We start from the raw sequence: 115343 nt of genomic DNA on the forward strand, positions 1-115343 counted from the left end.
GCCGCCAGCGTTCGTCCTGAGCCAGGATCAAACTCTCCAATAAAGTTTGTTACTGGTTCAAAGCTGGCAAATCATTTAATGATAGACTCATTAACGCTTTCGCTGTTCAGTTTTCAAAGAGCATTTTCGTCGTAAGCGCTCGTGGCGCCGACCTCTTAAACTATATCAGGTCTTTCTTTTAAAATCAAGGGTTAATTTTTAGAAGTTCAAGTTTTTTTCATTCTCTTTAAAAATACCCTCAAAAGCGACAAGGTCTATCTTAACAAGTTCCAAACAGAAATGCAAGCAAAAGAAAGAATAAATTTTACCCCCCCTTCCACGCACCTAAAATCGTCAATAGTTCTTCTATAGAATGAATCACCACTGCAGGTATCAATACACTCGAAAGAGCAGTAGCAGTGGTGTTTCTACTTTCTTTCTTCCACTTCTCCAGGCACCTTGTTCTCATTCTCTGATCACTCGAGCGCTGGCGAGGATCGAACTCTTTTAATTCATCAGGGAGATTTCGATCAATGAAAACAGAAGTTACATTTTTTCGATTGGCCATTTGAACATCGTGATCCAGCCTATCTCCAACATGAGCGACTACCTCTCCTGTCAGCACATCAATCATTTTCGGATCAGGCTTTCCCGTTCCCACTTTTTCAGGCGTCAATATTTCATCGAAGTAATCGAGTAATCCCAAGCCCTCCATTACTGGGGCTTGGAACTTGTAAAACCCATTAGTTACAACCGCCAGCGAATAGCCACGGGATTTGATCGAACCCAATACCTCTAAAATTCCTGGCTCCAGCAAACTAATCTTAGGTGCAACCGCATGCTTTCGCAACAACGGCTCTATCTCAAAGGGCGCTTCCATACCGAACTGCTTACATCGCAAGCCTAAAATATCATCCCAATCATACGCCTCTACATACCTGCCTTGCTCCATCCGAAGCTCATGCTCGGCGACCATCTCCGAAATAATATCGATCGTTCGCCCAAGCTTCCCGGAGATCACCTCTGCGATCTCCGGAAAAACCCATGCCCCAAAAGGATTTTGCATAAGCGTGCCATCCAAATCAAAAGTTACCCACCGCTTGCTCATTTTATCGCCCCCGACGTCAATCCTTCGATAAACTGCTTAGAAGCAAACAAAAACGCAATAATCATCGGCAAAGATGAAATGGTAAGGCTGGCAAAAAGCAGATTCCACTCTGTATCGTATTCACCAAACAGAGTAAGCACCCCCAAAGGAATAGTACTCAGCTCCTCGCTTTTCAAAAATATCAACGGGTAAAAGAAATCGTTCCATACTCCGATCAGATGAACAATCCCCACAGTGGCAAGTGCCGGCTTCATGAGTGGCAAAATGATTTTGTAATACACCTGAAACCCATTACATCCATCCAGTCTTGCAGATTGATCCAGTTCTGTAGGCAGCGTTCGAAAAAATCCGTAGAACACAAATACCGCAAAGGGAATGCCGCCCGCCACATACAAAATCACCAGCGACGTAAGCGTATCTAAAAGCTGCAGCTTAAGCATCATCATGTACAGCGGCAAAATAGCAAGCTTCATCGGCAGCATCAGGCCGATCATAAAAAAGAACAGGACGTACGAATTCCAGCGAAACGTGTAGCGCGACAGGTAAAAGGCTGCAAGCGATGAGATAAACAGGATGAAAAAGACAGACAGCCCACTCACATAGATGCTGTTCCACACATACGCGCCGAAGTTGACCTTCTCCCACACGGAAACGTAATTTTCAATCGATAAAGAATGGGGCAACCCAAGCGGTTCAGTGAGGATCTCCATATTGCTTTTAAAAGAAGAGACAATCATCAGAAAGATAGGGTAAAGCGCTAAAAAGGCAAAGAACGACAGCAAAAGATACTTTGCATACTGCCCGAGACGTACCGTCATGTTCTCCCTCCTACTGTTCATATTCCTTTCGTTTAAAGAAAAAGAGCAGAACGGCCGTTGCACTCGATATCATGAGGAAAAGCACTACCGCCAATGCCGATCCAAGCCCAATCGACTCCCCGCCAGCTACAGAGCCAAATGCCAGCCTGTAAAAATAGGTAGCCAAAACATCTGTTGAAAAATAAGGTCCTGCCTGCGAGCCCTGCATCGCGAAAATAAGCTCAAAGGTCTCAAAAGCTCCAATAAAGCTAAGAATCGTCATCACCATGATTGAGGGCATAGCCAGCGGAATCGTCATCTTCCATAGCATGGTAAGCCCAGAGGCACCATCGATTTTTGCAGCATCGTATATTTCTGTAGGAATTGCCTGCAAGCCTGCGAGGAAAATAAGCACTGCAAACCCCAGACCATACCAGCTATTCACCAAAATGATCGTATACAAGGCAGTATCAGGGCTGCCAAGCCACGGTCTGGCCCATTCCTCCAGTCCAATAAACGCAAGAAAGGTATTGAGGGCACCGTAAGTAGGATTGAGAATCAGGCTAAACAAGAAACCTACCACAATTACCGATAGTAGCTTTGGTAAAAAGATCACCATTTTGAAAAACTCTTTGCCACGGATCTTGCTGTTGATGACGAGCGCGATCAGAAAAGCCACTGCCAGCTTGGTGATCACGATTCCGATAAAAAAGATAACGTTATGGCCCAGTCCACGAAAAAACGTCTCTTGGAAAGGAGATTCGGTAAACAGCCGTACGAAGTTTTCCAGACCGATAAATGCCCCTCGCTTTAGTCCGTCCCAAGCAAAGAAGCTGTTTAGAAATGCTGATAAAATTGGATATACCTGAAACCAAATGTAGAAAAGCAGAGCAGGTAACAAAAACAAATGAACCATGTGCTTTTTCCAATTCACGCTCCGCGCGCTAGCCGTCTCCGTTTTGATCGCAGTCTTTTTTTCCAGTACAGGCATGGTAATGGGGTTCCTCCTTAAAATAAGGTACAGCCAAGCAGTCAGGCCCGACTGTACCTCTATATTCCTCGTTCCAGCCTTACTTTTTCGGTTTGAACCATTTATCAGCAGAAGCTTGGGTATCTCCTGCTACTTTGTCGACATCGATCTTGTTGATGTACAGCCCTTGGAGCGAATCTTCAAACGTGGTCTTCGTTGTCGGAGTCCCCTCGCCAAAGTGAACCAGCATCAGGAAGGGAGCCATGCTCTTTTCACTTAGCTGTGTCATTTTCTGCACCAATGGATGTTTCGGAGTGACTCCAGAAATCGCGCTTAGTCGATTCAGATCATCACTAAACATCTGCCCGAATTCCTTAGATGCGAGCCACTCGACAAAGACCTTTGCCTCTTCTGGATGCTTGGTGGACTTGGCAATGCCATAAGAACCATCCACCCAGTTAATCATAGGAGTCTCTCCGCCCTTTTCCTTCGCTAAAGCCGGCAGGATATCAATCGGCAAATCAGGGCTTTGTTTTTCAAAGGTTTCCAGACGGTAGCTGCCGTTGATATACATGGCTGCCTTTCCCGTGTAAAAAAGAGCTTGCGCATCTTTGTCATCAATACCTATAAAATCAGGCGGGAAGAAAGGAGCCAGCTCTTGCATCCGCTTAATTGATTCCGTAAAAGCTCCATCGGTAAATTTGGCTTGCCCTGCTAAGAGCTGATCGACGTATTCGTTTCCGCCATAGGAGCTCGTCCCGATAACACTATGGGCAATTGACAGCAGGTAGGATGCCTTGCCAGCCTGGGCAATTGGAATGATCCCCTTTTTCTGCAGCTCCGTGGAGACCTGGAGCAGCTCATCCCAGGTTTGCGGCGGGACCAAGCCATTCTCCTCAAACAGCTTCTTGTTGTAAAAAATGACAGCGGAGTTGATCGAGAGTGGTATCCCGTACACCTTCTGATCGCTGCCACGAGCTGCATCCAGGTATGTCCGCTCTATTTCTGCTACTCCTTTTAACTCATCCAGCGGCAGCAGATATCCTGCGTCCGCAATCGAGGTCGCACCCGAGTATGGACGGAGCTGTACGATATCTACACCTGTCCCTGATGTGAGAGAATTACTTAAAATCGTGTTGTATTCCGTTGATTTAAACGATTTGAATTTTACCTTGATGTTGGAATGCTGCTTCTCAAACTCAGCAATAAACTTGGCGTACGCCTCTTTATCCTCTGTACGCCAGCTGTACATGACAAGCTCCACCGGCTCCCCTTTTGCCGGCTCTGTGACAGGTGCCGTCGATCCTTCAGTCTGCCCTCCTGACGCAGGTGCTGAAGTCCCACCATTACACGCAGCCAAAACTAGCATCAGCACTACACAAAACAACCAAACCCCTACACGTCTCATCAAAAGATCTCCTCCATGCAAGATTTATGCTGCTTGTCTTCTGTGCAATTCTCTCTATGTAGTAATATTTTACAATCTATTATAGAATTCGGAAATATTTTTTCAACAAAATATTCGTATTTTTCAGATAATAGTTCATAAGAATCATCCTCGTGCACATCAGCTGACCCAAAGCCCATAGCAAAAAAAGAGAGACAGACGATTGTCTGCCTCTCTCTCGAAACGGTATTCCGTTTCTTACATCATGCCCATACCGCCCATGCCACCCATATCTGGCATGCCCATAGGAGCTTTGTTTTCTTCTGGTTTGTCAGCAATTACCGCTTCTGTAGTCAGGAACATAGCTGCTACAGATGCTGCATTGGACAGTGCCGAACGAGTTACTTTCGCCGCGTCTACGATACCAGCTTCGAGCATGTTTACATACTCTTCGCTAGCAGCGTTGAAGCCGATACCTACAGCTTCTTTTTTCAGACGCTCTACGATTACAGATCCTTCCAGACCTGCGTTCGCTGCGATTTGACGAACTGGCTCTTCCAGGGAACGGAGTACGATTTGTACACCAACAGCCTCTTCGCCATCTACTTTGATCGCTTCAACCGCTTTGATTGCGTTGATCAGAGTAGTACCACCACCAGGTACGATACCCTCTTCTACTGCAGCGCGAGTAGAGTTGAGAGCGTCCTCGATGCGGAGTTTTTTCTCTTTCAGTTCGGTTTCAGTAGCTGCACCGACTTTAACTACTGCTACGCCGCCAGCCAGTTTAGCCAGACGCTCTTGCAGTTTTTCACGATCGAAATCGGAAGTAGTATCTTCGATTTGTTGACGGATTTGAGCTACGCGGCCTTCGATTGCAGCTTTGTCGCCAGCACCTTCAACAACAGTTGTGTTTTCTTTGGTAACCACGATTTTGCCAGCGCGGCCCAATTGTTCCAGCTTGGTGGATTTCAGATCCAGACCCAGCTCTTCTGTGATCACTTCGCCGCCAGTCAGAGCAGCGATGTCTTGCAGCATAGCTTTGCGGCGATCGCCGAAGCCAGGTGCTTTAACCGCTACAGCTGTGAAGGTACCACGCAGTTTGTTTACTACGAGAGTAGCCAGTGCTTCGCCTTCAACATCTTCAGCGATGATCAAGAGAGGTTTGCCGCTTTGTACCACTTGCTCCAGTACAGGCAGAACTTCTTGGATGTTGGAGATTTTTTTATCAGTGATCAAGATGTATGGGTTGGAGAGAACTGCTTCCATCTTGTCAGTGTCAGTGATCATGTAAGGGGAAGCGTAGCCACGGTCAAATTGCATACCTTCTACAACTTCCAGCTCTGTTACGAATCCTTTGGACTCTTCCACAGTGATTACGCCATCTTTGCCCACTTTTTCCATAGCTTCAGCGATCAGGTTTCCTACTTCTTGATCGTCAGCGGAAATAGCAGCAACTTGCGCGATGGAGGATTTGTTCTCAACCGGCTTTGCGATGGATTTGATTTCTTCAACAGCAGCGCGAACTGCTTTTTCCATACCACGGCGGATAACCATCGGGTTAGCGCCAGCAGTTACGTTTTTCAGACCTTCACGGATCATTGCTGCAGCCAGAACAGTTGCAGTGGTAGTACCGTCACCCGCGATGTCGTTTGTTTTGGTAGCAACTTCTTTAACCAGTTGCGCACCCATGTTTTCGTAAGCGTCTTCCAGCTCGATTTCTTTCGCGATGGTTACACCGTCGTTTGTGATCAATGGAGAACCGAATTTCTTTTCCAGTACCACGTTGCGGCCTTTTGGACCGAGTGTAACTTTTACTGCGTTTGCCAATGTTTCAACACCGCGGAGCATCGAGCGGCGAGCGTCTTCAGAGAATTTCACTTGTTTTGCCATCTGAACTCTACCTCCTGTTATGTGTTTTTCGTTCTACTTCCTATGTCAAGAGCCTTAACCGATGATCGCGAGGATATCGGATTCGCGCAGCACGAGGTATTCCTTATTGTCTACCTTTACTTCAGTACCAGCGTATTTGGAGAAGATTACTTTATCGCCGTCTTTTACTTCCAACGCGATGCGCTCGCCGTTGTCAGCAACACGACCAGAACCTACTGCGATTACGCGGCCTTCTTGCGGTTTTTCCTTTGCAGAATCAGGCAAAACGATACCGCTTGCAGTCGTTTCGTCTTTGGAGATAGCTTCGATTACCACACGGTCACCCAATGGCTTAAGCACTAAAAACACCCTCCTCAAAAAATGTAGGTAAACAAATTTGCTGTTGTTAGCACTCGACTTGTATGAGTGCTAACACCCAATTCCTATAATAATTGAATCACTATGTACTTTGCAAGTAGTTTCCCTCACTTTTTTCCATTTGAAATCTCTAAATCCTTTTTTCTAGCAGCCACCCTAGTATTCAGTTCTAGTAATCAGACCCTGTCATATAAATCAATCATAGAATCATAATAGAGCTACTCTCAAGGAGGGAACCCTCACATGCACAAATGGCTTTGGATTGGGATCGTCGTCCTCTGTGTCTTGGGGATTGGCCGCTTCTTCTCATCCGATAATACTTCCTTTATTCGTGTCAATATTTATCCTGCCTCGATTTATTGGGATGGGAGGGAAATCGCCACCAGCGAAAAGCCAGGCTACTATAAAGAAGGCGGAAAGGAACTCCCTGCCACCATTGAGTATCGCGGTACCGTTTATGTCCCGTTGTCCATCATTGGCCGCCACCTGAACAAGCCAGTAGGCTGGGATAGCTCTACCCATTTCGCCTGGGTTGGACAACCTCCCGCATTTGTCGAGCCTACAGTCGCTCCTACCCCGCCCACGGATGCTGCACCAGCCGCTCTGCCACCAGCCGTACCCGCCAGTACAACCGCCAAGACACCTAGCGACTCCACGGCTCCTGCTACCGGGAAAAAAACGTCTCCCCATACTCTATTTGGATTGACACTCGGCATGTCATCAGAGGAAGTAACCAAAGAATTAGGAAAGCCCGTCCGCATCGAACCGAGCAGTCTGGGCTATCAATGGTGGATCTATAATAGTGACCCGGCAAAATACATACAGGTAGGCATAGCAAACAACAAAGTAGTCGACCTGTACTCATTGGCTCCACAAGCCACACTGGGCAATGTCGGTGTCGGCACGAGCCAGCAGTCGCTAGAGCGTCAATATGACCTGCAAAACATCGTCTCCTTTTCTTATATGGGTGCCCAAATCCAGATGACAAACCAAAAACAGCAGCGCCCGCTGGTTATGCAGAACGGCACTCCCTTTATCTATTACTTGGACAAGCAAAATGACAATAAAGTAACGGCTGTCCGCATGATCGACACACAGATGCTATTGCGCGGGGGCTTTTACGATACCAAATGGTCTTATCAAGGAAAGGCTCCTGATTTTAACCCTCCTGCCCTCAGCGTGGGAGAGCGGGAATTGGTAAACGGGGCATATGAGCGTCAAATTCTTGATCTGGTTAACGTTTCACGCTATCGCTACAAGCTGCCTGCGCTTCAGTGGAATGAAAAGGCTGCCCAGGTAGCAAGAGGTCATAGTCATGACATGGAGGCGAACAATTTCTTCGATCATGTCTCCGCTACGACTGGCACCAGTCCTTTTGACCGTTTAAAGCAAGCCTCGATCCCCTACAGTATGGCAGGCGAAAATATCGCAGCAGGCTATCCCGATGCGATTGAAGCCCATGAAAGCTGGATGAATAGCCCTGGTCATCGCAAAAACGTTTTGGAAAAGGACTTTACCCACTTAGGTGTTGGAGTGATCGCAGACTACTACACACAAGCTTTTTTGACACCTCGCAACTAAATGGTTTGGCGCTTGGGACAAGCTCGGCACGCCTCTTTTCGGACGGGCCGGGTTTGTCCTTGTTCTTATGCTTATGGAAGCTGAACCTGTTTTCGAAGCTGCTCCACTTTTGCTCCAAACTCTACGACTACCGTCTCATATTGCTTGGTATGTAAAATCATCCATGGCGGTCGGCTTCCCTTTTTCGGCATAATGACAAACATCTCCGCGATATCTGTATCAATCCCCGAAGAGGAATGCGTCAAGTGCTGCGGAGGAGCTAGCGGTATCCTGACAATCATCGCGTGCTCAAGTGAAGGATTCAGCTCAAGCACACGTCCACTCACACTGTGCAAAAGCTTTTGTGCCTCAGTCTGAAACACCTCGGTATTGGCAAATGTCCCGACGACCTTTTGTTGATCAGAGTCAAACAGCTCTACCTGCTCCGCTGCTTGTGCTGTCCCGCCGGAAAAAAACAACGCCAAACAAAGAATCAGCCACATCTTGTTGGAATGCACCTCCCCTCAAATAGCTTTCCTAGTATTTCCCATCTCACCGTTATATACATCCATGCGTAAAGAAATCGAACCCACCACAGAAAGAACAAATAAAAAAAGCCTCCCGCTTTAAAAGCAGGAGACTTCATAAGTATTTAGCGAACAACCTCGTCCGCTTCCAAGCTGTATTCACTTTCCCATTCCTCTTGCTCCTTCAGCTGTTTGCGGTATACAACTCGCGACAGCCAAATGCTCAGCTCATATAGAAGCAGCAAAGGGATGATAACCAGTACATCACTCACAATGTCTGGTGGCGTCAACGTAACACCTACAACCGTCAACCCGAAATAGGCAAACCGGCGTACCTTTGCCAGCCTCATCGGATTGAGAATACGCAGACGTGTGAGGAACATGACAATAATCGGGAGCTGAAACAACACGCCGAAGGGAATCACCATGTTGAACATAAATCCGTAATACTCGCCGATGCCGTAGTTAGGATTTACCCCGATGCTGGCAGACGTCGAGGTCATAAACTTCATGATCATTGGAAAGACCACGTAATAACCAAACAAAATGCCAGTCACAAACAAAAAGCTTGCAGCCGGGATAAAATAAAGCGACCCTCTGCGCTCGTGAATCTCCAAGCCTGGTGAAACAAACCGCCATACATGATAAAGTGCCACAGGAAGAGTGGCAACAATTCCAATGAGAAATGCAAACTGCATGTACACGCGAAGTGCGTCCGAGGGATGCAAGGAGATGATCGGCACTCCATCTGCAATCGGCTCTTGCTTCAAATACTCAATGAGCGGACCGGCACAGAAGAAGCCGGCAATCAACGCGACAATAAATACGGCCAACACCCAAATGATACGCTTGCGCAGCTCCGTCAGGTGTTCAACCACTGTCATTTCTTGATCCGTCATGGCAACCACCTTACCCAATTACGCCTTTTGCTGTTCCTTTTCTAGCTGCGTGCGCTCCATTTCCAGCTTTTCGCGGATTTCCTTTTCCAGGCGCTCGCGTTCGATTCTCTCGCGTACTTCACGCTCAATCTTTTCGCGGTCAAACGCATCCTTTTCTGTCACAACCGCAGCCTTGGCAGTAGTAGCGTCCTTGCTTGTATCCTTTGCAGCCAGCTCCTTGCGCTTTGCATCATCATCGTCTTCCTCATCGCTAGTCAGACTGCGCGTCGCATTCTTGAATTCTTTCAAGGTATGACCAACAGCACGTCCCAACTCTGGAAGCTTTTTTGGACCAAACAGGACAAGCGCCAAAATCAAAATTAAAATTAATCCAGGAATCCCGATACTGCCCATTTGCCTTCACTCCTTTTTCCTGTTAATTGTCAGTCTAACCAGCTAACACTTTCGTAAACCACCATAACCTAACCTCGTCATGTCAGAAGCCTCAATTCTCTCTCCTGCCAAAATCCGTGGTAGAAAAACGTCAAACGAAGTAAATGACTCATGCATAACAGCCCCAGGCAAGCCCAGGATCGGGGTTTCACCTTTGTAAGCAACCATCAGCATGGACCCCGGAAGCATCGGTGTGCCATATCTTACCACTTCAGCTCCTACACCTGCAATTGCTCCTGGTGTACGATCATCAGGGTCTACAGACATGCCGCCTGTAACCAGCACCAAATCGACACCTTTATCGAGGAAATAGTGAATCTCCTGCTCAATCGCGTCTTTGTCATCAGGTGCAAAACGCTGCTCCACAACCGTTGAGCCGAGCGCCTCTACCTTGGAGCGAATCACCGGACCGAATTTGTCTGCAATTCGTCCAGAAAAAACTTCTCCTCCCGTGGTGACAAGACCAACCGATTTATCCAGGAAAGACTTTACCTGCACGATCGGTTCACCAAACTGCTTCGCCAGCTCCTCCAGCTCTATAATACGCGCCTCTTCCATGATCAGCGGGATAATCCGGGTGGCTGCCAGCGTATGACCGGGATGGACCACCTGATCTCCATATGTGGTAGAAAATGCGATACCTTCCAATGCATTGAGCGCATGAACAGCTTCCTCGTTAATCTTGGCCAAACCGGAACGCGATGCTTTCATCGAGACTTTGCCTTCGTACGGCTGTGTCAAGGTCAAGCCTTCGCCGGAAACAGCTTTGGCAATACGAATCCCCGCTTCTTCCTCATGAATGTAGCCCTCTGGCATTTCCAGCACGTAAATATGTTCTTTTCCGATCGACAAGAGTGGCTCGATGTCTGCTTCCGTAACAACATGACCCTTTTTAAACAGGCGGCCCTTGAATTCTCCGGGCAGAATTTGCGTCATGTCGTGTGGCAGCATCATCCCAATCGCTTCACGTACAGGCACTTCACGCATTTGTGGTTTTTCTACCAACCCAATCCTCCCCAATCTTCATTGGCCTCTCCTGTTCCCTGCAAAATGTGCAAGGCATCCGCCAGCATATCGCCGATGGCGTTGAAACAGATCTCTACGCCTTTCGGATTGCCAGGAAGGTTGATAATCAACGAGTTTCCACGCGTACCCGCAACCGCACGCGTCAACATCGCACGACGAGATTGCTGCAGGCCGGCACGGCGCATTTCTTCTGCCAGCCCCGGAACTGGTCTGTCCATCACCCATGCTGTCACTTCCGGGGTGACATCGCGCGGGCTAAGACCGGTCCCGCCTGTTACGATCAATAGGTCACACTTTTCCCGATCTACGAATTCGATCATGTTTTCCTTCAAGTCTTCCATATCATCGGTAACGGCACGGTATACAGCGACGTCTACGTGCAGCCATTCCCTTGTCAGATGACGAATGATCGGAATACGATCATCTGTCCGCTCTCCTCTGGCAATCGAATCACTTGCCGAAATTACGCCTACCTTCCATTTGCCCACAGCTCATTCCTCCGTTTTTTCATTCGATAGTATTGTACACTTTTTTGTCCGTGCTGTAGATAGTACTGTCAGAAAAGAGAGTTCCTGACACAAAACGTTCACGAATGAAAAAGACCTTCCTCGGTCACCAAAGCATCCAGTGGTATATCGTGCGGCTCAAGCGGTACATGGTCTACTACCTGCATGGAGAAACCTATTCCTAGTAAAAATGGGCGATGCATAAGTCCTGCAAGAAAGCGATCGTAATAGCCGCCTCCATAGCCCATGCGTCCTCCTGATCGATCAAAGGCCACACCAGGAACAAGCACCACGTCGAGCTTTTCTACTTCTGCAGGCACCGCTTTTTCCGGATCAGGCTCCCAGATACCATATACTCCCTGCTTTAACATTTCCGGTCCGCTAAATACGTATGGAACCAAACGCCGCTCAGACGGGAGCGTCAGGGGCAGCCAGATTTCCTGTCCTCGTTTTTTCGCTTGCTCGATGAACGGGAGAATATCCAATTCAGCTCCAAAAGGATGAAAGGCCATAATTGCTTTGCTGCTCACCACTTGCTCGCATGCCAGCAAATGACTGCAAACTCTCTCAGATCGAAGCTTGCGTTCTACTGGAGACATCGTTTTTCGCGCCTCCATAATATGGGTTCGGAGCTGTTTTTTATCCGCCTTTTTGTCCACTTTCAACCGCTCTCCTTTTGCACGGGTTCAAACAACGCCCCTCTAGGCTTGTCCCGTACACTCTCTCTAGGCTACACTTGCATTAGTATATAAAGAGGTGAACCACATGATCTTGCTACAAGCTGAACATATAGAAAAAACGTATGGTGTCGAGACCATTCTACAGGACATTTCCCTGCAAATACAAACGGGTGAACGTGTTGGGCTCGTTGGTGTCAATGGTGCCGGAAAATCTACCTTGATGAAGATTCTCGCTGGCGAGCTTAGCTACGATGGCGGAATTGTGCGGATTCCCAAAGAGGTAACGATCGGCTATTTGGCACAAAACAGCGGGCTGGAGTCGGAGAGAAGCATTTGGGACGAGCTGCTTTCTGTATTTGCGCATCTGCAGGTCGAGGAAAAGGAGCTGCGCGCGCTGGAAGCAAAAATGGGCGATCCTGCTATCCTCGCTGATGAAAAGCGTTACCAGCAGCTTTTGGAAAATTACTCTCACCGCTCGGAAGCATTCAAGGAGCGCGGAGGTTACAGCTATGAGGGAGCGATTCGCGGAGTGCTGCACGGTCTTCGCTTTGCCGACATGGATTACCAGACGCCGATTCGTACGCTAAGCGGCGGACAAAAAACACGTTTGGCTCTGGCCAGGCTGCTGCTGCAGGCTCCAACGATTCTTCTACTCGATGAGCCGACCAACTACCTGGACATTGAAACACTCACCTGGCTGGAAACCTATTTGCAAAACTATCAGGGAGCAATCCTCGTCGTCTCCCATGACCGCTACTTCCTCGACAAGCTGGTGACCGTTGTCTATGAAATCGAGCGGACACGCGCCACTCGTTACGTCGGCAACTACAGTCAGTTCCTCGATCAAAAGGCTGCGCGGTTGGAGCAAGATTTGAAGCGATTTGAAAAGCAGCAGGACGAAATCGCCAAGCTGGAGGATTTTATCGCTCGAAACATCGCTCGTGCGACGACAACCAAGCGCGCACAAAGCAGACGTAAGACATTAGAAAAAATAGACCGCATGGACAAGCCGATCATGAAAAACAAATCAGTCCATTTTTCCTTTGATGTCTCCAAAATGAGCGGAACCATCGTGATGAAGGCAGCGAATGTCGCTATTGGCTACCCGGATGCTGTCCTCTCTTCGGGCATTACGTTTGAGATTGAACGCGAAGAGAGAGTCGCGCTGGTCGGACCTAACGGGATTGGCAAATCCACCTTGCTCAAAACGATCGTGGAGCAGCTGAGCGCGCTTCGTGGCAGCATAGATTTTGGCAGTAACGTCACTATCGGCTATTACGACCAAGAGCATCGCAATCTGAACGAACAGAGTACGGTGCTCGGTGAAATCTGGGATGAGTATCCACAAATGCTGGAAAAAGACGTGCGTACGCTGCTAGGCAACTTCCTGTTTAGCGGAGACGATGTGCAAAAGCGCATTTCCGACCTGTCTGGCGGAGAACGCGCACGTGTATCCTTGGCAAAGCTCATGCTAAGGCAAGCCAACTTCCTAATCTTCGACGAGCCTACAAACCATTTGGACATTTTCAGCAAGGAAGTCTTGGAAAATGCGCTCTACGATTATCCAGGAACCATCCTGTTCGTCTCCCATGACCGCTACTTCCTGAATAAAATCTCAACCCGGGTGCTTGAGCTGACAGGTGATGGCGTGACCAGTTATTTGGGCAACTACGACTACTATGTAGAGAAAAAGCAAGAGCTGGCGGAGCTTGCAGCCGAACAAGCAGCGCTCCCTGCCAAAAAGCAAGGCACTGCTGCCGCGGTTCAGCCTGAAAAATCAGCCTACGAGCTGGATAAGGAAGCCAAGAAGCGGGAACGCCAACGCCAGCGCCGTCTGGAAGAGATCGAAGCCACGATCCAAAAACGGGAAGCTGATATTACCAAATGGGAAGAAGAGCTATGTCTTCCTGAGATCTATAGCGACCATGTCCAGGCAAAAGAAAGAAACGATCAGATTCATGCCGCAAAAGTCGAGCTGGAGCAGCTGTATGACGAATGGAGCGAGCTCTCCGAGGCATAACCTCACGTCGAGCAGCGTTCATGTGCCGGCTCCTCCAAAGCCGCATACAGAGCGGGAACGACAAGAAAAACAATGCAGGTGGCTGCTGTAACGATACCGGAGTCATTCAGCACCAGTCCTGCTAGCGAGCCTGCGATTACGCCTGCAAAGCCTTTGACCAGAAATGGTGTATCCATCGCCAAATGACGCAGGAACCGATCATTTCTAAGTGCCAGTAAGCCAAGCACGACGAGAGATACGACAAACACCTTACTCCACATGGAAACCCTGATTAACCGCAGATTCATAGCCAGCTTGCGCTCCAGCATCTTGCCGACCTCAGCCCATTCCCCTGACACGATCTGCTGGGAGACACGCCCTACATGTGTTAAGGGCTGATCAGTCAGCAAGCTTCCGGCTATCAATACAGCAACACCGAGCATTAGGCCGCCTGCTAGCACCAGGAGGCCTTTTTTGCCTATCCGTAAGCCCTGCAGTCTCGCAAAGGCGACGAAAAACCCAACTAATCCGGCAAGAAAGCCGCCTGCATCCGTACCCAAGCCTGGAGCCACCATATAGTAAAGCACCAGTCCGAAAAAAATGGCAGCCACCCCCGGCAACAGGATGCTGTTGCGCGGCGAGTCATATTTATCCGACTGCTTGTAGGCCTGATAAAGCGAAGCCACAAACAGGATCGCACTACCGATCAGAACCCCCTCGTATTCATTGCCTAATCCATAAAAGCGAGCCCCGATGACAGGGTCATAGCCGAGGTACGAATGTCGCATCATCGTCGCCCCACTGCACCCGTCGATTAAAATTGCAAGTGCCGTGGTACCGCATATGATAAGTGTCGTGTGCGAAAGTGAGCGATGCTCCTGTAGAAAGGAAGCCAGCAGCGCCACGGTTATGAGCAAGCCTAATACAACCTGTCCGGAGGCATTCCAGCCGAGCATCCCTTCCACCAGCAATAGGAAAGGAAACCAGAGAAGTGCCAATAACGCGAGACGTACCCCTCTGCGCAGCCCGGAGTATATAGCGCCCGCCCTCCTTTTCCCCCATAACCACAATAGTGCCGCACAGGCAAGCGTAATGATTTGCAGCATGACGTATGTATAGATGACGGCAGGTCTTGTGGCATATGTGTGATGAATTTGCTTTACTTGATCCAGCAGTTCATTCATCGTTTTTCTCTCCAAGTCTACCTTCACGGCATGTCCAGCCAAATCACTAGGTGGCGGTACGTTTAACCAGGCTAAAACTGTTGGCAAGATATCTACTCCGCTAATGAGCCCGGATTGACGTGTCGTCGCAGATGTAAGCAGGCCTCTGTCTTTGTTGTTCCAAATGAGAATCGGAGATAGCAGCGCTTTTTCCTTTGTCGCCACCACATGGACCGCTGGTGATGTCAGAATGATGAGCTGGTTCTTTTTTTGTCTCTGTAGCACTTGATCCACAAAATGAGACAAGTCCGTTAACACCTGATGATAGTGACGGGCAAACTGTGTAGGCTCCATATCATTTGCCAGCTGGTAGAGGCGCGCCAAATCGGAAAGCTGAACCGTAACAACCCCCGACTTTTGATCATCCTGGATTTGGTTGAGTATATGCGTGTAGTTTGTTTTCACCCCATACGGATATTCCTTGGCTGGCAGCAGACTATTTGCTGATATATCACCATGCGGCACGCGTCCTTTCCTATCCATCGCAAACAGGACACTGTAGCGCTGCCTGGCGTCTTCATAATCTCCATTGCCGTAAGCCGACACCCGAATTCCTCTAGCAGCAAGAGTATCTCCCAACAGACCTATCCTCGCCGAAAACGGCTTGTCCTCATTTTCTGCCAGCAATCGATATATCCCCGGGTACACAATCGATGACCCCAGATTGTTTTCTGCTATTCCGCCAAGCTCTCGCACCCTGTCTCCAGCTGTTTCTCTAGCAGACAACGATTCGGTAGTGTGATAGGCCGTTCCGCTTTTTACACTGTATTGTGCTTGTCCGCCACTTCCCATAAGCAAATAGCCGTTAGGGGCAGTCCGTGCTCCAGGTGTGCGCATGGAGACAGCGCCAGCAGATGCTTCCTTTACCCATTTATCCACAGCTGGATTACCTGCGAAGGTCTCCATGTCTAAAAAAGACATTCCCTCTACAAATAGCACAAGTACTTGCTGAGCTTCTTTAGCTGTGGCTGTGCGATTTCCGATATTTGTAGCTGCAAACAATATTAGGGATGCAAGTAAACTGAGCAAGATTTTTGTCTTCACGAGATGCCTCCTGTTGATAACTATGCTTGTCTTATCCACATTTTCCACAGAATAATCCACAAGCTTAAATTGTTTCATCCGGCGATTTTCCCGGTCGTTTTTCATGTTATCACCAGTATTCACAGGTGGGGATGTGAACAACCTGCAAAGTTATCCTTCCTTGTGGATAATTATTGTTCTGCTCCAAATTCAGCCGATCAATCAGCCGATACAGTAGATAAACGATAAAAGAAGCCTTAATACTGAACCTTTTCCTGCAAAAGAGCGAATATAGAGTTGTAACACTTTCGGGAGGGGCCCCCATGAATGATAAAGAGTTACTACCACTCCTAGAAAAAATGATTCTAGGAGACGAAACGGCATTTCCATTGGTTTATCGGGCGACGCATCAGGACGTCTATCGCACAGTCGCCTTCCTCGTCTTCAACAAGCAGGAGATCGAGGACATCGTAAGTGAGGTTTACCTTCGCATGTGGCGTTCCTACCACACATATGATCCCAGCAGGCCTTTTCGCTACTGGCTGCATGGTATTACCGTACGACAAGTCCAGGATTGGAAAAGAAAAGCCTGGCGCCGCTTGCGCATATTTGAGCGCAATCGACTGCTCGCTACGCAGCAATATGACTGGACAGAGCGAGTCGTTCTGCAATCAGAGTCACAGCTTGAGCTGTTTCGATCTGTTCGCCAATTGTCGTACAAGCTACGGGTAGTTGTGATACTCCGCTATTTTCACGATTACTCTCTAGAAGAAATCGCTGACCTGCTGAAAATTCCCTTGGGTACAGTCAAGTCCAGACACCATCTCGGACTGAAGGAATTACGAAAACGATACCCAATAGCGGAAGGTGACCTATATGCCCATTGAAAAACAACTGCGTGAGGAGCTGCTTCAAGCAGGCAAAGAAATGCCGATTCCGCATGAAGTAGAGAAACGAGTCCACCGTACATATCAACACTTTTTGCAGCAAAAGAAAGGAAGACAACCACTCATGAAAAAAAGACTGCTTGCCAGCATCGTTGCAGTAGCAATTCTGATCCCTACTGCTGCTTTAGCCACTCCCTATCTCGCAGATGAAATCTTTGGTAGCTCAAAAGCAATTATGGAACGGGGAGGAACCCAGCAAAGCTACAACGAGATAGAAGCCTTTCTTCAAGAAGCCAAAGGAAAGCTGACAGACGAGGAATTTACAGAATATGTGTCCTTAACCAAGCAGCTGATGCAGCTAAAGCTGAAGATCACGGATCAAAATGGTGTCCCTCACGAAGACAAGATGACAGCAGAGGAACAGGAGCTGTACCAGCAGCTCGCTTCCAAGTTGAGTCCTCTTTTTGAAAAAATCAAAGGCTCCGCGCAGTAAAAAGAGTTCCTGTCAGATGCAAGCTCTTCGCTCTTTCATACAGCAAAAAGGAGTTATCCCAATGTGGATAACTCCTTTTTGCAATCAGACATTACTCTTCAGTTAACGACAAGCCAGGTACACCATTTAGGTCCAACTCAGCAAACTGTCCTTTTTCATATTTGATATAGCCTGCAGCTGCGATCATGGCAGCGTTGTCCGTACAAAGTGAGAACGGAGGAATAACGAGTGGAACTCCTTCTGCCTTGCACCGCTCCTGCAGCCGATCTCTTAATCCCCGATTAGCTGCCACTCCTCCTGCCAAAAGCACCTGCTTCGCTCCGTATTCGCGAACAGCTCGGAGTGTTTTTTCTACAAGTACCTCTGTCACGGAGTCCTGGAAGCTAGCCGCGAGATTCGCTGGCTCAATCGACTCTCCGCGCTGGGCGGCATTATGCAAGGTATTGAGTACAGCTGATTTCAAGCCACTAAAGCTGAAATCGTACGAGCCTGGCTCCAGCCACGAGCGAGGAAGCGGTACATTTGCTTCGCCTTCGTGCGCGAGCCGGTCAATGTGCGGTCCCCCGGGATACGGCATATTCAGTGCCCGTGCTACCTTGTCATATGCCTCACCTGCAGCGTCATCACGCGTCTCGCCCAAAATCTCAAACTGACCGTGCTCCTTCATCCAGACCAGCTCCGTATGGCCTCCCGAGACGACCAGCGCAATTAACGGGAAATCCATTTCCTCTACCAGACGGTTCGCATAGATGTGGCCTGCAATATGATGGACACCGATCAGTGGAATCCCTCTCGCTAAAGAAACAGCTTTAGCAGCCGCCACACCAACCAGTAGCGCCCCCACGAGACCTGGACCGTACGTGACAGCAATCGCCTGAATATCAGCCAGTGTCTTGCCTGCCTCGGCCAATGCTTCTTCGATCGTCAGCGTAATGTTCTCGACATGCCTGCGGGAAGCTACCTCTGGCACTACCCCGCCGAATCGTTTGTGGATATCTGCTTGTGAAGCAATGACATTGGAGAGCACCTCGCGCCCGTCACGAACAACGGATGCGGAGGTTTCATCACAGCTGGTTTCAATCCCCAAAATATAGGTCGGAGCCCCTGACTCCTTATGTGTTTGATATGCTTCTTGTACGCGCGTTTTGTAGCGCGAGCTATTTGTCCTGTTCATTACAATGTCACCCACATAATTATTGCGTCCTCGTTATTGTCCGAATAGTACCCTTTGCGTACGCCATGCTCTTTAAATCCGAGCTTAATGTACATATTTCTCGCTACGACGTTGGAAGTCCGTACTTCTAGTGTCATGCTCTGTGCACCAAACGATCTCGCTACACTCATCATTTTGAGCATAAGTCCGAGCCCGATTTTCTTTCCCCGAAACAACGGATGGACCGCAACATTCGTGATGTGTGCTTCATCGAGCACAATCCACATGCCGCAATAAGCGACGATTCGATTCTGATGAACGACAACGACATATCGCGCATTCGGATTCATCGTCAGCTCGTTGACGAAAGCATCATGCGGCCACGGTGTTGAAAAGGACAACCGCTCCAGCTCGGCGACTGCCCCGACATCCTGCATCGTCATAAAGCGGTATTCCAAATCTGTATGTTGACTCATATGATTACTCCTTTACCAAACCCTCCTGCTTTTGGGCCAGCCATTTTGCTTCCGCTTCCGCCAATTGGAGATACTCTGGAACCAGCTCATGCACATTCGTCCCATCCTGCAGCTTTTTCATCGCCAGATAACCGATGTGGGCTGCTCGGGGATGATTCGCAGCGGGAGAGGCAAACTTCGCCTGCTCACCCAGCGCCTGTACAATCGCTTCTTTGTGTATCCGAACGTCTTCGCCAAGAAACAGGATCTCCTCTCCCTGTGCCTGATCACGAAGGTGTGGAAGCCACTCCTCGAGCAGAATGATTTTTTCGTTTTCACACGCCCGTACGCTCTCCATGCCGTCTGTACGATAGCATCCTGTGTAAACCTGTCCTCTGCGGGCATCAAACAGTGGCACAATCATTCCTGGAAAGCCAAGTGCATTCATCGCCACTACCTGCAAGCTGGAAATTCCGATCACGGGAATGTCTAATGACCATGCCATGCTCTTTGCCGATGCCACCCCAATCCTTACGCCCGTGTAGGAGCCAGGTCCATTGGCTACTCCCAACCCGCTGAGCTGCTCTGGCAAGGTACCTGTTGCGTCCAGCAATTCACTGACACAATCCATGAGTCGAATCGAGTGGTTCTTTTGCTGGTTGGTTGTCATCTCTGCGAGGACTCTCTCTTCCTCTACGACAGCTACACTTAACACCAGATTGGATGTATCAATCGAAAGTAACCGCATCAAAATCAAACTCCTCACACAAATTCACATATCTTGCCCCCAGAGGCACCAGCTCGATCGTCCGTTCTTCTGCTCCTTCTGTACGCAAGTAAACAGTCAATCGCTCGTTTGGAAGCACATCTTCGATCAAGGAAGCCCACTCTACCACACAGACTCCTTCGCCAAAAAAGTAATCGTCTAGCCCAAGCGAGTCTACATCATCGCCTACCCGATACACATCCATATGGTATAACGGCAAACGGCCCTGATATTCTTTTATGATTGTAAACGTCGGACTGTTCACTACTTGCTGTACACCAAGCGCTCGCCCCAGACCTTGGGTAAACGTAGTTTTGCCCGCACCCAGATTGCCTTCGAGCGCGAGCAAGTCGCCGGGCTGAAGCTGGTCTGCCAAGCAAGCAGCGAAGCGCTGTGTTTGCGCTGCACCCGAAAGCCTCCATGTATATGTCATGTTCGTCATCACTCCTTATCCACGCTGCCCAAAATGGTTAAAGCCAGCTTTAGGCAACGGAAGCTGCAAGCCATCTTGAATCAGGGAGAGCGCAGGCACTCCGACCTCACTCTTTGCCTCTACCCGGCCAATAACAGCAAACGGAATACCAGCGGATGCAAATTTCTGTGCAATCTCGTCTACTTTGTTCGACTCCACTGTGCCAACAAGCTGGTAGTCCTCGCCTCCATAAAAAGCCCATTCCAAAGGGTCCTTGTTTACCTGTGTTGCATAAGCGCGGACATCTTCCCTGATGGGGATCTGCGCAGCATCGACAGATATCGCTACTCGACTCGCTTCTGCAATCTCCCATAGCTCTGATGCCAAGCCGTCGCTCACGTCATTTAGGGAACTACATGCGCCAGAAGCGAGCAGTAGTCTCCCCGCAGCCACCTGAGCCAGCGGACGCTGGTGAGCTATCTCCAGCTCCCTCCACACGCCAGAGCTGCTGCTGGCTCCGTTCTTTTCCTGCAATAGCAGGTGAAGCCCCGCTGCCGAGGTTCCTACATGCCCGGTAACAAACACGGTGTGCCCCGCTGCTGCCTGCGAGCGACGAATCGCCCTGCCTTTTTCCACTTCACCGAGCACGGTCACTGACAAATGCAGGGCATCTGGTGCAGACACCGTATCTCCGCCAATGACACGCACACCATACCGCTCACAAGCCTGATAAATGCCATCATAGATTTGGCTGCATTCCTCTGGCGACCAGTTGGGCGATACCGCAATACTGACCAATGCATACCTCGCATATCCGCCCATGGCTGCCACGTCACTAATGTTACTCATGACTGCCTTGTACCCTATGTCGCTCGGGCTCATAGTTGTTTTTAAAAAATGGACGGTTTCCACCATAGCATCACAGCAAGCAACGACTTCCATCGCGTGCCCTGGCGTAAAAACGGCGGCATCATCCCCGAGCCCGACGGTCAAGCCGTCCCCTTCCTGTCCGTCCGACCGACTTGTCCATTGCCGGATCAGGGAAAATTCATCTTGTGCCACCTCAAACGCTCCTTTACTGCATAGTGAATTCATTATACCTCTGCTGTCAAAATACGTGCAAGAAAGCCCCGGCAACGCGTACCTTAGGGCTGAGCTACCTCTTTTAGTTCGCGCAGCATCAGCTTGCCGCTACAACGTCCGCACCGATACTTTGCAGGGTTCATTTTGCGTTTGCGCTTGTAGCTCATCCCGCATGCCCCACAAACAAGCTCGTAGCGATAGGGCAAAACCGTGCGACCATTGCCTACTTGCTGACAGTATCGACTTCCTCCCACCTGTTTAAGCAGCACCTGAAAATCTCGATCCACATGACGGTACCCTTTCTTGGCTATATGCAGATGATAGTGGCACAGCTCATGCTTGATGATCGCTGTCAGCTCTTCTAAGCCATGCTCCTCCAAATGCCGAGGATTTAGCTCAATATCGTGCGAGCGCAGCAGGTATCTTCCACCAGTCGTGCGCAATCTGCTGTTAAAGCGGGCCTGATGGCGAAAGGGCGTGGCAAAAAACTCGCTGGATATTTCCTCCACCAGCATTTGCAATTCCTGATCGGTCATCTCATCTCCTCCGCTTCTCTTCTTCTTTCACGATAGCAGTTAATGTTGAAAAGTGCTAGACAGATAGGCTACACTGGGTGGAAGAAAAGTAGAATGGTGGAGGAGCTCATGCGCTATTTGATGTTGCAGGAGAACACAGGGCTGCATTTTGTTGCACTCCCTGAATCGCATATGTACCAGCTGGTCGCGCTTTTCAAGCGGCTACATAAGGAAATTGACAAATTGACGATTGTGGATCGACCTGAGCTGCCAGCAGTTCTGGCAGAATGTGCTGATCTGGAGCTTTTGGGAAGCGAGCTTTCGGTCACTGACGGACTGGCTTACGTAAGTGGGCTGGAGCGCCGCTTTGCCTCCCTACAGGAGAACGAGTACCCACTAATCTCCTTGTTGACGGAGATTCGTGCGCTGCAAGCACAGCTGGAGTTTTTAAACGAAGAAGAATAAGTTTTACAAAAAGAGGTACCTCCTGCTCGTCCGTTGCATACATTGCCAATAGACGATTAAATCCAGGAGGTACCTTCATGCCACAATGGATGCGTAGGCAATTGCAGCGTGCCTTCATTGGGAAGGACATTCGACAGATTCGTTTGTTGAACAGTTGTTGGTTTCTATATTGGGAAAAACATGGCGGCCGCCCACAGTAAATGAGGAGGCCGCCTTTTTGCTGTATCTAAAGCGAAGCGATTAGCCTTCTGCCGGAGCGATCATCGTCATGCCAACACGCTGGCGCTTCTCATCAATCTCAACTACCCACACATCTACGATATCACCTACCGTGACCACATCAAGCGGATGCTTGACGAAGCCTTTTTTCAATCGGGATATGTGAACCAGACCGTCATTTTTCAGCCCGATGTCGACAAATGCCCCAAAGTCCACTACATTTCGCACCGTACCTTGCAGCTTCATGCCCACTGCTAGATCAGACAGTTGGAGTACATCGCTGCGCAGCAATGGTTTAGGGAGTTCATCACGCGGGTCGCGCCCTGGACGCAGCAAGCTCTCTACGATGTCATGCAGCGTTGGCTCCCCGATCCCCAGCTGGCCTGCTGTTGCAGCCACATCCAGTGCTTGCAGCCGCTCCCGGCACAGCTCGCTGCCGATCTGCTCCGGCGCAATACCGATCATCGCAAGCAGCTTGTGGGTAGCCGTGTAGGACTCAGGGTGAATAGGAGTCTTGTCCAACGGGTTATTTCCATCGACGATCCGTAGAAAGCCAATGCATTGCTCATACGTTTTGGCGCCAAGACGAGGAACTTCTTTGAGCTGGGAACGCGTAGTGAATTTCCCGACCTCTTCGCGCTTCTTCACGATATTGCCCGCGACCTGCCGACTGATCCCTGACACATACTGCAGCAGGGAAGGCGATGCCGTATTGACGTCCACACCGACATGGTTAACTGCCGATTCGACGACAAACTGGAGGCTGTCCGCCAGACGCGACTGGGATACGTCGTGCTGGTATTGTCCTACCCCAACAGACTTTGGATCGATCTTGACCAGTTCAGCGAGCGGGTCCTGCAAACGCCGAGCGATGGAGGCTGCACTGCGTTCTGCCACATCCAGGTCTGGAAACTCTTCCTTGGCAATTGCAGAAGCCGAATAAACAGACGCTCCAGCTTCATTGACGATGATATACATAACGTCTCGCTTCAGTTCCTTCAGCAGTGTCGCAATAAACTGCTCCGTCTCTCGTGACGCCGTTCCGTTCCCGATCGCCACTACGGTAACACCGTATGCTTCGATCATCTGCTTCACCTTGGCCGATGCCTCCGCCACTTTGTTTACGGGTGGAGTCGGGTATACGACGGCAACCTCCAGAAGCTTGCCGGTTTCATCTACTACAGCCAGTTTACAGCCTGTCCGAAATGCCGGGTCGACACCAAGCACTACTTTGCCTTTTACAGGGGGCTGAAGCAGTAAATTGCGGAGGTTCTCTGAAAAAATATGAATCGCACGTTCTTCAGCCGCTTCTGTTAGCTCGGTGCGCACCTCGCGCTCGATGGATGGCGCAATCAAGCGTTTATAGGCATCCTCTACCGTCGTCTCCAAAATAGAGCGTACGACTGTCTCACGGGAAATGACGCGGCGCTGGATCCAGGCCAGGATTTCTGGCACAGGAGCTTCCACCGCTACCTTAAGAATGCCTTCGTTCTCTCCGCGATTAATCGCCAGCACTCGATGAGGAACTACCTTTTTCAAAGGTTCATTGTATGCATAATACATTTGATAAACATTTTTCTCGTCTGCTTCTTCCGCTTTTTGCTCGGATACCAGCAATCCTTTTTGCATGGTACGCTCCCGAACCCATTGGCGTATATCCGGGTCGTCAGAGTATTGCTCGGCGATGATATCCATAGCACCTTGCAAAGCTTGTTCTGCTGTCTCTACTCCTTTTTCCGGGTTAACGTAGCTCATTGCCTCTGCTTCAGGCGCTCCTGATTTCGGGAGGCTGAGCAGGTAAGTAGCAAGTGGCTCCAGCCCTTTTTCCTTTGCCATGGTCGCACGCGTACGCCGCTTTTGGCGATAAGGACGATACAGGTCTTCTACTTCCTGCAGTTTCGTTGCACGCTCAATAGCTGCCTTCAGTTCTTCTGTCAGCTTGCCTTGTTCTTCAATGAGACGTACGACTTCCTCTTTGCGTACAGACAGGTTACGCAAATAACGAACGCGTTCTTCAATGGCTCGAATCTGCGTCTCGTCCAGCTGCCCGGTCATTTCTTTTCGATATCGGGCAATAAAAGGAACCGTGTTTCCCTCATCCAAAAGAGCAATCGTGCGTTCCGCTTGATGAGGCTTAACGCCCGTATCATGGGCAACGGTCTGGATCATCAACGTAAGCTCCATACATATCCTCCTGCGCTCGTACTTCGCCGTTTATTGTACCATATTTGCTTGCAAGGACTGGAAACCTGAAACAGAAAAAAGGTGCCAGCCGACACCTTTTTTACGTGCTCACTCACGTTGCCGTTTCCAGTTGCTCCACTCTCAATGCTTCTCGCAGCTTCCCCAATGCCCGTCGCTGCAGCCTCGAGATATGCATCTGGGACATCCCCATGACATCTCCTGCCTGCTTCTGGCTCAAGTTTTGATAAAAAGTTAAGTGAATGATTTCTTTTTCCCGTTTGTCCAGTACATGCAGGGCTCGGTCCAGCATCATGTGCTGCTCGATCTGGTCGTAGCCCGGCTCCGCCGAGCCTACGAGGTCTAACAGCGTAATGGTATGCCCGTCGTTATCTGCTTCCAGCTCGCTGTCCATGGAGAGGGAATGGTAGCTGCGCCCCATTTCCAATGTCTCTAGTACGGCCTCTTCGGTCACACCCAGGTGCTGCGCGATATCTGAGATTTGGGGAGATCTTTGAAGCTGTGTGGTCAACTCGTCAACGACACGCTTAATTTTTGGACTCAGTTCTTTTACTCTTCGCGGCACATGGACACTCCAGGTCTTGTCCCGAATATACCGTTTGATTTCACCCACAATCGTGGGAATGGCAAAGCTTTCGAAGCTTCTCTCAAAGGACGGGTCAAATCGACGCAGAGAAGCTAGCAAGCCAATCATTCCGACTTGAATCAAGTCTTCGTGCATAATTTGTCCGCGAACAAATTTTTTGGCCAATGTCTCTACGAGAGGAGTATAGGCCCTCACCAATTGCTCCTGCAGATGGGCATGTCCGGTTTGCCAATATTGGTGGGTAAGCTCCTTTAACTCCTCCGCACTATACTTCTGCTTTCGAGATTGTCCAGTCATCATCACCAGCCACCCCATCCCGACGAACATACTTGGTCATGGAAATTGCCACGCCTCGGTCCGAACGAATCACGACTTCATCCATCAGCGTATGGATCAGATAGAGTCCCAGTCCGCCCTCTTCCAGATCATCAATGTCCCTGCCCGAATAAATCGGGGTCAATTGATCCGGCTTCAACTCTCCTGCAAATCCAACTCCCTGATCAGAGATTTCAATTACCAAACGATCGGAATGAACGTGGCACGTCATGTGAATCGCACCAGGCTCTTCGTCTTCTCCATAGGCATGTTCAACCGCGTTCGTGCAGGCTTCTCCCACTGCTAGCTTGATGTCTTCTATGTCCTCGTAGGAAAATCCCATGCGATTGGCTACACCAGACACAGTCAGACGAGCCACTCCCAGATACTCTGTCTGGCTAGGGAAGGTCAGCTGAATCACATCTGCCTTAGGTCCATTTTGACCCATTACTCGCTCTCTCCTTTGTGGATGGCAATATGATCGTACAAGCCAGTAATGCGAAACAGCCTTTCCACGCGAGAAGACAGCTTGTCTACCCGAAAGGTACACTCCGTCTGCTTGCAAGCTTTCATGACCGCGATGAAAATTCCTATTCCCGTACTATCCATGTACTCTACTGCTTCCAAATTGACGCTAATCAAAGTCGCATTCGGCTGCTTGGCCAGCGCCATCAGCGTCTCCTTCACTTGTGTCCCTGTATAAGCGTCGATGTCGCCCCTCAAGGTCACATAATGCTCGTTTTCTGTGCTCGTTGTTTCCATTGTCAGATCCATCCTCAGGCTCCCTCCCGAGCTTTGCTCAGTTTCTTCGTAGTACAATCATGGTGTAATCATCTGGCAGTTCAAACTGGGAAAGCAGAAGCAGCCTGCTGTAGATTGCATCGGCCATATGCTGTGCCGATGAGCCTACCTCTGCCTGCAAATAGGATACAAGCTCGTCCCTTTGCAAGTAATATCGGTTAATTTTGCGTTCAGTTACACCATCAGTCAGAAGAATCAGAACATCTTCTTCCTCAAGGTGGATCTCGTACTCTTCGTACTCCGTGTCAGGACAAAGTCCGAGCGCCGCACCCTGGCCCTCCAGGTCGTAAAAACGGCCCGTTTTCGCCCGGTAAAGAAAGCCTGGTTCATGTCCTGCTACCGCATAACGAAAGCGATGAGTATTCGTATCGTAGCTTCCCAAAAGCATAGTGACAAACATACTACTGTCGATATTTCGCTCCACAACCCGATTAAGATGGCGAAGCATATCGTTTGGACCCATCTGTATTTCCCCGAGACTGTCCATGGCATATTTCAGCATGGACATGCACATCGCTGCCGGTATTCCTTTTCCCGTAATATCGGCAATGGTGAGACAAAATCTCTGGTCGTCCTGAGCAATCACATTATAAAAATCCCCTGAAATCTGATGAGCTGCTACGCTCACCAAGCCGATCTCGATGTCTGGATAGACAGGAATCTCACGTGGCAAAAGCGTCTGCTGCATAGCGGATGCTACTGCAATCTCCGACTCCATCTGTTGATGCCGGTTTCTCCAGCTATTCACTGATCTGTGTTCAATTCCGTATTCAATCATTACTTCGGTCAGAATGGAAAAGGAGTCCCGCACAAACTCTGGTACCTCCCCCAGCTTTTCCAGTGCTCTTCCGTGCAAGTCAGTTAGTTCCTCTGGCGAAATATCTTTGGAGAGAAGCCATTTCCCTAATTGCTGCGCACCGTACAGCTGGTCTTCCGAGAGGCCACTCAGGTAATCCCGAAGAATTTTTACATACTCTTCTTCCAAGCTCCGGGCTACCATTCCCGTCCACCTTCCTCTGGTTGGTTGTGCCACTTCACAACGACGACGCGGGTCCCTTTTTCTGGCGAGCTCTGAATGTCAAACTCATCCATCATGCGCCTGACTCCTGGCAATCCGGCACCCAGTGCACCAGAAGTAGAAAATCCATCTTCAAGTGCCTTGCGAATATCACGAATTCCAGGTCCCGCATCGACGGCTGTCAGCTGTAATCCGATCGAACCGTTGCGTTCTACCGGTGATATGGTGATCGTTCCTTTGCCTGCGTACAAATAAATATTGCGAGCCAATTCTGAAATGGAGGTGGCAATTCGGGACTGCATGATTGTGCCAAAGCCAAGCTGTCTCGACATATTTCTCCCTACTTGTCTAGCTGCCACAATATCCGTCTCTTTTTCAATATTGATTGTCTCAGGGTAACAGCACTGCCACAATCAAAAAACCCCTTCCGCCCTCACTTGATAGGTAGAAATAAAATGAATGCGAAGCGAAGTTTTTCTCTACCTCGGAATATAAAGCAAATCGTGTCACATTTTGTCTACAATTCTTCTCGAACTAAATTCGCTACATGCGCAGGGATTCCCTGCCCCCCGCATCAGAAAAACTTGACATATCACTAAATGCAATAGCAAAACCTTTATCATTGAGCGAAAATGAATTCATTTGAACAAGCAAAAAAGCCACTTGCATTACTCAAGTGGCTTTCCTCTCCAAGGGTCTGATCCAGTAGTTAAAAGTCAATAAGTCCCAAACTGATTTGCAAGGATTCATTAACTCGATCCATCATTTCATCATCTAGATGGGTTATCTTATCGGTCAGCCGTTGTTTGTCAATGGTTCGAATTTGTTCCAACAGAATGACGGAGTCACGATCAAATCCATATGTTTTTGCGTCAATCTCAACATGCGTAGGCAACTTTGCCTTTTGTATCTGCGCCGTAATGGCTGCGACGATGACCGTCGGACTAAATCGATTTCCAATGTCGTTTTGAATGACTAAAACAGGCCGCACGCCTCCTTGCTCAGAACCAACGACCGGTGACAGGTCCGCGAAAAACACATCGCCGCGTTTGACAATCATTGGTTACACCCCGCTAACTAAGCGGACAAGAGTATGGTCAGCCTCTTCCTCTGCGCCAAAAGCCTCCGATGCCATTTTCAGATTGATCTTAGCCATCTCCATGTACCCTTTTTGCATCGTCTCACGGATCGTGCGTTTCTTACGCTCCTTCAAATACAAATGCATCGCCTGGCGAATAAATTCGCTGCGATTGGATTTTTCCTTTTGAATGACGCCATCAACTTCTTGAAGCAAGTGTTGTGGCAAACTGATCATGATGCGTTTCGTGTTTGACTTCGACAAGACAAATCCACCTCCAACCATGACCGTAACTTCCATCCGCTACGATTGCTCTACTGATAAAATGTGTCAGTACGAACAATACCATTATGTCGAAACCATTGCAAAAATATACCTATCCATACGCTCTGAAACAAAACGGTCATGTCCGCTTTGTAAACCGCTAAGCGGCCACATCTACCTATAATGAAAAACAACGATAACGTTCTTCACATGAATAGCCTGTTTTTGCGCTTAACTAGTATTCGCGTTTCGGATTCAAATTCCTGCTGGATTTCGCTTGCTAGTTATTTACAGTTTTTTGAGCAGCCTGCTTCATCGTAAGGGGATGAAAAACACCGACCTCTTCCTGGTTGCGGAAATAAACGCGAGGAATCCGGTAATTCAGCATGCAGGGAACCTCGTAATTGATGGTACCGATTCGTGCTGCCACCTCATCCAACGAGATTTCCTCATCGCCCGATTTTCCATAGAGGACGATCTCATCACCTGGTTGACCCGTCCCTTGTTCCAGTCTCACCATAATTTGATCCATACAAACCTTGCCGATAATCGGTGAGCGAGAACCGTTGTACAGTACCTCTCCCGAGTTGGACAGAAGACGCGAGAAGCCGTCAGCATACCCGATCGGCAGAGTAGCTACCTGTTCGCCAGGCTGCGCACAATACGTAGCTCCGTAGCTGATCGTCATTGGCTGTGTAGCTGTTTTCACATGAGCAATTCTTGTTTTTAACGAGAGGGCTGGAACAAGCGAAACATCCTTGCGCTCTTTCATGTAAGGCGAAGGATACAATCCGTATAAACCTATGCCCAAACGGATGCTATCATACCCCCATTCGGGAAAAGCAATGGCAGCAGCCGTATTGCAGCAGTGAATCATGGGCAGTTTTTTGCCAGCATCTCGCAAAGATTGTAACAAAGTTTGAAACGTTTCGTGTTGTCGTCGCACATGGGTAGTATCTGGCTCATCTGCGCAGGCAAAGTGAGTAAAAATGCCAGACCAGTCCAGCTTGGGAGACTGTTCTACAGCAGTTACTACCTGCATCAGTTCCTCTTGTGTACGGACTCCGAGGCGTCCCATTCCGGTGTCGACCTTGATGTGCAATCCAATCGATTCCAAATTCGCCTGTTGTAAAATGGCGTTGGCCTGGGTAATCCATTCACTGTTGTAGGCTGTCAGTTGTACTTTCAATCTACTGGCAATCTCCACTGACCGGGCAGGTGTGAACCCAAGCACAAGAATAGGCGCCTGAACCCCCGCCTCACGCAGTACGATCGCTTCATCGAGCATAGCAACAGCCAACGAATCTGCTCCACTCGCCAACGCTTCTTCTCCCACACGTACAGCTCCATGGCCGTAGCCATCTGCCTTCACCACAGCGATAATGCCTGTGCTCTCTGGCAAATGACGTCTGAACGTCTCGACATTGGCCCGGATGGCGTCCAAATCAACCTCAACCCAAGTGTCACGACAAAACGGTTTCATTTTTATCTCCTCTTGTTCCCTTTTTTATAGTAAAACAAGCGCTCATTTAAGTGTGTGAGAAACTGCCGGGAAACCATTAGCGATTCTTTTTTGCCCGCCAGTCTGTAAAAATGACGTCCTTCGTAGATCTGCTCCACCTCAGATAACGGGTAGCTGGTCTCTTGCCCAGACATGGTAATGATCAGATGCGTTTTCGTCAGCTTGTACATCGGTCTCAGAATCGACTTGTACAAAAAGGGCGACAGACCAACGACTGCAATCGCAATGGAAAAAGCAAGCACCTTGAAGGTTGTGTTATTGGTTGGAAGAATCTGTGCCAGGATCATCATCCCAATAACAAACAGGATGGTTTCACTAATGCGCATGCGCCATGTTTTTCGCAATAGCATGTCCTTGTAGCTCGATTCCTCCTGGCACAAAACATCGGTAGTCGGTTTTTTCATGTAAAGCATGCCACCTCAATCGATATAAGTTACTCTGAATGTATCCTTTTTTGCTGTCATGTGTCAATTGACAGAAATGCAAAAGAAACCCCAAATGAATGGAGTTTCTTTTATTTGTTGGATCAAGCGAATTACGCCTCGCTGTTATCTGCTTTTGTTTCTTCTTGATCCTTGTCATGGCGTGGGAAGACTACTTTTTCAAAGCTTCCATCAACCATTTTTTGAACCATTTCTGTCAGCTTCTCGTTGCGCTCGTCAGCTTGCTCCTGTGTCAACTTGCCTGCAGCTACCGCCTCTTTTACTTGTGCCTCATGCTGTTTGACCAGTAGAGCTACGACATCGTCTGCATCTACACCTTGCTCCTCTGCGATAGTCGCAAGGGATTTACCTGCTTTCAGAGCTTCTTGCAGCTTGTCAGCATCCAGCTTGAGGAGGGAAAGTAGTTCTTCATTTTTGTTCATACCAAAGCCGAAGCCCATGCCTTTACCCGGTCCTCTGCCTTGATGCGTGCTCTCCACCATCTCTTTTACCCGGACGCTTGCGTTTTCATTCATTTTGTCAGCTTGCTCCTGTGTCAGCTTGCCTGCCTTTACGGCTTCTGCAAGCTTTTCCTTCTGCTGTTTCACCAGAAGAGCTACCACATCATCTGTCGATACTCCCTGCGCTTGTGCTACTGCTGCGAGTGATTTGTCTGCCTGGAGCGCTTCTTTTAGTCCGTCAGCGTCCAGCTTCAAGAGGGTGAGCAGCTCTTCGTTCTTTTCAAATCCTCCGCCGAAAGCCTTGCCAAAGCCTCTGCCCTGGTGCGTATTTTCAACTTGCGCTTTGACATGCTCACTTGCGTTTTCCGTCATCTTGTCAGCTTGCTCTTGGGTCAGCTTGCCTGCTTTTACTGCCTCCGCCAGCTTTGCTTCCTGCTGCTTCACCAGGAGTGCTACCACATCATCTGTATCCACGCCCTGAGCCTCTGCTACCTCTGCCAAGGACTTGCCTGCTTTCAGCTCTTCTTGCAGCTTGTCAGCATCCAGCTTCAGAAGGGAGAGCAGCTCTTCGTTCTTCTCGTAGCCTCCACCAAAGCCCCTTCCTTTGTCAAAGCCTTTTCCTGTATGCATGTTCTCTACTTGCTCTTTGACACGCTCACTTGCATTTTTCGTCATCTTGTCAGCTTGCTCTTGGGTCAGCTTGCCTGCTTTTACTGCCTCCGCAAGCTTTGCTTCCTGCTGCTTCACCAGGAGTGCTACCACATCATCTGTAGCTACGCCCTGCGCTTCTGCTACAGCTGCCAAGGACTTGCCTGACTTCAGCTCTTCTTGCAGCTTGTCAGCGTCCAGCTTCAGAAGGGTAAGCAGCTCCGTGTTCTCCTTGTAAGAAACCTTCACGCCGAATCCGCCGCGGTGGTCCATTTTGCCTCCTGCAAAGTTCACGTTTGCAGGTTTATTCCATTTTTGATTTTCAGTTGTTTGCGTTTTTTGTGCCGTATCTGCCGCCAAGGCACTGCCCAAGCTACCCAGACTCAGAACTGCTGCCATCGTTCCCAAAAGCATCCCCATTTTTGCTTTGCTAAACATATACACTCAATCCTTTCATCTGCTGTTGTGATGTACCGTACCTCTTGGGTACATGACTAAGTGTACAAGTGGTTTTTTAGATTCCCCTTTGATAAAAGTGGAAAACTTGAGGGAAAGTCACGAAAAAAAAAGAGAACGGCTTTGACCGTCCCCTCTCCCATCATTATTTGCCGCCGACACCGTACGTAGACTGTGCCACGGAAATCATTTCTTCTTCAGGCAAGTCTCCCGCCAGCATAAACTCTACGCCGTCCAGCTCCCATGTGAGAATACGGCGATTGTCGTCCGTCTGCGCCAGGACTCCTACTGTAAAGCCCAGGTTAACTGGCATACCCTGCTCATATGTGACCGAGACTTCGGTCGGACGTGCCTCAACCAGCTTGTAGTTGTAGGTGCCTTTGTAGTTCAGGACGACCGTCCGCACACCATTTTTGGTCACTGGCTCTATATTTCCTTGTTTCACGCCTTCTGGAACATAGGTAGGCACAATCACACCAAACTGACTATTAGGCTGCTCCATGACCTGTCCGTTGGTGCCCATGGTTGGGATCGAAGGCAGTGAACTGGTTGTCATGTTGCGATCCTTGTCAAACGCATCCTTATCAAAGGATGGGTTGAACACAAATTCAGTAAAGTTGATTTTTACCAGTGGCTGCATACTGGAATCCATGATCTCTGCATGTGTAGGTTTGAAATCTTCTGTCAGCCAAATTTTTTGCTTCGTAAGTGAACGATTGCCGCTGTAGTTGGCTTTGACCTCGAATACATATTGCTTTTCTTCCATCTTCATTTGTCGCTCAGCATCGTCAATAATACTGCGAGCGAGTGTTTCATAAAGATAGAGTGGTCCGTTGTTTTCTGGCCAGCCACTTTGGAAGCGGAAGCTCTTGTTCAAATGAGGCGTCAGGACGAAAACCCCTTCCCCATTTCTCAAGATAATCTGTGTGATGCCACGCTGCTTGGAGGTGAGTGCAACCCGATAGTTGTTCGGCTTCTCATACCAGACCTGAACATCGTACTCCATCGGCGTAGAGCCCGTCTGCATAGTCAAAACCGCTTGAGACTTGTACCCCGACATTTTCCCCAGCGTACCGCTCAAGTCGCTCACCACATCTTCTGGTGTTTTCTGACCAAAGCAGCCGCCGAGCAGCAGAGAGAAGACCAACAATAACACCAGTGGTAAAGCTGCTCGTTTCATTTAATGAATTCCTCCTTGTCAAAATTTTCGACAAAGAAGGGCATCCCTGTCTATTTCCTGGGAAATCTGTCAGTCTATCGCCTCTTGCAGCGTTCATCGTGTCACTTGTCGCTTTTTGCCTATGGGGACGCGATATCGCTTGATCGGCTAAAGACTTACTCTTCCTGTAAGAGCAGGTAGTCCCTCCTGATCTACGCGATATAAATGTATGTCCATCCTCGTCCCAATATGCAGACAAGTTTAAACTTGTTCCACAACGACTTGCGCAATGGCATAAGAACTGCTGTGTGAAATGCTCAGGTGTACCCGTACATTTGAAGGGTCTAGCCCAAGCCTATGGTAAACCTCCTCTTTTATTTTCATTTCCGGTTTTCCGAGTTCGGTCGGCAAGACCTCCATATCAAGAAAGCTAATCGTTCCCCCGATCCCCGTGCCAAGTGCTTTTGAGCCCGCCTCTTTGGCTGCAAATCGTCCGGCAATAAACTCAGCTTGCCTCGCTTCCGGCTTGCCTTGCAAGAGCTGTTGCTCCTCTATCGTTAAGAATCGGCTGATCGCATTTTTTTGGCGCTTGACCAGCTTAGAAATCCGTTCAATCTCCACTATATCTACACCAATGCCAACAATCATCGACTAGGCTCTCTCCCGTCTTTTGGATTCACGCCTCACAGTATCATTCGTATTTATTGTTGGCAAGCTGCAACGCAAAAAAACCCCCGCAAATTGCGAGGGTTCGTTATCCACTGGCTACTCAGTAGCTTGGCCACCAGATTGTCGAGCAGTAGACTGCGCAGCAGATTGTTGGTTTTGACGACGAACTTCAGCTGCGTTAGTCTCGCTTGCGAATTCAGTAGCTTGGCTAGCTGTTGTTTGAGAAGAAGACTTCGCAGCGGATTGTTGGTTTTGACGACGAACTTCCGATACGTTAGTCTCGCTTGCGAATTCAGTTGCAGTGTTTTGCGCTTGATTCGCTTGGTTCATTCCAGCTTGATTGTTTTGCTTAGGCATTGTTCCTTTCACCTCCTCGACGTCACTGAAGTTAATTTGTACGTTGGCCCCCGATCGTATCCATCCTCATTTTTCCAGAATACTGGTAGAAAAAGCGGGTTCTACTTTTGGGCATCCTAAAAGTCGTCTCGCCATTTTCTCAAAGCTGAAAATTGAGCTTTTTGAAAGCGCACTATAAGTGTTGACGTGAGCAGGATTTTTTGCGTCGTACGCGAATTGATTTGTTTCCATTCCGTTTTTATCGAGAGAAAGGAGAATATACCATGGCCCATACCGTAATCATTTACACGCAAACAACCTGCGGTCCTTGCCAGGAAGAAAAAATGTGGCTGACCCAGCAGCAAATTGCTTTTGAAGACAGAGATATCCGTAAAAACGATACCTACTTCCAGGAAGCCATTAACCTTGGTGCAAGCATGACTCCCGTCACACATATCAAAAAAGAAAATGGCGACGAAATTGTCGTCCACGGCTTCGACAAGGAAGAATTAGCAAAACATTTATTGTAAAAGAGTAGGAAAGAGCATCAACTTTCCTCTACGAAAAAAAGCGTTGGATCATGTTTGATCCAACGCTCCTAAGACGCATCAGCCGAAGGATGGTTCATTCTCGGCTGATTTTTGTTTGATGACTGGTGACATATCCGGCAAGTGTGAAAGAATCTGCTTGACTGCAGGAGCGCACTCCGTATTGACCGAGTAAAATACCCACGGTCCTTTTCTGCGCTCTTTGACCAAACCATGTGTCTTTAGCTTAGCTAAGTGCTGGGAAACCGAGGGTTGGGACGTTTGCAGAATCTCCACAAGATCACGAACACATAAGGACTGTACTTGCAGGAGGGCCATGATCGTCAAGCGCGTCTTGTCACCAAGCAGCTTGTAAACCTCTGACAAAAACAGTACCTGCATCAAATCCATTTCCATACGAACCCACCTTTGCCTTGCATATCTGTATCCCAGTATACTATATGCCTTATAAGGTCGGGAAGATATGAACGTAAAAGTTCCGTGAAAGATCGCTAAACATCTCTACGGGACATAGCCTCCACCAGCTTGTCGGCAGTACGCGCAGCCAGCGCCATCACTGTGTTTGTCGGGTTACCTCCACCAGATGTGACAAAGGTAGAAGCACCTGCTATGAAAAGATTGGGAATGTCGTGAGCTTGACCAAAATCATTGACGACTGAGGTTCCCGGGTCATCTCCCATGCGGCAGCCCCCCATCAAATGAGCGGTATCGGAGACGACATGCTCGGGAGTTCCTCCAACAGCCTCGATGATTCGCTTCATTTGTCCGATGGCATGCTGGTATAGCTTGCGGTCGTTTTCCCCGTAGCTGAATGTCACCTGTGGAATCGGCATCCCGTATTCGTCCTTTTTCCCACTCAAGGTCACAGCATTATCTGGATTCGGCAAAACCTCACCTACAAGTGTAATTCTCGCAAACTGGTTGTAGTCGAGCATTGTCTCTCGCAGCCTTTTTCCCCATAAAAATGATCCGTCCTCCCGCTCTGCCGAGATCGCGCCTGCCATCCCGACCGGTCTTGCGCCGTGAGCACTCAACGTATACCCCCTGGCAAAGCCGCGCTTCTGATCCGTTTCGTAAAAATGCTGGGTAAGGGCCAGAACCGGAGTTCCTTTGTACAGACGAACCTCATCTGGCAAACGCCCGTAGACATCATGACTCGAGTGAGGCATGATCGCTTTCCCGACCCATCCGCTCGAATTGGCAAGCCCGTTTGGAAAACGTGAAGTAGTAGACTGAAGCAGGAGTCGCGGTGTCTCTACGACAAAGCCAGCAAGAATGACCACCCGCGCCATTTGACGATGAGTCAAGCCCTCATGCTGAAATAGCACCCCGCTCACCCGGTCACCTGCCAGTAAGATTTCCGTGACCATACAGTCAGAAAGCACTTCGGCCCCGTGGGCAATCGCTTTGGGAATATGGTGAATCAGACCGCTGTATTTGGCATTGGGCATGCACCCCTGATTGCAAAAGCCTCGATTGATACAAGGTGGCCGCCCGTCAAAGGGTGCGGACAAAATTGCTAGCGGAGCAACGACACTTTCAAAGCCAAGCTTGTCACACCCTTCCCTAAACAGCTGGGCATTGGCACTGATTGGCTCCCTTACCGGATACGGATAAGGACCTTGGAAAGCTCCCCAGGGAAAATGATCCGGGCCTGACACAGCAATTTCTTTTTCAATTTTATCGTAATAAGGAGCAAGATCTTTGTAACGGATCGGCCAGTCTTCCCCCACCCCATCGATCGTCCTCGTCTGAAAATCACTTTCATGAAAGCGCAGGAAGACACCGGTAAAATGTACAGTTCCTCCGCCTACGCCTCGCCCGGAATTGTTGTGCCCCAGCTTGAGCGGATCATTTCCCGCCACCAGCCGCGTCTCCTGCCACGCTAACCTGCGCATCGACAATTCATCACTGGCAAAGTCATTTTGCGGGTCCCAAAACGGACCGGCTTCAATCACAACGACACGCAGACCTGCTTTTGCCAGCTCGTTGGCAAGTACCCCGCCTGCTGCTCCGGCCCCGACGATGCACACATCCGCCTCATCCGCATACTTGCGCTTGTCCATTCCTCGCGAGCGGTAACCATCGTAATGATCACTGTTATGTGTAACCCGGTCATCCGTTGCCATTCGCTTTCGCCTCCCATGGGTCCGTCAAACCTTTTTCTACACGTACATACCCGCGTGGATAAGCAGGGCCACCATAACCGATATCCGACCAGACCAGCGGATGAGAATAGTAAGCTCCCACAGTGTCTTGCAGCAGCTTCTTGAAAAAATCAATGGGATTAGCAGCGGTCCATGCCTGCTCGCTTTGTGTTTTTCCGCTTGCTACCCGCTGAAGCACTAACTCTTGCTCCTCTGGCTTCAAGGCAACAAAGCTGGCTCCGTATGTACTGTGACTCTCTGCTTCTACGCCTGCCAGTCCAAGACGGTACAATTCTTTTTTAGGCGGAACTCCGACCTTTCTCTGCGACTCTCCGATCGGGCTTGCAGCCGAATCATCCAGATGCTGCGTAACAAAGGTGAGAACCTCCAGTCTGTGATCATCCACGATCACGCTCACGACTGTTTGCAGCAGCAGCACTTCGGTCTCTGTAAAAAATTGATGGGAAACCTGTGGAGATCTTCTTTTCCCGACGATTTTTTGCGTGTGGGCGTCCCATTCCTTGTGCTGGTCCCATACATCGTAGGATGGGTAGTGACTATGCTTGGCCATCTCGTTCACCCCCAAAACAGGGCGAGAAGCCCTAATGCCGACATGGCTGTAATGAGTAGGGGAAGAATAATTGGCGGACCTACGAGGAAATTCTGACTTTGCGAGTAGCCTCCTACGCGCTGCCGGACACCAGCCGCATGCAAAGAGGCTCCAATTACTCCGCTCGCAAGTCCGATGACCATCATAAAAGCAAAAACCCAGCGAAGCCAACCTGCATTCATGAAGGATAAGACAATTGCCGTTACGGCAAACACGGGAAGCTCAAGGACAGGTACCCACATTGCCCAATGACGAAAATTTTGCCTTGCGTGAAAAAGCGTGACCTGAACCGCGATCAACGCAAACGCAAGTCCTGCAAACAAAATCAGCACGCGTTCAATCGGCCAACCTTGCCACATTGGAAGCATCCTCCTTTTACGGTATGATGCGCCTATTTTCTCCGAGCAAATGGTCTCCTATTCGTTGCGCTATCCGATGAAACGAAGCGTCACGTATAACCCGAGCAGGGTAAAGAGCAAAGTAGGCACCGTCAGCACGATCCCTGTCCGAAAGTATTGCCCCCATGTGATCTTCACATCTTTGCGTCCTAGCACATGCAGCCAAAGCAAGGTCGCAAGCGAGCCAATCGGTGTTATTTTGGGCCCCAGGTCACTCCCGATGATATTGGCATAGATCATTGCTTCTCTGAGTACCCCTTCTGCATGTGTTCCTGTAATCGCAAGGGCATTGAACATGACGGTCGGCAGATTGTTCATTAGCGAAGAAAGCACCGCTGCAATAAAGCCTGTCCCGATCGTCGTAGCCAGGAGGCCATCCTCCACCAGCGTATCGAGCATCATCCTGACCAGATCAGTCAGCCTCGCATTATGCACACCCCAGACAACCACATACATCCCGATAGAAAAAATGACGACCACCCATGGCGCTTCTTTCATGATTCGCCGCATCTGGATGACCTTGCTGGTCCGCGCAGCCAGACAAAAAATCGCTGCGGCCCCAGTAATAATGAACGAAACAGGTGTATGAATTGACTCACTGATAAAAAAGCCAACCAAAAGCACGCCAAGAATCAGCCAGGACAGGCGGAACAAGCCCTGATCCCGAATCGCTTCATGCGGCTGCTTCAATTGGGTCAGATCAACTCGTTTAGGAATGTCCTTGCGAAAATAAAGAAACAGGACCAGTAAGCTACCAACCACAGAAAACAAATTCGGCAGGACCATGCGCGCTGCATACTTAGCGAACCCGATGTCAAAGTAGTCGGCAGAGACGATATTGACCAAATTACTGACCACAAAAGGCAAGGAGCTCGTATCAGCAATAAAGCCGCTCGCCATCACGAACGCAAGCACCATACGTGTATCTAGCTTCAGCGCCCGAACCTGCGCCAGCACAATCGGGGTCAAGATCAAGGCTGTGCCATCATTGGTGAACAAGGCCGAGACGACTGTTCCGAGCAAAATGACATAGACAAACATCAGCCGCCCATCTCCATTGGACAGTCGCGCCATGTGCAGGGCCGACCATTCAAAAAAGCCGATCTCGTCCATAATAAGAGAAATAATAATAATACCGATCAGCGCAAAGGTCGCATTCCAGACGATCGACGTTACCTCTGCTACATCTGTCATTGTCACGACACCAGTGAGCAGCGCCAAGATGGCCCCACCTACCGCCGGATAGCCAATCGACAACCCACGCGGCTGCCAGATGACAAGCGTTAGCGTGACCACAAAAATGAACAAGGAAATCCAAACCACTGTACCTTTCACCTCACTATTAGAAACCCTGTCGAAAAAAAGAAAAAGAGCAGACCATGATGGTCGCTCTTTTTACCATACTACAATAAAGAATTATCCGAAACGTCCGGTAATGTAATCTTCTGTCCTTTTGTCACATGGGTTTTGGAAAACTACTGGGGTGTTGTCAAACTCCACAAGCTCCCCGTTCAGGAAGAAGGCGGTCTTGTCGGAGATACGCGCTGCCTGCTGCATGTTATGCGTCACGATCACAATCGTATAAATGCTTTTAAGCTCCTCTAGCAGCTCCTCGATTTTTGCAGTCGAAATCGGGTCCAACGCAGAGGTTGGTTCATCCATCAACAAAATTTGCGGCTGAACCGCCAAGGCACGAGCAATGCAAAGACGCTGCTGCTGTCCGCCTGACAATCCCGTAGCTGGCTTTTTCAGCACATCCTTGACCTCATCCCAGAGGGCTGCTGCCTTGAGGCTTGTCTCTACAATCTCGTCCAGCTTGTGTCGATCCATCAGGCCGTGCAATTTCGGGCCGTATGTCACGTTGTCATAAATGCTTTTCGGAAACGGATTCGGATGCTGAAAAACCATCCCGATGTTTTTACGCAGCCTTTCCACTTCTACATTGTAGCTATAAATATCCTCATCAAAGACTTTCACAGATCCTGTGATCTTTGTATTAGGAACGGAATCATTCATTCGATTCAACGTCCGCAAAAAGGTGGATTTCCCACAGCCCGATGGCCCAATCAAAGCAGTAATGGAATGGGAATCTACGTCTAAATTTATATCATAGAGGGCTTGCTTATTTCCGTAAAAGAGGTTTAACTCTCGCACCGAAATAACGCTCATAGGGTCCTCGCTCCTTTTCTTTGTTGCAACATTCTTCACCCCATCACTATAGCGTCAGAATGTTGTGCTTCTATGTGATGTTTATTAAGTTTCCATAAAGATTTCGAGCTAGGTAAAGTTATGGTAAATGTTGCAGACAAATCATATACGCCCCCTCTGGCAAAACCTACAATAAAGCTGAACGTTTTGTCAAATAAGGGGAGAGCACTTGATGCTGAGAAAAAAAAGTACATTAGGCAACTCGTCATTTCATTATCGTTCTATTTTTACTAGGCTATTTTTTGGAATCATGACAATGGTTATCGGGATGATGGCAATTACGGCCTTTTTTATCAGTTCCCAATCTGAGGCCATGCTTAATGAAAAAACAAAACAACAACTGCAGGATGCATCCGGCGCAGCCCTGCAAGAGGTAGACAGCCGGGTAAAGACAATCGTCACTGCCTTACAATCGTATGCTTCTACATACAAGAATGGCAAAATAACGAACGGTCAATCGTTTGGCATTTTTTCCGAAATCGTAGCAAGCAATCCTACTATTTCTGAATTACAGGTAGCAACCAACGACGGACGCTTCGTCACTTTTCCCGGATCTCCGCTCGATAGCGAATACGATCCCAGAAAAACAGATTGGTACAAGGGAGCCTTTGACAAACCAACAACCTACGTTTCTGATGTCTTCCAATTTTCACAGACTGAATTTCCGAAAATAGCAATCTCGATTGCCTTGCGAAACGAAGATGAGGAGTCTGTTGGTGTCGTTGTCGCTTTTGTCTCTGTGCCAAAGCTGAGTGAATCGATCGGTCAAATCAAGCTAGGGGAAACTGGCTACGCCATGATTGTCGATCAAACCGGGAAGCTCGTGGCCCATCCAGATCAAAACTACGCCCTGCAGCGTCCAGGACTGTATCAGCTGCCAGTCGTGCAGCATGTGCTATCCGGTCAGACTGGCGTGCAAGAAATGCTCATGAATGGTACGAACTACTTTGCCGCCTATCGCTTCGACGACTCTCTCCGCTGGGGAATTATCGTCGTCCAATCGGTCCTCGAAGTAAAACAAGTAGTGAATCGACTGCAGCTGACGATCCTGGCCGTCTCGTTGATTGGCCTTTGTGCACTGGCCCTGCTTTTGTACTTATTCGTCCGTAAAATCGTTCAGCCTATCAAGGAAGTTCAACAGAAAATGGCTGCGTTCAGCGAAGGCGATCTATTTTTAACGATGCATGTAAAAAGCAATGATGAAATTCGGCAGCTGGCTGACAGCTTCAATCGAATGAGTGGGCAAATCCGCACCATTATCGGGAAAATTCAGTACGTCATCTCCGACGTCAAGGAAGTCGCCCAGCATGTCGGAAAAAGCTCACGCCATTCTCATGCCATGCAGACTGAGGTCGTCTCTGTCACAGAAAAGCTGTCGATGGAGATGGATCAGCAGCAAGTACAAATCGATACCATTCACTCCATCATGGAAAGCATTACAAACGAAATGTCGGAGATCAACGACTCTATGCAAACAGCCGTAATCAAAAATCAGGAGTCGCGCGAGCAAAGTGCGAAAGCAGCTCTATCCATCGATCACTTAAAGGAAAACATGCAAAAAATTTCAGAAGACATGCGAGCATCGCTTCACGCCATGTCCTCCATGAAGGAAAGCATGAATGACATCAGGGAAATTCTTGATTTGATATCATCTATCTCAAAAAGAACCAAGCTCTTATCGTTTAACGCACGTATCGAAGCTTCAAGAGCGGGACAGGCGGGACTCGGCTTTGGAATCGTCGCAGACGAGATTCGCCAGCTGTCCGAGCAAACAGAAGAGGCAACAACCCGTATTCAACAAGCTCTCAAAGCCGGCGAGCATCGCATGGCTAACGTCTCGGAATGCTTGGAAACAACAGATCACACTACTGTCGATGGAATTAACACGCTTCACGAAGCTACCGATATTTTCACCAAGACCGTACAGATCAGTGAAATCCTCACAACTCAGTTTGAATCCATCGGCCAGCTGTCAGAATGGATTTACGGCCAAAGCAGGACCATTCAGGAGCGAGTCGACAGTCTCGCCCTATCGGCTACAGAGGTCGTCTCAGGAACCCAGCAAGCGGTCGCAGCCAATCAGGAAAGCCTCTCCCTCTCAGAGCAGTTCTTGCACGACTCAGAGCGTCTGACAGGGATCGTTGAAGACCTGGAACAGGAAATACGCTTCTTCCGCACAATCGAAAAGCCCTCCGCGTAGAGGGCTTTTCCTTTTCAAAAACAATTTCAAACGCAAAACCCCCTCCGACAGCAGCTTTAGCACTGCAAGGAAGGGGTTTGTCTCATCCGAATCGGCCGCTAATATAGGCCTCTGTCTTTTCATTTGCCGGAGAAGTAAAGATTTTGGACGTTTGATCCATCTCCACTAGCTCACCTAACAAAAAGAACGCCGTTTTTTCAGAGATGCGTGCTGCTTGATGCAAATTGTGCGTCACAATAACGATGGTGTACTCTTCCTTGAGCTGCATCACCAGCTCTTCGATTTTCATCGTAGAGATCGGATCAAGTGCAGAAGCTGGCTCATCCAAAAGTAAAATCGTCGGCTGCATGGCGATGGCGCGTGCGATGCAAAGGCGCTGCTGCTGTCCTCCTGAGAGCGACAGAGCTGAATCACGCAAACGGTCCTTGACCTCATCCCACAGCGCAGCCTTGCGCAAGCTGTTTTCTACCAATTCATCCAAGGCGCGTCTATCAGTCAAGCCATGGAATCTAGGCGCAAACGCGATGTTTTCGTAAATCGATTTGAAGAATGGATTGGCACGCTGAAAGACCATTCCGACGACTTGACGCAAGCCCTCGATGTTTACCTGCTCACTCGTAATGTCGATGCCATCAACTACAATCGAGCCTGTTACACGGCAAGACGGGACAAGATCATTCATGCGGTTCAAGCTTCTGAGCAGCGTTGATTTGCCACAACCAGACGGTCCAATAAAGGCCGTGACGGAATTTCGTTCGATGTCCATGTTAATACTGTTAACTGCGCGTTTTTCCCCGTAAAAAACCGAAACATCCCTTGTCTGAATGATCGTATCTTTCATCGCGTCTTGCACTGTATCTTGCATTGTGAGTACGGACATGCTTACCACCTCTTCCTAGTTTGATCCTGACGTCATCTTCTTGTACACCCATGTACCAAACCAACGGGCCGAGACGTTAAAGAGCAAAACAGCAATAATGAGTACGGCGGCTGCTCCATCCGCAACATCGCGTGCATCTGGCGTCAATCCTTCGCTGTTCACCTTCCAGATGTGGACAGCCAGTGTCTCAGCTGGACGGAACGGATTGAGCGGCGAAGTAGGACTGTTTAATGTGAAATCGGTGAAGTTCAGGTTTGGCGAAGACATACCCGCTGTAAACAGCAGCGCTGCCGCCTCACCAAAAACACGTCCCGATGCGAGAATTGCTCCTGTAATAATACCAGGCAAAGCTGCTGGCAAAATGACGGAGACGATGGTCCGCCATTTGGTGATGCCCAGTGCCAGGCTCGCTTCCTTTTGGCTGCGTGGTACGTTGCGCAGCGCATCCTCTGTAACGCGAACCAATAGCGGTAAATTAAACACTGTCAGGGCAAGTGCACCCGAGAACAGGGTGTATCCCCATCCAGTCATATTTACGAATACCAGCAAGCCAAACAAACCGACAACAATCGAAGGAAGGGAAGACAATACTTCTATACTCATCCGGATAAACTGTGTGAACTTGTTGTCCGGCGCATATTCAGCCATATAAATACCTGCACCAATGCCAAGCGGCAAGGCGATTAGCATCGTTAGAACAAGCAGGTACAAAGAGTTAAACAGCTGTGGTCCGATCCCGCCGCCTGCATTGACGATATCAGGTGGTGACGTCAGAAAGTCCAGATTTAGCTTGTGCCACCCCTGCGACAAAATAAAGCCGAGAAGCCCTACCAGTGTACCGATAATCAAAACGGCAATCAGTGTCAAAATAATCGTAGCAGCGCGGTCCATTACTCTCGCTTTCATCTATTTCACCATCCTTTTTCTGCCCAAGATGCGCAAAATCATGATGAAGATGAAGGACATGAGCAATAGCAACAAAGCCATCGACCAAAGCGCGTTATTGTATGGGGTGCCTTGAATCGTATTCCCCATGTTGAGCGTAATTCCGCTCGTCAGCGTACTGATTGGGTCCAATATGCTACCTGGCAGCTTGGTTGTATTACCGATAACCATCTGTACCGCCAAGGCCTCACCAAAAGCGCGTGCCATCCCCAAAACAATCGCGGTTAAACAGCCTGGAAGCGAGGAATGCAAAACTACATTCCAAATCGTTTGCCAGCGTGTAGCACCCAAAGCCAGTGATGCATTGCGCAAATCCTGAGGCACTGCCTGAATCGCATCGGTAGCCACACTCGTGATCGTTGGCAAAATCATCAGAGCCAGTACAAGACCCCCAGCCAACAAGCTAAAGCCTAAAACATCAAACTGCTCACGAATAAAAGGAACAAGCAGGGTAAGTCCTACGTAGCCGTATACGACTGATGGAATTCCCACCAACAGCTCGATCACCGGCTTCAATACTTTTTTACCGAAGTTCGGGAAAATCTCTGTCATGAAAATCGCAGCACCAATGCCAAGTGGAGCAGCAATCAGTGCAGCCAATGCTGTAACTAAAAATGAACCAAGAATAAAGGGAAATACACCGTATACAGACGGCTCACCCTCTGGATCCCATTTAAGCTCTGTTAAAAATTCTGTGATGCTGACCCCGTTCACAAAGAACGTGGACAGTCCTTTGGATGCAATGAAATAGGTGATGGACAAAACAACTACGACCAGCAAGGCCGCACAGACCAATGCTATAGTTCTACCTGTCAGATTCTCTGTAAACTGACGCTTATTGTACGTCAGCATTTTTCGCGCAATCATGGATTGCCGTTCTGTCTTTGACCCATAGGTACGATGGTTCATGTTCTCCCTCCCGGAAAGAAAACGACTTAACGTAAGAAAACTTCTTGTACTAGCAAATAATTATTTACATCTTTACAAGCAAAATGAGGGGTAAGCGCCCCCCCACCCCTCTATCTTGCTTCAACTGCTTTGAATATTTATTTTTGTGTTACTTTTCCTTCTGCGTCGCGCTCTACTTTCATGTCAGTAATAGGCAGGAAGCCGAGCTCAGTGATTGTTTTCTTTTGTACTTCTTCAGTCAGGATGAACTCCAGGAATGCTTTCGCGCTGCCAGTAGCTTCACCTTTCGTGTACATATGCTCATATGCCCAAACTGGGTATTTGTTTGTTGTGATATTTTCTGCATTTGCTTCTACGCCATCCAATTTCAGTGCTTTAACAGTATCGTTGAAGTAGGACAGAGCGAGGTATCCGATTGCACCTGGTGTTTCAGCAATAATTTTGCGAACTGTACCCGAGGAATCCTCTGTGATACCTTCTGCTTCTTCTTTTCCATCCAATGCGAATTTGCTGAATGTTGCACGAGTACCGGAAGATTTTGGACGGTTTACGAGCGTGATTTTCATATCATCGCCGCCAACCTCTTTCCAGTTTGTGATTTTCCCTGTGAAGATGTCGATCAGCTGTTGTTTTGTGAGATCGTCTACTTTTACTTTTGGACTTACTGCTGCTGCCATACCTACAACAGCTACTTTATGGTCAACCAACTCGTTTGCTGGAATTCCTTTTTTCTCTTCTGCAAAAATGTCGGAGTTACCGATCGTTGCAGCACCGCTTGCTACTTGGCTAAGACCAGTACCGCTTCCTCCGCCTTGTACTTGAATTTGAACGCCCTCATTTTTTGCCATGAAGTCTTTAGCTGTTTGTTCTACGAGAGGTTGCAACGCGGTAGAACCTACTGCTGTAATTGGCTCACTAGAAGCTGCTGGCTTGTTTGCCTCTGGTGCTGGCGTAGATGGTGCTGGTGTTGTTGTTGCTGGTTGTTGCGCTGGTGCAGGGGCAGCATTATTGCTTCCACAACCTGCGAGCAAAGCTCCTACAAAAGTCAGCGCCATAAACATTTTGCTGAGTTTTTTCATTTGATGAAAATCCTCCTTAAAAGGGTCGGTTTTTTTCTCTCTTACAAGTACAAACTATACAGGTCGAATGTTGTTGTATTGTGTTGCCATTGTTAAGCTTTCTTAAAGATGAGAGCAAAGTCGTATGAAATGGACTTACTGTGGAGATACTTTGCCTACTCTTTATACGAGGTGATCATGCGTGAATAAACTGGCCTTAATTCTTGTCATTATTGGTGCTTTAAACTGGGGGCTTATCGGGCTCTTCCAATTTGATTTGGTCGCAACCCTCTTTGGTGGGGCCGACTCTCTCATGAGTCGAATCGTCTATACGCTAGTCGGTTTGGCGGGGATTTACGCCATCAAGTTCTTGGTTGGTGACAGAGAACGAGCCTGACCTGATCACGAAAACAAAAAAACGGCCCTTCCTGAGTGGTTCAGGACGTGCCGTTTTTTCTATACGAGCTTATTTGACGCTATCACGTGTAAATGGTTCAGTGATCTCTACGTGACCCATCAGCGATTCTGTCTTTTTCCCGTCTTCCAAGATCACAATCTTTTGTACTTCTGCATATTGGAAAAAGGTTTTCAGCAGCGCCGAAAGTGCCATACCTTCGCCACTAGCTCCGAGATTATACTGGTTTTTACTGTCTGCATCAATGGTCAACGTCCCTTTGTCAAATGCCACGGAATGATAGTGGAAGTCTTTCCAAAGCGGAAAATGCTCCTCTGTCTTCTGGGGCTTTTCTAGCATCGAGAGCGTTTTTTTGTACTTTTCGATGTCCTCGGCAAACGTTATTTCCTGCTCTTCCTTTTGCAAATCCATCAAATCGGCATCCGAATAGTAAACGGAAATGTTTTGCTTCGTCAGCTTCGGCTCAGGTGTCGATGGAGTCGAGCCAGACGGCTGTTCTACCGGAGTCGTTGGCTGCGGCGCTGGAGCCGCTTTTTGCCCACAACCAGCCATGAGCACCATGGCAAGAGCTGCCATCCAGATCATACGACTTTTTTTCATCGGAATAAACCTCCCTTACTGATACGACTGATAGTATTCGCGGATCGCCGCTACAAGCGCTTGGGCAATTTTGTCCTGGAAAGCAGGGTTCGTCAGCTGTGCGTTTTCTGCCGGATTGGATAGGAAGCCTGTTTCCGTCAGAACGGCTGGCATATGCGTGTTTTTAATCACGTAAAAGCCGCTTGCCTTGACACCGCGATCCTGGAATTTTGTCGCGCCTTGCAGATGTTTATGTACGACTTCCGCAAAAGTTTTACTGTTAGCATTATAGTAGAAGGTTTCTGTACCGCCCGCCTTCGCACTTGGTGCTGCATTTGCGTGAATCGACAGGAACAAATCAGCCTCTCGATCGTTCGCGATAGCTGCGCGCTCTGACAGCTCATAAAAGACATCTGTTGTGCGAACTGGTACCACTTGAAACTCTGGGTACTGCTTCAAGAGCTCAACAACCTTATTGGCTACGGCCAAATTATAATCCTTTTCATGGTTGCCTGCAGTACCTAATGTACCTGGGTCTTTACCACCGTGACCCGCGTCGATCACAATCAGGTACCCGGTTTTCTTCGGCTTCGGTGTCAGCTTGACCTCAATGCCGTCCTCTGTATTAACCAGGCTGTATTGGCTTTTTTGATTCAGTTCAATGACGACACGAACAGTATCAGGTGAAGCACTGTATTGGCTAAAACGCAGCGCCGAGATCAGTGGTTCATCTTGCTGTACATCTGCTTTTGCTGCCTGCTCGTCCGAAGAATAGGACTCTTCCGTATCCTCATCCATGTCCTCATCCTCGTCGTCTTGCGAGGCCCGCTGCACCTCTTCTGTCTCACCGATGCTTCCGATGTTGCTGTTCTGCTCGCTCAAGAGATCCACGAGCTTGTCATCCAAGGAGGTTTGCGGCAAGTCCAGTACAATGCGATGTGGACCTGTCAGCACAAATGCTTGAGCCTGGACTGGCATCGACGTCTTAATACTCACACGATCTCCATCCATCGATAAATCCTTCAGATGATTCAATCGATCGATCTCAACCATGTTCTTTTTTTTATTCCAACTAAACGAGCCTCCAAGCTCACTTTCGATTTGCTCTAATGGAAGAACCAATTGGTCGTCAATCGTCATACCACGTTCGGGTCTTTTCCAGGCAAATCCTTTTTGTCCGACTTGTTCTGCTACTGCCTGTGCCGATACATACATCGCGCTTGACACTTGGTACGTCTTGATCGCTTGCGAAGGGGCATGTCCATTCAACAGAACCTGCGGCGTTTCGTTTGCGATTACAGTACGGCTGCTGTTATCCCAGCCCACTGTCACACCTAGAGATTCTCCGACAAAGCGCAGCGGCAATAACATGCGCTGCTTGGCGATGACAGGTGCCGTATCAAGAGTCACCTGCTTGCCGTTCACCACTGCTTTTTTTGAATCCAGCGTGAGAGAAAGCTGCTGTGCTCCCCGCGTAATGACGGCTGTTCGGGATTTTTCGTTCCATGCAACCTCAGCCCCGAGACCTTCCGCGATCACACGAACAGGAACCAATGTACGTCCATTTTTGATGACTGGCGGCACATCAGGCTCAGTAGCTTGTCCACCGATCATCAGCTTGACGGCTTCCTCGTTCGCTGCCTTTGCAGCTGTTGCCCAACCGGGGATCAGCAGCAGGACTAGCATCGCTAGAAGTAACGGGTACAATCGTCTTTTCATCCTGTCCTCCTCCGTTGATGTCTGTTTTGTTTTTTGGCCATATGCAATTGTGCAACGTTCACCATTTTATTAGACGCATCATGACCTGTAAAGTTTGTAGTCTTTTGGTACCAAATCTGTCGAAATAGAAAAAAGTGCCGATTGCCGGCACTTTCGTCTACTTTTTTTAAAAAATTATTCCAATTCTCTTTCCTCAAAATCATAATCGACAGGCTTTGGAGCAACGTGCGCTTTTTTCAATGCTGGGGTATCAGGACGTGCGATTTGATAAACAGCTGCTCCTACGATCTCAGCTACTTCCTGAAGCTTGTCCTTGCTTATTTTATCGATGCTGTCTTCCGGTGAATGGTACCAAGGCTCTACCGGTGCATGGATAAACAGTGCTATAGGAATTCCCGCCTCGGCAAAGGGAACATGGTCGCTTCGCCCTTCTCTACCATAGTTTACAGTCTCAGACGAACGTGATCCGGCCGCTGCCCCCAAGTCTGTGACCACATTTTTCTCCCCGTCTACTGTATACATGATCAATTTTCCGGCATCCTTACTACCAACCATGTCCATCTGGAACATGCCCACCGTATTTTCGACTTCTTCTTCCGACATTGATTCTACGTAGGCATAGGAGCCGAGAAGTCCATTCTCTTCTGCTCCAAATGTAATGAAGCGAATTTCCGTATCTGTCGGCATATTTGCCATAACACGAGCCAGCTCAAGTGTTGTCGCTGTACCAGAAGCATCGTCGTTAGCACCAGGTGCTCCTTCTACCGAGTCGTGATGAGCACCGACTATGATGATTTGCCCATTATCTTTGTTTTTATCCGGTTTTTTAGTGGCGATGACGTTATAAGATGTACTTTCCTTCGTCTTTGCACCTTCTACGGTGACTGTTGCGGTCAGCGCTTCACCATTTTGCAATCGGTACAAAAGTTCCTCACCTTGCGACTTCGTAAGCGCCAAAACTGGAACATAGCTGTCATCTGGCCCCCCAAGTGTCCCGTTAATGGTACCGGAGCTATTATTGAAGATAACGACAGCTTTTGCCCCTGCCTCTGCCGCATTTTTCACTTTATCCGCAAAAGAGATCTCCCCGCGCTTGATCAGCGCGATTTTGCCATCCAGGTCCACATCGTCCAGATCGTTCTCTCTTCCCAACCCCGCATATACGATTTCGTCAGTCACGCTGCCGTTCACTCCATAGGTAAAGGAGCCCAGCTCCCAGTCCGTATCTTCAAAACCGCTAACGGAAAAAGAAAAATCGGTCGGTCCTGAATAACTGTAAAACTCAAATGGCTGCCGTTCTGTATCATACCCATATGATTGAAACTTCTTTTCTATATATGTAACAGCATCATGCTCAGATTTTGTTCCGGCTACTCTAGGTTCCTCTGATAATTCCTTGACCATATTGTAGATGTTGTCTACTTTTATTCTTTTGACGATCTTGTTGTCAAATGCACTGCTCGATGGATGTGGTGCAGCGTAAGCAGTTATTCCGAACGTCAAACTCGCCACAAGGCAGAAAGGAATTACCGTTTTTTTCAACATGCTTGTCCTCCTCATAATTAAGAAGTATATATTCATAAATAATTATGTGGAAGATCAATTTTTTGTATAGTGAGAAAAGTCTGATATTAATATCCATCAAAAGATATAGATCTCTTCTCCAGAAAAAAAGAGGCGTTTCCTTAATTGAACGCCTCCATGACTTGCTACCGAAACAATCCACGCCTCTCTCTCCTGCTTACCTGCTCAACAGTTCCCGATCCCTTCAGCATATTTAATCCGCCACTCGCAACAAACTGCTGGATCATCGACAGCACAGCTGGATTAGACAGGACCTTGATCGAATCCGCCACTTTAGGGTTCTTTAATTGGGGGATCGCCCCGCTGAGGTGTGGCAATAGTGGAAGTAGATCTTCGAGCGAAAAGGCAGGCTTTGCTTTTTCCGGCACAGTTTGTACCGGCGGGCGACGGCGAGCTCCAAACAGTATGCCTCGCCTTGGCTCGATTACCGGTCTTGCTTTGAGCCGTCCGAGCGTATCCTTCATATCTTGTAGTTCTTGACGCACCTGGTTCATCTCGCGCATCATCTGTGCATTGTTCAAGTTGTTAGCGTCTGTAAGCTTGTTCATTGATTCAATCAGATGATTCTGAGAGCCGGTCAGCTTATGCTTCCTTTTTGCTTTGGCAGCGATAGTCCCACCTCCCTCCTGTTAACCTGACTTTTGTCCCTTATTTAAAGCGTTTCTTGATGTTGTTCAAATCTTTCGCATCGATGCCTTTCTTGGACAGCTTATTCATTAAACTGCCGACGTTTTCCGTTTTCGACATCTGCCGAAACTGTGCGACATAGCCGTTTAATTCTTTATCCGTGAAATTTTTCCCTACCTTTTTGCCCATATCACGAATGACATCCTTTAAACCAGCATCTGTTTTCAGCTTATCCTTAGGAATCGACTTTACAATGCTCAGCAATTTGCCAAGATCCACAGTTATCCCTCCTGATCACAGTTTGTTCCCTTTCACTCTATGTCAGGAGTCGCTTAGTGGATTGGTCATTTGTCCAGCATTGTGCAAAAAAAGAAGAGAGGCACACAAAGCGCCTCTCCCCTTTTTGATAGCATTTCTAAATTACTTGATGTCAGCGTATTTGTAGTCTACGGCACCCAAACCATCGATGATTACGCCGTCAACCTTGTCGTTTTTAACCCAAGATTGAGTGTAGTAGTAGATTGGCATGATCGGCATTTCATCCATCAGGATTTGCTCAGCTTCAGCCAGGATAGCCTTACGTTTTTCCAGATCTGGTTCCAGAGCGGATTGGTTCAAGAGTTCTTTGTACTTCGGATTTTCCCAACGAGTATCGTTGTTTCCGCCGTCTTTATCCTTGAACATTTCCAGGAAGTTGATTGGATCGTTGAAGTCACCCAACCAGCCTGCACGCGCTACCTGGTATTTACCTTGATGCACGTCATCCAGGTATACTTTCCACTCTTTGTTCTCCAATTTCACGTCTACGCCGAGGTTTTTCTTCCATTGGTCTTGGATTGCTTCAGCAATCTTTTTGTGACCTTCGGAAGTGTTATAGGAAAGAGTGATTGCTGGGAATTTGCTGATGCCAGCCTCTCTCATACCCTCTTCGAGCATTTTCTTAGCAGCTTCAAGGTCTTTGTCTTTGAAGTAGCCATCTTTGTTCAGTGCCATGCTCATTGGTACATAACCGGTTGCAGGCAGCTGACCAGCTTGCAGGATGTTGTCGATCAGGCCTTGGCGATCAATCGCGTAAGCAAATGCTTTACGGATTTTCGCGTTGTTGAACGGTGCTTTTTCCGTGTTGAAACGGTAGAAGTAAGTACCCGCGATTGGTTGAGTTGTCATTTTTCCGGATTCTTTCAAAGCCGGGATCGCGTCAGTTGGCAGAGCGGAAGTCGGAGAACCTGCCCAATCCAGCTCACCATTTTCAAACATGGACAGCTCAGTATTCTCGTCTTCTACCATGGAGAACTCGATTTTGTCCAGTTTCACATTGTCTTTATCCCAGTAGTTGTCGTTTTTCACAACAATCAGCTTGCTCTTGTGCTCCCATGTTTCCATTTTGAATGGACCGTTACCAACGATGGTTTTCGCATCCGTTGCCCATTTTTCGTTGCCTTCAACTACTTTTTGGTTAACTGGGAAGTATGTTTTGAATGCAACCAGCTCCAAGAAGAACGGAGTTGGGTTGTTCAGTTCAACTTCCAAAGTTTTGTCGTCAACTGCTTTTACGCCAACGTCTTCTACTTTACCAGTGCCTTTGTTGTATGCTTCTGCACCTTTCACATAGTACAGCTGGTATGCGTAGTTGGAAGCTGTTTTCGGATCCAATGCGCGTTTCCAAGCAAATTCGAAGTCTTTAGCGGTTACAGCGTCGCCGTTGCTCCATTTGTTGTCGCGGATTTTGAATGTATATTTTTTACCGTCTTCAGAGACAGTGTAGCTCTCAGCTGCTGCTTCATGTACTTTGTTGTCTTTGCCAACGCGAGTCAGACCTTCGAAGGTAGCTGTGATGATTGTGCCGGAAGTAGTATCTTCCGCAATACCTGGGTCAGCTGTTGGTGGCTCAGAGTGCAGGTTCAGTTTCAATACTTTTGGACCAGCTGCATTTTCAGTTGTAGCTCCTTGAGATGCATTGTTGTCTGCTGGTTTAGCTGCTTCATTACCCGCGCCACCACAACCTGCGAGGGCTGCACCAAGGACGAGGATAGAACTCATTGCTACGAAAACATTCTTTTTCATACAAGTAATCCCCCTTTTCTAAATCTTTTTTCAATATACATGCTTTTATATTATTTTTAAACATGTTTTAGATTGATTTAATAAATTTTTATTTATTTATAAAGATTGTTAATCAAATATAAAAATAAATTTATCGATAAAATAAAACAGAAAAAGATTCCACCCTTCTATAAATGCCAATAAAACCTTATAAAATAAGGGTTTATGAACCTTTTTCATTTTTTACTTTCTGAAAGTCAGCCTTCAGAACTGAATGTGACGACAACTTTATCTTCCTTTAGTTATAAAATTTTGAATAAACAAAAAGTTTATCATTCAATTATGCAAACAAAAAAGAAGGGCGCATTTGCCCTTCTTCTCTCATACTTATTTGGTTGTTCGATTATTGAATGTCTGCCCATTTCCAGTCTACGAAGCCCAGACCGTCGAGAACAACACCTTTTACTTTGTCGTTCTTCACGTAGGAATGAGTGTAGTAGTAGATTGGCGCTGCAGGCATTTCATCCATAAAGATTGCTTCTGCTTCAGCCAGGATTTGTTTACGTTTTTCTGGGTCCTTTTCAAGAGCAGATTTGTTCAGCAGCTCCTGATATTTAGGATTTTCCCAGTTGGTATCGTTGTTGCTGCCTTTTTTGAGCTTGAACAGATCCAGGAAAGTGTATGGATCGTTGTAGTCACCAGTCCAGCTGGAACGAGCGATTTGGAATTTACCTTGGTGCATGTCATCCAAGAATACTTTCCACTCTTTGTTTTCCAGCTTCACGTCTACGCCCAATACTTTTTTCCATTGGTCTTGGATCGCTTCTGCAATCTTCTTGTGACCCTCGGAAGTATTGAAGGACAGAGTCAGAGTAGGCATTTTGGTGATGCCTTCTTCTTTCATACCTTCTTCCAGCAATTTTTTCGCTGTTTCAGCATCGTTGTCCTTGAAGTAAGGGCTTGTTGCTACAGCCATAGTTGGAGGTACGAGGCCCATTGCTGGCTCTTGGTTTGTTTGCGTTACGTTGTCGATGATGGATTTGCGATCGATTGCATACGCAAACGCTTTACGGATTTTCGCGTTGTTGAAAGGCGCTTTTTCCGTATTGAATTTGTACATGTAGGTTCCCGCAATTGCACGAGTTTCCATTTTGCCGGAATCTTTCAATGCTGGAACAGCGTCAGTAGGGAGTGCGCTCATAGGAGCTCCTGCCCAGTCCAGATCGCCATTGTCAAACATGGACAGCTCAGTGTTTTCGTCCTCAACCATGGAGAAATCGATCTTGTCCAGTTTCACAGCATCTTTATCCCAGTAGTTGTCGTTTTTAGCGAGAACGAGCTTGCTCTTGTGCTCCCAAGTATCGATCTTGAACGGACCGTTACCTACGTGGGATTTCGCTTCCCCAGCCCATTTTGCATCGGACTCAACTACTTTTTGGTTAACAGGGAAGTACGTGTAGAAAGCAGTCAGCTCCAGGAAGAATGGAGTTGGATTTTTCAATGTCACTACAAGAGTTTTATCATCTTGTGCTTTTACGCCAACATCGTCTGCTTTCGCTTTGCCCATGTTGTACTCTTCAGCATTTTTCAGGTAGTACAGCTGGTAAGCATAAGTGGAGCCCAGCTTCGGATCGAGCGCTCGCTTCCACGCATATTCAAAGTCTTTTGCCGTTACAGCATCGCCATTGCTCCATTTGCTGTCACGCAGGTGGAACGTGTATGTCAAACCATCTTCAGATACATCGATTTTTTCAGCCACAGATTCGTGTGGTTTGCCGTCTTCATTAATACGAGTAAGTCCATCAAATGTCGCACGCAGAAGCGCACCGGAAGTAGAATCCTCAGCCAACGCAGGGTCAGCTGTTGGTGGCTCGCTGTGCATGTTCATGCGCAATACTTTTGGACCGCTAGTTTGCTCGTTACCAGTAGAAGCTCCTTGTTCACCGGTTTTTTCACCGCCGCCACAGCCTGCCAGTGCCGCACTCAAAACCAGAATAGAACTCATAGCTGCAAATACGCTTTTTTTCATTGGTGTTGACCCCCTTTTATATCGGTAAAACTCCATTGAAAGCTACTTCAACAATATACTGCATTTTTAGTAATATTGAAGACATTTTAAGTAAGTTTAATTATGTTTTATTCGAATATCAAATTATATTAAGGGAAATAAATTCGAAAACTTCATCAAATGCAGTATGCCTCAAGCAAGAAAAACTATGCAAAATAGGAGAATTCCTCTACACTGGGAGTAATTGGATTAGGTAAGTATTGGTTGCCAGAAGGGGCGTGGCAGCATGTACGCGAAACAGAAGCCGGAGATTTTTATCGGATCGTCCGTCGAAGGTCTATCCGTTGCCTATGAAATTCAGACAGCACTCGAGCATGATGCTGATTGTATCGTCTGGCCACAGGGGGTTTTTGACCCTAGCAGTGTCACACTTCACGATCTGATCGAAATGACCAGAAGGGTGGATTTTGCCGTCTTTGTTTTTACACCTGATGATCTGACCACCTACCGAAAACAGGAAGTCAAAACAGTACGCGATAATGTAATATTTGAATTTGGTCTCTTTGCAGGTCGGCTCGGAATCGAACGAGTCTTTTTCTTGACCCCGCGTTATGTCGAAGGACTGCATCTGCCAACTGACTTGCTCGGGATTACCCCCATCACGTATGAGCACCCGACTGATCCCTCCCTTTTCCCAGCAAAAATCGGTTCTGCCTGTCATCAGATCAGACGACAGCTTCGGAAGCTTGGACTAACAGAGCAGGGGTTATCTGAAAAAGAAAGCCAGGGCTATATCCGCAGCCTGGAGTCCCATGCGCGGTTCCTTCTCTCCGCGATTGAGTCCAGCGACCAGATGATTCCTCGTACTCATGCTGTGCTGGGCGCCCTGCATAACGAGTTTTGTCCCATGGCAGATTTTCGGGTCAAAGGAACAACGCTGTTTCAATTGACAGAGGACGGCAAAGCGTTGTTACAAATCGGGGTCTCAGGCGCGATAAAAGATCATGCAAAAACGTACTTTTTGGAATACAATGTAAGTAACAGTCATCCTCGCAGCTACGTTGTCGATTCCTTTTTGACCAATAAAAAGGTGATCTCGTACACGGGCAAAAAGTATGGGAATGATAAAGAGCTGATCCTCAGCTTTACCGTGGCGAAAATCTTTGTATTCACGATTCACCTGCTAGCCAAGGATGTGCCCATGGAGCTAAATGAAATCGCAGAAGAGCTGATTCGTATGAATGAAGATCTCTTCTATTACTTTGAAACCATACTAGAAAGGGGAACGATGCCATGCCATCTCGAAAACCGAATGCCCACATGACCGTATCCGGCCACGTCAGACCCGTATCCAGACATGTAGCCCGGCAAGTTTGGCGCTCTTTGTTGGCACAGCGAGCGAGAAAGGTGCATGGTGCCATTCCCTCTCTTCAGGGAGTCATCTATCATGATGGACCGTCTGTACTCGACTCTGAAGAAGGAATTGTCGTGATTGCTACCCAAGAAGCCGGCTTTAAAAGACCGCGCTACATCGGCTAACAAATAGAAGAAAGAGCTGCTCCATCCGTTTGACAGCGGAGGTCAGCTCTTTTTACTTTTTACCTGTATTGGCGGTATTCTTCTGGTGAAACACCGACGATTGAACGGAAATCGCGAATAAAATGCGAATGATCATAATAGCCAAGGGCGATGGACAAATCCAGCCAATCCCCTGCGGTTCCCTGATCCATACGCTCAGCCGCCTCATGCAGGCGATAGCGCTGAATGACCGACTTCGGACTGACGCCTACATACCGGTCAAACATTCGCTGCATGGTGCGCTTATTCATGCCAGAGCTGCGTACTACATCCTCTACCCTCAGGATCGTCCGGTCTTGCTGGATCATCTGGACGATATCGGCAATCAGTGCGGTGTTTGGATCACGTTCTGGCAAATGGGTAGTTAAAAATTGCTCGGCAAGTCTCAGCATCGTGGCATCATCAGGCTGGCTTAGAATTTCAGTTTCCAGCCGCGCTGTATCGATACCGAATACTTCCTCAAGGCCGATCACACTACCCGTTAATGTAGAGACAGGCGCCTTCAGAAACGGATAAAAGCCCCCGGGCTTGAATTTTATTCCGAAGACCCAGCCCTGCTCTTTCAGCAAGTGGGAGGAGGTCGTTTTAGCTACGCCGAAAACTCCGCTAGCCCCTTTTTCAAATACGAGATTTACGTTTGGATGTGCAATTACTACCTGGGAATAGGGGGCTTGACCGCGCAAATCCCATCTGACAATCCAGTAATGCTGCACAAAATAGCCAATTTCTGCTGATGGCTGCAATCTGGTGAGTGAAAACTTTTTTTCTGCGATCAATGCATGCAGAACGCCCTTCGGAAACTTGTCTATGATTTTGTCCATGCCCGGCCTCCTGTCGCGTTTTTACAATACGGCCTTCCAATTCCTGTTTATACTTAGAGTAGTGGTTGAAAGAAACGATTTCAATTCCAAACTTTTGAAATCACAGGAGGTACGCACATGGATCTTCATTACGATTTTTATATCGCCGCTACGCCCGAGGAAGTATGGCATGTTCTTGTTTCTGATGAAGGTGTATCTGCTATTTTCTGGGGATGCACGATTCGCTCTACTTTTCAAGTAGGGGAAGAGCTTGCTTATGTGGGACCAGGAAACGATGGTGACCAAACCGTACATGTATATGGTAAGCTGCTGGAGTTTGAACCAAACCGAATCATCAGCTACCTCGAGCATCCTGGTCCTTCATACCGTGAAAACCATGCTGAACTGGAGACACGTGTTACGATTACACTAGAGCCGGTCGGCAAATGCACAAAGTTAACCCTCATTAACGACCAGTGGCAAGAGGATCATCCCTCTTACGCCAGTACAAGCCTGCATTGGCCAATGATTCTCTCCAATATTAAAACCTATGCAGAAACAGGCAAAACGCTCGATTTGGGATTTTAATTCACTAGTAGGCATTCTCTCTGACTAAAAAACGCGGGACAAGAAGATTATTCGGCAGCCTTTTATCAGTGGCTGCGGAATTCCACTTCTTGCCCGCTTTTTTGTTACGAAGCTTTCAACGGTTTATTCCGTTTTGCTAGCCCACTTCAAATCAATGAATCCGAGTCCATCGACTTGTACATCTTTTATCTTGTCACTTTGCACCCATACGTCTACATCCGTAAAGAGCGGGATCACAGGCATAGCATCCATGAAAATTTGTTCAGCTTGGGCAATCAGTTCTTTACGCTTCTCTGGATTTCCTTCCAGAGCTGATTGCTTCAACAGCTCTTGGTAGCGTGGATCCTCCCAGCCGGTATCGTTGTTCCCTGTATTGGCGTCACGGAACATTTCCAGGTAGTTGATCGGGTCGTTAAAGTCTGCGTTCCAGCCGAGGCGTCCTAGCTCGTATTTCAGCTCATGCATGTCTTGCAAATGCACCTTGAATTCCTTGTTGGAAAGCTTCACATCGATGCCGAGGCCTTTTTTCCACTGGTCTTGCAGTGCTTCGGCGATCTTGGTGTGACGATCCGTCGTATTATACGACAGTGAGATTGGAGGCAGCTTCGTCAAGCCCAGCTCTGCCATGCCTTCTGCCAGCAGCTGTTTGGCTGTCTCAACATCATGATCCTTGAAGTAGCCTTCTGGCTTCACAATCATCGACTGCGGCAAGAGGCCCATCGTAGGCACCTGCCCTACCTGTGTGATGTTGTCTACAATCGTTTGGCGATTTACAGCATACGCCAATGCCTTGCGAATCTTTGCATTGCTAAGCGGTCCTTTGGTCGTGTTGATCTTGTACCAGTACATGGTTGCCTTTGGATGAATGACCAGCTTTCCGGATTCCTTCAGGGACGGAATTGCATCTACTGGCAATCCCCCCAGCGGTTGACCTGCCCAGTCCAGCTCATTATTTTCAAACATGGCCAGCGCTGTGCTGTCGTCCTCAATCATCACAAACTCGATCTTATCTAGATTAACCGCGTCTTTATCCCAGTAGTTTTCGTTCTTTTCCAAGACGATTTTGCTCTTGTGCTTCCATTCCGTCATTTTGAACGGACCATTCGCTACGTGTGTCGCAGCTTCGAATGCCCATTTCGGATTCGCTTCCACCACTTTTTTCGGTACAGGATAATACGTATAGAAAGCAGTCAGCTCCAGGAAAAATGGTGTCGGATTCTCCAGGGTTACCTCTAATGTCTTGTCGTCGATGACCTTCACGCCGAGCTCATCAGCTTTTGCCTGCCCTTTGTGCACTTTTTCGGCATTCTTGATGTAATAGAGCTGATAGGCATACTCCGCTCCCAGATTAGCATCGAGCACTCGCTTCCAGGCAAACTCAAAGTCTTGGGCAGTCACCGGATCACCGTTGCTCCATTTGGCATCACGGAGCGTGAAGGTATAGATTCGGTTATCCTCCGAGACCTTTACGTCTGAAGCCATCGAATTCATCGGCTTGGAGGCAGCATCCAGACGAGTCAAGCCGTCGAATGTAGCCCTTACGACCGTTCCTGATGTGGCGTCCTTGGCTAACCCAGGGTCAGCCGTCGAAGGCTCGCTCGTCAGGTTTGCACGGAAGATTTGCGGCGCTTTCGATGCAGCCACCTGTGCTGCTTCACCGGAGCTTGGCGAATTCGGCTGAGGCTGCTGCTGCGTTTGTCCCCCTCCTCCACATCCTGCTAAAATACTTCCCGCAATCATAATCACACTGGCAACGATAGAAATTTTCTGTCTCATTCAAATATTCCCCCTTATCAAATATTTTCTATCGCCACCAATATACTCGACAGAAATGGGCTTGAGAATGGGGTTTGAAGAGATTTAATTTAATTTTATGAATATTTATTCTATTATAAAAGAAAATAAACCCAACTTGCCGTAGTAGGCAGATTGGGTTTATTTGATCGTTCAATTATCTTGTTACTTAGAACGCTGGGATGATCGCGCCTTGGTATGTGTCTTCGATGAATTTTTTCACCTCAGGCGAGTTCAGTTCTTTCGCCAGCTTTTGCATTGCTTCGGAGTCTTTGTTGTCAGCACGAGCTACCAGGAAGTTTGCATATGGAGACTCTTTGTCCTCGATGAACAAAGCATCTTTGGTTGGTACGAGCTTCGCTTCCAATGCATAGTTCGTGTTGATCAGAGCCAGATCTACTTCATCCAGAACGCGCGGCAGCATAGCAGCCTCAACTTCTTTGAATTTCAGGTTTTTCTTGTTTTCTACGATATCTTTTACAGTACCGCTGATGCCTACGCCGTCTTTCAGCTTGATTACGCCATTTTTTTCGAGAAGAGCCAGCGCACGACCGTTGTTGGTTACGTCGTTTGGCAGTGCAATTGTTGCGCCATCAACTAGCTCATCAACGCTTTTGATTTTTTTGGAGTAGGCACCGAACGGCTCAACGTGTACCGCAGTCACAGGCTCCAAAGTCATGTTTTGGTCTTTATTGAATTGCTCCAGGTATGGTTTATGTTGGAAGAAGTTTCCGTCTAGTTGTTTTTCATTTACTTGTACGTTTGGTTGTACATAGTCAGTGAATTCTTTAACTACCAAGTTTACACCTTGTTCCTTCAGCTTAGGTTGAACAAACTTCAGGATTTCCCCGTGTGGTACAGCAGTAGCACCAATAGTCAACGTAACTTCTTGTTGTTGTCCACCCTGAGCGCCACCTGTAGATGGAGCAGGAGCGGTTTCTGTTTTGCTTCCGCAAGCTGCCAAAGAAAATGCCAATACAGTAGAAAGTACAGATACAACCAGTTTCTTCACAGTAGATTTCCCCCTTTATTTGTAAACCACTTCTAAAAAGATTTATGGAAAGACCTTACTTGCGGCTGTATTTGAGAACCAGACGGTCCCCCAGCGATTGTAAGATCTGAACCAACACTAACAAAATAACAACAGTAACAATCATGACATCAGTCTGGAAGCGCTGATATCCATAGCGAATCGCCAGGTCACCCAAGCCACCGCCACCGATAACCCCAGACATCGCCGTATAGGAAACGAGGGCGACAGTCGTAATTGTAATCCCTGCAATCAGACCCGAGCGCGCTTCCGGCAAAAGTACGTTCCAGACAATTTGCCAGTTCGAAGCACCCATGGATTGCGCTGCCTCAGTTACCCCGCGATCTACTTCCCGCAAGGAGGTTTCGACCAGTCGGGCAAAAAATGGCGCTGCCCCGATGACCAGCGGCGGGATGGAGCCAAGTACGCCCAGCGAGGTACCTACAATCGCTTTGGTAACAGGAATTAATAAGATCATCAAAATGATAAAAGGAACGGAACGCAGGACGTTCACAATAAAAGATGCGACGAGATAAAATCCTCGGTTGGCCAGAAGCTGCCCTCTTGAGGTGAGAAACAGAATGATGCCCAGCGGCAATCCAATCAAGATGGTAAACAAGGTTGAAAAGCCAAGCATGGAGAGTGTATCTACGGTCCCGATTCCAATCTCAGACCAATCCACATTTTTTAATTCCAGCCACTCCATCTAGATCACCTCCACTTCCAGGCCACGCTCACGCAGCTTCTCGATTGCCTGCTTGTTTTGTTCTGCATTGCCTTCCAGTTCGACAACCAGTTGACCGTACGGGGTGTCCTTCATCCGAGAGATCGTCCCCTGCAGAATACTGAACACGGTACCTGTCTCTTGCATCGTCTGGAACAGAATCGGCTTGTACGTCTGTTCCCCCAAAAAGGTGACGCGTGCGATTGTGCGATTACCGGAAGCCTTCTCATGCGCTACTGCTTCGCGCAGTTCGTGGGAATCAGCCACCTGCTCCACAAATTCCTGTGTGGTCGGGTGCTTCGGCTTGAGGAATACTTCGAGCACATCGCCTTCCTCGACAATCACACCACCGTCTATGACACCTACACGATCACAAATGGAACGGATGACCTGCATCTCATGTGTAATGAGTACGATGGTCAGTCCCAGCTTGCGATTAATGTCCAGGAGCAGCGCCAAAATGGAGTTGGTCGTCTGTGGGTCGAGCGCCGATGTAGCTTCGTCGCACAGGAGTACTTTCGGGTCGTTCGCCAAAGCCCGTGCAATTCCTACCCGCTGCTTCTGTCCGCCTGACAGCTGTGCCGGATATTTGTCCCGATGATCCTCGAGGCCCACCAGCTTTAGCAGTTCGTCCACCTTTTGCTTGATTTCGGCCTTTGGTCGCTTCGCCAGCTTCAGCGGAAAAGCGATATTATCTCCGACCGTCGCTGATGACAGCAAATTAAAGTGTTGAAAAATCATGCCGACGTGGCGACGCTGTTCCTGCAGCTTCCGATCATCCAGCTTCGTCAAATCAACACCGTCAATAATGACCTCACCTGTAGTTGGTCGCTCCAGCAGGTTCATACAACGTATCAACGTACTTTTCCCCGCGCCGGAATGGCCGATAATCCCATATATTTCTCCCTTTTTGATAGAGAGGTCGATACCCAGCAATGCTGGGATTTTGTTGCCCTGTACCAGATAGCTCTTATGCAGCTCACGCAGTTGAATCAACCATTTCCACCTCCCGTTAAAAACAAACGAACCCCTTTTTCATCAAACGAAAAAGGGGCTGCAACGCAATTTATACGTTCGCATCCACCCTTCTCATCTATCAAGATCCAATTAATCTTGTAGGAATTGGCACCGCGACGTCTATTCGAAAATAGACCGGTTGCCGGGCTTCATAGGGCCTGTCCCTCCGCCTCTCTTGATAAGAAAGATTTCCACGTATATTATGTTCGTTTTGCATATTTTCATGATACAAGTCGGATTATATCGCTTTTGAAAATAGTACGTCAATAGAAATAGTAGGTAAAAGTTTTTTCTAATCCATCACGCCATTTCTGATAATGGTCGCTTTTACGTGAAATGTAAACTGCGCCTCCTTAAACATCTTTCTCCATTCGTTTATGCTCATCTTGGACATCCCCCTTTGATTCGCACGATACACGATGCCGAAGCCAGCAGGATCGACATCGATTGATTGCAGTTTTTTAATTACCTTTTGCAGCTCCTGTTCGATCTCCTGCTCCAACGCCCTCTCCATGATCTTCATCATCTTGGGGTCCTCCAGCTTCAACGGAAGCGTCATCTCAAGAATACGTGCACGTAAGCGAACATGGACATTAAAGTGCGGAGGAGATGCTTGCTCCAGCTTGATTTTGGAGACACTTGAGATGGTATCAAAGACGAGCTGTACTTTCTCTTTTTTATTACTTGGATCCTTTGGGGTCTGACCGAAAATTTGAGCAGGCACCGATGTATCGTAGCTACCTATTTTGAATTTGCCATGTATAAGCTTTATCAGAAAGGCTTCCTTCGGCGAAATCCATCCCACATAGCGATCGCCGCGAAACAAGGCGACCCCTTTAATCATTAATTCGTCTCCTTTTCGCGTGATATAGGGCATGATTGGGTCGATCCCTGAATCGTAGTAAGCCCGGAAAAATTCATGCATGGTAGACGAAGGTATTTTTTCTCCTTTTATATTTTGTTCAATCATTCTATACATATAGATCCCGATATTTCCTTCTTCCTTATACGGGTATGTCAAAAGATCGTAGGTATCTCCATCATATACACAGAGGTATACTCTGCTGGAAAGAGAGGAATCCCGATACAGCGTATCAATAATGCTGCCAATTCCATTTCGGGCAAAATGCTCGTTGTACAGGGCTACGCGTATTTGCCCTCCCAGTATCCGCTTATCTGATTGCAAATTCGTACGGTCGCGAATTCCTTTACTGGTTTCGCCCACAGCAGAAATCACTTGAATTTTTTCTTTTGCTTCCGGATTGATCGAGGGCATTACGATGGTGGCGCGAATATTTTTATCTTTCAACAGGTCATAACCAACTACGGTAGCGAGGCCCGTCTCGTCAAAAATCTGCCTGTCCGAGCAGCCTGTCATCATCAAGATTAGGGAGCACCACATAGCCCAATAATGCATGAACCATTTTTTCCGGCTATTCGGGTATAGATGCATCTGACGCACCCTCCTTCGCTCGCTTGGCACGCTGCTTTATGATAACCATCAAATACAAAAAATACGGATATATGTAGGCGACATACATTCCGATTTTGGAGTAAATATCGTTGAGTCGATTCATCTCCTGTCTGGTGAGAAGTGCCAGTGAAGCGATGTAAATGATAGGTAAAATCCAATACAACGATCTGCGCAAATTGCAGCCAAACAATCGTTTGATCCCACGTGCAGAAGCCCAGAGAAAGATCATGATGTTTGGCAGAACCACGAGCAGCCATACGGAAATGCCTACAAGCTCAAACCTCTCCATAATAGGCAGGTACACCATTTTTTTCAGATTGAGCGTCGCCCAGATCGTCCTCATTAACTGTCCTTGGCTAAAAAAGACCAGTGACACGACCATGACTAACGTATAAATCACATAAGTTACGAGTATAGCCCATTGGGTGCTGCTAACCACTCTTTCCTTATTTTGCACATACGGGTACACGGCATAGATGACTTCGAAGCCGATACTGGTCAACGACATGGCTACCATGCCTTTGAAAAGCTGCTCCATGTTTGCATCCAAAATCGGAAATAAATACTCCCACTGTGCAAATTGCAGTGGAAAGTACAGGTCACAAATGAGCCAAATCGTGACCGCCACAGAAAAGAACGTATAGCCAGCAACTACACGAATCCCTCCTAATACCGTGTAAAAAGCGAGAATGAGAATGATCGCTGACAATATCCATGTCGGTAAATTGGGAAACACCCAGGTCTGTACCACTTCGATGTAGGTACGTAATACTACACCCGCTGACATAAAAAAATAAGTCAAATAAACGACACCCAGACTCGTCCCTATCCACTTTCCAAACACGTCCACCTGGATTCCGTAAATATCGGCAGAAGGGTATTTTTGCAAGGTCTTCACAATCACCCATACGGTCAGATGGGTAACCAGCCCTGCCATAATGACTGATATCCACGCATCATGTCCGGATTCCTTTGCGATGATTCGCTGAAAACCAAGAACCCCGACTCCAAGTTGCGTACCATGAACCATAAAACCAGCCAGAAATGCTGATATCGTGTTCCCTTTTTTCACCTCAATATTGGTGTCCATAAGAGCCTCTCTTACTCGTCGATGTCTTTCTTTTCTTTTGCCTTGTCAGGATTAAAGCGGCGTACTTTTTTGGGCGAGAAAAAATGGTTTCGCTCAGCCAGGGAAGATAGCGGTGCACGAATAAAGCCGTCTTTCCAATCGGCGAAACGTACTGGGTAGATCGGATACATATACGGCCGCCCCAAGCTAGTCTGGCGAAGCAAGTGACTTGCCAAAAAGCTAAAGCCAACAACAATGCCTAAAGCTCCCAATAATCCTGCCAGCAGGATCATAGGAAAGCGGATGACACGAATGGTGGAGCCAATCATGTAGCTGGGCGCGATAAAGGACGAGAGCGCACCGAGAGCCACGATAATAATCAGGATGTTGCTCGTAAATCCCGCCTGCACAATTGCCTGACCGATAACAATACCACCCACGATACCGATAGTTTGACCAACCTTGGTAGGCAATCTGGCTCCTGCTTCCCGCAAAAGCTCAATGATGAGCTCCATCAGAATCGCTTCCCATAATGGTGGTAACGGTACACGCGAACGTGATTGGGCAAGGGAAAGCAGCAGGTCCGATGGAATCATCTCGTAATGGTATGTAAGTGCCGCCACGTAAACAGGGGTTAGAATGAGCGACAAAACCATGGCAAATACACGCATCGTCCGGTTGAAGGTAGCCAGACTCCAGCGTAAATAATAGTCATCCGGCGACTGAAAAAATTGAAGCAAGGTCGTGGGACCGAGCAACGCAAACGGACTTCCTTCTACCAGAATAGCGATTTGTCCCTCTCGCAATCCATGAATGACGCGGTCCGGGCGCTCTGTCTGTTGAAGTGTTGGAAATAGTGACTTCTCATTGTCTGCAATGTACTGAGCCAGGATAGTGGAATCCATACTGCTGTCCAGCTCGAGGTCCTTAATTCGTTGCCGCACGGTATTCACATTTTCCGTGTCAGCTGTACCCTCCAGATAGAGGATCGACACCTCCATCGGGATCGTATTTCCTACGGCCAACTTTTCATGGAACAACCGCGGAGTCGACATGTATTTGCGAATGATGCAGATATTTACCTGAAGCTCTTCCACAAAGGCTATTTGGGGCCCTAGGACAACCGTTTCGATTTCTGGAGCCTGAATATTTCTGCCTACGGTACCGTCGCTCGGAATGGCAATTCCGTAAGCTGCCCCTTTTACGTGAATGTAAATGTTTCCGCTGAGTAACCGCTTGATTGCTTCCGATTCCCCATAGATTCGGTTGCTGCCAGCTCCTCCTAATTGCCGCTCGATTTCTTCGATCCCTACATTGCCCAGACAAATCTCTCGAAGCTTTGGAATGAGCTCACTGTAGACGACCTTGGCGTCCGCCATGCTGGATAAATAGTAAAGAGACACACGTCCCGTTGGCTCATCAATTTGCTCGGTTACCAAATCACCTGTATGGGTAAACCATTTGCGTGCGCCCTTCTGATCCATCCACGCTCACCTCAATGCATAGAAAATCATGGATTAGTCTGCCCCAAACCTTTCATCACCACACACAAAAAAAGCAGCACGCTCAATTTGGCGTGCTGCTCTTGTTTTCATCCATCGGCTGCATAGCTTCCGCAGTGGGCGGCTGAAGCTTCTCCTGAATAAAGGATTGAACTTGATCTACATCGGGAACCAGAACCGATCCTGCCTTGTGGGATTCACGAAACATTCCCATCGGCGGCAGCTGATAATTTCCTGGCGACTGTGTATTCAAGCTGAGTCCAAGTGCGGATAGCTTCAGCATATCCATCGAGCCGATATTCGTTTGGACATACGGCGTAACTTCTTTCAAAATGCTTGGCAATTGGATCAAGGTCGTACCGTTTTTCATCTGATTTGCTATAGCGGCCAATAATTTACGCTGCCGCTCGGTGCGCGTATAATCTGAGGTAGCATCATGACGGAAGCGAACGTATTGCAACGCTTTGTTCCCATCTAACTGCTGCAAGCCCTTTTTCAAATTAATGTCGTAGACACCCTTGTCGGTCGGATCGTGGTAGTACATATTTTTCTCCACATCCAGCTCAACACCGCCTACGGCGTCAATCAGTGCCTTAAAGCCTTCAAAATCAGTAATAACGTAGCGGTCTACAGGCAGTCCCGTAAATTGACTCACGGTCTTCATCGCCAGCTCCGGTCCTCCATCGACAATCGCCGAGTTGATCCGGGAGCTTCCATTTCCCGGAATATCCACATAGGTATCCCGCAAAATAGAGAACAGATCATAACGCTTCGTCAACGGATCTACGCTGACCAGCATCATCGAATCGGAGCGCGGGAGACCATTGTTTTTCATACCTCTGCGGTCTACACCCATCAGTAGGATATTGACTCGCTCTTTGCCATCCCACTGCGGGATCTCAGCTGCCTTAGTGGCGGCTCCACCATCTAGTGGCGGCGGCGTAATCACATTGGGCTCTTGAATATTTTGTGCAAACTGATAAAAGGAATATCCGTAGTACCCTGCTGTTGCAGCGATAACTACAAACATCAGGAGCAACACTCGTTTCCATATTCGCATAAAGAACTACTCCACCTTTAGTCTTCGTGTCCGTGTAACTCAACTCTCCACTTTGTCTAGTATAACTCGAAACCGCAGAAAGTGGAGCAGCCTTTATTTGGTTCGATTCAACTTATTATACATTTTAATTTACAATGTTTTTAATATTCGTTATACTACTTGTAAACCAATCCACCAAGGGGTGAGTCACCGTGTTTTCCCCAACCTCCCTGCTTAATCGTTACCCACGGGAAGCGCTGTTTTTCCTGGTCGCCAGCTTTATCAACTCATCTGGCAGCGCCTTCATGTGGCCCCTGACTACGCTATACGTACATACGATTTTACAACGCTCCATGACAGAGGCCGGCTTTGTATTAATGATTCAATCCTTGGCCGGAATCGTAGGACAATTCGTTGGCGGATCACTTTTTCATCGGCTTGGAGCCAAGCGCCTTATTGTAGGAGCACTAGTTGTGCAAGGACTCATTCAGATGTCTATTCCTTTTGTGCATAGCTGGCCCCTTTATTTGGCACTTATGACTGGACTTGGCTTCACATTCAACCTATCCTTTCCAGCCATTCAGGCATTTATCGGGTTTCGCTGGAAAGAACAGCGTAGGGAATTGTTTAACATTGTCTATGTTGGTAATAACTTAGGGATGGCAATCGGCACCTCCTTGGCCGGTGTCATCGCAACATTTTCCTTTCAGCTTACTTTTTTGTTCAACAGTGTGAGCACATTACTTTTTGCCTTGTTTTTCTTCCTATTTATGAAAAACATCTCTCATCAAGAACTGGTTGGAGATTCCGCCAATGAAGCTGCGCAGGATAAAAAACGCACGAATTCATTTGCACTGCTGCTTCGCTATCAGCTGTATTTGTTCATGGCGCTGGGTGCTGCCTTTATTTTCTTTTCGAATACGGTTTGGAATACAGGAGTTGCTCCTTATATTACCGAAAAAGGCATGCCGCTGTCCTCTTACAGCTGGCTTTGGACGATCAATGGAATCATCATTTTCGCCGGTCAGCCGATTACATCCTGGCTCAAGCGTATTATGCGGCAAAATCTGTCTGCCCAGCTCATTGTTAGTGCGGTTCTGTATGCAGTAGGCTTTGGATTTATGTTTATGTACCATGACAGCTACTCCGCGTTTGTCGTCGGGATGATCATTACGACTTTTGGCGAAATGCTGATCTCTCCTACTATTCCTACATTTATTACGGAAAGAACCGGGGAGTTCGCGCCGTTTTATTTAGGAGTGGTGGGGGCAATCACGACAGGAGGGAGACTGCTCGGACCGCTTGCGATCGGCTACATGTACGACCAGGGTGGGGTTGAGCCTACCTTGCTGCTGGCAACACTTGTCGCGACAGGCTCCGTCCTGCTCTGTCTGCTCCATTCCTTTTTCCAGCGCGAAAAGCCTAGTCAATCAGCCAGCTCGTCGCTTTAGACATTTTTTTGCTGAAAAAGCCGCCCGAGTCCTTTTCAGGAACGAGCGGCTTTTTTGTAGATCCATGTATCAACACGAACGATTACTTTTCTGGTTGAAGTGGAATTTCCCAGTCCACCTTGTGCTCTTTGATCATCTGGTCAAACGAAAGCGTAACCTCTTTCAAGTCTTCCTTTTCGCTAAAGATACCGAGTTGGCCACTGAACTCTACCCTACCATCTTTCTGTACTCCTTTTTTGGACATGTACCCTATCACTCTCGCGGCTTCTTCCCCATGCTCATCTGTTGCTTTCCAAGTTCTCATAGCAACAGCAGCAATGTCTTTGGCAAGCGTTCCTTCTATCTTTATTGTGTAAATGATATGCCCGCTATCACTTTGCTTATTAACCAATTGGAACCTAAATTGATTTCCATCACCCTCCGCTTTTATCGGCTTTTTCTCCAGTTCAGCAAAGTTCAGTTTTGTACGGAAAGAGGACTTCTCCTCCGTAAAGACAGCATCCAGCTTCATTGTTGCTTTCTGCGTACTGTCAATTGGGGTCAACATGTGAATCCATTTCTTCGTTACATACCAGTCTACAGCTTCGGCATTCCAGATCATATTTGTATCAGGGTAGTCGTCACCTTCATAAAATCGCTCTCTTATTTCTTCCCAGCTGCCAAGATTTGTACCCTTTTCATCGATTAACTGATAATGAAGAAAGCTTTTTCCTTTCCCTGCTTTGTTCTCAGAAAACACGAATTGTGTACCGCTTGGCGCATACCGCACCTCCTGTAGAGCAACGAGCGTTTCTTGCGGACCAGAAAACTGCTTGTTGATCGCTACTGTTTTCGAAGCAGCCTTGGCTGGTCGCATATCAATCGGAATATCCAGATTCCAGGTTCCTTTTGTTTCACCCATGTGCTTCACTCGTAGCTCTACAATGAGTTCGTCTGGTAGCGGATTCTTTTCATCAAAAAAATTGGTTAGGTCTCGTTGAATCAAAAAATTTTTACCGTTTGGCAGTACCATCCAAGCGGATGACTCGCTCTGTTTGTAGAATGGAGTCAATACTTTCCCGTTTTTGTCTTTTAGTCGAAACTCACGGAATTCGTCTACATTAAAAGTGTTAATCATCATATGTGAGTCTTCCACTAGTGCATCTTGCTTCGTCACAGATCCCAAAATCGCCAAGCGTAATGGATCAGCCAAAACTGCCTTTACTTCCACAGTTAACCCCTGATCTGTCGCTTTCAAATCGAGTGGTTTTACAAACCCTTTGGCAGCGGCTGCAAGTATTCCCCGATCCGTCTCCTTCTCATCGAATAAGCTGACGACTTGATTACTAACATTTGCATAAGGTCCCTTGATCTGGCTTACAGGGCTCGAGATGCCTACGGCTTGATACAATCCACTTACATAAGAAGCAAATGTAGGGGAAACAGCCGTTCCGAGTGTTACGATTACTGCCAATCCAGCAACTGCTATTGTCGTTTTCTTCACTATATCCACACTCCGTTTTTTCCAGTTTTTTTGAACGGATGATTGAGGGTCAATCGTTCTGAGCACCTTCAACGGATAAGCGGGGAGTTTTTCCATGACATTTTGGACGATTGTCTCTGTCTGCCATTGTTCTTCTACGTCATCAGTCATGTCCAGTCCATCCATGTATTGTTCAAACCTGTTTAAGCATGAGCTGCATGTCATCAAATGATGCTGTATCTCTTGCTTCTTCTCGAAAGAGAGCCGGTCTTCCAAAAAAGCGTCCAGCATGACTTTATCCAAGCATGTCATAGATAAAAGTCACCCCCTTTTCCTGTTCTCGTTATGGAATCTCTTAGCTTCGATTTTCCTCTAGAGATGCGTGTTCGAACGGTACTAAGCGGAACACCTAGCTTTTCACTAATTTCTTCATAGCTCATAAATTGGAGGTATCGCAGTTCCAGGACGATGCGATATTTTGGCTCGAGGGTCATCATCCGGTTTTGCAAATAGGCTCTTTGCTCTTTCGCCAGATACTCTAGTTCAGGTGTCTGAATCGTAGACAGCTCCACTTCTTCGCTTGTTACTGGGAGAGATCTTTTTCGCTTGCGCAATTCATCGAAGCAATAATTGGTCGCGATCCTGTACAACCAGGCGCCAAATGCGAAACTATGGTTGTATTCGCCCAAGTGATAATATACCTTGATGAAAATTTCTTGAGCCATATCCTGCTCATGAAGGGATTGCCCAACCATTTTGCGGATAAGCAAACGAACTCTCTTGTTATATTTTTGTATGATTTGAGAAAAGGCTTCCTTGTTCCCCTGAAGGACCTCCTCAACAATCATCCTATCGTCCTGCATCTGTTTAATCCTCCTATAAGCAAACCTCTTGTCCAGGTCAGTTTCTGAATAAGCGACCGCGTTTTAGAGGTAGGCTGTTCTTGTTGAACCAGGATGAGAGTACGAGAAGGGTATACTTTCTGATTCATTCAAAAAGGGTCGCTGCGCAGCTATCCGCCTTTTTGCTCCTACATCTATAGAGGACGGAAAATGATGGGAAAAGATCGCAACTTTTTTCGTTGGTAAGGGAAATCTGGGAAATAATAGCTGTTTATAAATGAAAAAAGCTGCCGAGAAATTCTCTGACAGCTTATCTATCCACGATTCATTAGTTTACTGGCGGGCATGTGAGCGACTTTCCGTTATCTTCTGAACCCAGCCCAATTATGTAAGGAACTGCAACATGGCTCCACGCATCCGGATTCAGTGCAGATGCCACTTCATCCGGCGAGCATGAACGAAGCATGGAAGTATCGATGCTTCCTCCGGGATCTAGTACCACCGCTGCCATTCCTGCAGGTAATTCTGCGGCAAGCGACTGGGTCAAGCCTTCGATGGCAAACTTGGAAGCACAGTAAGGGGCTAGCATCGCTTCACCATATCTGCCCCAATAAGAGCTGATATTGACGATAACTCCCCCCAGCCCACGCTGAATCATCTCAGGTAAAAAAGCCCGAGTAACATGGAAAACACCGTTCACATTCACATTCATGACTGTGGAAAACTCACTCGCCGTGAGGTTCATGACAGGACTGTTGCGATTCACAATAGAAGCGTTGTTAATCAGCAAATCAGGAACACCAGCTTCAGCAAAGACATGCTCTGCCCATTTTTTTACCTGTTCCCAATCCGCTACATCGACTACCGCAAAATCATGCTTATCTCCGAATTGGCTGCGAAGTCTCATCACTTCTTCCTCAGAGCGTCCGCAGCCTGCTACTGTCCAGCCGGTTTCATGGAAGCGATCTACCATCGCCCTGCCCAATCCCTTGGTTACGCCTGTAATAACCACAAGCCTACTCATGTGTATCCCCTCACCTTTTTCTATATATTAAATATTTTAGTATAATAATAGACAGAAAAAAAGCCCTCTTTTCCACATTAATGGAAAAAGGACTTATCCACTCACTTGTCTTGCTGCTTCAGAAAAGGCAGCTCCGGGAGCTGATACCATTCTCCTGACATCCACTCACGAGCTTTCCAGCGAAGGACATCCGGGCGAACCAATGGCATGATTTCGCGGAACAGCTCCACCCGTTCAATATCTGTCATCGGCACGAATGCATTTGCAGCAGCAAGATCGGCTTCTAGCTCCTCCATTTTGCTGACACCCAAAATAGATGTCGCAACTGGGAGGCTCCATGTATACCGAAGCGCTTGCTCTGTCCACGGAGCCAGCTTTCCAAGCCCCATCACCTTCATTCCGATAACAGCAACACCATTCTCTACGGCTTGCGGTACAAAATCGTGAGCGAAGCTGTAAATAAAGTGATCGAGGGCAGAAAGAGCTACCAACGCACTGTCGAACGGATAACGGCGAATGGCTTCTGCCAAAAGACGCGGGTCCGTATGACCGCTGATGCTGATTTTTTTGATCAGCCCTTGCTCCTTTGCTTCCAGCATGGCTTCAAGCGCCCCGCCCTTGGCAAAAATCGCTTCCAAATCGTGTGGCTGCATAATGTTGTGCATGCGCCATTCATTGACATAGTCAGTCTGGAGTCGTTTAAGGCTGCCCTCCAAATCCTTGAGTGCCAGATCACGCGTCCTGCCACCAGTTTTCGTTGCAATCCATACCTTGTCACGCAAGCCCTTTAGTCCAAGACCAACACGTGTTTCCGACTGGCCATCACTATAGCTGGGAGCTGTATCAAAATAGTTGACGCCTGCTTCCACGGCATGGCGAATAATGGCGACCGCCTCGTCCTCTGTGCAGTCATGCTCATCAACAATTCGCTGGGCCCCGAACCCAAGTATTGAGACCTGATGGGGGTCACGTCCAAATGAACGAGTTTTCATCCTGGTTCTACCTCCTATCTGACAAACAAGACGCCCGTTTCCGAGCGTCTTGGTGTACGTTCTATTCGATTACTCGCTGTACTTCTCGTAAGCACTGGTCAACAGGTTGGCGATCGTTTGCAGATCGTTGTTCTCAATCTGGTGACGCTCGATCATCGTCATGATCTTGCCATCCTTCATGATCGCAAAGGACGGGGAAGATGGTGCATAGCCTTCGAAATACTCACGAGCTTTTGCAGTAGCTTCTTTGTCTTGTCCAGCAAATACAGTGAAGATATGGTCTGGCTTTGTGGAGTGATTCAGGGAATGAACAACCGCTGGACGAGCAAGACCTGCTGCACAGCCACAAACGGAGTTCACTACAACCAGAGACAAGCCTTTTTGGTTAGGCAGTGTTTGCTCTACCTCTTCTGCAGTGCGAAGCTCTTGGAATCCGTTGCGAGTCAACTCATCACGCATCGGTTGGATCACTTGGCTCATATATGCTTCATATGACATCATTGGGCAACCTCTCCTTTATCTAACGTATTTCAATACGTATATTATACCCCGATTATGCCTGTTGGAGAATCAGCAAGTGCGCCTCGGCTACACTTCCATCAAAATCGTCAGGATCATCGGATTACGGCCTGTCTTCTCGTAAATAAATGGCTTAATAACCTCGTTGATTTGCGATTTCAGCTCAGACCACTCTTTGATTTTCTTTTCCAGTGCTTCTTGCAGTCGTTGACGGACGAGCATAGTCGCTTCCTGGATGAGAGACTCGGACCCGCGCACGTAGACGAAGCCACGGCTCACGATATCTGGACCAGTCAAGATTTTGAAGTTTTTCATGTCCAGGCTGACAACAACTACCATGAGGCCGTCCTCAGCCAAATGCTTGCGGTCGCGGAGCACGATGTTTCCAACATCGCCTACACCGCTGCCGTCAATCAGGACGATACCCGCTTGTACTTTACCGAGCCATGCCTTTTCGCGATTGCAGTTCAGTACGTCGCCGTTATCCATGATAAAGATGTTGCTCTCCTCAATTCCCACCTGCTGAGCCAGCTTGGAGTGCGTCTTGAGCATCCGGTATTCGCCGTGAATCGGAATGAAATACTTCGGACGGATAAAGTTAAGCATCAGCTTCAGCTCTTCACTGCTGCCGTGTCCTGATGCATGGATGTCAAATACATGACTGAGTACTACGTTTGCACCTGCGCGATACAGCTTGTCAATCGTCCGACTCACATTGATCGTATTTCCAGGGATCGGAGACGCGGAGATGATGACCGTATCTTCCGGATAGATCGAAACCGTACGGTGCGAACCGGATGCAATACGCGTCAGCGCAGCCATTGGCTCACCCTGGCTGCCTGTGCAAATAATCAGCACTTGGTTATCCGCATAGTTGTCGATGTGCTTGATGTCGATCAGCATGCCCTCAGGCATCTGGATGTAGCCTAATTCTTGTCCAATCAAAAATACCTTTTCCATGCTGCGACCGATTACCGCTACTTTGCGGTTGCACTGCTCAGCCGCATCCACTACTTGCTGCAGACGGTGCACGTTGGATGCAAAGGTAGCAAGAATGATACGACCGCGTGCTTTACGGACAACATCGAGAATGCCTTCGCCGACAGTTCGCTCTGACATGGTAAAGCCAGGACGCTCACTGTTCGTACTGTCAGAGAGCAGTGCCAATACGTCGCCGCTTGCACCAATTTTGGCAATTTTACCGTACTCCGTTGTTTGTCCTACTGGTGTCATATCAAATTTGAAGTCACCCGTATGAATGACCATACCCTCTGGCGTGTGCAGTACAACCCCAAAGGAATCTGGAATACTGTGATTCGTACGGAAGAATGTCGCCTTCAACCGGTTGAAGGGAATTTCCGTGTCTTCCGATACCGGAATCATTTTTACATCGTTTTGCATTTTGTGCTCTTCCAGCTTCGCCTTGACCAAGCCCAGGGTCAGACGACCACCGTAGATCGGCACTTTGATTTGGCGCATAATATAAGGAATCGCCCCAATATGATCCTCATGTCCGTGCGTCAATAGCAGTGCCTTGATTTTATGTTGGTTATCCACCAAATAGGATACATCCGGAATAACCAAATCAATGCCGAACATTTCATTCTCAGGGAATTTAACCCCGCAATCAATGATAATAATCTCATCTTCATACTCGACGCAGTACATATTTTTTCCGATCTCGCCGAGGCCGCCCATCGCGAAAATCTTAACGTCGCCCAATCTCTTTCCTCCTAACTTCATCGTGCATGATTTTTTTGGGGAACCCGAACCAAGCATGCCATTCTTATTGTAACACAACGCGAGGCGTTCGTTTCATCCAGTCTCACCATTCTACACATATTAAGTAATTGGTATTTATTATCGACTGGAAAATTGTACCTAACCGAAGAGGTGAAAAGCAAGCTGGCACGCTGTCAGAACCGACCAGCTGGACTTTCGTTGTTTGTGCACACACTACTTTGTAGCGATACGATATTTCCTGTGTCGGAGGTGCCCTACATGTTTGTCTTCCCCAGATTCCCGCGTATCATCTCATTTGCTTCGGTCCTGATCGTTTTTCTGATGAGCTTGTCTTTTGCTCCACCTGCCGATGCTCAGCCCCCTTATGCCAAATGGGGCAGAATCGCCATGCAGCAAACAAAGCAAAAGTATCCTCACGCTCAAATCGTTGATTATTTGCACGTCGGACGCATAAAGAAAACGCCCACCACGTCTGAGGAGACGTTTAAGCTCTTGCTCCAGAAGGGCAATCGCAGGTGGGCGCTACTCGTTCATATTGAATTTGAAACCAAAACGGAAAAAATGGTGCGTATCACTTACGAAGAAACACGCTGAGCTAGTCGGCTAGCTGTACCATTTCTTTCATCATCTGATCCATGTCCATATCGGCTGCCATCCCGTACGCGCGACGCATGTTTCCGTCACCATCGACGAGGAACATGCGAGCAGTATGGGCGATCGTGCCATCTGGCTGCTTCAAAACAGCAATTCCGAAGTCCTTGGTCACTTTTTCTACAGCCTGTGCATCCCCACGCAGGAACTGCCAGCCGCTTTGGTCGGCTTTAAATTTATCCGCGTATTGCTGCAAGACCTCAGCTGTATCGAAATCAGGATCAAACGTAATGGAGATGAATTCTACTTTGTTTCCGAACAGGTTCTTTTCTTTTAGCTGATCCTGCAGCTTAGACATGTTGTAGGTAGTCGCCGGACAAATATCGGGACAATTGGTAAACATAAATTCAACCAAGCGGACCTTCCCTTTTCCTTCTGAAAAAGTAAAGGCAGACCCGTTGCTGTTATCCAAGGAAAAGTCCTGGATCGGCTTCATAACGGGAATTTGCTCTCTCGCCATGTATTTGTAGCCCAACACGCCAACGATTGCCAGAATAATAATTCCTGCCAACACAGTAAACCAGTGCTTTTGCAGCCCGGACGCCTGTTGTTGCTGTGCGCCTTCACTCACGAATGCTTCCTCCCCTGCTTTCCCAAGCGTTTTTCTCTATATGTGCCTATTCCTTCTCACCAGGCCATGCCAGCATTCCGCCTACCATGTTAGCCACGTCATATCCTTGTGCACTCAAATATTCCGTAGCTGAGTGACTGCGTGCACCGCTGCGGCACACCATCACAATCGGAGTGTCTTTATCCAGTTCCTCTAGTCGATGCGGTAAAAAACCAAGCGGGATGAGCTTTGCCTGTTTAATGTGACCAGAATTCCACTCCTCCAGCTCGCGTACGTCGATCACTTGTACATTTTCATTTGCCTCCAGCTTCTCCAAAAGCTGCTGAGGTGTAATTTCCTTTACGCTATTTTCCATGGTCATTTATCCTCCTATATGTACATTACACGCATCATGATCAACTCTCATCATATCATACGGAATTACTCATTTCTAACGGGTCCCACAGCGGAAAGTGAACGTCCAAAGGCAATTTTGTGACGTTTCTATATCTTCCCCTCACGAATCCATGTCACGATGCGAAACGTACCGTAGAGGGATGCCAGCAGCAGACAGACGAGCATAAACATCCATTTGCCAAACTCGTTGATTTCTTTGAGTCCGCTTCCGTTTTCGATGACAAACATACCGTAGTAGATGACTAGTCCATAACAAAACAGGTTTACAACGATCAACGCGATTCTCTTGGCTAATTTCTGTTGGTTTGTTGTAGGTTCATCTTGCATTCTCCATTCCTCCTCCCGTGTCAGACACAAAAATATCCTCTATTCCACCCTGATAACTTTCCATTTATGGATTGACAGCCATGCATTGTTTTTCATACAATTGTGACAACAATAACTAACACACATTTTCATCAAGAGTGGTGGAGGGACAGGCCCTATGAAACCCGGCAACCAGCATAGACTCATGCGTGGTGCCAATTCCTGCAGAATCCATAGATTCTGAGAGATGAACGCAAGCCCGCGCATGACCGGAGCCGTCTTCTCCTCAGGAGAGTGGCTCCGTTTTTTATTGCACTTATTCTACCATAGAAAAAGGAGAGATGATGATGTCGGATCAACAACAATGGAAGCCAGAAACACTTGCAGTCCATGGGGGACAAGAGGTTGACCCTGTAACGGGCTCACGCGCTGTCCCTATTTACCAAACGACCTCCTATGTTTTCCGCGATACAGAGCATGCAGCCAATTTGTTCGCTTTGAAGGAATTGGGCAATATCTATACACGGATCATGAATCCGACACAGGACGTTTTTGAAAAACGTGTCGCTCTTCTGGAAGGCGGCGTAGGTGCTTTGGCGACATCGTCTGGTCAGGCAGCCATTACGTTTGCCATTCTCAATATCGCACATGCAGGAGATGAGATCGTAGCGTCCAGCAGCCTGTACGGCGGTACCTACAATCTGTTTGCTCATACCCTTCCACGCCTCGGAATCAAGGTTCACTTTGTAGACCAGTCCAATCCTGAGAACTTCCGTGCAGCGATCAACGAAAACACCAAAGCACTCTTTTGCGAAACCATTGGCAACCCACGCATCAACGTAGCCGATCTGCAAGCGATTGCCGATATCGCTCACGAAAACGGCGTTCCGCTGATTGTTGACAATACCTTTGCCAGCCCAATCCTGTGCCGCCCATTTGAGCATGGTGCTGATATTATCGTCCACTCCACCACCAAATTCATTGGCGGTCATGGTACAGCAATCGGCGGTATCATTGTTGACTCCGGTAAATTTGACTGGAACAACGGTAAATTCCCTGGCTTGACGACTCCAGACCCTAGCTATCATGGCGTCGTTTATACAGAGGCTGTGGGCCCGCTGGCTTATATCATCAAAGCTCGCGTACAGCTCCAGCGTGACATCGGTGCTGCTGTAGCTCCTATCAACTCCTTCTTGTTCCTACAGGGACTCGAAACGCTGCATCTGCGCATGGAGCGCCATAGCCAAAACGCTCTCGCAGTGGCGAAGTTCCTCCAGAGCCATCCATCGGTTGAATGGGTTAGCTATCCTGGTCTTGAGGGCGATGCCAATCATGCCCTTGCGCAAAAGTATTTGCCAAAGGGAGCTGGTGCAATCCTTACCTTTGGTATTCGCGGCGGCGTAAAAGAAGGCAAAACGCTGATCGAATCTGTGAAGCTGTTCTCCCATCTGGCAAACGTGGGCGATTCCAAGTCGCTTGTCATCCACCCAGCCAGCACCACGCATCAGCAAATGAATGAAGAAGAACAGGCTGCGGCAGGTGTAACACCTGGGCTGGTCCGCCTCTCAATCGGTACAGAAGCGATTGAGGATATTATTGGCGATCTGGAGCAGGCATTGAAAAAAGCAACGGAGCTTTCCACTGTCAGCTAATTGGACACCACCCCAAAAGCACGTAACTCGTTAAGAGAGTTACGTGCTTTTTCATGTGCGCTTCGATTGAATTCGAAAAATCTTGAATATCACATTCGAATATTTTATAATAACCCTATCATTCCATTTGGAAAGGGTATCCAGATATGAATCTATTAAATATTGGCACGGATCGCACAACCTATCATGTCGAGCTGTCGTTTTCCCCCCTTTTTGAAGCTGCGCTCGGTATTGCGGCTGTCACTTATGATGACATTCGACCAACACTGGAGCAGCCCGCAGAGTATTGGCAACAACTTATGGACGAGCTTGATCCCGTCACCCTGCGCGAATTGGACTATGCCAAACAAAACAACACGTGGAAAACCTTGTTGCAGTTCTTGCATCAGCACTCCTTTTCTGACCTGTCCGCCTTTCTCTCCTACGTCAAAGAGTTGCCATCGGAAGAGCTTCTTTATCAGGCTCTTCCCTATTTGGGCGAGGAGCTGCAAGCCCTGCGTCAGAAAGCTGCACGTGGAAGTGACGCGGCCAATTACGCACTCCAGAATGCCTGTCGCTCTCATCTCTTTTTCCCTGCCTATATCGCTCACATTGGCTCCACCGAGCCGGAGAAGCTGCGCAGCCACTTGCTGCTTCTGATGGAGGGCTGGTACAACACACATGTGAAGCCGCGGGAAGCTGAAATCAGCAGCATTCTGGAGCGTGACTGCGCACATAAAAAAGCGATGCAGGAAAGGCTTTCTGCTGAAGCTTTTGTCGAATGGGCGACACATGGCAGCTATCCGCCGGAACCCGCTATTACCCGTGTTCTGCTCATCCCGCACATCATATACCGCCCTTGGACCATTCACGCCAATGACGCGGGGACCAAGATTTTTTACTATCCGGTAGCTGACGAGAGCATGCATGACACTCTGGACCCGTATCGTCCATCCCAGACTCTGGTGCAAACGTTGAAGGTGCTGGGAGATGAGTACCGCCTGCGCCTGGTCAAAATGCTTTCGGAAAAAGAGATGAGTCTGCAAGAAATGACTGAGCGATTAGGCGTTGCCAAATCAACTGTCCATCACCATCTGTCTCTTTTGCGCTCTGCACACCTCGTCGAGGGAAAAGGGAACAAATACAGATTCAAGCGCAAAGCATTGGATAAAATGCCCGTCCTGCTGCAGCAATTTTTGGGGGATATGCCCGATGATAACTGCTGAACAGCCCGTTTCCGTGTTGCGATTGCGATCGTATCGCCTGATTTTGCTCGGTCAATTGATTTCAGAGCTAGGGGCTTCACTCGGTACGCTGGCTTCAAGCTGGTTGATCTACCAGGCTACCGGCTCCGAGGCCGCTGTTGGCGGGATGTGGCTCCTTTACTTCTTGCCCTCGCTTGCCCTGCAGCTGATTATTGGTCCTTATCTCGATCGCTTCGACAAAAAGCGTGTCATGGTCTTTTCACAATGGATGAGAAGCTGCGTGTTTTTCCTCACATTCGGTGTTATCCTCATCCAGCCTGAAGCCCTCTGGCCGCTGTATCTCATTTCTTTGATCAACGGTCTAATCCAGCCGCTCTATGTTCCTGCCAGCCAGGCACTCTTGCCTTCTATTGTCAAAGGTGAGAGTCTGGTGCAGGCAAATGCCTATTTGGACAGCGCCCTGCGAATCGCGATGATCGCGGGACCGCCTCTCGGTGGACTGCTTGTAGCATGGATCGGAGGCACAGCTGTAATCGGCTTGGTATCGCTTGGCTATGCTCTGAGTGGGGGACTGTTGCTACTTTGTCAAAGCCAAGCAGTGGAAGCTCGCCAATCGCAGTCCTGGGTAGCTATGTTTCGGGAAGGACTTGCTGTTTTTTACGAAAAGCCGCTTCTCTTTTGGCTGAGTATTTACGCAGCACTCGTTCAATTCGCTGTGGGCATTACTTTGGTTCTCAACCTCCCGTACATTACAGCTGAGCTCCTTGGTTCCTCCTTTCACGTTGGACTTTTTCTCGCTGGATATCCACTTGGCTATTTGCTTGGCTCCCTCGTCGTCCCACGGCTGAGCGGGCGATTCGAGCAGCACATTCTCATGCTAGGCTCGCTGGTGATTGGTGGCGCGACGTTTATAGCGCTGGGCTTCACACACAATCTGTGGCTGGCCATTGTGATCGAAGTAGTAGCTGGTATCTTCGCGCCCTTTTTTCAAGTACACAGCACAAGTCTGTATCAGCGCTCTGTCCCTTCCCACCTGATGGGGCGCGTCTTTTCGGTCAGGCTTTTAATCCTCCGCGCGACCATGCCTCTCGGAGTTTGGATAGGTGGTCAGCTCGGCGACACAGTAGGGATTCGCCCGCTCTTTATGGGAATGGGCCTGCTCATCGTAGGCGCCTCCTTATTCGGGCTCGGATTTCAAAAATTTGCAAAAAAATCTTTATTGCGGAAAGTCGATGAAGGAACGGGCACTTTTTAATAGAAGATTTTTAGACGGTACAGAAAAGTTTTATCACCCGACCACTTTTACTGATATAAAGGAGAATTACGATGGCCCATCCTTCTCTAGCTTCACTGCTTACTACCGTCAACCAAGTCATTGTCGGAAAAGAAAAACAAATTCGTTTGCTAGTCACCGCCCTTTTGGCACGTGGCCATGTCCTTCTTGAGGATTTACCCGGCATGGGGAAAACGGTGCTCGCCAAAACATTGGCGCAGGCAATCGGTGGCAGCTACAATCGCCTGCAATTCACTGCTGACCTTTTGCCCTCCGATGTGGTGGGGCTGCATGTTTTCAATCAGCGAACAAGCGAATTTGAGCTGCGCAAAGGTCCCGTTTTTGCGGATGTTCTGCTCGCAGATGAAATCAATCGGGCTACCCCTCGAACCCAATCTGGACTTTTGGAGTGCATGGAGGAGCGTCAAGTAACGATCGAAGGCATCACCTTGCCATTGCCCTCTACGCTGCTTGTGATTGCCACCCAAAACCCGATTGAGTCAGAAGGGACATACCCTCTGCCAGAAGCGCAGTTAGACCGTTTCTTATTCAAGCTGTCACTCGGCTATGGTTCACGCGCGGATTCCAAGGAAATCTTGAAGCGCTTCCGCAGCGAGTCTCCTCTGGAGCAGGTACAGCCAGTCATCACAGTGGAACAAATCGCTGCCCTGCAAAAGGAAGTCGCGGCGGTTCACGTCAGTCAGGCCGTAGAGGATTATGTGATTGATCTTACAGAAGCTACACGCACGCATCGCTCTGTTGAGATCGGAATCAGCCCACGCGCTATGCTCGCATTGTTGCGCTCGGCACAGGCGTTTGCTTTTTTGGCTGGTCGCTCTTATGTTTTGCCAGACGACGTCAAAGAGGTGTTTCCGAGTCTCACCACTCACCGCATTCGACTCTCGATCGAGGCTGAGCTGCATGTAACCGAGCAGGAAGTAGTCGAGCAAATTTTGACAAGTGTGCCTGCTCCGGTGGAAGAAAGCGTGTAACGAAATGAACACGAAGCAAACCTTTCATGTCATCGGCTTTCTCTTGCTGCTCTTTGCCCTGTTTTCCGGCAGCTGGTTTCTCTGGCTGTTTGGCGGCTTCTTCTTTTTCATGCCTGCACTGCAAGGCTGGTGGCTCTCGTCTATGTCGAGGTGGGTAAAGCTGGAATGGTCCTCTGATCAATACCGGGTCATGCCGGGAACAGAAGTCCATGTGACCGTACGCCTTCATAACCATTCGTGGTTGCCGCTGCCCGCTACCTGGATTCGCTTTTCGCTGCCTGAGCATGTTTCCGTAGAAGGGGCAGATGAGGTAAAGGTCAGTAATCAGCGGACAGTCGTTCGGCTTCGCTTTGATCTTCCCATGCGCCAGAGTGCGTCCCGGACACTCACGCTCGTCCCGCATAAACGCGGCACTGTTTGGCTCACGGAGGCGACTTCCGAGTCCCTGTCATTGTTCGGAGAGGAACGCAGCGATCTGACTATGCCACTTTCTTTTTCCTTGCTGGTCTATCCGCTGCCGCTGCCACTCCCCCCATTTGCACTAAGCGAAACAGAGCCGGATGGAGGCAGACTCTCTCGTCAAAGGCAGCTGGAGGATGTCACCTTTCAGCGCGGAGTACGGTCTTATATGCCGGGGGACCGCATGAAACACATTCACTGGAGTGCAACTGCCAAGACAGGCTCACTTCAGACGCGACTATTCGAGCACACCGCCCAGCCGAACTGGAGAATCGTAGGACATATCCTCCCTTCCTATGAGCCGATGCTGCAGCGCCACAACGATACAGTCAATGAACGTACCATTTCTTGTCTGGCGGCCCTCTCTGTGCTGTGCCGGAAAAAATCGTTTGGCTACGAGCTGTTCCTCACAGTAAGGCAACGGGGACGCGAGCATTACCATTTGCCGGCAGGCAGTGGCAAGAGCCATCATTTGCACGTGATGACACAGCTCGCTCAGATGCACCACTATGTCACCACCCCGCTCGCTCACCTGCTGCGCCGTCTCGAAGATAGCCCAGCAAAAGAAGCGATCCTGCTCGTCACACCAAGACTCGACGATGAGATTTACTCCTCCATCGAGCGATTGCTTCATCGCGGACACAATGTTGCTGTACTTGATGTATCTGAGGAGCAGGCGGTACTGCGCCGTTTTGAAGCGAAGAGACGATTTGAGAAAAGGAGAGTGATTGCGCGATGACGCTCTCCATAATAAGCCGCTGGACACTTGCCTTTTGGCTGGAAGCCTTGTTGATCGGCAGCAGCTTGATGATGCTTGGCTGGATGTCTGCTGGACTTTTGCCAATGCTCACTTTTTGTGTGGTCGCTTTGCTATTGCTCGTAGCTGGAAGCTGGCTCTACCATGGTGGTGGACGCAGTCTGCTTATTCATCTTTTGCTCTATCCTACTGTCGCCGGAGTCGGGCTGTTCAGTTTTTACATGTTTGGCTCCTGGCTAGTCGCTTTACTGTTGGCAGGAATCTTTTATTGGCGAATCCATACCGTTTCCGCTGACGGTATCGGGCACGCCAGCTTGCAGCGACGATTTGTCCTGGCACTAATGATTTGCTTGATGCAGCTAGTCGTAGCTGGACTGTATGGTTCCGTTGCCCATCCTGATACCTTTGACCCTGGCGCTTATTATTCGATGCTGGCTCTTATTCTCGGCAGCTATCTTCTCGTAGTCATGGGTGCTTACGTTATGCGTGTGGATTCATTACCCGTGCGCTTGCCTGCCAGGATAAAATTGATCCTCGGCGCTCAGGTGCTGGGCTCCCGCCTTCTTTTGACAGGCCTTTATCTACTCGTCGGCTCTGCTCTGCTTGGTTTGTTGCAGCTGCTGTGGTCATGGCTTAAAGGTCCCATTGGGTCAGCGCTGTATTTTCTATTTGAACCTGTGCTCCAAAAACTGACGGAATGGATTGAGGGCTTGTCTGAAAAAATGGGCAAGGACCAACGTGTGAATAATTTGCTAAACAATCCAGGACAAGCCGAAGAGATGCCTCACGAACAGGTGGCAACGGGTGAGCCTCTGTTTTCCTTGTTGGAGCCTTACTTGATCGGTACAGTCATACTCGTTTTTCTGATTGTTCTGGGCAGATACATGTGGAAAAGGCGCTATCAGGCAAGACAAGTCCGTGAACAGGAAACCACCGAAGCTTCTCCTACAGTCTATACCGCGGTCGCCAACACCCCCGAGGAGGCGAATGCTTCATGGGATGTCTCCAAGTGGTTTAATAAACCGGTAGGTCCAGCCGAGGAGCCTGCTCGCTATGCGTACTTTCAGTTTTTGCAGGAAATGGCGAAGCAAGGCTTCACGATTCATCGCCATGAGACCAGTCAGGAGTTTTTGCGTCGGATTCAGAAGCATCCTTTGCCGAATCCAACCCGGGTAGAGCTGGCAGCCCGGATTACCGGCTATTACGAACAGTATCGCTACCAGGAGCAATCGCTTCATGACGCTGATCTGGAAGCCATGCAGGAAGCTGTGCAAGCACTTCGTTCCATTTCGCCGCCACAAACCGAGACATAGCTTGATTGTTACACAACCGCGAGCTTTTTGAAGCAGCGGTTGTTTTTCTTTCCTTGACATCCGGCACAGCTTCCGGCATAATCTCTTCACTTTTGCCTACTCTAAAAATGAATTTACTAAATGGTTAATCGAAGAAATCACATGGTAAAAGAAAGGAGGAACTCATTATGCAGGATTTGCCGCTCTGGCTAAAAAAGCACCTTTCGATCGCGTATGTGCCTGGTCATGAATTTTTTCTCAGCCTGCATGTGATCGAAAGTCCTGAGCACCATGTTACGCGTCTCGGCTGGGCGCAGGAAACACTGGCTGCGTTACCCCGTCCACTCACGGAAAAGCTGCATTACTTCTCTGCCATGTCCTCCAAATTTCTTGACATCATGGACGTTCTGGTGCCTTGGGAAGAGATGTACCAGCACTCTGTTGAAGCAGGACTGGAGCGCATCCAAGCCCTGGACGCCAGTGAGTTTGCCGAAGCGATGATCGGGCCTGTCTATCATCCGAAGCAGATCAAGCAGTGGCTGGAGGGACGAACCGATGATGTGTTTGAACAGCTCAAGCCAGAGCATCGGGAGCTTTTGCGCCATCCGTTGGCAACCAAACGCAGCTTTCTGGAGTTTTGCTACGACTATCTCCCTTACTTCCAGGCTGAGGAGCGTCGCATCGAGCCGTGGCTTGTCCGCGCGGCACATGAAGCACAAGAGATGATTGCCGCTGATCCGATCCGCTTTTTATCCCAGGTGCACCCGCGCATGCACGTACATGAAGACGCCATTCATTTTCACAAGGCAAAAACGTATTCCTTTGCCTATCAGCAGCTCGCACATATTCATCTGCGTGTATCTACTTACGTTGCGCCCCATCTCTTACTGGGCATTTATGGCGATCAAATTAGTGTGGGCTTCCCCGTCGATGTCCCAGGGACGGCAGTCAAGTCAGCCATTCCCGCTGATTTTATTACGAAGATGAAAGTTTTCGGTGATCCTACCCGAACAGCCATCCTCAAGTCGCTGCTTGACCATCCTTACTGCACACAGCAGCTGGCAGATCTGCACGGGATTAGCGAGCCTGCTGTGAATAAGCATCTGAAGCTTCTGGTTGATGCCGGATTTGTCTGGAGCGAACGGCGAGGACGTTATGTGTTTTATCGCGGGATCACGTCACGCCTCGAACAGCTGGCAGTCGATTTGCACGAATTTATTGATATGCCTGCGCCAGGACTGACTCTATCCGATTGGAGGAAATAACGTGCTACAAGTTGCCAAGGCCACCTTTATCCGCAATACGCTGGTGATGCTGCGCGCCTATCCATGGTCTTTTGTCATCGGTCATATTTTATCGGGCGTATACACGGTGCTCTTTGCCTTTTTTGCCTATCACTATGTATTCGCCGGACAACTGGATGATCGTTTCATTTTGCTATCCGGTTCGTCCGACTATCTCTCGTACGCCATTTTAGGCGGGGCGTTCTATGCCTTTGCGGTATCGACTCTGATGAATGTCAGTCGTTCGCTAATCACTGAGCTTCGCGAAGGGACATTAGAGGCGCTCCTCCTCACTCCCTCCCCTCGCCGGGGGTACTTTTTGGGCAATGTCTGCCAACAGGTGATGCGCACTGTGTTTGAATTTTCGGTGATTCTTGTTGTCGGTGCCCTATTTGGCCTCACGCTTGCCAATACGAACGTTTGGAGTGCCGCTCTGGTCTGGATTTTGTCTACGATCGCCTTTTTCTGTCAGGCTCTGGTACTGGGCAGCCTGATGCTTCGTTTTCGCGATACGTATATTACGCAAAATACGTTGTTTGTCATCATGGCATTCGTTTCGGGCGTGACCTTTCCCATTCCCTATCTTCCGGAATGGCTACAGCCGCTGGGGCAGATCATGCCGCTAGCACCTGCCCTCGATGCTTTCCGTCAGTGTGTGATCCAGGGCAAACCGCTGATCGCTGTTTCCCCGCAGTTGTTTCATATGGCTGGGCTTTCCCTCGTCTATCTATGGATCGGGACATGGAGTATGCGGCGAATGGAAAAACGCATAGTAGAATCTATCTTTGGCTAAAAGGAGGCCAACATCATGCTCATCGTTGAAAATGTAAGAAAGGTTTATCGGGTAAAGGAGAAAAGCGGATGGCTTATGCGGAAATGGACGGAGGTGGAGGCCGTTTCTGATCTTTCCTTTCGCATGGAGCCAGGAAAAATCATCGGGCTGCTCGGTATAAACGGGGCGGGGAAAACGACGACGATCAAGATGTGCTCCACTCTGCTGACCCCAACGAGCGGCTCGATCACAGTGGATGGCTATGACGCAGTACGAGACGATCGGTTCGTCAAATCAAAAGTAAACATGATCGCCGGTGGTGAACGAATGCTGTACTGGCGCCTGACCGGGCGGGAAAATTTGCAGTATTTTGGCAGTCTATACGGGCTCAGTGGCGAGGGCTTGAAGCACCGGATCGATGCCCTGCTTTTGCAGGTTGGACTCATGGATGCAGCTGATACACCTGTCGAGCGTTATTCCAAAGGCATGAAGCAACGCCTGCAAATCGCACGTGGTTTGATTAATGACCCGCGCTATTTGTTCCTCGATGAACCTACACTGGGACTGGATGCCCCAATTGCCCGGCAATTGCGCAAGCATGTAAAAGAGCTGGCATCGGAGCAAGGAAAGGCAATCCTTTTGACCAGTCACTATATACATGAGGTCGAGGAGCTGTGTGACGAGGTGTACATCATTAACAAAGGGAAGCTGGTCGCCCACGATACCCCTGCGAATCTAACCCAATCGCTCAACCTGGAAACGACCCTGCATGTGGTCATTCCTGCACTCTCGGATTCGCTGGATCACGATCTGCGCCAGTTGGCCATGCGTTATGGCGGACACCGCCTAATAACCGAAACCGACGACAAGACATGGGAGGTCACACTCCGCGGCGAAAATGACATGACAACGCCACTCTTGTCCCTGTTGGCAGCACACCACTCTCCTGTACTGCGCTTGCACACCCAGCAGCCATCACTTGAAGACGTCATCCTGCATATGGCAGATCGGAGGGGAGCATGAGACAGCTATCAAGCTATCTATGGGCGGAAATTCAAAAAGAACATCGCCACTCCTTTCACAGCAAAATGATTTACTTCAGCTTGTTAGTGTGGCCAGTCATCATGTTTGTGACTGCCTACTATTCCTTTGCCCCCTTTCGTATGGGGCCTGATTCTCCGCTTGCCCGGTTCGTTGCCGCCGATCAGCTGCCGCTTTTTTTGCTGACTGGCTATCTCGGCTATATCTTTTACTGGTGCCTGGTACAATCCGCATGGCAAATGAGCTTTGAGCGGCAGGCCGGAACGATGGAAATGATTTTTATCAGCCCGGTCAACCGACTCGCCTTTTTATACGGGCGCTCGCTCTCCTCGCTCGTCGAAGGTGTCTGGCTTTTCTTTTGCTTTGTCCTGCTGGCTCTACTCTTCGTCGGCGGCATTCATCCGAGCGGCTGGTGGGCACCGATCCTCGCCTTTCTCATCCTGCTCGTATCGGCTGTCGTCTGGGGTGGCTTTCTCTCGGTTCTGTTCCTGTTTTCCCGTGACGCGAGCTTTCTGTATACGGTGCTGGATGAGCCGATGCTGATTTTTTCCGGGGTTCGCCTCCCCCCAATGGCTTTTCCGCTTTGGGCAAAGGTCATTTCCTTTTGCTTTCCTCTGACGTACGCACTTCAGCTTGTCCGTGGTCTGTTGATGGAGGGGGAAACACTGCTTGCGCTTGCACCCAAGGTCGGGCTCTTAGCGGCGGTATTGCTGCTGCTTGTCATTGCTACGATTATTTTGTTAAGGCACGCCGAAAAGCATATGAAGGAAACCGGAAACATGGTGATGTATTAATAGGGGTATGAGTAGACAGGAGGCGGGAAACATGGAGTCGCGTATTCGAATCGGACAGGAGCTGCAAAAGCTGTTTCGCATGGAGGAATGGAGCACCGACCCGGCCTTTTCCCGCTTCATCCCCATAGTATACGATCCGATCGGTTTTGACTGGCGGTCTTTTTTCACAGATGAGTTTGTTCAGCGGTTTAATGGCTTCATGCTAGAGGGACGTGAAGCCGTCCGTACAGTTTTCCTTGCCGTTTTTCCTTCTGATGATGTGCTAGAGCGTTTTATTTCTCAAGCACAGCCTGGTGATCTGTTATTTATGCACCATCCCTTGTTAATGGAGTGCGGCGATCCTCGGGGAGACTGGGGCAAAGGCTTTGTCCCGATTCGCTCGAAGTGGCTGGAAGCCATGAAGGAAAAGGAGCTCTCCGTCTTCACCAGCCATCTGCCCATGGACACCAGCATCCCCATCGGTACGGGTGGCGCAATCATCGAAGCACTCGGTGCCAAAATCATCCGTCCCTTTGTCCCTTATGGCAATGGGTATGTCGGGCATATATGCAGGATCGATGAGACAAGCACCGAGACGCTACTCAAACAAGTAACTGAGCTTTTTGACATTCCTTATGCTGATTTTGAAGGAAAACGCCACGACCTCTTACATACGATTGCGATTGTGCCAGGATGTGGTGATGTTGTGGCCGATATGCAAGAAGCCGAATTATTGGGGGCCCAGGCATACATCACAGGCGAAATTCATTGTCATATCGATAATCCATATGGCAAACAACGATACGCGCAAATGATGGACTATGTGCCAAGCACTTCTCTTTCCTTGATCGGCGTCTCTCATTCCGCTTCGGAGTATTTGGTGATGAAAACGCAGATGAAGCTGTGGTTTGAAAGGAACTTTCCTGCTGTCAACGTCAGACTTCTGCCGCAGGAAAAATGGTGGCTGTAATAACCTGAAAATAATTACGTATGGGCAGGCTTGTACGCCACTCCTAGCTCGCGTAATTTGGCAATAATCGATTGCTCTACCATTTGGTCCACGAAAATCCTTTCCTTTGCCCATGGCAGCAGCGGCTCATAGCCTCCAATCAACACAGAATAATGCGCCTGCTCAAACAGCGGCAAATCATTCATGTCATTCCCAAAGCAGATAAACGGCTCATCGCCAAGCCCAAACTCGCGCAAGGCCGCCATTTTATTTACACCTTTAGACGTAAGATCGAGAATCCCTTCTGCTGAGTGATAATGCATCGTGACATCGAGCTGCTTCATTCTTGCAGCCAGATCGTCAAACCGCTCGCTCGACAATATAAGGATTTTCAAGACGTGATTCAATTGATCGAAGTCGACGCGGCTTGCTGATTGCTGCATATCAATATTTTGCATAAAGGGATGCGCAATGTCACAGTTATGGGCGTAGTCCCACTTATCATCGATCAAAAATTGCGCGCGGTGATCATCCAGTATACTGATGATTTCATTCGCTAGCCGATGAGGGATAGGAGCATGGTGCTGGAGGCTTCCTTGGTAATAGGTCATAGCTCCATTTGCCCCGATAAGAAGATGATTCCGGAATCTCTCATCCAGAACTGGCAGCATATCGCGGCACGGTCTCGCTGAGGCAAACCCTATCGTATGCCCCGCTTGCTCAAGCTCCAGCAAGCAATCAAGTATGCGGGTTGAGATCGGTTGACCTTTGAAGCAAATCGTCCCATCCAAATCAAAAATAAAATTCATCTGTCCTTCCACCTTTTCTCTGTCGGATTCCTGTCCATCGTAACGGAACCGGCACCATTCCATGAAGGGACAGATTTTACAAGATGATTGGGACAGACAAGACGCGCATTACCCAAACCAGGCTTCTGCCAACAGCCTGATGCCATCACGAATATCCTGCTGACCGAGTGCGCCATACCCCAATAAAACCGTCGGATATTCCGTGTAGCTTTTTCGCATCTGCTGTAAATACTTATGCCAATATCCATCGGACAAATACGCAGACAGTGTCAGTTGGTCCAGTCGGGAAACGGGTTGGTCGTATTCAGACACTCGCTGGTGAAAAGAGGAGAGCAGCTCATACGGCAGGACTGTATAGCTCACGTTTGCGAGAGGCAGCAGCGCTTTGGACAGCCTCCCGATATAGATGACCTTTTGCGCAGACATGCTCTGGATGGAAGGAATGTAGCTCTCCTGATATTTGAACTCCCATTCGTAGTCATCCTCCATGATGTACTCTTGGGCATTGACCCATTCGACTAATTGCCTTCTTTTCTCCAGAGACATCGTCATTTTGTGGATAAATTGCTGGGATGGGCTGACGTACATCGCATTTGCCCCGCTTTTTAACAGCTCCTCGATGGAAACACCGTCCGTATCGAGCGAGATGCCTTGTACGCGGTAGCCGCCATGCAAAAATGTATTTCTCGCTCCATCATAGCCCGGATTTTCTACCCCGATAAAATGACGATCTCGATCCAAAATTTGCGTGATAAGTGAAACAAGCTGCTGTGGGGTAGCTCCGATGATGATCTGCTCCGGAGTAGAGATGACTCCCCGTGCCTCGTGCAGTAGTTTCGAAAGCTCTTTTCGCAAAACGTACTCGCCTTGGGGCAGCCCCTCCACCATATAATTGTGCTGATGCTGGGCGATCACTTTGTTCCGCAGCTTATTCCATTGGTGAAAAGGAAACGTCCCGAGCTCAATATTACCGTAACGAAAATCATACCGAATCACAGGCTGCTGCGGTTCCGTAGAACTGGTTGTGAGAAGAGTAGCAGGCGATTCAACCAAGTACACCACCTGATACCCTTTCTTTGGAATGCTTTTGACAAAGCCCTCTGATACCAGAAGCTGATACGCGACTTCAACCGTATTTTTGCTTACCTGAAGCGACTCGGCGCAGCTTCGGATCGAAGGGAGGAACTCCTCGTAAGACAAATGATTACAGAGGATTGCGTCTTTCAAAAAGTTATAAATTTGGCTAAATAGAGGTTCTTGGTCAGTAAAACGAATGGTAGACAGCTCTTTCAATGAACTGGGACCACCTTCCAGTCAAAGATTTTGTCTTAGTCTACCACAGAACCTGTTTGGCCTGTATGACCGCTCATTCCTACTTTTTTGTCCTTTCCCTGTCTCGTGTAAAAAAACAATAATAATCCTGCATGCACAAGAGCCAGAACAAAGTAAATATTGCTGAAAATGACGCCATTTGCATAGGAATTGACTGGATTCCAGGTAGTTTGCGAGCCAATATCAATGACTTTGCTGTAAATCGCCGAAGCAATCCCCATGGATATGAAATTCATCATTGAGAAAATCCCCATGCCTACTCCCGCCTGCTCTTTGGACAGTGTTCTCGATATGGAATTCGCCATTGTAATCTGCATAAAGGACTGACCGACATTTCCCAAAATCAGAAAGAGTGCAATTCCGATTACCGATATGCCGGTAAAGGAGGAAAGCAAGCCAAAGCAGGTCAACAGCAAAATGGAGGCAACATAGAACAAATAGGCGTTCCCTTTCACATCAGCCAGTTTTCCGCCCATTCTACTAAGAAAGGCAGAGGCGAGTGCGGCTGGAACCATGACAAAGCCAATCCAGTTTGTCGATATTCCTTGCACTTGAGCCAGAAACAAGGGGCTTAAATAGTAGAGCGAGACCCCCATTCCATTTATGAGAAAAGCCATGACAATACCGCCTATATACGACCGGTTAGTAAAAACAATCGGTGTCACGAATGGCTCAGAAGCTATACGAATCCGGGCAATGAATAGCGCCAGTGCAACCAAGCTGCCCAACACAAACCACCAAGAAGTGTTCGTCACTCCAAAAAGCAGCGAAGCTACGCTAATCGCGAGTAAACCGCCTCCCAGCCAGTCAAAAGCTCCACGAGAGAGCTGCTGCTCATCCTCCAAATATTTTCGGTATAACGGAACCGTGATGAGAATCAGAAGAGGTACGGCAAATAACCAGCGCCAATGGGCAAAGCTGACGATCAAGGCGGCTACGACCGGACCGAGTGCACCACCAATTGCCAGACCAACTGCCGTCATTCCCAACACAGAGCCTCTGCTCTCTGGCGGGAAGTAGCGTACTGGGATGAGCATCGCTGTCGCCGGAATAGCCGCCGCACCTACCGCCTGCAAGCATCTACCTGCGAGCGCCATCCAAAACGTTTGGGAGACAAGCCCGAGAAGTGACCCGACTGCAAACACCAGAAGTCCAAAGGTCAGAATATTTTTCAGCTTATAGCTGTCAGCGAGCTTTCCATAGGTCACTGTCCCAATCGCGTAGATCAAACCATATGCCGTGGACAACCAGCTCACCTGAGAAATGGTCAGGTCATACTCCTTGCTAATTTCAGGAAGAACGATGTTGAACATCAGGGCGCTCATCGAAGAGATGGTCAACGTAAGCATCAAAATCCGAACCAATACCTGTTTGTTTTGCTGCGATTGCTCCATTTGCATTCTCACTCCACCTTTCTGTTGTATCAAACATTTTTCCGGCGATGACTGTCAGTGCTGACTGACATTGTGTTTGTAAAAAAACTAGGGGGTTAAAGCCCTAGTAAAAATCTCAACACTTTCAACAATAAATGTCTCCAGCGATACGTTTAAAAAGCTGCCTTCGTCATCCAAATTGTTCAAGAAGGCACCAAAATGCATCATCATAAAAGATGCTGCTTGCGTCTCTGGATTGGTGCGAACCATTTTCCCTTTTGCAGACATCTCTGTGAAGTAATCCGTTAAGCCCGTCAAAAGCTGGCGCGGATGCTTTTGCGTACGCTCACGAAATCCGGGCAAATGGCCCGCTTCTTTGATGCTGATCCAAATCATTTTTCGATTCCGGTTCATCATTTCATGGTAAACATGACTGATCAAAAGCAGGTCTTCACGCAGCTCCCATACAAGCTTCTCTGCAAAAAGCTTTGTCATCTCATCCCCGTAATGAAAACGATCAAATGCACTTTCGAGCAGATTGCGTTTGCTGCCAAAATGGCGAAACAGCGTCTTCTCGCTCAGGCCCGCTGCTGTAGCAATCTCTAGCGTAGTGACGCCATTATATCCTCTTTCAGCGATGAGATCGATCGCTGCTATCATCAGTCTTTCACTGCTGCCGAGACAATTGTCGTTCATACTTCCCTCATCCTCAAAACGATTGTCAGTACTGACTGACATTCATTGTATTCCGCCTTCCATAAAGTGTCAAGGATGAATAAACCACGCATGAGGAAGGTAGAAAAAAGAGGCACTCGCCCAGTCATTTGCAGACTACGCCAGTACCCCTCTCCTATAGGCTTTTTGCTCGTTTAAAATGCCCGTGAATATTGCTTTGGCGGCTCTAGCTCATCTGCAGAAAGCGTCTTGATCGCATGGAGTGCCCAATATGGATCACGCAGCATGCCTCGGCCAACGGCGACAAGATCTGTATCTCCATTTCCGAGTGATGCTTCTGCCAGATTCGGATCATCGAGATTTCCGACTGCAATGACCGGAACGCCCAATGCCTGCTTGATTGCGCGAGCCAACGGTACTTGGTAGCCAGGATGAACTCCCGGACGTCCACCCGAACCGATCGGACCCTCTCCTCCACTGGACAGATGGAAAATGTCAACGCCGGCTTCCTTGTATCGACGGCACAGCTCTGTACTGTATTCCAGACCATAGCCACCATCTACATATTCAAGCGCCGAAACACGCATGATCAGCGGCATGTCTGCCGGAATCACTTTTTTGATCGCCTGGATGACTTCTACTCCAAACAAAGCTTTGTCCTGACCGTACTCATCATCCCGTTGGTTCGTGAGCGGAGAGTGGAACTGATGGATCAAGTAACCGTGGGCGCCGTGAACCTCAATCGTATCTACGCCTGCTTCAACCGCACGTCTTGCAGACTCAGCAAACTTGACGACCATTTGCTTGACTTCTTCGGTTGTCAAAGCACGCGGCGTTTTGTAACGGGACCCCGGAAAAGCGATCGCAGATGAAGATACGGGAACCTCAGCATCTTCTGCTTTTCGTCCAGCATGAGCAATCTGAATCCCGATTTTCGCACCGTACTTATGTACTTCGGAGATGATACGAGCATAGGCAGGAATTTGTTCGTCCGACCACAAGCCCAAATCACCATTGGAAATACGTCCATCCGGCTCGACATCCGTCATCTCCATGATAATCAGTCCGGTTCCCCCCACAGCGCGAGAAACATAATGAACAAAATGCCAGTCAGTAGGCGTCCCATCGTGTGCCTCTACCGAGTATTGGCACATCGGCGGCATGACGATACGATTTTTCAACGTAAGTCCTTTGAATTGAAACGGGGTAGCCAACAAAGCCATTTGCTCCACTCCTTACTTTTTTTCACTATCATCCCAAAAGTTAGCTCGTTCTGCAATGCCTAGCTGCACTTTCCAGCTTATTCGTAAATACCGCTGTACCATGAGCAAAGAAAAAAGCTACCCACGAGCAGCGGATAGCTTTTGTACGATTCCCCACAACTATTATTCCGGCATAGCGCCGATGTAATTCGATTGCGGACGAATAATGCGATTTTTAGCGGATTGCTCCAAGATGTGAGCACTCCAGCCCACAACGCGGCTTACAGCAAAGGTCGGGGTAAACAAATTTTCATCCAATCCTACCGCACGCATCACTGCAGCTGCAAAGAACTCCACGTTTGTATTCAGCTTGCGACCTGGCTTGTATTCGTCCAGGAGCTTCAATCCTACCTTCTCTACATGTGTTGCCAGATCAAACCACGGATCGTTGGCGGATAGCTCGGAGGCTACGACGCGCAAAGCAGTAGCTCGCGGATCGACTGTCTTGTAGACACGGTGTCCAAAGCCCATCAGGCGTCCACCATTCTCCAGCTTGTTTCTCAGCCACGATTCTGCATTTTCCTTTGTGCCAATCGCCTCGATCATCTCAGTCACTTCAGACGGAGCGCCGCCGTGCAATGGCCCTTTCAGTGTACCGATGGCTGCTGCAATCGAGGAAATCAGATCAGACTCTGTAGATGTGACGACACGTCCAGCAAAGGTAGATGCATTCATGCCGTGCTCCTGCGTCAAAATCAGGTACGCATCCAATGCGCGAACATGTGCAGGATTAGGCTGTTCACCCTTTAGCATGTACAGGTAGTTGGCGGTATGATCCAGCTTGTCATTTGGTGCCACTGGCTCACGCCCCTCCAAACAGGCGAAGCGATACGCGACAATCGTCGGCATTTTCGCAGCCAACGAAATAACCTCGTCGATGCTCGGAGGCCAGCCATTTGCAGAGCTGCCCAGTGCTGAAACACCTGTGCGCAATACACTCATCATATCGACATCAGCGGGAATTAGCTTGAGGATGCCTTTTACATGCTCAGGAAGCTCCCGATTTGCTTTCAGCTTATCCTTTAATGCGATCAGCTCCTGCTCGCTTGGCAAATGTCCAAACCAAAGCAAGTGCGCAACCTCTTCAAAGGTATGATGAATCGCCAGATCCCGCGCCCAATGCCCACGGTAAACCAGCATGCCGTTAATGCCGTCTACGAGGCTCAAATCGGTTTCTGCTACGGCGATACCATCCAGTCCAATTGCCAAAGTATGCTGTTTCGTCATGATCGCCACTCCTTTTTCCGTCTCTTTTCTTTCAGTATATTAATTCGCAAATACAAAGGGAAATAGAAGAAAAAAGGCCCATTGATTACAAAACACAATCAATAAAAAACATCTATCGAGGCTTCTATCATGCAGGGCGACCGCGTTTAGCAGAAAGTTTTTATGCGCTCCGGAATTCATAAGCGTCGCGCTTAAGAATTCCTATACGTTCAATTGAAACGACTGCTCCCCTGTACAGGAGGCATCGGCGAGTACAAGGCTTGCAAAATATCTACAAAACGCTGGGCTGGATCGCTAATCCCTCCCTTTGGTACAAGCAGATAGGAGGCGACATTCGGCACTTGCAAGCCAGGCGTCGGTAATTCAATAAACCGATTTTCAAAAAGCTCTCGATTCACTGCCGAACGCGGTAAAAAGGAAACGCCCAGTCCATCCTCGATAAATCTTTTCGTAATGTCCACCTGTGACACTGCCATCGTTCGCAGAAACAGCCCTCGTTGACGAAGTAGCAACAACAGCTCGTCCCAATACCCTGGATGGTTATGAGTTAAAAGCCGATTTGACTGCACCTCGGTCTCCCAATCCGGCAGTGGCGCTTCCATATCTCCACCACTGTGCGGGACAGCAAATACAATAGGGTCTTCGTACAGCATATATGTCGCTAGCTGAAACTCCCCTGGGACAATACGGGTCAAGCCCAAGTCTGCCTGTCCACTCTGAACAAGCGGACCGATTTCTACGGAATCCACTATTTTAATGGAAATATCAACGTCCGGATACAGCTTCGTATAGCGATGGAGCAAATGCGAAAAACGAGCGCGGGCAATGATTGGCGACACTGCAAGCTGCAGCTTTTCCCGATAGCCTTGCCTCCATGCCTGCAAATCCTCAATCCCGTGATGCCACTTCTCCAACAGCCCTTTTGCATGTGGCAGGTATCGCTTTCCGGCAGCTGTCAAACGCACGCGCTTGCCCACTCGCTCAAACAGATCGATTCCCAATTCCTTTTCCAGCTGCCGAATATGCTGACTGACGGTTGGTTGGGCAATATACAATGCTTCTGCTGTCTGATGGAAATTTTCCGTTGTAGCCGCCATCATAAACGTTTGCAGCACGCGAAAGTCCACGACGGTTCCCCCTTTTTAATACTGCTCGTGATGATGAGTGATCTTCTCTTTTTGGGTCTTTCTTCCTCATTTTTGAAAATTTTTACTGGAAACCCCTTTCATCACTCTGCCTTGTGGTACAATACGAAATCGAGTGCGAAAAACCTTTTTGCGAATCGTACTTCATTAGAGAGAGATTAGGGGAGGAAAACATGGAAACCACACCAAACTTGAACCCGCCACGTAAAAGTATGAAAAAAACACTGCTGATTGCCGGGGCGGCAGTTGTTGTTGTGCTAGGAGGACTAGGGACCGCCTACGCCAAGTTTGATTTGTTTAAAAGCTCAAAATCCATCTACCTGCAAGCCGAAGCGGAAAGCATGATGAAATTTTCTGCGGATGCATCCAAGGCGTATGGAGAATACGAAGCCTACATGAAGCCTTATTTGGAAAAACCCGTTCATTCAACTACCGAGTTGAGCGAAATTACAGTAGATGCTACAATACCTGATCCGCAAGCCCAAAAAATTCTTGATATGCTCAAAAGCGCCAAGCTCGTAATGCAGAGCAACATCGACGAGCAAAAGAATCAGCAAACCGGAAATTTTGAAGTTCATCTCAAGGACAAAAAGCTAGCTACGATTGAGTATTTCCTTAACGATACGCTGATGGGCTTCCGTCTGCCAGAGTTTTATTCAAAATATGGCTATATTGACCTCAAAGATCGCGATGCTATCAAGGAAAAGCTGGGTGAAGAACTACCGAAGCGCTTCCTCACTTATCGTGACCTGTACGATGCTGTTTCCATCAAGGAAGATGAAGTGAAGAGCGTAATGACGCCTTATGCTCTCCTATACGCAGATCATGTGAAAGACAGCCAAGTGACTCTGAAGAAGGATGCTTCATTCTCTGAGGAAGGCCTTCAAGCCGCTGCACGGGAAATTACAGTCACGTTTAATCAGGAAGAAGCGTCTGCTCTCGTAAAGCAGTTGGCTGAAAAAGCAAAAGCAGATCAAAAGCTGTTTGATTTGATCTACACCCGTTATAACAAAGTATCTACATTAATGAAGGACAGCGGTTATCCTGTCGAGGAAATTTCCAAGGACGAATTCAAGAAAAACTACGACCAGAGCTTTGACGACCTGATTGCTGATATCAACGAAACCGATAAGAACAGCAAGGATGAGATCAAAATGGTTGTACTGGTGGACGGCGATCACCAAATCCTGTCCCGCAAGCTGCTCGTGAAGGAAGACAACAAGGAAGAGCTCGTGCTCAGCACTGCTTCCTACAATAAAGGTGCAGATACGTACTATCGCTATACGCTTAACGCTCCTGAAGAAGGAAAAGAAGGAGAAGTATCCTTCACCTACAAAGCTACAGAACAAAATGGTAAAAAAGCAGGTAAATTCGGTGTTCTCGTAAAAGAAACAGCTGATCCTGTTCTCGATTTTAACACTACTTTCGAAGTAACGAAGCAAGACAAGAAGGAAACAGGCGTTTACGATTTCAAACTCGTGGCTGCTGATGAGTATTCAGCTCAGCCAGTTAAGCTCTCTGGTAATGTGACCCTGTCTGAAACAGCTAGCGACAATGGCCGTGATTCAGAAGGCAGTATCAAGCTCAACTTTGATAATCCTACACCTGATATGCCAAAAGGTGTGAGCATGAAGCTGAAATCCAAACAGGAATTCGGCAAGGCACTAGAGATCCCAGCTATGTCTGATGCGAATGCAATCAACCTGGCAACCATCACTGACCAGCAAATGATGGAAATCCAGCAAGAAGCTGGTATGGCTTTGGAAAAATTCATGGCTGAAAACGAAGCGTTGGTTCAACAATTCATGATGCCATAATCGTACGTGTACAGCAAAGAGCCCCGTCCCAAAAGGAGGCCACTGAGGAAACCAGGTTTTTCCATTAACCTGAGATTTTTCTAAAAAAATTCGTGACACCTATTCCGTTTCCCCTGGTAGGTGTCGCTTTTTTGTTACTACAGGTCCCCTTTTTTAGTCCGCTAGTTTCAGTATTCGCTTTACATTCACCGCGAATATCGCCATAGCGCCTTGGTTGCCAATGCGAGGGATATACCTAAACTCGCTGGACCGCATAAGCAGCCATACGCTTAGAGGCTCCAAGTCAAGCCGCAGCACGGACAGTTGCTAGAGTTCGTTTTACTAGGTTATACAAATTTCTTGACAGACTCTCTACCTCAGACTACATGGACAGATACAAATAATGAAGAAAACCCGTCTCTAATTAAAACAGAGACGGGTTTTCTTCATTAATGATTTGTAGTCAAGTCATCGTATTTCTTTTATAAATTACGTGATTGACTATTCCCAAGCTTGTTGTTTCAACTCTTTTTCTTTTTCATCAGAGATGCCAAATGCCTTTTTAAAATTGGGTACTGTTTGTTCTTCTAACGGTTGTGAGTTAATCCAATTTAAAAATTCTTCTTCCCCTACATAATTGATGAGTGTATCTTCAAAAAAGTACTCCTCACTATCAAATTTATGTAGTAATTCATCTTCACTTTCATGATATTCATTTTCATATGATTCACTTATGGACTCATTCGGAGCAAACGTTGGGCCATCGAAGTAGCGAGGCCAGAAAAATATAGGGTTTATTGTATTTGAATAGGTAATATATTTCCCATCATACTCCCCTTCATTGTTGACATCGACATGTAAATGAGGGCCAGTTGTGTCTGTACCAGTATTACCCGATACCGCAATTTCTCCCCCTCTACTTACAGAATCACCTGTAGATACAGATTTGGAATGTAAATGAAGAAACCTTATAACAAGCTTAGTATTAGTGTCAGGATCTCTATCTTTTGTCTCAATTGCCACATAATTCCCAGCACTTGTCCAATAACCAGCACTTAGAACTGTCCCCCTTTGAGGGCTATATACTGTTTCTTTATTGACTGCAATGTCTATTCCCTTATGAGTCTTACTATATTTTTTACTTATTGTAGTACCGTCTGTAACATAATACCAGTTAAAAGCGTTATATGGATTTTCCCCTGCTGCCTGGACCTTTCCAGTACCTGTACCTAATATGGCCGATGCTGCTAAAGCTAAGCCAAACATACCAACCAAGACTTTTTTCAAACCCCTAATTCCTTCATTTTATGGTATATTATCACAAAACCGCTTCTATCATATTATTTTATAAAAATAAACATTTTTTACAATATTACCAAAATAGGAGTGATGGTTAATGAATAAAAAATATCTTATTTCACTTTCCGTCTTGTTAATTGCTGGATGTACGGCTAATAACAATCAAGTACCAATGGTTCATACTGGTAACAATGAGGTGTCAATGGTACAAAATAATCCAAATCCAGTTGTAGACTATAGGAAAAAATTTGAAATCCTTGATCGTTTAGAAAACCACGACACTACCTTAAGTCGCATGATGGAATTACTTTCAATAGAATGGCACCATCTCTTTACACAAAAGGATGAAAATAATCTTTGGAATACATATTTTTCACTAACATGGAACATCCGTCCTGACGAAAAAGAACAAGTAAAGAGAGAATTATCGACAGTTCATAAAGAGTTCGCAAATTACTTGAACATGCAAAAACAAGGTATTCTACCTGCCAAGAATGTCACTGTTAATAATTTATCTGCTGAGAGAAACTCTACTGATGACGGTTACCTTGTAAAGGCAAGTTATCTCCTCACCTTAAATGACGGAACTACAAAAGAAGTAAAAGTAGAACTTAACGCAGACGACAATATGGAAACATTTAATCCACGCTTTAACACTATTGCTACAGGAGAAAATCTTCCTGAGCCAAAAAATGAGCATGAAGAATTGCGTCGTGAATTTATACTTAGAGCCTTAGACTACAACGTAATCAAAAAAATGACTTACGATGAAATCTTAGAAATGATAGATATGAAATAAAATTGGTTGATCCAGTGTAGCCTTAGTCAGTACAGTATATAAATATAGCCCTCCTAGGAAGGCTTTCAACTTGTTCTCCCTCTTCTCACTCTTGCTTTGCGTTCGTTCTCTCAGATATCGGTACATGCGGGTTAACAACCCTGCCCACGTCTGCTTTCATCTGATCTGATCAGAGCAAATCCTTTTTGTATCAGTTCTGGCAAATACTCGTATCACTCAAACAGTTCCTTCTCCATTGTTTCCTTTTTATTTTTTGGATTGTATAAATTAATAAAATTCACTATTATCTATATAAAAATGGAGGAAAAACGATGAAAGCAACCGGGGTTGTTAGAAAAGTCGATGAGCTAGGGCGACTCGTACTACCAAAGGAGCTACGAGACCTTTTTGATATTAACATCAAGGATCCATTAGAGAATTATGTTGATGATGAAACGTATCATATTGAAGAAGTATGAATCCGCATATGTTTTCTGTGGTAATGCCTTAAATACATTACACTTTAAAGGGGAACTGATCTGTTCAACCTATGTTAGTAAAGCAAAAAATGAATCGGAATAAACAAAAGAAGCCCTCTTTCGGATTTTTTTGTCCGAGGAGGGCTTCTACGTCAACTCCGACAAGCTCGCGTCACTGATAACCCGCATAGATGATATATCCCAACGCCGCATAAAAAACGATTTGATCTACCGCAGTGTACATCTTTTTGGATAGCGGGATTCCAATCCAGCCAAACCTGAGCGGCCATAGCAGCTGAATACGTCCTACGAGCATGTCACTGATCAGATGCGACAGTATTCCCCAGAGTGCAGCCATGGCAGCCGGAGAATCACCTAGCAGCAGGGCAGGAACGAGCAAAATGACCCATGAATGCGTGATCGTTCGATGACCAAAGCCTTTTTGGACAGCCCTTGATACGGTTCTAACCATGTTCCCAAGCTTGCTTCTAGCTTGATCAATATCGGGCAGCAATGCCATTGTAGCGCCAATCACACTGCCCTTCCAGGAAGGGTAGGCATAGTAGCCAGCAATTGCCCCCAACACGAGATGCGTTTTCCATAACATTTGCCTTTCACACCGACTTTCTTCTGTTTGTCTGAGGAGCTTGTACACGGTAGGTGGAACGGCTTAAAATGGCCAGACACGTCCGACTGTTACGAATCTATTTGTGGCATGAAGCTAGCCGGATCCAGTCCCTCGCCTTCGATGATGATCGCCGTCATTCCGGCTTCACTGCCTGATTCATGCTCTTCGCCTGTTGTCCAAAAAGCCGCCTGACCAGGTCCGACCCGGACCCTCTTCCGATCTTCACCGCATACCCAGCCCTCACCGTTTACAACGAGAAATAGCTGCGGGCATACTGCCGGATGGTACCCAACGACACCCGCTTCCCCTAAATGAATGCACCCGATCTGCACTGAGCCGGGTGTGCGCATGATACGCGAAATCGTAGCATTGACTGAATCAAAGCGGTCGATTGTTCTGCCTGCCAGTTGGTCAAAACGGAATAGCTGCATGATTATTTCTCCTCCGTCACTAAAAGTGTAAGCTCCATCTTAACGCAAATCATAGGCAATGTAACAGACACTCTCATCCTATCTTTACTGCTTGAACCAAATATTTTTGTACTCCACCAGACCCAGCGCATTGAGGGATACTCCTGCGAGGGCAGAATGATAGGCAGATTGCTGAAGGGCATGGTACACAAACAGCAAAGCATGCTGCTCACGAAGCAGGTCTTCTACCTCGCGAAGACGCTCTCGCTGGGCCTCTTTATCCTGCTCCTGCACGAGCAAATCCAGCTGCTCGTCCATCTGCGTCCGAGTAGTGGGGTCCCACATCATCCGCAGGAAACTGGCATCCGATTTGTACAATTCCACCAACCCCAGTTCCCACTGTTCATCGAATACTTCCCCCGAGAACACCATATCTGCCTGAAGCAGTATTTCCGGCTTTTTCAATTCTTCGATCGGTACCACAGTGACATCGAGCAGTAATCCGTATTGAGCAAAATGCTTCTGCAGCCATTCTGCATTATTTTCGTTTCCTGCTCCTTCGTATGTGAACAGCCTGATTCGTTCATCCTTGTCTATACTTTTTTGCAGTACCTCCTGCGCTTTTTGAATATCCATCGGGGCTTCACTAGACAACACAGCTTTTTCATCAGGCAAAAATCCATGGGCAGGAATGTGGCGATTCCCCCCTAAATCCGCTATCATTTTCTCCCGATCCAGCAGGCGATGGATCGCATGCCGAACCTCTTTTTTCTGAAGCGGTCCCGTGCGATTTAAATTAAAGGCAAGATAGGAAGAACCCCTCTCGATACGCTCTAGCCCTTTCCACTTTTCCAGAGGCTCCAGCGTGTTCCAAAACGTCTGGAAGTGCACCTCTCCCTGACTAGAGAAATAGTCCTCCCGCAGGCTGTTCTGAGGCACTACCCAGATTTCTACCCGATCCAAATGTGCTCTGCCGAGAAAATAGGTAGGAACAGCTTCCAAAATAAACATTTGCTCGTCGTTTCGGATTAGCCGAAAGGGACCGCTACCGACTGGCAGCCTGGTGAACTCCGTGCCTTTTTGGGCGACGACCTCGCCAGGAATAATCGACATTCGATCTGATGCCAAAAAGGAGAGCAGCATATGGTTCGGGCGTCTGAGCTTGATCCCTACTGTCGTTTCTTTAATAGCCACGACTGTCTCCACGTCCGAAAGCATATAGCGATAGGGTGATTTTGTTTTTGGATCAGCTATCCGCTCAAACGTCCAGACGACATCATGTGCAGTCAGCTCACGGCCGTGGTGAAACAATACCCCTTTTCGCAAATAAAAAGTCCACTGTGTCCCGCTCTCGTCAGCTTCCCAGTGATGAGCAAGATGCGGTACAAAAGCTTCTTGCAGCTCATCAAAACGAATGAGTGTATCAAAAATTTGTTTCACCATATGCGATTCTGTCCGTCTGCCTACAAAAGGCGGGTCCAGAGCCGGTATCGTTCTGTAAAAGGACATCCGCAGCGTATCGCGAGTACGCTTCTCTATCTCCTCTGAACGAAATCCGAACTGCCCTGAAAGCCACCCAAAAAAGCGTTTTTTGGCCCGAAGCGGTATCTTCGGGTCGGAGAACAGGTGCATCGCTTTATCAAGATCACCCTGTGCGACATGTGCTTTGGCCATAGACACAATCACCTGCTCCACGCTTCGCAAAAACACGATTCGGGATACGTTTCCTCTGCCCCTGCCAGGCATCCACTCGATCCAGTCCTGTTCTGCCAGCTGCTTAATGATCATCTTGGCATTACGGATCGTACAGAAAAAAACAGCAGCCAGTTCAGCCAACGTAACCTCTTGTTGCTCATTTTCTTGTCTCCCTGCAAAATGCTGGCGCAGGTGCAAGTAATGCTGGGCGATCTGCATGTAAGGGTTCACCTCTTTTTAAAAGGGGAAATCATATATAGATTACTCTACCCTTTTTCTTCCCCTTTTCCTAGCTACAATAAAGACGAAGAAGGAGGTTTCTTACATGTCTCTAGCAAAAACGTCCCCTGCGATGGGATCGGGTACACCCGCTAACCAGTCCATTTGGCGCAACCGCCCGTTTCTCATCCTCTTTTTCACATCAGCCTTTCTGGCTTGTGGTGCAAAGGTGTATGAATTGGCATTACCGCTCATTTTGTACGATATGACGCAATCACCCGTTACGATGACGACGATGAAAAGCATTGAGTTTTTGCCGAATTTGCTTCTTGCCATGTTCATTGGCGTGCTGGTAGATCGCTTCTCCAAAAAGCGGTGGTCCCAGTGGATGGTCTTTGGACAGATGATGCTATTGTTTATGCTGTATGGATTGACGGAAACGGGTCATGCCCAAGTCATCCATTATTACCTTGCAGGATTTCTGCTCATGGCCTTCAACTATGGCTTCAACAATGCACGGGTCAGCATGATCAAGCAAGTCGTTCCGACACCCTTGCTCACCTCAGCGAATGCCCGGTTTTCCTTCATGAGCACGTTTATCGAAATCATGGGTCCTGCAATTACCGGATTTATCCTGCTGTTATCCAGCCTGCACTCCGGACTGCTCATCACCGGAATTGCGTATTTGCTCGCTTGGATCGCCATTTCTCTTTTGGAACGTACCGATGTTTCCATGAAGTCCACAGGCGGCTTTTGGCAGGAATTCAAAGCTGGCTGGAAAGAGCTGCTTGGAAATCGTCCTCTTTGGCTGATTACGCTGCTTGTGATCTTTCTGAATGCCACATCCGGCATGTACGATGCGATGATTATTTTCTTTGCCAAGGATCATTTGAAGCTGGATAACTCCGAGCTCGGTCTCGTGCTCTCCGTCGCGGGAGTTGGCGGCCTGCTCGGCAGTTCTGTGGTAGCGCGGCTGCGCAGACGTTTTCCGATCGGCATAATCATGGGGATGACGATCCTGCTGCTCGGTCTCTCCTATTTTCTAATGGTGTTTGCTTCTAGCGCGTGGGTGCTTTGTCTGTCTCTGTTTCTCACAGGGCTCATCAGCACGATTGAAAATATCTGTATCTGGACGTTTCGTCAGGAGACTACGCCCGCGCATATGATTGGCAGAATCAGCGGGATCACCGGGTCTATTTTCAAGCTGGGGATCGTCTTCTCCATATATGGGTCCGGGTGGATGACAGTCTGGCTTGGTCCATGGGTCGTGTTTTTGACTGCTGCGTTGGGGAATGTGGTGATTTTTCTTGTGTATCGTCGGCTTTCGTTGTGGAGGCTGGGGTAAAAAGACAAACAAGCCTCAAGCAGCTATTTGCACATGCTGCTCGAGGCTTACTGTTTATTTCATAATGCCTAGCTGTGCTAGGATGTCATCCTCTTCGGTATAGTTGATCATCTGCATGACACCTTCCGGAGGATTCGCCATTTCCCACTCGATGGTTCGCCGCATGGCTTCCCGATCGGTGATCGTTTCCTGATAGCCCAGCTCTCTTCTGATTTTTCCTGTATCCAGGCAGATGTGCTGACGGTTATTGATCTGTGGTACGAGATGAACCGGCAGATCTGCGGCAGGCGCAATGATGACTTCGCCCTGCCAATCGATTTGCGCCGCAATTCTCTCGATCCATTGCTTCATCGTCAGGCAATCAGGCTCCGCCACATGATAAATCTGACCTTTGGCCACATCATGCGTAGCTGCCAGACGTATGGCTTCTGCTATATCTTCTACATAGCCGCGTGCCCAGCTCCATGAGGCAAAGCCCTCTTCCATGAGGATCGTCTTTCTGCCATCACGCATCTGCTGTAAATAAGGATATAAGCGATGCTGGTAATCACCTGGTCCGTACACCATCGGCAGACGCACAATCGTACCGGGCAATTGCTTGTGACTCAGCACGACCTTTTCAACCAATACTTTGTCATAATCACTTCGGTCTTCACGAACGCCACGCAATGGGTACCGCTTTTGGCAGAGAGGGGAATCTTCTGTGAGCGGTCCTTCTTCTGCGGGGCCTGCTTCTATTCCATTTACTCGCCCAAAGGCTTGATATACATCACAGATGCTAACTGCTACCACTCGTCCGGTCAAATCTTGAAATGTCTCCATCAATAAGTGAGCATCTGCTTCTGTATAAGGAAACAAATCGATGACTACATCAGGAGCAAATGAATGGAACGCTTCTCGAAACTCCCCCAGCTTGGAACGGTCTCCTTTAATCGAGACCGTTCCTTCTGGCAGAGGGGCTTCACCAGATGAAAGCCCCCGATTAAAAATCGCTAGCTCATGCCCGGATTCTGCGAGTCTTTTTACTACATGTGGCCCAATAAATCGTGTCCCGCCCAATAAAAGAATCCTCATCCCTGCCCCTCCCTTTGTCTCTACAGCTTCTCAATCACCTTATCAATCAGCCCGTATTCAAGCGCTTCTGCTGCGGTCAGGAAGTAATCCCGGTCGGCGTCTTTTTCAATTTGCTCGACCGTCTTGCCTGTACGTTCGGAAATGATCGTATATAGCATGTTTCGGTGCCTCATGATCCGATCGGCGGCAATCTTGATGTCACTCGCTTGCCCCTGGCTTCCGCCCCAAGGCTGGTGAAGCATGACTTCAGCATTTGGAAGTGCAAACCTTTTGCCCGGCGCTCCGGCTACCAGCAGCATCGCCCCCATCGAAGCAGCCATGCCTGTGCATATCGTAGATACATCTGGCGCAACGAATTTCATCGTATCGATGATCGCCATCCCGGCTGTAACAGAGCCTCCCGGGGAATTAATGTACAGGTGAATGTCCTTTTTTGGATCTTCTGCGGCCAAAAACAGCAGCTGAGCTACAACGGCATTTGCCACCTGATCATCTATGGCACTGCCCAGAAAAATGATGCGATCTTTGAGCAAGCGAGAGTAAATGTCATAAGAACGCTCCCCATAGCTCGTTTGTTCTACCACTACTGGAATCAGATTCATGAAAAACCCTCCTTGTTTGTGCCTAAAATGAATAGACTAGATTACGCTGCCATACTCATGCGGCTTGCTTGCGGTGAAGAAGCTCTGCCACCCACTCGGCTAAAGCCAGAGGAGACCTGTGTGACCACAGCAGGGCTGTCTGCAGGCCCAACTGTCCACGTCTGCACAACAGACTCGCCTTCGCTGGCACCTACCTGGGTGTTTCGGTTCGGAAGTGCAATCACATTTCCCCGCTGCTGCTCTGGTTTTCTTTCCCAAACGACTACAGGTTTGGACTTGCTTGTTACTGCTGCCTCTGCCTTCATGCCTTTTCTCCTCCTTCTTTTGGATACACGGCGAGAATGACTTGATACGTTTCCTGTCCTTTTGCTTTCGACTGATACTTTTCGACGAGCTGGTTCACAAGAGAGACGTACTCCTCCACAAAAGCACTGCGCTGCTCGGCACTGGCGAGACGGATGCTCGTGTCTAGCGTGGCACTCGGGATCTCTTGTTCCTGATCGGAGCGTTCCATCAACAAGAGAGCGTCACGCTTGATCCGTTCTGCTGTATTCACCAAGTGGGACAGCGCTCCCTGATCCTTCATCTGCTGCACGGTTTCGTTCGCCCAGTTCAATCCTTCCGAGAGCACGTAGGTCCGTGCAATCGCAAGGTACAGCACCTCGACCAGATTGCGTACCTGACGACTTCCCACCCGGCGAACCAGCCCCACCTTTTCCAAAGCCTTCAGATGGTAATTCACTCTCTGGGGAATTTCATTGATCCCACGCGCCACCTCAGCAGCTGATGCCGGCTCAACCAGACGGCTCAATATCTCCGCACGCAGCGGATTCAACAGCGCCATCGCTTGCTCCGGCGTCTCGACTACATACGATTCCAGTTGTTCATGTGCCACAAAAACACCTCATGACATTAATCATTTACGTAAAAATAGTTTATTACGTGAGATCTTATTTGTCAAATGGTGGGAGAGCCTAAAAATTCCTGGCTCGGACTTTTGGTTGAGGAGAGAAAAAGGGAGAAAACGCTCCAGGTTCGTAGGGCCACTGCTTACGCGGGTCATTCCTGTCCGGCTGCGTTTCAAAAGCGGAACCGACTCCAAAAGCAGCTCGGGCAGGGAGCCTCTCAGAGTTGGAGGCTGAGACCGTGTTCCGCTTTTTCCACTCCGCCTCGGTTGGTGTCCCTAAGACCTTCGCTTATTTCTCCCTTTTTCTCTGCCCAGCGTTTTGGATTGGTTCAGGCATTTTTTGTTGGGGGTGGACGGGAAAATGAAAAAGCGTTGAAAACGTTGAAAACCCCGTTGATTTAACGGGGTTTTCTCGTTTTCCTCTTGTATGTCTCTATTAAAAATCTAGGCCTTCGCCATCATCTGGTACGTGTACTTGCCCGGCGAGATTTTTCTCCGCTACATACTCACGCAGCTCCTCGCGTCTTAGCAGGCAGTGATTCCACGTCTCCATATGAGCGACGACGATCTGGCTGCCCTGAGCTGTCTGTGCCACTTTCGCTATGTCTTCTTTGGTCATCGTAATTGGATCGCCTACTAAAAAGCGAGCTGCTCCGCCAAATAGTGTAATGACTTTTGGCTGATCGGTCTGGAGGGTCTGTTCTACCTCTTCACACCAGATGGTATCTCCCGCGAGGTAATACGTCGGTTCTTCTTTTCCGCGCAAAACAAATCCCGAGACAGGTCCCATCTGCTTCCCGATCTCTCCTGTTCCGTGCTGACCGCCTGTTCGGCGGAGCTGGATGCCTTGCCAATTGGTTTCATCCTCCACAACGATGACCTGTTCAAATCCTAGCTGACGCAATTTCTCTTCGTCCGGTGGCTGGCAGAACAGCGGCAAATGCTTCGGCAGCTTGCTTACTGCCTCTACATCCAAATGGTCTGGATGTGTATGCGTCACGATGAGAGCATCTACACCCTCCAGCACTTCTTCCACAGAAAACGGCAGCTCCACAAGTGGATTTGCCACCTGGTTGGGCGTATTTGGTGTCGTTGGCAGCGTGTGCGCGCTACTTAGCATCGGATCAACCAAAAAAGTATGTCCCCCGTACGTAAGCTTTAGCGTAGCATGCCGGATCAGCTGAATATGCATGTCAGATCTCTCCTTCGTCGGTATAATAAGAATGGATTACCTTCATTGTACAGAGCTCCACGCTGATGCCGCGAAACAAAACAGGCATCTGCACTTTCATCGTGAAAGGAGAATAGCATGCTCGACCAGACTGATCTCTCCATTCTTGCCCTGCTGCGTGAAAACAGCCGTCTTTTGTGGAAGGACATAGGTGAACAGGTCCATTTGAGCGGCCAAGCTGTCGGCAACCGGATCAGGCGTATGGAGGAACAAGGAATTATTCAAGGTTATACAACGCTTATTGACGATACGAAAGTCGGACCGCACCTCACTGCCATGATTACGATGTTTATGAGGACTTCAGATCATCAGCCGTTCATCCGTTTTATCAAAGAGCGCAGCGAGGTAGCCGATGCCCATCGAATAAGTGGTGAGGGCTGCTATTTGCTCGTTGTCCGTGTGCTAGACCAAAACGCATTGAATGCTTTTATAGAAGAGCTACTTGCCTTTGGGAACTACCGAGTCAATCTGTCGCTTGGAAAACTCAAATAGGAGCCTCATTATTTTTCACTATTGCCTGATTATGTGAACAGGAGTAGAATGGTGGATACTAAGAACAGGGTACCTCGTTCTTAGGCAAAGGAAAGGGGGGAAATCGCCATGGAAGACTTGCTACTGCTGCTTTCGCTGGAGGATTTCTTCGCCTTGCTCGCCCTGTTTGCGGGATGCTTCACGTCGCTTTACTACTTGAGACGGCGTATTCCCACAACAAAGCTGGCTTTGGATTGGCAACAGAGTGATACTTATCAACCTCCTATCAATCCGTGCATGATTGAAACCTACCCGATGGCGGCAAGGCAACCGATGCGCTCGCGATTATTCCGGCGCATGCAGCACTCAGACAGCGATGCCGATACATACGGTTACCGATTTTTGGCTCTATCCGCATAACGGATCAAAACCAAAAGGAGGTAGATCTTATGATCGCCAAGTACATCGGAGAAGCATTATTGTTTGTAGTAGGTTTGCCTATTTTCGCTTACCAAACTGCGGAAAGCTTGCACGCCTTGACAGACGCCTTCGCGGCAATGTCCGACTTTATGAACATGAAATAACTTCAAGAATATTCAAAACCCTGACCGCAGCTGTGATCAGGGTTTTGCTTTTCCCATCTATTCTACATGGATGCGGTCACCTCTCGTCGTTGGCTGGGAAATCACGAGGAATTCCACATCAGCCGCAGCCTCATTTTTCATTTGATGTGCTACCCCTGGAGATACTTCCACGCCTTCCTGTGCGGATAGCGTGTGCCTTACTCCCTCTACCTCCAATATTGCCACTCCAGAGAGCACAAAGAAAAACTGGCGTGACCTTTCATGATAATGGCGGACCTCCGCTGTATTTCCAGGCATTCTCTCGTGAATGACGCTCAGCTCCTGCCCCTTTACCAAGTGCCAGCCATCACACTGCTCACCCCATATGTAATGCTCTGCATTTGCCTTGCTGATTTTGCCTACCTTTTGATCAGGTGTCAAAGCGATTCTCCTCCTGCTTATATCATGTCCATCGGCTTCACGTATTGCATCTATGACTTATCATGACACGAACCCCAAGCGTTTGTCAGTTTGTATTTACTTTATTTGTCTCGCATGTTAAAATGTTTACGTAAAGCAACCGAATAGCTTATGTATTTCTGGAGGAGCCTGTCATCATAGGGTTCTTTTTGTCTTTTTTCAGTCGACATTTAGGAGCCTGTGATTACAGGCTCCTTTTTATTTTGACTAAAGGGGGAAACTACATGCTCATTTTTCAACTAGCAGTCATCCTGATTGCCTCCAAAATTGCCGGGGACATCAGCGTCCGGCTAGGTCAACCGTCTGTGCTTGGCAAGCTGTTGATCGGGATTGTTCTCGGCCCTACCGTTTTGGGGCTGGTGACAGACACAGAAATCATCAAGGAAATTAGCCAGATTGGTGTCATCCTCCTCATGTTCGTTGCCGGATTGGAAACTGATATCAATGAATTCAAGCGTACAGCCAAAGCCTCTACCAACGTAGGTGTTGCTGGGATCATCGTTCCGCTGGCTTTAGGCTATGGTGCTGGGATCGCGATGGGACTGTCCTCCGTTGAATCCATCTTTTTGGGACTACTGCTCTCTGCGACTAGTGTAAGTATCTCTGTACAAACATTGAAGGAATTGGGCAAGCTAAAGTCGAGAGAGGGCGCTACGATCATGGGGGCCGCTGTTATCGATGATGTTCTTGTGATTTTGGCACTCGCCTTCCTGATGAGTTTTGCTGGCGGAGATGTGAATCTAGGCATGGTTATTTTGAAAAAGGTAGCCTTCTTCGCCGTGATTATCCTGCTCTCCTGGAAAGTGGTTCCGTGGGTATTAAAAAAATTCGCTCCGCTGCAAGTCACAGAATCCGTGATTTCAGCCGGATTGATTATTTGCTTCCTGTTTGCGTACTTCGCAGAATACACAGGTGTCGCAGCCATCATCGGTTCGTACATCGCAGGCGTTGCCATCAGCCTGACTAATTACAGACACGAGGTAGCAAGCAAGGTTGAGACGATCAGCTACTCCATCTTTGTACCTGTGTTTTTCACTTCGATCGGAGTAACTGCACAGTTTTCTGGAATTGTGCAAAACCTTTGGCTGATTGTGATTCTGAGTATTGTGGCAATTGTTTCCAAACTCGTAGGTGGTGCAATTGGGGCTAAGCTGTCCGGGTTCCCGTGGAAAAATTCGATGGCAATCGGAGCAGCCATGGTATCACGTGGAGAGGTTGCATTGATCATTGCTGCCATCGGGTTGGAAAGCAACCTGCTGACCGAGGACATGTTCGCCGTATTGATCGTCGTCGTACTCGTGACCACGATCGTAACTCCACCGATGATGAAATGGCTGTTCTCCGACAAGCATCAAGGGACAGAGTCACCTGCTCTGAAAAAGAATGCGTAAGAAAACCTCTATATGCTTATAGAGTAAAAAACAGGCAGTTCCTCGTCTACGGACAAAAAGGAGCTGCCTGTTCTCGTTTTTATTTCGTTTCCCGGTGCAAAGTGTAGCGCTTTAACCGCGGGGAATACTTCTTTAATTCCAGACGTTCTGGATGGCTGCGCTTATTTTTCGTCGTAATGTAATTGCGATCTCCCGTTTCTGTGCACTGCAGTGTGATATTGACTCGCATAATATCCCTCCTGTCGATACGTTATACTGCTGTCTCTACAACCGTGTCTGCTGTCGGCAAAGGATCTGGCAGCTCGCTCCAGTCAGACGCGTATTCTTCATCTGTCAACAAACAAGCATCTAGCTGCTCTTCTACCGCTGCCTGATCCAGCTCAATCCCGATGAATACCAGCTCAGTGATCCGATCCCCATGTACTTCATCCCATGTCGCTCTCCAGTCAGGGTCGTCTGCCAAAACCGCCAACCTCTCTTCCTCCGGCAACGCCGCCGTCCAATAGCCTGCGGTGCCAATCTCAATAGAAGGACCTGCCTGACTCAGAGTCATCGCCAAATCATTGCGAGTCGCCAGCCAAAAAAATCCTTTTGCACGAACGACTTCCTCTGGCCAGGCTGTCAGCCATTCACTAAAACGCTCAGGATGAAAAGGTCTACGTCCGCGATAGACAAAGGAGGAGATGCCATATTCATCTGTTTCCGGCGTGTGCTCTTCCTTTTGCAGCTCCATCACCCAGCCTGCCGATTGACTAGCCTGCTCAAAATCAAACAAACCTGTATTCAAAATCTCGTGTGGGTCCACCTGTCCCCGTTTGGAGCGAATCAAGCGAGCATTCGGCTGCAGCTTGCGCAAAACGCCTTCCAGCTGCAACAAATCCTCCGGTGCGACCATATCGCATTTATTGAGAATCAGGACGTCACAAAACTCGATCTGGCTAATCAAAAGGTCCACCACTTCACGGGTATCCTCTTCCCCCACCGCCTGATTTCGGTCGAGCAAGCTGTCTCCAGAGGAAAAGTCGTGCCAAAAACGGTAAGCATCAACCACCGTTACCATCGTATCGAGACGGCATAGGGCAGACAGATTAATTCCGTTTTCTTCATCCACATACGTAAAGGTTTGGGCAACAGGCACGGGCTCACCAATACCTGTAGACTCGATCAGTATGTAGTCATATACGCCTGCCAGCGCAAGTCTCTCTACTTCTGTCAGCAAATCCTCCCGCAGCGTGCAGCAGATGCAGCCATTGGACATTTCCACGACCTTTTCCTCGACCCGAGAGAGTCCGCCGCCTTGAGAAATAAGCGCACCATCCACGTTTACCTCACTCAGGTCGTTCACGATAACGGCAACGCGCAGTCCGTCCCGATTGTTCAGCACATGATTAAGCAGAGTCGTTTTTCCAGCTCCCAAATAACCGCTCAGAACTGTAACCGGTATTCTTTTATCGTTCATGAGAGTAATCTCCTTTTCGTTATTAAAACGTAACAATTACGATTTAATCGTTATACTACTTCATGCAA

General features: G+C 48.2%; 120 protein-coding genes, 1 pseudogene and 2 riboswitches. Of the genes and pseudogenes, 33 read left to right on the plus strand and 88 right to left on the minus strand.

Annotated features, from left to right (window positions below; all coding sequences use genetic code 11):
- Window positions 1-304: 304 nt before the first annotated feature.
- The 6 genes from C3B52_RS19150 to groES all read right to left on the minus strand — a co-directional run bounded on the left by C3B52_RS19150 (window position 305) and on the right by groES (window position 6470).
- The gene (locus tag C3B52_RS19150; protein ID WP_103108011.1) at window positions 305-1087 is read right to left on the minus strand and encodes an HAD family hydrolase; all 783 of its coding nucleotides are present in this window, start codon (window positions 1085-1087) and stop codon (window positions 305-307) included.
- Window positions 1084-1905, minus strand: a complete 822-nt coding sequence (locus C3B52_RS19155; RefSeq protein ID WP_103108012.1) for a carbohydrate ABC transporter permease — start codon at window positions 1903-1905, stop codon at window positions 1084-1086. The genes C3B52_RS19150 and C3B52_RS19155 overlap by 4 nt, the downstream gene beginning before the upstream one ends.
- Before the next feature lie 10 nt (window positions 1906-1915).
- Complete coding sequence (locus tag C3B52_RS19160) at window positions 1916-2875, minus strand: carbohydrate ABC transporter permease (RefSeq protein WP_103108013.1); 960 nt, start codon at window positions 2873-2875, stop codon at window positions 1916-1918.
- A gap of 79 nt (window positions 2876-2954) precedes the next feature.
- Window positions 2955-4262 (minus strand): ABC transporter substrate-binding protein, encoded by a 1308-nt coding sequence (locus C3B52_RS19165; RefSeq protein WP_103108014.1) that lies wholly within the window; start codon window positions 4260-4262, stop codon window positions 2955-2957.
- A gap of 237 nt (window positions 4263-4499) precedes the next feature.
- Window positions 4500-6131, minus strand: a complete 1632-nt coding sequence (gene groL / locus C3B52_RS19175) for a chaperonin GroEL (RefSeq protein ID WP_103108016.1) — start codon at window positions 6129-6131, stop codon at window positions 4500-4502.
- 54 nt (window positions 6132-6185) lie between these two features.
- Complete coding sequence (groES, locus tag C3B52_RS19180) at window positions 6186-6470, minus strand: co-chaperone GroES (protein WP_049742269.1); 285 nt, start codon at window positions 6468-6470, stop codon at window positions 6186-6188.
- A 261-nt stretch (window positions 6471-6731) separates the two neighbouring features.
- Between groES and C3B52_RS19185 the strand changes: the two genes are divergently transcribed.
- On the plus strand, window positions 6732-8069 hold the full coding sequence (locus C3B52_RS19185) for a CAP domain-containing protein (protein ID WP_103108017.1): 1338 nt from the start codon (window positions 6732-6734) through the stop codon (window positions 8067-8069).
- A 71-nt stretch (window positions 8070-8140) separates the two neighbouring features.
- On the opposite strand, the gene C3B52_RS19190 is transcribed toward C3B52_RS19185, so the two are convergent.
- From C3B52_RS19190 to C3B52_RS19215, 6 genes are all read right to left on the minus strand, one after another.
- Window positions 8141-8551 carry a hypothetical protein gene (locus tag C3B52_RS19190; RefSeq protein WP_103108018.1) on the minus strand — a complete coding sequence of 137 codons (411 nt, stop codon included), beginning with the start codon at window positions 8549-8551 and terminating at the stop codon, window positions 8141-8143.
- Between the two features lie 149 nt (window positions 8552-8700).
- A complete protein-coding gene (gene tatC, locus C3B52_RS19195) occupies window positions 8701-9474 on the minus strand; it encodes a twin-arginine translocase subunit TatC (protein ID WP_103108019.1) in 774 nt (257 codons plus the stop codon).
- An 18-nt stretch (window positions 9475-9492) separates the two neighbouring features.
- Window positions 9493-9867 (minus strand): twin-arginine translocase TatA/TatE family subunit, encoded by a 375-nt coding sequence (tatA, locus tag C3B52_RS19200; RefSeq protein ID WP_103108020.1) that lies wholly within the window; start codon window positions 9865-9867, stop codon window positions 9493-9495.
- A 42-nt stretch (window positions 9868-9909) separates the two neighbouring features.
- A complete protein-coding gene (locus tag C3B52_RS19205) occupies window positions 9910-10911 on the minus strand; it encodes a molybdopterin-binding protein (protein ID WP_103108021.1) in 1002 nt (333 codons plus the stop codon).
- A complete protein-coding gene (locus tag C3B52_RS19210; RefSeq protein WP_049742275.1) occupies window positions 10905-11420 on the minus strand; it encodes a MogA/MoaB family molybdenum cofactor biosynthesis protein in 516 nt (171 codons plus the stop codon). The genes C3B52_RS19205 and C3B52_RS19210 overlap by 7 nt, the downstream gene beginning before the upstream one ends.
- A gap of 98 nt (window positions 11421-11518) precedes the next feature.
- Complete coding sequence (locus tag C3B52_RS19215; protein ID WP_103108022.1) at window positions 11519-12097, minus strand: 5-formyltetrahydrofolate cyclo-ligase; 579 nt, start codon at window positions 12095-12097, stop codon at window positions 11519-11521.
- Window positions 12098-12203: 106 nt separating this feature from the next.
- Here C3B52_RS19215 and C3B52_RS19220 point away from each other — a divergent pair, with 106 nt between their 5' ends.
- Entirely contained in the window at window positions 12204-14138 is a 1935-nt protein-coding gene (locus C3B52_RS19220) for an ABC-F family ATP-binding cassette domain-containing protein (RefSeq protein ID WP_103108023.1), read from the plus strand.
- A gap of 2 nt (window positions 14139-14140) precedes the next feature.
- Here the strand turns inward: C3B52_RS19220 and C3B52_RS19225 are convergent, their stop codons facing one another.
- Entirely contained in the window at window positions 14141-16384 is a 2244-nt protein-coding gene (locus C3B52_RS19225) for a hypothetical protein (RefSeq protein WP_103108024.1), read from the minus strand.
- Window positions 16385-16686: 302 nt separating this feature from the next.
- Here C3B52_RS19225 and C3B52_RS19230 point away from each other — a divergent pair, with 302 nt between their 5' ends.
- Window positions 16687-17250, plus strand: a complete 564-nt coding sequence (locus C3B52_RS19230; protein ID WP_103108025.1) for a sigma-70 family RNA polymerase sigma factor — start codon at window positions 16687-16689, stop codon at window positions 17248-17250.
- On the plus strand, window positions 17240-17743 hold the full coding sequence (locus C3B52_RS19235; RefSeq protein WP_103108026.1) for a DUF3600 domain-containing protein: 504 nt from the start codon (window positions 17240-17242) through the stop codon (window positions 17741-17743). Before C3B52_RS19230 ends, C3B52_RS19235 begins: the two co-directional genes overlap by 11 nt.
- Before the next feature lie 91 nt (window positions 17744-17834).
- Here C3B52_RS19235 and tsaD read toward each other — a convergent pair whose 3' ends face one another.
- The 6 genes from tsaD to C3B52_RS19265 all read right to left on the minus strand — a co-directional run bounded on the left by tsaD (window position 17835) and on the right by C3B52_RS19265 (window position 22148).
- Window positions 17835-18917 carry a tRNA (adenosine(37)-N6)-threonylcarbamoyltransferase complex transferase subunit TsaD gene (gene tsaD / locus C3B52_RS19240; RefSeq protein ID WP_103108027.1) on the minus strand — a complete coding sequence of 361 codons (1083 nt, stop codon included), beginning with the start codon at window positions 18915-18917 and terminating at the stop codon, window positions 17835-17837.
- Entirely contained in the window at window positions 18917-19372 is a 456-nt protein-coding gene (rimI, locus tag C3B52_RS19245) for a ribosomal protein S18-alanine N-acetyltransferase (RefSeq protein WP_103108028.1), read from the minus strand. The genes tsaD and rimI overlap by 1 nt, the downstream gene beginning before the upstream one ends.
- A gap of 4 nt (window positions 19373-19376) precedes the next feature.
- A complete protein-coding gene (gene tsaB, locus C3B52_RS19250; protein ID WP_103108029.1) occupies window positions 19377-20099 on the minus strand; it encodes a tRNA (adenosine(37)-N6)-threonylcarbamoyltransferase complex dimerization subunit type 1 TsaB in 723 nt (240 codons plus the stop codon).
- Window positions 20080-20550 (minus strand): tRNA (adenosine(37)-N6)-threonylcarbamoyltransferase complex ATPase subunit type 1 TsaE, encoded by a 471-nt coding sequence (tsaE, locus tag C3B52_RS19255; RefSeq protein ID WP_103108030.1) that lies wholly within the window; start codon window positions 20548-20550, stop codon window positions 20080-20082. Before tsaE ends, tsaB begins: the two co-directional genes overlap by 20 nt.
- Window positions 20551-20565: 15 nt before the next feature.
- Entirely contained in the window at window positions 20566-21591 is a 1026-nt protein-coding gene (thiL, locus tag C3B52_RS19260; protein ID WP_103108031.1) for a thiamine-phosphate kinase, read from the minus strand.
- A gap of 83 nt (window positions 21592-21674) precedes the next feature.
- Entirely contained in the window at window positions 21675-22148 is a 474-nt protein-coding gene (locus C3B52_RS19265; RefSeq protein ID WP_103108032.1) for a SprT family protein, read from the minus strand.
- Between the two features lie 108 nt (window positions 22149-22256).
- On the opposite strand from C3B52_RS19265, the gene C3B52_RS19270 reads away from it, so the two are divergent.
- The gene (locus C3B52_RS19270; RefSeq protein WP_103108178.1) at window positions 22257-22592 is read left to right on the plus strand and encodes a hydrolase/acyltransferase; all 336 of its coding nucleotides are present in this window, start codon (window positions 22257-22259) and stop codon (window positions 22590-22592) included.
- A gap of 77 nt (window positions 22593-22669) precedes the next feature.
- The gene (gene cmpA / locus C3B52_RS19275; RefSeq protein WP_023556668.1) at window positions 22670-22792 is read left to right on the plus strand and encodes a cortex morphogenetic protein CmpA; all 123 of its coding nucleotides are present in this window, start codon (window positions 22670-22672) and stop codon (window positions 22790-22792) included.
- Between the two features lie 40 nt (window positions 22793-22832).
- Here cmpA and C3B52_RS19280 read toward each other — a convergent pair whose 3' ends face one another.
- From C3B52_RS19280 to C3B52_RS19345, 15 genes are all read right to left on the minus strand, one after another.
- The gene (locus C3B52_RS19280; protein WP_103108033.1) at window positions 22833-24995 is read right to left on the minus strand and encodes a Tex family protein; all 2163 of its coding nucleotides are present in this window, start codon (window positions 24993-24995) and stop codon (window positions 22833-22835) included.
- Between the two features lie 112 nt (window positions 24996-25107).
- Window positions 25108-25896, minus strand: a complete 789-nt coding sequence (sigB, locus tag C3B52_RS19285; protein ID WP_103108034.1) for an RNA polymerase sigma factor SigB — start codon at window positions 25894-25896, stop codon at window positions 25108-25110.
- Window positions 25865-26362: an anti-sigma B factor RsbW gene (gene rsbW, locus C3B52_RS19290; RefSeq protein ID WP_103108035.1), complete on the minus strand. Its 498-nt coding sequence runs from the start codon at window positions 26360-26362 to the stop codon at window positions 25865-25867. The genes sigB and rsbW overlap by 32 nt, the downstream gene beginning before the upstream one ends.
- Entirely contained in the window at window positions 26362-26688 is a 327-nt protein-coding gene (locus C3B52_RS19295; RefSeq protein ID WP_103108036.1) for an anti-sigma factor antagonist, read from the minus strand. The genes rsbW and C3B52_RS19295 overlap by 1 nt, the downstream gene beginning before the upstream one ends.
- 25 nt (window positions 26689-26713) lie before the next feature.
- Entirely contained in the window at window positions 26714-27715 is a 1002-nt protein-coding gene (locus C3B52_RS19300; RefSeq protein ID WP_103108037.1) for a PP2C family protein-serine/threonine phosphatase, read from the minus strand.
- Window positions 27709-28092, minus strand: a complete 384-nt coding sequence (locus tag C3B52_RS19305) for an anti-sigma regulatory factor (RefSeq protein ID WP_373419737.1) — start codon at window positions 28090-28092, stop codon at window positions 27709-27711. Before C3B52_RS19305 ends, C3B52_RS19300 begins: the two co-directional genes overlap by 7 nt.
- A 184-nt stretch (window positions 28093-28276) precedes the next feature.
- Window positions 28277-28402 carry a hypothetical protein gene (locus tag C3B52_RS37825; protein WP_268811894.1) on the minus strand — a complete coding sequence of 42 codons (126 nt, stop codon included), beginning with the start codon at window positions 28400-28402 and terminating at the stop codon, window positions 28277-28279.
- A 40-nt stretch (window positions 28403-28442) separates the two neighbouring features.
- Entirely contained in the window at window positions 28443-28793 is a 351-nt protein-coding gene (locus tag C3B52_RS19310) for a type II toxin-antitoxin system PemK/MazF family toxin (RefSeq protein WP_005830205.1), read from the minus strand.
- A 3-nt stretch (window positions 28794-28796) separates the two neighbouring features.
- Window positions 28797-29096: a CopG family ribbon-helix-helix protein gene (locus tag C3B52_RS19315; protein WP_025845698.1), complete on the minus strand. Its 300-nt coding sequence runs from the start codon at window positions 29094-29096 to the stop codon at window positions 28797-28799.
- A 259-nt stretch (window positions 29097-29355) separates the two neighbouring features.
- Window positions 29356-30558 carry an alanine racemase gene (gene alr, locus C3B52_RS19320; RefSeq protein ID WP_103108039.1) on the minus strand — a complete coding sequence of 401 codons (1203 nt, stop codon included), beginning with the start codon at window positions 30556-30558 and terminating at the stop codon, window positions 29356-29358.
- Between the two features lie 2 nt (window positions 30559-30560).
- A complete protein-coding gene (locus C3B52_RS19325; protein ID WP_103108040.1) occupies window positions 30561-31001 on the minus strand; it encodes a hypothetical protein in 441 nt (146 codons plus the stop codon).
- Window positions 31002-31132: 131 nt separating this feature from the next.
- On the minus strand, window positions 31133-32566 hold the full coding sequence (locus tag C3B52_RS19330; RefSeq protein WP_103108041.1) for a hypothetical protein: 1434 nt from the start codon (window positions 32564-32566) through the stop codon (window positions 31133-31135).
- Window positions 32567-32729: 163 nt separating this feature from the next.
- Window positions 32730-33764, minus strand: coding sequence for an outer membrane lipoprotein-sorting protein (locus C3B52_RS19335; protein ID WP_103108042.1), 1035 nt, complete (start codon window positions 33762-33764; stop codon window positions 32730-32732).
- Between the two features lie 240 nt (window positions 33765-34004).
- On the minus strand, window positions 34005-34391 hold the full coding sequence (gene acpS / locus C3B52_RS19340; protein WP_103108043.1) for a holo-ACP synthase: 387 nt from the start codon (window positions 34389-34391) through the stop codon (window positions 34005-34007).
- A 117-nt stretch (window positions 34392-34508) separates the two neighbouring features.
- The gene (locus C3B52_RS19345; protein WP_103108044.1) at window positions 34509-34769 is read right to left on the minus strand and encodes a gamma-type small acid-soluble spore protein; all 261 of its coding nucleotides are present in this window, start codon (window positions 34767-34769) and stop codon (window positions 34509-34511) included.
- Window positions 34770-35032: 263 nt separating this feature from the next.
- On the opposite strand from C3B52_RS19345, the gene C3B52_RS19350 reads away from it, so the two are divergent.
- Window positions 35033-35278, plus strand: a complete 246-nt coding sequence (locus C3B52_RS19350) for a glutaredoxin family protein (protein ID WP_103108045.1) — start codon at window positions 35033-35035, stop codon at window positions 35276-35278.
- A 78-nt stretch (window positions 35279-35356) separates the two neighbouring features.
- On the opposite strand, the gene C3B52_RS19355 is transcribed toward C3B52_RS19350, so the two are convergent.
- The 6 genes from C3B52_RS19355 to pstB (C3B52_RS19380) all read right to left on the minus strand — a co-directional run bounded on the left by C3B52_RS19355 (window position 35357) and on the right by pstB (C3B52_RS19380) (window position 40620).
- Window positions 35357-35692 (minus strand): ArsR/SmtB family transcription factor, encoded by a 336-nt coding sequence (locus C3B52_RS19355; RefSeq protein WP_103108046.1) that lies wholly within the window; start codon window positions 35690-35692, stop codon window positions 35357-35359.
- 95 nt (window positions 35693-35787) lie between these two features.
- Window positions 35788-37362 carry a GMC family oxidoreductase gene (locus C3B52_RS19360; protein WP_103108179.1) on the minus strand — a complete coding sequence of 525 codons (1575 nt, stop codon included), beginning with the start codon at window positions 37360-37362 and terminating at the stop codon, window positions 35788-35790.
- A gap of 49 nt (window positions 37363-37411) precedes the next feature.
- Window positions 37412-38014: a gluconate 2-dehydrogenase subunit 3 family protein gene (locus tag C3B52_RS19365; protein ID WP_103108047.1), complete on the minus strand. Its 603-nt coding sequence runs from the start codon at window positions 38012-38014 to the stop codon at window positions 37412-37414.
- Between the two features lie 5 nt (window positions 38015-38019).
- Entirely contained in the window at window positions 38020-38412 is a 393-nt protein-coding gene (locus tag C3B52_RS19370; protein WP_103108048.1) for a hypothetical protein, read from the minus strand.
- 69 nt (window positions 38413-38481) lie between these two features.
- Window positions 38482-39774 (minus strand): arsenic transporter, encoded by a 1293-nt coding sequence (locus C3B52_RS19375; RefSeq protein ID WP_103108049.1) that lies wholly within the window; start codon window positions 39772-39774, stop codon window positions 38482-38484.
- A 93-nt stretch (window positions 39775-39867) separates the two neighbouring features.
- On the minus strand, window positions 39868-40620 hold the full coding sequence (gene pstB / locus C3B52_RS19380) for a phosphate ABC transporter ATP-binding protein PstB (RefSeq protein ID WP_103108050.1): 753 nt from the start codon (window positions 40618-40620) through the stop codon (window positions 39868-39870).
- 211 nt (window positions 40621-40831) lie between these two features.
- Between pstB (C3B52_RS19380) and C3B52_RS19385 the strand changes: the two genes are divergently transcribed.
- The gene (locus C3B52_RS19385) at window positions 40832-42859 is read left to right on the plus strand and encodes a methyl-accepting chemotaxis protein (RefSeq protein WP_103108051.1); all 2028 of its coding nucleotides are present in this window, start codon (window positions 40832-40834) and stop codon (window positions 42857-42859) included.
- An 82-nt stretch (window positions 42860-42941) separates the two neighbouring features.
- Here the strand turns inward: C3B52_RS19385 and pstB (C3B52_RS19390) are convergent, their stop codons facing one another.
- The 4 genes from pstB (C3B52_RS19390) to C3B52_RS19405 all read right to left on the minus strand — a co-directional run bounded on the left by pstB (C3B52_RS19390) (window position 42942) and on the right by C3B52_RS19405 (window position 46672).
- The gene (pstB, locus tag C3B52_RS19390; protein WP_103108052.1) at window positions 42942-43739 is read right to left on the minus strand and encodes a phosphate ABC transporter ATP-binding protein PstB; all 798 of its coding nucleotides are present in this window, start codon (window positions 43737-43739) and stop codon (window positions 42942-42944) included.
- 15 nt (window positions 43740-43754) lie between these two features.
- On the minus strand, window positions 43755-44645 hold the full coding sequence (gene pstA, locus C3B52_RS19395) for a phosphate ABC transporter permease PstA (RefSeq protein WP_103108053.1): 891 nt from the start codon (window positions 44643-44645) through the stop codon (window positions 43755-43757).
- Window positions 44646-45593 carry a phosphate ABC transporter permease subunit PstC gene (pstC, locus tag C3B52_RS19400; RefSeq protein ID WP_103108054.1) on the minus strand — a complete coding sequence of 316 codons (948 nt, stop codon included), beginning with the start codon at window positions 45591-45593 and terminating at the stop codon, window positions 44646-44648.
- A 137-nt stretch (window positions 45594-45730) separates the two neighbouring features.
- Window positions 45731-46672: a phosphate ABC transporter substrate-binding protein gene (locus C3B52_RS19405; protein ID WP_103108055.1), complete on the minus strand. Its 942-nt coding sequence runs from the start codon at window positions 46670-46672 to the stop codon at window positions 45731-45733.
- A 181-nt stretch (window positions 46673-46853) separates the two neighbouring features.
- Between C3B52_RS19405 and C3B52_RS19410 the strand changes: the two genes are divergently transcribed.
- Window positions 46854-47048 (plus strand): DUF378 domain-containing protein, encoded by a 195-nt coding sequence (locus tag C3B52_RS19410; protein WP_103108056.1) that lies wholly within the window; start codon window positions 46854-46856, stop codon window positions 47046-47048.
- A 69-nt stretch (window positions 47049-47117) separates the two neighbouring features.
- Here C3B52_RS19410 and C3B52_RS19415 read toward each other — a convergent pair whose 3' ends face one another.
- The 7 genes from C3B52_RS19415 to C3B52_RS19445 all read right to left on the minus strand — a co-directional run bounded on the left by C3B52_RS19415 (window position 47118) and on the right by C3B52_RS19445 (window position 55647).
- Window positions 47118-47666: a GerMN domain-containing protein gene (locus C3B52_RS19415; protein ID WP_103108057.1), complete on the minus strand. Its 549-nt coding sequence runs from the start codon at window positions 47664-47666 to the stop codon at window positions 47118-47120.
- A 15-nt stretch (window positions 47667-47681) separates the two neighbouring features.
- Window positions 47682-49364, minus strand: a complete 1683-nt coding sequence (locus tag C3B52_RS19420; protein WP_103108058.1) for an N-acetylmuramoyl-L-alanine amidase family protein — start codon at window positions 49362-49364, stop codon at window positions 47682-47684.
- A 174-nt stretch (window positions 49365-49538) separates the two neighbouring features.
- Entirely contained in the window at window positions 49539-50909 is a 1371-nt protein-coding gene (locus C3B52_RS19425; RefSeq protein ID WP_103108059.1) for a M28 family peptidase, read from the minus strand.
- Window positions 50910-51073: 164 nt separating this feature from the next.
- Complete coding sequence (locus tag C3B52_RS19430) at window positions 51074-51496, minus strand: hypothetical protein (protein ID WP_103108060.1); 423 nt, start codon at window positions 51494-51496, stop codon at window positions 51074-51076.
- A 100-nt stretch (window positions 51497-51596) separates the two neighbouring features.
- Complete coding sequence (locus C3B52_RS19435; protein ID WP_103108061.1) at window positions 51597-51854, minus strand: hypothetical protein; 258 nt, start codon at window positions 51852-51854, stop codon at window positions 51597-51599.
- 141 nt (window positions 51855-51995) lie between these two features.
- Window positions 51996-53639: a peptide ABC transporter substrate-binding protein gene (locus C3B52_RS19440; protein ID WP_103108062.1), complete on the minus strand. Its 1644-nt coding sequence runs from the start codon at window positions 53637-53639 to the stop codon at window positions 51996-51998.
- Between the two features lie 382 nt (window positions 53640-54021).
- Complete coding sequence (locus C3B52_RS19445; RefSeq protein WP_103108063.1) at window positions 54022-55647, minus strand: peptide ABC transporter substrate-binding protein; 1626 nt, start codon at window positions 55645-55647, stop codon at window positions 54022-54024.
- A gap of 265 nt (window positions 55648-55912) precedes the next feature.
- On the opposite strand from C3B52_RS19445, the gene C3B52_RS19450 reads away from it, so the two are divergent.
- Together C3B52_RS19450 and C3B52_RS19455 are read left to right on the plus strand one after the other, a co-directional pair.
- The gene (locus C3B52_RS19450; protein ID WP_103108064.1) at window positions 55913-56950 is read left to right on the plus strand and encodes a nucleotide-binding protein; all 1038 of its coding nucleotides are present in this window, start codon (window positions 55913-55915) and stop codon (window positions 56948-56950) included.
- A complete protein-coding gene (locus C3B52_RS19455; protein WP_103108065.1) occupies window positions 56920-57165 on the plus strand; it encodes a hypothetical protein in 246 nt (81 codons plus the stop codon). The genes C3B52_RS19450 and C3B52_RS19455 overlap by 31 nt, the downstream gene beginning before the upstream one ends.
- A 59-nt stretch (window positions 57166-57224) precedes the next feature.
- Here C3B52_RS19455 and C3B52_RS19460 read toward each other — a convergent pair whose 3' ends face one another.
- Window positions 57225-58025, minus strand: a complete 801-nt coding sequence (locus tag C3B52_RS19460; protein ID WP_103108066.1) for a helix-turn-helix domain-containing protein — start codon at window positions 58023-58025, stop codon at window positions 57225-57227.
- Window positions 58026-58142: 117 nt separating this feature from the next.
- Here C3B52_RS19460 and C3B52_RS19465 point away from each other — a divergent pair, with 117 nt between their 5' ends.
- Window positions 58143-58592: an SRPBCC family protein gene (locus tag C3B52_RS19465; RefSeq protein WP_103108067.1), complete on the plus strand. Its 450-nt coding sequence runs from the start codon at window positions 58143-58145 to the stop codon at window positions 58590-58592.
- Window positions 58593-58715: 123 nt separating this feature from the next.
- On the opposite strand, the gene C3B52_RS19470 is transcribed toward C3B52_RS19465, so the two are convergent.
- The 8 genes from C3B52_RS19470 to C3B52_RS19505 form a co-directional block, all read right to left on the minus strand.
- Window positions 58716-60368, minus strand: coding sequence for a peptide ABC transporter substrate-binding protein (locus tag C3B52_RS19470; protein WP_103108068.1), 1653 nt, complete (start codon window positions 60366-60368; stop codon window positions 58716-58718).
- A gap of 187 nt (window positions 60369-60555) precedes the next feature.
- Window positions 60556-61398 carry a MetQ/NlpA family ABC transporter substrate-binding protein gene (locus tag C3B52_RS19475; protein ID WP_103108069.1) on the minus strand — a complete coding sequence of 281 codons (843 nt, stop codon included), beginning with the start codon at window positions 61396-61398 and terminating at the stop codon, window positions 60556-60558.
- Window positions 61399-61453: 55 nt separating this feature from the next.
- The gene (locus tag C3B52_RS19480) at window positions 61454-62122 is read right to left on the minus strand and encodes a methionine ABC transporter permease (protein WP_103108070.1); all 669 of its coding nucleotides are present in this window, start codon (window positions 62120-62122) and stop codon (window positions 61454-61456) included.
- On the minus strand, window positions 62123-63136 hold the full coding sequence (locus C3B52_RS19485; protein WP_103108071.1) for a methionine ABC transporter ATP-binding protein: 1014 nt from the start codon (window positions 63134-63136) through the stop codon (window positions 62123-62125).
- A 90-nt stretch (window positions 63137-63226) separates the two neighbouring features.
- A riboswitch (SAM riboswitch) is annotated at window positions 63227-63342 on the minus strand.
- Window positions 63343-63449: 107 nt separating this feature from the next.
- Window positions 63450-64610 (minus strand): Ger(x)C family spore germination protein, encoded by a 1161-nt coding sequence (locus C3B52_RS19490; RefSeq protein WP_103108072.1) that lies wholly within the window; start codon window positions 64608-64610, stop codon window positions 63450-63452.
- Window positions 64591-65721 carry a GerAB/ArcD/ProY family transporter gene (locus tag C3B52_RS19495; protein ID WP_103108073.1) on the minus strand — a complete coding sequence of 377 codons (1131 nt, stop codon included), beginning with the start codon at window positions 65719-65721 and terminating at the stop codon, window positions 64591-64593. The genes C3B52_RS19490 and C3B52_RS19495 overlap by 20 nt, the downstream gene beginning before the upstream one ends.
- 11 nt (window positions 65722-65732) lie before the next feature.
- Window positions 65733-67184, minus strand: a complete 1452-nt coding sequence (locus tag C3B52_RS19500) for a spore germination protein (RefSeq protein WP_103108074.1) — start codon at window positions 67182-67184, stop codon at window positions 65733-65735.
- A gap of 82 nt (window positions 67185-67266) precedes the next feature.
- A complete protein-coding gene (locus tag C3B52_RS19505) occupies window positions 67267-68262 on the minus strand; it encodes an LCP family protein (protein ID WP_103108075.1) in 996 nt (331 codons plus the stop codon).
- A gap of 191 nt (window positions 68263-68453) precedes the next feature.
- Between C3B52_RS19505 and C3B52_RS19510 the strand changes: the two genes are divergently transcribed.
- Window positions 68454-69692: an MFS transporter gene (locus tag C3B52_RS19510; RefSeq protein ID WP_103108076.1), complete on the plus strand. Its 1239-nt coding sequence runs from the start codon at window positions 68454-68456 to the stop codon at window positions 69690-69692.
- 82 nt (window positions 69693-69774) lie between these two features.
- On the opposite strand, the gene C3B52_RS19515 is transcribed toward C3B52_RS19510, so the two are convergent.
- The 6 genes from C3B52_RS19515 to rnjA form a co-directional block, all read right to left on the minus strand.
- Window positions 69775-71466: a DUF4179 domain-containing protein gene (locus C3B52_RS19515; RefSeq protein ID WP_103108077.1), complete on the minus strand. Its 1692-nt coding sequence runs from the start codon at window positions 71464-71466 to the stop codon at window positions 69775-69777.
- Complete coding sequence (locus C3B52_RS19520; RefSeq protein WP_103108078.1) at window positions 71463-72017, minus strand: RNA polymerase sigma factor; 555 nt, start codon at window positions 72015-72017, stop codon at window positions 71463-71465. The genes C3B52_RS19515 and C3B52_RS19520 overlap by 4 nt, the downstream gene beginning before the upstream one ends.
- A gap of 307 nt (window positions 72018-72324) precedes the next feature.
- Entirely contained in the window at window positions 72325-73020 is a 696-nt protein-coding gene (locus tag C3B52_RS19525; protein ID WP_103108079.1) for an SDR family oxidoreductase, read from the minus strand.
- A gap of 101 nt (window positions 73021-73121) precedes the next feature.
- Window positions 73122-74012, minus strand: a complete 891-nt coding sequence (locus tag C3B52_RS19530) for an aldo/keto reductase (RefSeq protein WP_103108080.1) — start codon at window positions 74010-74012, stop codon at window positions 73122-73124.
- A gap of 69 nt (window positions 74013-74081) precedes the next feature.
- Window positions 74082-74513, minus strand: coding sequence for a BrxA/BrxB family bacilliredoxin (locus C3B52_RS19535; protein WP_103108081.1), 432 nt, complete (start codon window positions 74511-74513; stop codon window positions 74082-74084).
- 87 nt (window positions 74514-74600) lie between these two features.
- Window positions 74601-76274, minus strand: coding sequence for a ribonuclease J1 (gene rnjA, locus C3B52_RS19540; RefSeq protein ID WP_164684838.1), 1674 nt, complete (start codon window positions 76272-76274; stop codon window positions 74601-74603).
- Window positions 76275-76532: 258 nt separating this feature from the next.
- On the opposite strand from rnjA, the gene C3B52_RS19545 reads away from it, so the two are divergent.
- The gene (locus tag C3B52_RS19545) at window positions 76533-76868 is read left to right on the plus strand and encodes a YqzG/YhdC family protein (protein WP_103108083.1); all 336 of its coding nucleotides are present in this window, start codon (window positions 76533-76535) and stop codon (window positions 76866-76868) included.
- 1 nt (window position 76869) lies between these two features.
- On the opposite strand, the gene C3B52_RS19550 is transcribed toward C3B52_RS19545, so the two are convergent.
- From C3B52_RS19550 to C3B52_RS19560, 3 genes are all read right to left on the minus strand, one after another.
- Window positions 76870-77496 carry an SCO family protein gene (locus tag C3B52_RS19550; RefSeq protein WP_103108084.1) on the minus strand — a complete coding sequence of 209 codons (627 nt, stop codon included), beginning with the start codon at window positions 77494-77496 and terminating at the stop codon, window positions 76870-76872.
- Between the two features lie 46 nt (window positions 77497-77542).
- Entirely contained in the window at window positions 77543-77851 is a 309-nt protein-coding gene (locus tag C3B52_RS19555) for a rhodanese-like domain-containing protein (RefSeq protein ID WP_103108085.1), read from the minus strand.
- A gap of 128 nt (window positions 77852-77979) precedes the next feature.
- Window positions 77980-78219 carry a hypothetical protein gene (locus tag C3B52_RS19560; RefSeq protein WP_103108086.1) on the minus strand — a complete coding sequence of 80 codons (240 nt, stop codon included), beginning with the start codon at window positions 78217-78219 and terminating at the stop codon, window positions 77980-77982.
- Window positions 78220-78344: 125 nt separating this feature from the next.
- A riboswitch (SAM riboswitch) is annotated at window positions 78345-78452 on the plus strand.
- Between the two features lie 93 nt (window positions 78453-78545).
- Between C3B52_RS19560 and C3B52_RS19565 the strand changes: the two genes are divergently transcribed.
- The 11 genes from C3B52_RS19565 to C3B52_RS19615 all read left to right on the plus strand — a co-directional run bounded on the left by C3B52_RS19565 (window position 78546) and on the right by C3B52_RS19615 (window position 90646).
- Window positions 78546-79850 (plus strand): homocysteine synthase, encoded by a 1305-nt coding sequence (locus C3B52_RS19565; protein ID WP_103108087.1) that lies wholly within the window; start codon window positions 78546-78548, stop codon window positions 79848-79850.
- 146 nt (window positions 79851-79996) lie between these two features.
- A complete protein-coding gene (locus C3B52_RS19570; protein ID WP_103108088.1) occupies window positions 79997-81055 on the plus strand; it encodes an ArsR/SmtB family transcription factor in 1059 nt (352 codons plus the stop codon).
- Window positions 81042-82289: an MFS transporter gene (locus C3B52_RS19575; RefSeq protein ID WP_103108089.1), complete on the plus strand. Its 1248-nt coding sequence runs from the start codon at window positions 81042-81044 to the stop codon at window positions 82287-82289. Before C3B52_RS19570 ends, C3B52_RS19575 begins: the two co-directional genes overlap by 14 nt.
- Window positions 82290-82360: 71 nt before the next feature.
- Window positions 82361-83299: an AAA family ATPase gene (locus C3B52_RS19580; RefSeq protein ID WP_103108090.1), complete on the plus strand. Its 939-nt coding sequence runs from the start codon at window positions 82361-82363 to the stop codon at window positions 83297-83299.
- A 4-nt stretch (window positions 83300-83303) separates the two neighbouring features.
- Window positions 83304-84497 (plus strand): DUF58 domain-containing protein, encoded by a 1194-nt coding sequence (locus tag C3B52_RS19585; protein ID WP_103108091.1) that lies wholly within the window; start codon window positions 83304-83306, stop codon window positions 84495-84497.
- On the plus strand, window positions 84494-85828 hold the full coding sequence (locus tag C3B52_RS19590; RefSeq protein ID WP_103108092.1) for a DUF4129 domain-containing protein: 1335 nt from the start codon (window positions 84494-84496) through the stop codon (window positions 85826-85828). Before C3B52_RS19585 ends, C3B52_RS19590 begins: the two co-directional genes overlap by 4 nt.
- A gap of 167 nt (window positions 85829-85995) precedes the next feature.
- The gene (locus C3B52_RS19595; RefSeq protein ID WP_103108093.1) at window positions 85996-87072 is read left to right on the plus strand and encodes an ArsR/SmtB family transcription factor; all 1077 of its coding nucleotides are present in this window, start codon (window positions 85996-85998) and stop codon (window positions 87070-87072) included.
- A 1-nt stretch (window position 87073) separates the two neighbouring features.
- Window positions 87074-87883 carry an ABC transporter permease gene (locus C3B52_RS19600; RefSeq protein WP_103108094.1) on the plus strand — a complete coding sequence of 270 codons (810 nt, stop codon included), beginning with the start codon at window positions 87074-87076 and terminating at the stop codon, window positions 87881-87883.
- A 15-nt stretch (window positions 87884-87898) separates the two neighbouring features.
- Window positions 87899-88885 carry an ABC transporter ATP-binding protein gene (locus C3B52_RS19605; protein ID WP_103108095.1) on the plus strand — a complete coding sequence of 329 codons (987 nt, stop codon included), beginning with the start codon at window positions 87899-87901 and terminating at the stop codon, window positions 88883-88885.
- A complete protein-coding gene (locus C3B52_RS19610) occupies window positions 88882-89697 on the plus strand; it encodes an ABC transporter permease (protein ID WP_103108096.1) in 816 nt (271 codons plus the stop codon). Before C3B52_RS19605 ends, C3B52_RS19610 begins: the two co-directional genes overlap by 4 nt.
- A 31-nt stretch (window positions 89698-89728) precedes the next feature.
- The gene (locus C3B52_RS19615; protein ID WP_103108097.1) at window positions 89729-90646 is read left to right on the plus strand and encodes a Nif3-like dinuclear metal center hexameric protein; all 918 of its coding nucleotides are present in this window, start codon (window positions 89729-89731) and stop codon (window positions 90644-90646) included.
- Between the two features lie 14 nt (window positions 90647-90660).
- Here the strand turns inward: C3B52_RS19615 and C3B52_RS19620 are convergent, their stop codons facing one another.
- The 7 genes from C3B52_RS19620 to C3B52_RS19650 form a co-directional block, all read right to left on the minus strand.
- Window positions 90661-91434, minus strand: coding sequence for an HAD-IIB family hydrolase (locus C3B52_RS19620; RefSeq protein WP_103108098.1), 774 nt, complete (start codon window positions 91432-91434; stop codon window positions 90661-90663).
- A gap of 108 nt (window positions 91435-91542) precedes the next feature.
- Entirely contained in the window at window positions 91543-92727 is a 1185-nt protein-coding gene (gene pdxR, locus C3B52_RS19625) for a MocR-like pyridoxine biosynthesis transcription factor PdxR (protein ID WP_103108099.1), read from the minus strand.
- Between the two features lie 35 nt (window positions 92728-92762).
- Window positions 92763-94166: an MFS transporter gene (locus C3B52_RS19630; protein ID WP_103108100.1), complete on the minus strand. Its 1404-nt coding sequence runs from the start codon at window positions 94164-94166 to the stop codon at window positions 92763-92765.
- A gap of 81 nt (window positions 94167-94247) precedes the next feature.
- A complete protein-coding gene (locus tag C3B52_RS19635) occupies window positions 94248-94835 on the minus strand; it encodes a TetR/AcrR family transcriptional regulator (protein ID WP_103108101.1) in 588 nt (195 codons plus the stop codon).
- 173 nt (window positions 94836-95008) lie between these two features.
- A complete protein-coding gene (locus tag C3B52_RS19640) occupies window positions 95009-96037 on the minus strand; it encodes an NADH:flavin oxidoreductase/NADH oxidase (RefSeq protein WP_103108102.1) in 1029 nt (342 codons plus the stop codon).
- Window positions 96038-96199: 162 nt separating this feature from the next.
- On the minus strand, window positions 96200-97303 hold the full coding sequence (locus tag C3B52_RS19645; protein WP_103108103.1) for a citrate synthase/methylcitrate synthase: 1104 nt from the start codon (window positions 97301-97303) through the stop codon (window positions 96200-96202).
- Between the two features lie 209 nt (window positions 97304-97512).
- On the minus strand, window positions 97513-98430 hold the full coding sequence (locus C3B52_RS19650) for a LysR family transcriptional regulator (RefSeq protein WP_103108104.1): 918 nt from the start codon (window positions 98428-98430) through the stop codon (window positions 97513-97515).
- 191 nt (window positions 98431-98621) lie between these two features.
- Between C3B52_RS19650 and C3B52_RS19655 the strand changes: the two genes are divergently transcribed.
- Complete coding sequence (locus C3B52_RS19655; RefSeq protein WP_103108105.1) at window positions 98622-100265, plus strand: DUF6583 family protein; 1644 nt, start codon at window positions 98622-98624, stop codon at window positions 100263-100265.
- A 480-nt stretch (window positions 100266-100745) separates the two neighbouring features.
- Here the strand turns inward: C3B52_RS19655 and C3B52_RS19660 are convergent, their stop codons facing one another.
- On the minus strand, window positions 100746-101531 hold the full coding sequence (locus C3B52_RS19660; protein WP_201264915.1) for a M23 family metallopeptidase: 786 nt from the start codon (window positions 101529-101531) through the stop codon (window positions 100746-100748).
- A gap of 109 nt (window positions 101532-101640) precedes the next feature.
- Between C3B52_RS19660 and C3B52_RS19665 the strand changes: the two genes are divergently transcribed.
- Both C3B52_RS19665 and C3B52_RS19670 read left to right on the plus strand, forming a co-directional pair.
- Window positions 101641-102342, plus strand: coding sequence for a hypothetical protein (locus tag C3B52_RS19665; RefSeq protein ID WP_103108106.1), 702 nt, complete (start codon window positions 101641-101643; stop codon window positions 102340-102342).
- A 311-nt stretch (window positions 102343-102653) separates the two neighbouring features.
- Window positions 102654-102903: pseudogene (locus tag C3B52_RS19670) on the plus strand (AbrB/MazE/SpoVT family DNA-binding domain-containing protein).
- 69 nt (window positions 102904-102972) lie between these two features.
- Here the strand turns inward: C3B52_RS19670 and C3B52_RS19675 are convergent.
- From C3B52_RS19675 to C3B52_RS19685, 3 genes are all read right to left on the minus strand, one after another.
- Window positions 102973-103407: a metal-dependent hydrolase gene (locus tag C3B52_RS19675; RefSeq protein WP_103108107.1), complete on the minus strand. Its 435-nt coding sequence runs from the start codon at window positions 103405-103407 to the stop codon at window positions 102973-102975.
- Between the two features lie 89 nt (window positions 103408-103496).
- The gene (locus tag C3B52_RS19680; RefSeq protein WP_103108108.1) at window positions 103497-103859 is read right to left on the minus strand and encodes a cupin; all 363 of its coding nucleotides are present in this window, start codon (window positions 103857-103859) and stop codon (window positions 103497-103499) included.
- A gap of 84 nt (window positions 103860-103943) precedes the next feature.
- On the minus strand, window positions 103944-105752 hold the full coding sequence (locus C3B52_RS19685; RefSeq protein ID WP_103108109.1) for an SgrR family transcriptional regulator: 1809 nt from the start codon (window positions 105750-105752) through the stop codon (window positions 103944-103946).
- A 106-nt stretch (window positions 105753-105858) separates the two neighbouring features.
- On the opposite strand from C3B52_RS19685, the gene C3B52_RS19690 reads away from it, so the two are divergent.
- Complete coding sequence (locus tag C3B52_RS19690) at window positions 105859-107097, plus strand: MFS transporter (protein WP_235615784.1); 1239 nt, start codon at window positions 105859-105861, stop codon at window positions 107095-107097.
- A 54-nt stretch (window positions 107098-107151) separates the two neighbouring features.
- Here C3B52_RS19690 and C3B52_RS19695 read toward each other — a convergent pair whose 3' ends face one another.
- The 5 genes from C3B52_RS19695 to C3B52_RS19720 form a co-directional block, all read right to left on the minus strand.
- Window positions 107152-108171 carry an NAD-dependent epimerase/dehydratase family protein gene (locus tag C3B52_RS19695; protein WP_103108111.1) on the minus strand — a complete coding sequence of 340 codons (1020 nt, stop codon included), beginning with the start codon at window positions 108169-108171 and terminating at the stop codon, window positions 107152-107154.
- Between the two features lie 20 nt (window positions 108172-108191).
- Window positions 108192-108773, minus strand: coding sequence for an ATP-dependent Clp endopeptidase proteolytic subunit ClpP (gene clpP / locus C3B52_RS19700; protein ID WP_103108112.1), 582 nt, complete (start codon window positions 108771-108773; stop codon window positions 108192-108194).
- 41 nt (window positions 108774-108814) lie between these two features.
- Window positions 108815-109078, minus strand: a complete 264-nt coding sequence (locus tag C3B52_RS19705; protein WP_103108113.1) for a hypothetical protein — start codon at window positions 109076-109078, stop codon at window positions 108815-108817.
- Complete coding sequence (locus C3B52_RS19710; protein ID WP_103108114.1) at window positions 109075-109668, minus strand: winged helix-turn-helix domain-containing protein; 594 nt, start codon at window positions 109666-109668, stop codon at window positions 109075-109077. Before C3B52_RS19710 ends, C3B52_RS19705 begins: the two co-directional genes overlap by 4 nt.
- A gap of 448 nt (window positions 109669-110116) precedes the next feature.
- Window positions 110117-110872, minus strand: a complete 756-nt coding sequence (locus C3B52_RS19720) for an MBL fold metallo-hydrolase (RefSeq protein ID WP_103108116.1) — start codon at window positions 110870-110872, stop codon at window positions 110117-110119.
- Window positions 110873-110989: 117 nt separating this feature from the next.
- On the opposite strand from C3B52_RS19720, the gene C3B52_RS19725 reads away from it, so the two are divergent.
- The 3 genes from C3B52_RS19725 (at window position 110990) to C3B52_RS37830 (ending at window position 111966) form a co-directional block, all read left to right on the plus strand.
- The gene (locus C3B52_RS19725) at window positions 110990-111403 is read left to right on the plus strand and encodes an Lrp/AsnC family transcriptional regulator (RefSeq protein ID WP_103108117.1); all 414 of its coding nucleotides are present in this window, start codon (window positions 110990-110992) and stop codon (window positions 111401-111403) included.
- A 108-nt stretch (window positions 111404-111511) separates the two neighbouring features.
- Window positions 111512-111802, plus strand: a complete 291-nt coding sequence (locus tag C3B52_RS19730; RefSeq protein WP_103108118.1) for a hypothetical protein — start codon at window positions 111512-111514, stop codon at window positions 111800-111802.
- 29 nt (window positions 111803-111831) lie between these two features.
- Window positions 111832-111966, plus strand: coding sequence for a hypothetical protein (locus C3B52_RS37830; protein WP_268811895.1), 135 nt, complete (start codon window positions 111832-111834; stop codon window positions 111964-111966).
- A 57-nt stretch (window positions 111967-112023) separates the two neighbouring features.
- On the opposite strand, the gene C3B52_RS19735 is transcribed toward C3B52_RS37830, so the two are convergent.
- Complete coding sequence (locus C3B52_RS19735) at window positions 112024-112386, minus strand: cupin domain-containing protein (RefSeq protein ID WP_103108119.1); 363 nt, start codon at window positions 112384-112386, stop codon at window positions 112024-112026.
- A 263-nt stretch (window positions 112387-112649) separates the two neighbouring features.
- Here C3B52_RS19735 and C3B52_RS19740 point away from each other — a divergent pair, with 263 nt between their 5' ends.
- Window positions 112650-113816 carry a cation:proton antiporter gene (locus C3B52_RS19740; protein WP_103108120.1) on the plus strand — a complete coding sequence of 389 codons (1167 nt, stop codon included), beginning with the start codon at window positions 112650-112652 and terminating at the stop codon, window positions 113814-113816.
- A 79-nt stretch (window positions 113817-113895) separates the two neighbouring features.
- Here the strand turns inward: C3B52_RS19740 and rpmG are convergent, their stop codons facing one another.
- Window positions 113896-114045 (minus strand): 50S ribosomal protein L33, encoded by a 150-nt coding sequence (gene rpmG / locus C3B52_RS19745; protein WP_103108121.1) that lies wholly within the window; start codon window positions 114043-114045, stop codon window positions 113896-113898.
- A 21-nt stretch (window positions 114046-114066) separates the two neighbouring features.
- Window positions 114067-115275, minus strand: coding sequence for a GTP-binding protein (locus C3B52_RS19750; RefSeq protein ID WP_103108122.1), 1209 nt, complete (start codon window positions 115273-115275; stop codon window positions 114067-114069).
- Between the last annotated feature and the right edge of the window lie 68 nt (window positions 115276-115343).

The organism is Brevibacillus reuszeri (assembly GCF_002897295.1).
Taxonomy (GTDB): Bacteria; Bacillota; Bacilli; order Brevibacillales; family Brevibacillaceae; genus Brevibacillus; species Brevibacillus reuszeri_A.

Coding starts and splice junctions, on each gene's coding strand:
- C3B52_RS19350 (WP_103108045.1), top strand. CDS start 35,033: ATGGCCCATACCGTAATCATTTACACGCAAACAACCTGCGGTCCTTGC.
- acpS (WP_103108043.1), bottom strand. CDS start 34,391: ATGATTGTTGGCATTGGTGTAGATATAGTGGAGATTGAACGGATTTCT.
- C3B52_RS19685 (WP_103108109.1), bottom strand. CDS start 105,752: ATGCAGATCGCCCAGCATTACTTGCACCTGCGCCAGCATTTTGCAGGG.
- tsaE (WP_103108030.1), bottom strand. CDS start 20,550: ATGACATATACATGGAGGCTTTCGGGTGCAGCGCAAACACAGCGCTTC.
- C3B52_RS19235 (WP_103108026.1), top strand. CDS start 17,240: ATGCCCATTGAAAAACAACTGCGTGAGGAGCTGCTTCAAGCAGGCAAA.
- C3B52_RS19575 (WP_103108089.1), top strand. CDS start 81,042: ATGATAACTGCTGAACAGCCCGTTTCCGTGTTGCGATTGCGATCGTAT.
- C3B52_RS19430 (WP_103108060.1), bottom strand. CDS start 51,496: ATGAACAAGCTTACAGACGCTAACAACTTGAACAATGCACAGATGATG.
- C3B52_RS19160 (WP_103108013.1), bottom strand. CDS start 2,875: ATGCCTGTACTGGAAAAAAAGACTGCGATCAAAACGGAGACGGCTAGC.
- pstC (WP_103108054.1), bottom strand. CDS start 45,593: ATGAACCATCGTACCTATGGGTCAAAGACAGAACGGCAATCCATGATT.
- C3B52_RS19220 (WP_103108023.1), top strand. CDS start 12,204: ATGATCTTGCTACAAGCTGAACATATAGAAAAAACGTATGGTGTCGAG.
- C3B52_RS19470 (WP_103108068.1), bottom strand. CDS start 60,368: ATGAGACAGAAAATTTCTATCGTTGCCAGTGTGATTATGATTGCGGGA.
- groL (WP_103108016.1), bottom strand. CDS start 6,131: ATGGCAAAACAAGTGAAATTCTCTGAAGACGCTCGCCGCTCGATGCTC.
- C3B52_RS19535 (WP_103108081.1), bottom strand. CDS start 74,513: ATGATGTCATATGAAGCATATATGAGCCAAGTGATCCAACCGATGCGT.
- C3B52_RS19360 (WP_103108179.1), bottom strand. CDS start 37,362: ATGGACAAGCGCAAGTATGCGGATGAGGCGGATGTGTGCATCGTCGGG.
- tsaD (WP_103108027.1), bottom strand. CDS start 18,917: ATGAACAGGACAAATAGCTCGCGCTACAAAACGCGCGTACAAGAAGCA.
- C3B52_RS19325 (WP_103108040.1), bottom strand. CDS start 31,001: ATGAAAAAACCGACTACCGATGTTTTGTGCCAGGAGGAATCGAGCTAC.
- tatC (WP_103108019.1), bottom strand. CDS start 9,474: ATGACGGATCAAGAAATGACAGTGGTTGAACACCTGACGGAGCTGCGC.
- C3B52_RS19750 (WP_103108122.1), bottom strand. CDS start 115,275: ATGAACGATAAAAGAATACCGGTTACAGTTCTGAGCGGTTATTTGGGA.
- alr (WP_103108039.1), bottom strand. CDS start 30,558: ATGAAACCGTTTTGTCGTGACACTTGGGTTGAGGTTGATTTGGACGCC.
- C3B52_RS19185 (WP_103108017.1), top strand. CDS start 6,732: ATGCACAAATGGCTTTGGATTGGGATCGTCGTCCTCTGTGTCTTGGGG.
- pstB (WP_103108050.1), bottom strand. CDS start 40,620: ATGAGCGTTATTTCGGTGCGAGAGTTAAACCTCTTTTACGGAAATAAG.
- C3B52_RS19150 (WP_103108011.1), bottom strand. CDS start 1,087: ATGAGCAAGCGGTGGGTAACTTTTGATTTGGATGGCACGCTTATGCAA.
- C3B52_RS19480 (WP_103108070.1), bottom strand. CDS start 62,122: ATGGAGTGGCTGGAATTAAAAAATGTGGATTGGTCTGAGATTGGAATC.
- C3B52_RS19155 (WP_103108012.1), bottom strand. CDS start 1,905: ATGACGGTACGTCTCGGGCAGTATGCAAAGTATCTTTTGCTGTCGTTC.
- rpmG (WP_103108121.1), bottom strand. CDS start 114,045: ATGCGAGTCAATATCACACTGCAGTGCACAGAAACGGGAGATCGCAAT.
- C3B52_RS19655 (WP_103108105.1), top strand. CDS start 98,622: ATGGAAACCACACCAAACTTGAACCCGCCACGTAAAAGTATGAAAAAA.
- tsaB (WP_103108029.1), bottom strand. CDS start 20,099: ATGCGGTTACTTTCGATTGATACATCCAATCTGGTGTTAAGTGTAGCT.
- C3B52_RS19620 (WP_103108098.1), bottom strand. CDS start 91,434: ATGAATTTTATTTTTGATTTGGATGGGACGATTTGCTTCAAAGGTCAA.
- C3B52_RS19355 (WP_103108046.1), bottom strand. CDS start 35,692: ATGGAAATGGATTTGATGCAGGTACTGTTTTTGTCAGAGGTTTACAAG.
- C3B52_RS19425 (WP_103108059.1), bottom strand. CDS start 50,909: ATGTTGAAAAAAACGGTAATTCCTTTCTGCCTTGTGGCGAGTTTGACG.
- C3B52_RS19385 (WP_103108051.1), top strand. CDS start 40,832: ATGCTGAGAAAAAAAAGTACATTAGGCAACTCGTCATTTCATTATCGT.
- C3B52_RS19190 (WP_103108018.1), bottom strand. CDS start 8,551: ATGTGGCTGATTCTTTGTTTGGCGTTGTTTTTTTCCGGCGGGACAGCA.
- C3B52_RS19415 (WP_103108057.1), bottom strand. CDS start 47,666: ATGAAAAAAAGTCGTATGATCTGGATGGCAGCTCTTGCCATGGTGCTC.
- C3B52_RS19730 (WP_103108118.1), top strand. CDS start 111,512: ATGGAAGACTTGCTACTGCTGCTTTCGCTGGAGGATTTCTTCGCCTTG.
- C3B52_RS19420 (WP_103108058.1), bottom strand. CDS start 49,364: ATGAAAAGACGATTGTACCCGTTACTTCTAGCGATGCTAGTCCTGCTG.
- C3B52_RS19720 (WP_103108116.1), bottom strand. CDS start 110,872: ATGCATATTCAGCTGATCCGGCATGCTACGCTAAAGCTTACGTACGGG.
- C3B52_RS19675 (WP_103108107.1), bottom strand. CDS start 103,407: ATGTTATGGAAAACGCATCTCGTGTTGGGGGCAATTGCTGGCTACTAT.
- rnjA (WP_164684838.1), bottom strand. CDS start 76,274: ATGAAGTTAGGAGGAAAGAGATTGGGCGACGTTAAGATTTTCGCGATG.
- C3B52_RS19570 (WP_103108088.1), top strand. CDS start 79,997: ATGAATCTATTAAATATTGGCACGGATCGCACAACCTATCATGTCGAG.
- C3B52_RS19680 (WP_103108108.1), bottom strand. CDS start 103,859: ATGCAGCTATTCCGTTTTGACCAACTGGCAGGCAGAACAATCGACCGC.
- C3B52_RS19455 (WP_103108065.1), top strand. CDS start 56,920: ATGCCATCTCGAAAACCGAATGCCCACATGACCGTATCCGGCCACGTC.
- C3B52_RS19615 (WP_103108097.1), top strand. CDS start 89,729: ATGGAGTCGCGTATTCGAATCGGACAGGAGCTGCAAAAGCTGTTTCGC.
- C3B52_RS19530 (WP_103108080.1), bottom strand. CDS start 74,012: ATGAAAACTCGTTCATTTGGACGTGACCCCCATCAGGTCTCAATACTT.
- C3B52_RS19545 (WP_103108083.1), top strand. CDS start 76,533: ATGTTTGTCTTCCCCAGATTCCCGCGTATCATCTCATTTGCTTCGGTC.
- C3B52_RS19450 (WP_103108064.1), top strand. CDS start 55,913: ATGTACGCGAAACAGAAGCCGGAGATTTTTATCGGATCGTCCGTCGAA.
- C3B52_RS19590 (WP_103108092.1), top strand. CDS start 84,494: ATGACGCTCTCCATAATAAGCCGCTGGACACTTGCCTTTTGGCTGGAA.
- C3B52_RS19265 (WP_103108032.1), bottom strand. CDS start 22,148: ATGACCGATCAGGAATTGCAAATGCTGGTGGAGGAAATATCCAGCGAG.
- C3B52_RS19280 (WP_103108033.1), bottom strand. CDS start 24,995: ATGGAGCTTACGTTGATGATCCAGACCGTTGCCCATGATACGGGCGTT.
- C3B52_RS19565 (WP_103108087.1), top strand. CDS start 78,546: ATGTCGGATCAACAACAATGGAAGCCAGAAACACTTGCAGTCCATGGG.
- C3B52_RS19525 (WP_103108079.1), bottom strand. CDS start 73,020: ATGAGTAGGCTTGTGGTTATTACAGGCGTAACCAAGGGATTGGGCAGG.
- tatA (WP_103108020.1), bottom strand. CDS start 9,867: ATGGGCAGTATCGGGATTCCTGGATTAATTTTAATTTTGATTTTGGCG.
- C3B52_RS19315 (WP_025845698.1), bottom strand. CDS start 29,096: ATGGTTGGAGGTGGATTTGTCTTGTCGAAGTCAAACACGAAACGCATC.
- C3B52_RS19345 (WP_103108044.1), bottom strand. CDS start 34,769: ATGCCTAAGCAAAACAATCAAGCTGGAATGAACCAAGCGAATCAAGCG.
- C3B52_RS19690 (WP_235615784.1), top strand. CDS start 105,859: ATGTCTCTAGCAAAAACGTCCCCTGCGATGGGATCGGGTACACCCGCT.
- rsbW (WP_103108035.1), bottom strand. CDS start 26,362: ATGGGTCAAAATGGACCTAAGGCAGATGTGATTCAGCTGACCTTCCCT.
- C3B52_RS19465 (WP_103108067.1), top strand. CDS start 58,143: ATGGATCTTCATTACGATTTTTATATCGCCGCTACGCCCGAGGAAGTA.
- C3B52_RS19705 (WP_103108113.1), bottom strand. CDS start 109,078: ATGAAGGCAGAGGCAGCAGTAACAAGCAAGTCCAAACCTGTAGTCGTT.
- C3B52_RS19440 (WP_103108062.1), bottom strand. CDS start 53,639: ATGAAAAAGAATGTTTTCGTAGCAATGAGTTCTATCCTCGTCCTTGGT.
- rimI (WP_103108028.1), bottom strand. CDS start 19,372: ATGAGTCAACATACAGATTTGGAATACCGCTTTATGACGATGCAGGAT.
- C3B52_RS19505 (WP_103108075.1), bottom strand. CDS start 68,262: ATGCGAATATGGAAACGAGTGTTGCTCCTGATGTTTGTAGTTATCGCT.
- C3B52_RS19630 (WP_103108100.1), bottom strand. CDS start 94,166: ATGCAAATGGAGCAATCGCAGCAAAACAAACAGGTATTGGTTCGGATT.
- C3B52_RS19585 (WP_103108091.1), top strand. CDS start 83,304: ATGAACACGAAGCAAACCTTTCATGTCATCGGCTTTCTCTTGCTGCTC.
- C3B52_RS19310 (WP_005830205.1), bottom strand. CDS start 28,793: ATGATTGTCAAACGCGGCGATGTGTTTTTCGCGGACCTGTCACCGGTC.
- C3B52_RS19405 (WP_103108055.1), bottom strand. CDS start 46,672: ATGAAAAAACTCAGCAAAATGTTTATGGCGCTGACTTTTGTAGGAGCT.
- C3B52_RS19165 (WP_103108014.1), bottom strand. CDS start 4,262: ATGAGACGTGTAGGGGTTTGGTTGTTTTGTGTAGTGCTGATGCTAGTT.
- C3B52_RS19695 (WP_103108111.1), bottom strand. CDS start 108,171: ATGAGGATTCTTTTATTGGGCGGGACACGATTTATTGGGCCACATGTA.
- C3B52_RS19740 (WP_103108120.1), top strand. CDS start 112,650: ATGCTCATTTTTCAACTAGCAGTCATCCTGATTGCCTCCAAAATTGCC.
- C3B52_RS19605 (WP_103108095.1), top strand. CDS start 87,899: ATGCTCATCGTTGAAAATGTAAGAAAGGTTTATCGGGTAAAGGAGAAA.
- C3B52_RS19300 (WP_103108037.1), bottom strand. CDS start 27,715: ATGGTAGCCCGGAGCTTGGAAGAAGAGTATGTAAAAATTCTTCGGGAT.
- C3B52_RS19370 (WP_103108048.1), bottom strand. CDS start 38,412: ATGTGGCAAGGTTGGCCGATTGAACGCGTGCTGATTTTGTTTGCAGGA.
- pstA (WP_103108053.1), bottom strand. CDS start 44,645: ATGAAAGCGAGAGTAATGGACCGCGCTGCTACGATTATTTTGACACTG.
- C3B52_RS19500 (WP_103108074.1), bottom strand. CDS start 67,184: ATGGATCAGAAGGGCGCACGCAAATGGTTTACCCATACAGGTGATTTG.
- C3B52_RS19635 (WP_103108101.1), bottom strand. CDS start 94,835: ATGAACGACAATTGTCTCGGCAGCAGTGAAAGACTGATGATAGCAGCG.
- C3B52_RS19460 (WP_103108066.1), bottom strand. CDS start 58,025: ATGGACAAAATCATAGACAAGTTTCCGAAGGGCGTTCTGCATGCATTG.
- pstB (WP_103108052.1), bottom strand. CDS start 43,739: ATGTCCGTACTCACAATGCAAGATACAGTGCAAGACGCGATGAAAGAT.
- C3B52_RS19560 (WP_103108086.1), bottom strand. CDS start 78,219: ATGCAAGATGAACCTACAACAAACCAACAGAAATTAGCCAAGAGAATC.
- C3B52_RS19515 (WP_103108077.1), bottom strand. CDS start 71,466: ATGACATGCTTGGATAAAGTCATGCTGGACGCTTTTTTGGAAGACCGG.
- C3B52_RS19555 (WP_103108085.1), bottom strand. CDS start 77,851: ATGGAAAATAGCGTAAAGGAAATTACACCTCAGCAGCTTTTGGAGAAG.
- C3B52_RS19490 (WP_103108072.1), bottom strand. CDS start 64,610: ATGCATCTATACCCGAATAGCCGGAAAAAATGGTTCATGCATTATTGG.
- cmpA (WP_023556668.1), top strand. CDS start 22,670: ATGCCACAATGGATGCGTAGGCAATTGCAGCGTGCCTTCATTGGGAAG.
- C3B52_RS19495 (WP_103108073.1), bottom strand. CDS start 65,721: ATGGACACCAATATTGAGGTGAAAAAAGGGAACACGATATCAGCATTT.
- C3B52_RS19330 (WP_103108041.1), bottom strand. CDS start 32,566: ATGTTTAGCAAAGCAAAAATGGGGATGCTTTTGGGAACGATGGCAGCA.
- C3B52_RS19725 (WP_103108117.1), top strand. CDS start 110,990: ATGCTCGACCAGACTGATCTCTCCATTCTTGCCCTGCTGCGTGAAAAC.
- C3B52_RS19230 (WP_103108025.1), top strand. CDS start 16,687: ATGAATGATAAAGAGTTACTACCACTCCTAGAAAAAATGATTCTAGGA.
- C3B52_RS19645 (WP_103108103.1), bottom strand. CDS start 97,303: ATGACGAAACAGCATACTTTGGCAATTGGACTGGATGGTATCGCCGTA.
- C3B52_RS19665 (WP_103108106.1), top strand. CDS start 101,641: ATGAATAAAAAATATCTTATTTCACTTTCCGTCTTGTTAATTGCTGGA.
- C3B52_RS19365 (WP_103108047.1), bottom strand. CDS start 38,014: ATGGCCAAGCATAGTCACTACCCATCCTACGATGTATGGGACCAGCAC.
- sigB (WP_103108034.1), bottom strand. CDS start 25,896: ATGACTGGACAATCTCGAAAGCAGAAGTATAGTGCGGAGGAGTTAAAG.
- clpP (WP_103108112.1), bottom strand. CDS start 108,773: ATGAATCTGATTCCAGTAGTGGTAGAACAAACGAGCTATGGGGAGCGT.
- C3B52_RS19610 (WP_103108096.1), top strand. CDS start 88,882: ATGAGACAGCTATCAAGCTATCTATGGGCGGAAATTCAAAAAGAACAT.
- C3B52_RS19335 (WP_103108042.1), bottom strand. CDS start 33,764: ATGAAACGAGCAGCTTTACCACTGGTGTTATTGTTGGTCTTCTCTCTG.
- C3B52_RS19520 (WP_103108078.1), bottom strand. CDS start 72,017: ATGCAGGACGATAGGATGATTGTTGAGGAGGTCCTTCAGGGGAACAAG.
- C3B52_RS19295 (WP_103108036.1), bottom strand. CDS start 26,688: ATGGATCTGACAATGGAAACAACGAGCACAGAAAACGAGCATTATGTG.
- C3B52_RS19270 (WP_103108178.1), top strand. CDS start 22,257: ATGCGCTATTTGATGTTGCAGGAGAACACAGGGCTGCATTTTGTTGCA.
- C3B52_RS37830 (WP_268811895.1), top strand. CDS start 111,832: ATGATCGCCAAGTACATCGGAGAAGCATTATTGTTTGTAGTAGGTTTG.
- C3B52_RS19580 (WP_103108090.1), top strand. CDS start 82,361: ATGGCCCATCCTTCTCTAGCTTCACTGCTTACTACCGTCAACCAAGTC.
- C3B52_RS19640 (WP_103108102.1), bottom strand. CDS start 96,037: ATGGCTTTGTTGGCTACCCCGTTTCAATTCAAAGGACTTACGTTGAAA.
- C3B52_RS19595 (WP_103108093.1), top strand. CDS start 85,996: ATGCAGGATTTGCCGCTCTGGCTAAAAAAGCACCTTTCGATCGCGTAT.
- C3B52_RS37825 (WP_268811894.1), bottom strand. CDS start 28,402: ATGCAAGTGGCTTTTTTGCTTGTTCAAATGAATTCATTTTCGCTCAAT.
- C3B52_RS19445 (WP_103108063.1), bottom strand. CDS start 55,647: ATGAAAAAAAGCGTATTTGCAGCTATGAGTTCTATTCTGGTTTTGAGT.